103 protein-coding genes and 3 pseudogenes (1 of these 106 cut by a window edge) are annotated in these 111,898 nt (G+C 70.3%); 47 read left to right on the top strand and 59 right to left on the bottom strand.

Annotated features, from left to right (window positions below; all coding sequences use genetic code 11):
* On the bottom strand, positions 1-187 hold the 5' portion of the coding sequence (locus tag ACZ7OY_RS35225) for an alpha/beta fold hydrolase (protein WP_472249614.1). The gene continues 641 nt to the left of window position 1, outside the view; 187 of the gene's 828 nt are visible here — the first part of the coding sequence; the start codon lies at positions 185-187; the stop codon falls past the left edge of the window.
* Positions 188-562: 375 nt separating this feature from the next.
* Here ACZ7OY_RS35225 and mdlC point away from each other — a divergent pair, with 375 nt between their 5' ends.
* The 3 genes from mdlC to ACZ7OY_RS35210 all read left to right on the top strand — a co-directional run bounded on the left by mdlC (position 563) and on the right by ACZ7OY_RS35210 (position 3,481).
* The gene (gene mdlC / locus ACZ7OY_RS35220) at positions 563-2,134 is read left to right on the top strand and encodes a benzoylformate decarboxylase (RefSeq protein WP_472249613.1); all 1,572 of its coding nucleotides are present in this window, start codon (positions 563-565) and stop codon (positions 2,132-2,134) included.
* A gap of 56 nt (positions 2,135-2,190) precedes the next feature.
* Complete coding sequence (locus tag ACZ7OY_RS35215; protein WP_472249612.1) at positions 2,191-2,658, top strand: nuclear transport factor 2 family protein; 468 nt, start codon at positions 2,191-2,193, stop codon at positions 2,656-2,658.
* Between the two features lie 214 nt (positions 2,659-2,872).
* Complete coding sequence (locus tag ACZ7OY_RS35210) at positions 2,873-3,481, top strand: TetR/AcrR family transcriptional regulator (RefSeq protein ID WP_384720669.1); 609 nt, start codon at positions 2,873-2,875, stop codon at positions 3,479-3,481.
* Between the two features lie 64 nt (positions 3,482-3,545).
* Here ACZ7OY_RS35210 and ACZ7OY_RS35205 read toward each other — a convergent pair whose 3' ends face one another.
* Positions 3,546-4,310, bottom strand: coding sequence for an SDR family NAD(P)-dependent oxidoreductase (locus ACZ7OY_RS35205; protein WP_472249611.1), 765 nt, complete (start codon positions 4,308-4,310; stop codon positions 3,546-3,548).
* Positions 4,311-4,472: 162 nt separating this feature from the next.
* Positions 4,473-4,904: a carboxymuconolactone decarboxylase family protein gene (locus ACZ7OY_RS35200; RefSeq protein WP_472249610.1), complete on the bottom strand. Its 432-nt coding sequence runs from the start codon at positions 4,902-4,904 to the stop codon at positions 4,473-4,475.
* A gap of 225 nt (positions 4,905-5,129) precedes the next feature.
* On the opposite strand from ACZ7OY_RS35200, the gene ACZ7OY_RS35195 reads away from it, so the two are divergent.
* The 9 genes from ACZ7OY_RS35195 to ACZ7OY_RS35155 all read left to right on the top strand — a co-directional run bounded on the left by ACZ7OY_RS35195 (position 5,130) and on the right by ACZ7OY_RS35155 (position 13,899).
* Complete coding sequence (locus ACZ7OY_RS35195; protein ID WP_472249609.1) at positions 5,130-5,675, top strand: TetR/AcrR family transcriptional regulator; 546 nt, start codon at positions 5,130-5,132, stop codon at positions 5,673-5,675.
* Between the two features lie 138 nt (positions 5,676-5,813).
* A complete protein-coding gene (locus ACZ7OY_RS35190) occupies positions 5,814-6,347 on the top strand; it encodes a universal stress protein (protein WP_472249608.1) in 534 nt (177 codons plus the stop codon).
* A gap of 247 nt (positions 6,348-6,594) precedes the next feature.
* Positions 6,595-7,002, top strand: coding sequence for an SAV_915 family protein (locus tag ACZ7OY_RS35185; RefSeq protein WP_472249607.1), 408 nt, complete (start codon positions 6,595-6,597; stop codon positions 7,000-7,002).
* Positions 7,003-7,019: 17 nt separating this feature from the next.
* Positions 7,020-8,423, top strand: a complete 1,404-nt coding sequence (gene lysA, locus ACZ7OY_RS35180) for a diaminopimelate decarboxylase (protein ID WP_472249606.1) — start codon at positions 7,020-7,022, stop codon at positions 8,421-8,423.
* Between the two features lie 138 nt (positions 8,424-8,561).
* On the top strand, positions 8,562-8,651 hold the full coding sequence (kdpF, locus tag ACZ7OY_RS35175) for a K(+)-transporting ATPase subunit F (RefSeq protein WP_472249605.1): 90 nt from the start codon (positions 8,562-8,564) through the stop codon (positions 8,649-8,651).
* The gene (gene kdpB / locus ACZ7OY_RS35170; RefSeq protein ID WP_472249604.1) at positions 8,651-10,819 is read left to right on the top strand and encodes a potassium-transporting ATPase subunit KdpB; all 2,169 of its coding nucleotides are present in this window, start codon (positions 8,651-8,653) and stop codon (positions 10,817-10,819) included. Before kdpF (ACZ7OY_RS35175) ends, kdpB (ACZ7OY_RS35170) begins: the two co-directional genes overlap by 1 nt.
* Positions 10,820-10,821: 2 nt before the next feature.
* Complete coding sequence (locus ACZ7OY_RS35165; protein ID WP_472249603.1) at positions 10,822-11,682, top strand: potassium-transporting ATPase subunit C; 861 nt, start codon at positions 10,822-10,824, stop codon at positions 11,680-11,682.
* A 2-nt stretch (positions 11,683-11,684) separates the two neighbouring features.
* Positions 11,685-13,334: a potassium-transporting ATPase subunit KdpA gene (gene kdpA, locus ACZ7OY_RS35160; protein ID WP_472249602.1), complete on the top strand. Its 1,650-nt coding sequence runs from the start codon at positions 11,685-11,687 to the stop codon at positions 13,332-13,334.
* A gap of 199 nt (positions 13,335-13,533) precedes the next feature.
* Entirely contained in the window at positions 13,534-13,899 is a 366-nt protein-coding gene (locus ACZ7OY_RS35155) for a S26 family signal peptidase (RefSeq protein ID WP_472249601.1), read from the top strand.
* Between the two features lie 109 nt (positions 13,900-14,008).
* On the opposite strand, the gene ACZ7OY_RS35150 is transcribed toward ACZ7OY_RS35155, so the two are convergent.
* The 5 genes from ACZ7OY_RS35150 to kdpF (ACZ7OY_RS35130) all read right to left on the bottom strand — a co-directional run bounded on the left by ACZ7OY_RS35150 (position 14,009) and on the right by kdpF (ACZ7OY_RS35130) (position 19,378).
* Positions 14,009-14,692, bottom strand: a complete 684-nt coding sequence (locus ACZ7OY_RS35150) for a response regulator (protein WP_472249600.1) — start codon at positions 14,690-14,692, stop codon at positions 14,009-14,011.
* Positions 14,693-14,814: 122 nt separating this feature from the next.
* Positions 14,815-15,483, bottom strand: a complete 669-nt coding sequence (locus tag ACZ7OY_RS35145) for a potassium-transporting ATPase subunit C (RefSeq protein ID WP_472249599.1) — start codon at positions 15,481-15,483, stop codon at positions 14,815-14,817.
* A gap of 6 nt (positions 15,484-15,489) precedes the next feature.
* Positions 15,490-17,619, bottom strand: coding sequence for a potassium-transporting ATPase subunit KdpB (gene kdpB / locus ACZ7OY_RS35140; protein WP_472249598.1), 2,130 nt, complete (start codon positions 17,617-17,619; stop codon positions 15,490-15,492).
* Positions 17,616-19,280, bottom strand: a complete 1,665-nt coding sequence (gene kdpA, locus ACZ7OY_RS35135; RefSeq protein WP_472249597.1) for a potassium-transporting ATPase subunit KdpA — start codon at positions 19,278-19,280, stop codon at positions 17,616-17,618. Before kdpA (ACZ7OY_RS35135) ends, kdpB (ACZ7OY_RS35140) begins: the two co-directional genes overlap by 4 nt.
* An 8-nt stretch (positions 19,281-19,288) precedes the next feature.
* Positions 19,289-19,378 carry a K(+)-transporting ATPase subunit F gene (kdpF, locus tag ACZ7OY_RS35130; RefSeq protein ID WP_168481742.1) on the bottom strand — a complete coding sequence of 30 codons (90 nt, stop codon included), beginning with the start codon at positions 19,376-19,378 and terminating at the stop codon, positions 19,289-19,291.
* 350 nt (positions 19,379-19,728) lie between these two features.
* Between kdpF (ACZ7OY_RS35130) and ACZ7OY_RS35125 the strand changes: the two genes are divergently transcribed.
* Positions 19,729-20,286, top strand: a complete 558-nt coding sequence (locus tag ACZ7OY_RS35125) for a hypothetical protein (protein ID WP_472249596.1) — start codon at positions 19,729-19,731, stop codon at positions 20,284-20,286.
* A 189-nt stretch (positions 20,287-20,475) separates the two neighbouring features.
* Here the strand turns inward: ACZ7OY_RS35125 and ACZ7OY_RS35120 are convergent, their stop codons facing one another.
* Entirely contained in the window at positions 20,476-22,902 is a 2,427-nt protein-coding gene (locus tag ACZ7OY_RS35120; RefSeq protein ID WP_472249595.1) for a glycoside hydrolase family 65 protein, read from the bottom strand.
* Entirely contained in the window at positions 22,899-23,642 is a 744-nt protein-coding gene (locus ACZ7OY_RS35115; protein ID WP_472249594.1) for a beta-phosphoglucomutase family hydrolase, read from the bottom strand. The genes ACZ7OY_RS35120 and ACZ7OY_RS35115 overlap by 4 nt, the downstream gene beginning before the upstream one ends.
* Before the next feature lie 208 nt (positions 23,643-23,850).
* Between ACZ7OY_RS35115 and ACZ7OY_RS35110 the strand changes: the two are divergent.
* The 4 genes and pseudogenes from ACZ7OY_RS35110 to ACZ7OY_RS35095 form a co-directional block, all read left to right on the top strand.
* Positions 23,851-23,981, top strand: a pseudogene (locus ACZ7OY_RS35110) (IS701 family transposase); the annotation flags it as partial.
* 278 nt (positions 23,982-24,259) lie between these two features.
* Positions 24,260-25,252 (top strand): LPXTG cell wall anchor domain-containing protein, encoded by a 993-nt coding sequence (locus ACZ7OY_RS35105; RefSeq protein WP_472249593.1) that lies wholly within the window; start codon positions 24,260-24,262, stop codon positions 25,250-25,252.
* A 248-nt stretch (positions 25,253-25,500) separates the two neighbouring features.
* Positions 25,501-25,659 (top strand): annotated as a pseudogene (locus ACZ7OY_RS35100) (IS256 family transposase); the annotation flags it as partial.
* Between the two features lie 447 nt (positions 25,660-26,106).
* Entirely contained in the window at positions 26,107-29,430 is a 3,324-nt protein-coding gene (locus ACZ7OY_RS35095) for a S8 family peptidase (protein ID WP_472249592.1), read from the top strand.
* A 102-nt stretch (positions 29,431-29,532) separates the two neighbouring features.
* On the opposite strand, the gene ACZ7OY_RS35090 is transcribed toward ACZ7OY_RS35095, so the two are convergent.
* Both ACZ7OY_RS35090 and ACZ7OY_RS35085 read right to left on the bottom strand, forming a co-directional pair.
* Complete coding sequence (locus tag ACZ7OY_RS35090) at positions 29,533-30,531, bottom strand: helix-turn-helix domain-containing protein (protein ID WP_472249591.1); 999 nt, start codon at positions 30,529-30,531, stop codon at positions 29,533-29,535.
* A gap of 95 nt (positions 30,532-30,626) precedes the next feature.
* Positions 30,627-31,106, bottom strand: a complete 480-nt coding sequence (locus ACZ7OY_RS35085; RefSeq protein ID WP_472249590.1) for a winged helix-turn-helix transcriptional regulator — start codon at positions 31,104-31,106, stop codon at positions 30,627-30,629.
* 60 nt (positions 31,107-31,166) lie between these two features.
* Here ACZ7OY_RS35085 and ACZ7OY_RS35080 point away from each other — a divergent pair, with 60 nt between their 5' ends.
* The gene (locus ACZ7OY_RS35080) at positions 31,167-32,630 is read left to right on the top strand and encodes a DHA2 family efflux MFS transporter permease subunit (RefSeq protein WP_472249589.1); all 1,464 of its coding nucleotides are present in this window, start codon (positions 31,167-31,169) and stop codon (positions 32,628-32,630) included.
* Positions 32,631-32,739: 109 nt separating this feature from the next.
* On the opposite strand, the gene ACZ7OY_RS35075 is transcribed toward ACZ7OY_RS35080, so the two are convergent.
* On the bottom strand, positions 32,740-33,375 hold the full coding sequence (locus ACZ7OY_RS35075; protein ID WP_472249588.1) for a response regulator: 636 nt from the start codon (positions 33,373-33,375) through the stop codon (positions 32,740-32,742).
* Complete coding sequence (locus tag ACZ7OY_RS35070; RefSeq protein ID WP_472249587.1) at positions 33,372-34,604, bottom strand: sensor histidine kinase; 1,233 nt, start codon at positions 34,602-34,604, stop codon at positions 33,372-33,374. Before ACZ7OY_RS35070 ends, ACZ7OY_RS35075 begins: the two co-directional genes overlap by 4 nt.
* Before the next feature lie 172 nt (positions 34,605-34,776).
* Between ACZ7OY_RS35070 and ACZ7OY_RS35065 the strand changes: the two genes are divergently transcribed.
* Together ACZ7OY_RS35065 and ACZ7OY_RS35060 are read left to right on the top strand one after the other, a co-directional pair.
* Positions 34,777-35,865, top strand: coding sequence for an ABC transporter permease (locus tag ACZ7OY_RS35065; RefSeq protein WP_472249658.1), 1,089 nt, complete (start codon positions 34,777-34,779; stop codon positions 35,863-35,865).
* Positions 35,862-36,557, top strand: coding sequence for an ABC transporter ATP-binding protein (locus ACZ7OY_RS35060; RefSeq protein ID WP_472249586.1), 696 nt, complete (start codon positions 35,862-35,864; stop codon positions 36,555-36,557). The genes ACZ7OY_RS35065 and ACZ7OY_RS35060 overlap by 4 nt, the downstream gene beginning before the upstream one ends.
* 89 nt (positions 36,558-36,646) lie before the next feature.
* On the opposite strand, the gene ACZ7OY_RS35055 is transcribed toward ACZ7OY_RS35060, so the two are convergent.
* The 3 genes from ACZ7OY_RS35055 to ACZ7OY_RS35045 all read right to left on the bottom strand — a co-directional run bounded on the left by ACZ7OY_RS35055 (position 36,647) and on the right by ACZ7OY_RS35045 (position 40,088).
* On the bottom strand, positions 36,647-37,153 hold the full coding sequence (locus ACZ7OY_RS35055; protein ID WP_472249585.1) for a hypothetical protein: 507 nt from the start codon (positions 37,151-37,153) through the stop codon (positions 36,647-36,649).
* Between the two features lie 35 nt (positions 37,154-37,188).
* Positions 37,189-39,363, bottom strand: coding sequence for a P-loop NTPase family protein (locus ACZ7OY_RS35050; RefSeq protein ID WP_472249584.1), 2,175 nt, complete (start codon positions 39,361-39,363; stop codon positions 37,189-37,191).
* A gap of 272 nt (positions 39,364-39,635) precedes the next feature.
* Positions 39,636-40,088, bottom strand: a complete 453-nt coding sequence (locus tag ACZ7OY_RS35045; protein ID WP_472249583.1) for a protein kilB — start codon at positions 40,086-40,088, stop codon at positions 39,636-39,638.
* A 377-nt stretch (positions 40,089-40,465) separates the two neighbouring features.
* Here ACZ7OY_RS35045 and ACZ7OY_RS35040 point away from each other — a divergent pair, with 377 nt between their 5' ends.
* Positions 40,466-41,443: a hypothetical protein gene (locus tag ACZ7OY_RS35040; protein WP_472249582.1), complete on the top strand. Its 978-nt coding sequence runs from the start codon at positions 40,466-40,468 to the stop codon at positions 41,441-41,443.
* 60 nt (positions 41,444-41,503) lie between these two features.
* Here the strand turns inward: ACZ7OY_RS35040 and ACZ7OY_RS35035 are convergent, their stop codons facing one another.
* Positions 41,504-42,466, bottom strand: coding sequence for a LysR family transcriptional regulator (locus ACZ7OY_RS35035; RefSeq protein WP_472249581.1), 963 nt, complete (start codon positions 42,464-42,466; stop codon positions 41,504-41,506).
* A 191-nt stretch (positions 42,467-42,657) separates the two neighbouring features.
* On the opposite strand from ACZ7OY_RS35035, the gene ACZ7OY_RS35030 reads away from it, so the two are divergent.
* The 3 genes from ACZ7OY_RS35030 to ACZ7OY_RS35020 all read left to right on the top strand — a co-directional run bounded on the left by ACZ7OY_RS35030 (position 42,658) and on the right by ACZ7OY_RS35020 (position 46,355).
* Entirely contained in the window at positions 42,658-43,185 is a 528-nt protein-coding gene (locus tag ACZ7OY_RS35030; protein WP_472249580.1) for an SRPBCC family protein, read from the top strand.
* A gap of 440 nt (positions 43,186-43,625) precedes the next feature.
* Positions 43,626-45,425 carry an adenylyl cyclase gene (locus ACZ7OY_RS35025; protein ID WP_472249579.1) on the top strand — a complete coding sequence of 600 codons (1,800 nt, stop codon included), beginning with the start codon at positions 43,626-43,628 and terminating at the stop codon, positions 45,423-45,425.
* 492 nt (positions 45,426-45,917) lie between these two features.
* Complete coding sequence (locus tag ACZ7OY_RS35020; protein WP_472249578.1) at positions 45,918-46,355, top strand: cupin domain-containing protein; 438 nt, start codon at positions 45,918-45,920, stop codon at positions 46,353-46,355.
* Between the two features lie 53 nt (positions 46,356-46,408).
* Here ACZ7OY_RS35020 and ACZ7OY_RS35015 read toward each other — a convergent pair whose 3' ends face one another.
* Both ACZ7OY_RS35015 and ACZ7OY_RS35010 read right to left on the bottom strand, forming a co-directional pair.
* A complete protein-coding gene (locus ACZ7OY_RS35015; protein WP_472249577.1) occupies positions 46,409-46,654 on the bottom strand; it encodes a hypothetical protein in 246 nt (81 codons plus the stop codon).
* A gap of 124 nt (positions 46,655-46,778) precedes the next feature.
* The gene (locus tag ACZ7OY_RS35010; RefSeq protein ID WP_472249576.1) at positions 46,779-47,399 is read right to left on the bottom strand and encodes a DJ-1/PfpI family protein; all 621 of its coding nucleotides are present in this window, start codon (positions 47,397-47,399) and stop codon (positions 46,779-46,781) included.
* 94 nt (positions 47,400-47,493) lie between these two features.
* Between ACZ7OY_RS35010 and ACZ7OY_RS35005 the strand changes: the two genes are divergently transcribed.
* Complete coding sequence (locus ACZ7OY_RS35005) at positions 47,494-48,831, top strand: aminotransferase-like domain-containing protein (RefSeq protein ID WP_472249575.1); 1,338 nt, start codon at positions 47,494-47,496, stop codon at positions 48,829-48,831.
* Here the strand turns inward: ACZ7OY_RS35005 and ACZ7OY_RS35000 are convergent.
* Positions 48,828-49,370 (bottom strand): GNAT family N-acetyltransferase, encoded by a 543-nt coding sequence (locus ACZ7OY_RS35000; RefSeq protein WP_472249574.1) that lies wholly within the window; start codon positions 49,368-49,370, stop codon positions 48,828-48,830. The genes ACZ7OY_RS35005 and ACZ7OY_RS35000 overlap by 4 nt on opposite strands.
* A gap of 524 nt (positions 49,371-49,894) precedes the next feature.
* Positions 49,895-50,665 (bottom strand): hypothetical protein, encoded by a 771-nt coding sequence (locus tag ACZ7OY_RS34995; RefSeq protein WP_472249573.1) that lies wholly within the window; start codon positions 50,663-50,665, stop codon positions 49,895-49,897.
* 559 nt (positions 50,666-51,224) lie between these two features.
* On the opposite strand from ACZ7OY_RS34995, the gene ACZ7OY_RS34990 reads away from it, so the two are divergent.
* Positions 51,225-51,626 carry a hypothetical protein gene (locus tag ACZ7OY_RS34990; protein WP_472249572.1) on the top strand — a complete coding sequence of 134 codons (402 nt, stop codon included), beginning with the start codon at positions 51,225-51,227 and terminating at the stop codon, positions 51,624-51,626.
* A 299-nt stretch (positions 51,627-51,925) separates the two neighbouring features.
* Here ACZ7OY_RS34990 and ACZ7OY_RS34985 read toward each other — a convergent pair whose 3' ends face one another.
* The 6 genes from ACZ7OY_RS34985 to ACZ7OY_RS34960 all read right to left on the bottom strand — a co-directional run bounded on the left by ACZ7OY_RS34985 (position 51,926) and on the right by ACZ7OY_RS34960 (position 58,581).
* Positions 51,926-52,342 carry a hypothetical protein gene (locus ACZ7OY_RS34985; RefSeq protein WP_472249571.1) on the bottom strand — a complete coding sequence of 139 codons (417 nt, stop codon included), beginning with the start codon at positions 52,340-52,342 and terminating at the stop codon, positions 51,926-51,928.
* A gap of 1,362 nt (positions 52,343-53,704) precedes the next feature.
* Positions 53,705-54,127, bottom strand: a complete 423-nt coding sequence (locus ACZ7OY_RS34980) for a hypothetical protein (protein ID WP_472249570.1) — start codon at positions 54,125-54,127, stop codon at positions 53,705-53,707.
* A gap of 266 nt (positions 54,128-54,393) precedes the next feature.
* Positions 54,394-54,990, bottom strand: a complete 597-nt coding sequence (locus ACZ7OY_RS34975; RefSeq protein ID WP_472249569.1) for a hypothetical protein — start codon at positions 54,988-54,990, stop codon at positions 54,394-54,396.
* A gap of 595 nt (positions 54,991-55,585) precedes the next feature.
* Positions 55,586-56,395: a class I SAM-dependent methyltransferase gene (locus tag ACZ7OY_RS34970; RefSeq protein ID WP_472249657.1), complete on the bottom strand. Its 810-nt coding sequence runs from the start codon at positions 56,393-56,395 to the stop codon at positions 55,586-55,588.
* Between the two features lie 263 nt (positions 56,396-56,658).
* Positions 56,659-57,321 carry a hypothetical protein gene (locus ACZ7OY_RS34965; RefSeq protein WP_472249568.1) on the bottom strand — a complete coding sequence of 221 codons (663 nt, stop codon included), beginning with the start codon at positions 57,319-57,321 and terminating at the stop codon, positions 56,659-56,661.
* Positions 57,322-57,405: 84 nt separating this feature from the next.
* On the bottom strand, positions 57,406-58,581 hold the full coding sequence (locus tag ACZ7OY_RS34960; RefSeq protein ID WP_472249567.1) for an ROK family protein: 1,176 nt from the start codon (positions 58,579-58,581) through the stop codon (positions 57,406-57,408).
* A gap of 143 nt (positions 58,582-58,724) precedes the next feature.
* Between ACZ7OY_RS34960 and ACZ7OY_RS34955 the strand changes: the two genes are divergently transcribed.
* Positions 58,725-58,895, top strand: coding sequence for a hypothetical protein (locus tag ACZ7OY_RS34955; RefSeq protein ID WP_472249566.1), 171 nt, complete (start codon positions 58,725-58,727; stop codon positions 58,893-58,895).
* Between the two features lie 4 nt (positions 58,896-58,899).
* Positions 58,900-59,442 carry a GNAT family N-acetyltransferase gene (locus ACZ7OY_RS34950; protein WP_472249565.1) on the top strand — a complete coding sequence of 181 codons (543 nt, stop codon included), beginning with the start codon at positions 58,900-58,902 and terminating at the stop codon, positions 59,440-59,442.
* A gap of 81 nt (positions 59,443-59,523) precedes the next feature.
* Here ACZ7OY_RS34950 and ACZ7OY_RS34945 read toward each other — a convergent pair whose 3' ends face one another.
* The 3 genes from ACZ7OY_RS34945 to ACZ7OY_RS34935 form a co-directional block, all read right to left on the bottom strand.
* On the bottom strand, positions 59,524-60,831 hold the full coding sequence (locus tag ACZ7OY_RS34945; RefSeq protein ID WP_472249564.1) for a sugar phosphate isomerase/epimerase family protein: 1,308 nt from the start codon (positions 60,829-60,831) through the stop codon (positions 59,524-59,526).
* A gap of 83 nt (positions 60,832-60,914) precedes the next feature.
* The gene (locus ACZ7OY_RS34940) at positions 60,915-64,460 is read right to left on the bottom strand and encodes a ThuA domain-containing protein (RefSeq protein ID WP_472249563.1); all 3,546 of its coding nucleotides are present in this window, start codon (positions 64,458-64,460) and stop codon (positions 60,915-60,917) included.
* Positions 64,461-65,365: 905 nt separating this feature from the next.
* On the bottom strand, positions 65,366-66,334 hold the full coding sequence (locus ACZ7OY_RS34935) for a DNA polymerase Y family protein (protein ID WP_472249656.1): 969 nt from the start codon (positions 66,332-66,334) through the stop codon (positions 65,366-65,368).
* A gap of 291 nt (positions 66,335-66,625) precedes the next feature.
* Here ACZ7OY_RS34935 and ACZ7OY_RS34930 point away from each other — a divergent pair, with 291 nt between their 5' ends.
* Positions 66,626-67,576, top strand: coding sequence for an RNA-binding protein (locus ACZ7OY_RS34930; protein ID WP_472249562.1), 951 nt, complete (start codon positions 66,626-66,628; stop codon positions 67,574-67,576).
* Positions 67,577-67,738: 162 nt separating this feature from the next.
* Here the strand turns inward: ACZ7OY_RS34930 and ACZ7OY_RS34925 are convergent, their stop codons facing one another.
* From ACZ7OY_RS34925 to ACZ7OY_RS34915, 3 genes are read right to left on the bottom strand one after another with little or no spacing between them, the layout of a single operon-like run.
* Complete coding sequence (locus ACZ7OY_RS34925; protein WP_326625536.1) at positions 67,739-68,032, bottom strand: DUF1330 domain-containing protein; 294 nt, start codon at positions 68,030-68,032, stop codon at positions 67,739-67,741.
* A 33-nt stretch (positions 68,033-68,065) separates the two neighbouring features.
* Positions 68,066-69,499: an MFS transporter gene (locus tag ACZ7OY_RS34920; protein ID WP_472249561.1), complete on the bottom strand. Its 1,434-nt coding sequence runs from the start codon at positions 69,497-69,499 to the stop codon at positions 68,066-68,068.
* Positions 69,496-69,858: a MarR family winged helix-turn-helix transcriptional regulator gene (locus ACZ7OY_RS34915; protein WP_472249655.1), complete on the bottom strand. Its 363-nt coding sequence runs from the start codon at positions 69,856-69,858 to the stop codon at positions 69,496-69,498. The genes ACZ7OY_RS34920 and ACZ7OY_RS34915 overlap by 4 nt, the downstream gene beginning before the upstream one ends.
* 368 nt (positions 69,859-70,226) lie before the next feature.
* Between ACZ7OY_RS34915 and ACZ7OY_RS34910 the strand changes: the two genes are divergently transcribed.
* The 3 genes from ACZ7OY_RS34910 (at position 70,227) to ACZ7OY_RS34900 (ending at position 72,303) form a co-directional block, all read left to right on the top strand.
* The gene (locus ACZ7OY_RS34910; RefSeq protein ID WP_472249560.1) at positions 70,227-70,649 is read left to right on the top strand and encodes a DUF6153 family protein; all 423 of its coding nucleotides are present in this window, start codon (positions 70,227-70,229) and stop codon (positions 70,647-70,649) included.
* A gap of 103 nt (positions 70,650-70,752) precedes the next feature.
* Positions 70,753-71,421: a DUF305 domain-containing protein gene (locus tag ACZ7OY_RS34905; RefSeq protein ID WP_472249559.1), complete on the top strand. Its 669-nt coding sequence runs from the start codon at positions 70,753-70,755 to the stop codon at positions 71,419-71,421.
* 297 nt (positions 71,422-71,718) lie between these two features.
* Positions 71,719-72,303, top strand: a complete 585-nt coding sequence (locus ACZ7OY_RS34900; protein ID WP_472249558.1) for a TetR/AcrR family transcriptional regulator — start codon at positions 71,719-71,721, stop codon at positions 72,301-72,303.
* A gap of 78 nt (positions 72,304-72,381) precedes the next feature.
* Here the strand turns inward: ACZ7OY_RS34900 and ACZ7OY_RS34895 are convergent, their stop codons facing one another.
* From ACZ7OY_RS34895 to ACZ7OY_RS34870, 6 genes are all read right to left on the bottom strand, one after another.
* Entirely contained in the window at positions 72,382-75,084 is a 2,703-nt protein-coding gene (locus tag ACZ7OY_RS34895) for a heavy metal translocating P-type ATPase (RefSeq protein WP_472249557.1), read from the bottom strand.
* A 232-nt stretch (positions 75,085-75,316) separates the two neighbouring features.
* A complete protein-coding gene (locus tag ACZ7OY_RS34890; RefSeq protein ID WP_472249556.1) occupies positions 75,317-75,979 on the bottom strand; it encodes a hypothetical protein in 663 nt (220 codons plus the stop codon).
* Between the two features lie 132 nt (positions 75,980-76,111).
* Positions 76,112-76,780: a hypothetical protein gene (locus tag ACZ7OY_RS34885; RefSeq protein WP_472249555.1), complete on the bottom strand. Its 669-nt coding sequence runs from the start codon at positions 76,778-76,780 to the stop codon at positions 76,112-76,114.
* A gap of 85 nt (positions 76,781-76,865) precedes the next feature.
* A complete protein-coding gene (locus ACZ7OY_RS34880; protein ID WP_472249554.1) occupies positions 76,866-78,818 on the bottom strand; it encodes a hypothetical protein in 1,953 nt (650 codons plus the stop codon).
* Positions 78,819-79,110: 292 nt separating this feature from the next.
* Complete coding sequence (locus ACZ7OY_RS34875; protein WP_472249553.1) at positions 79,111-80,400, bottom strand: acyltransferase family protein; 1,290 nt, start codon at positions 80,398-80,400, stop codon at positions 79,111-79,113.
* A 337-nt stretch (positions 80,401-80,737) separates the two neighbouring features.
* A complete protein-coding gene (locus ACZ7OY_RS34870; RefSeq protein WP_472249552.1) occupies positions 80,738-81,724 on the bottom strand; it encodes a LysR family transcriptional regulator in 987 nt (328 codons plus the stop codon).
* A gap of 95 nt (positions 81,725-81,819) precedes the next feature.
* On the opposite strand from ACZ7OY_RS34870, the gene ACZ7OY_RS34865 reads away from it, so the two are divergent.
* Complete coding sequence (locus ACZ7OY_RS34865; protein WP_472249551.1) at positions 81,820-82,977, top strand: nuclear transport factor 2 family protein; 1,158 nt, start codon at positions 81,820-81,822, stop codon at positions 82,975-82,977.
* 132 nt (positions 82,978-83,109) lie between these two features.
* Here ACZ7OY_RS34865 and ACZ7OY_RS34860 read toward each other — a convergent pair whose 3' ends face one another.
* Positions 83,110-84,567 carry a HupE/UreJ family protein gene (locus tag ACZ7OY_RS34860; RefSeq protein ID WP_472249550.1) on the bottom strand — a complete coding sequence of 486 codons (1,458 nt, stop codon included), beginning with the start codon at positions 84,565-84,567 and terminating at the stop codon, positions 83,110-83,112.
* Positions 84,564-85,808 (bottom strand): DUF3500 domain-containing protein, encoded by a 1,245-nt coding sequence (locus ACZ7OY_RS34855; protein WP_472249549.1) that lies wholly within the window; start codon positions 85,806-85,808, stop codon positions 84,564-84,566. The genes ACZ7OY_RS34860 and ACZ7OY_RS34855 overlap by 4 nt, the downstream gene beginning before the upstream one ends.
* A 504-nt stretch (positions 85,809-86,312) precedes the next feature.
* On the opposite strand from ACZ7OY_RS34855, the gene ACZ7OY_RS34850 reads away from it, so the two are divergent.
* The gene (locus tag ACZ7OY_RS34850; protein WP_472249548.1) at positions 86,313-86,459 is read left to right on the top strand and encodes a hypothetical protein; all 147 of its coding nucleotides are present in this window, start codon (positions 86,313-86,315) and stop codon (positions 86,457-86,459) included.
* A 196-nt stretch (positions 86,460-86,655) separates the two neighbouring features.
* Entirely contained in the window at positions 86,656-86,988 is a 333-nt protein-coding gene (gene cutA, locus ACZ7OY_RS34845) for a divalent-cation tolerance protein CutA (RefSeq protein WP_472249547.1), read from the top strand.
* A 50-nt stretch (positions 86,989-87,038) separates the two neighbouring features.
* On the opposite strand, the gene ACZ7OY_RS34840 is transcribed toward cutA, so the two are convergent.
* Positions 87,039-88,253 (bottom strand): MFS transporter, encoded by a 1,215-nt coding sequence (locus ACZ7OY_RS34840; protein ID WP_472249546.1) that lies wholly within the window; start codon positions 88,251-88,253, stop codon positions 87,039-87,041.
* Positions 88,254-88,343: 90 nt separating this feature from the next.
* Between ACZ7OY_RS34840 and ACZ7OY_RS34835 the strand changes: the two genes are divergently transcribed.
* The gene (locus tag ACZ7OY_RS34835) at positions 88,344-89,105 is read left to right on the top strand and encodes a DeoR/GlpR family DNA-binding transcription regulator (RefSeq protein WP_472249545.1); all 762 of its coding nucleotides are present in this window, start codon (positions 88,344-88,346) and stop codon (positions 89,103-89,105) included.
* Positions 89,106-89,250: 145 nt separating this feature from the next.
* Here the strand turns inward: ACZ7OY_RS34835 and ACZ7OY_RS34830 are convergent, their stop codons facing one another.
* Positions 89,251-89,631, bottom strand: a complete 381-nt coding sequence (locus ACZ7OY_RS34830) for an HGxxPAAW family protein (protein WP_472249544.1) — start codon at positions 89,629-89,631, stop codon at positions 89,251-89,253.
* A gap of 147 nt (positions 89,632-89,778) precedes the next feature.
* On the opposite strand from ACZ7OY_RS34830, the gene ACZ7OY_RS34825 reads away from it, so the two are divergent.
* Positions 89,779-90,252: a MarR family winged helix-turn-helix transcriptional regulator gene (locus ACZ7OY_RS34825; protein WP_472249654.1), complete on the top strand. Its 474-nt coding sequence runs from the start codon at positions 89,779-89,781 to the stop codon at positions 90,250-90,252.
* 145 nt (positions 90,253-90,397) lie between these two features.
* On the opposite strand, the gene ACZ7OY_RS34820 is transcribed toward ACZ7OY_RS34825, so the two are convergent.
* Positions 90,398-90,997 carry a TetR/AcrR family transcriptional regulator gene (locus ACZ7OY_RS34820; RefSeq protein ID WP_472249543.1) on the bottom strand — a complete coding sequence of 200 codons (600 nt, stop codon included), beginning with the start codon at positions 90,995-90,997 and terminating at the stop codon, positions 90,398-90,400.
* Positions 90,998-91,127: 130 nt separating this feature from the next.
* Between ACZ7OY_RS34820 and ACZ7OY_RS34815 the strand changes: the two genes are divergently transcribed.
* The 3 genes from ACZ7OY_RS34815 to ACZ7OY_RS34805 all read left to right on the top strand — a co-directional run bounded on the left by ACZ7OY_RS34815 (position 91,128) and on the right by ACZ7OY_RS34805 (position 93,134).
* The gene (locus ACZ7OY_RS34815) at positions 91,128-91,787 is read left to right on the top strand and encodes a peroxiredoxin-like family protein (RefSeq protein ID WP_472249542.1); all 660 of its coding nucleotides are present in this window, start codon (positions 91,128-91,130) and stop codon (positions 91,785-91,787) included.
* A 124-nt stretch (positions 91,788-91,911) separates the two neighbouring features.
* Positions 91,912-92,217 carry a hypothetical protein gene (locus ACZ7OY_RS34810; protein ID WP_472249541.1) on the top strand — a complete coding sequence of 102 codons (306 nt, stop codon included), beginning with the start codon at positions 91,912-91,914 and terminating at the stop codon, positions 92,215-92,217.
* A 92-nt stretch (positions 92,218-92,309) separates the two neighbouring features.
* Positions 92,310-93,134 carry a hypothetical protein gene (locus tag ACZ7OY_RS34805; RefSeq protein WP_472249540.1) on the top strand — a complete coding sequence of 275 codons (825 nt, stop codon included), beginning with the start codon at positions 92,310-92,312 and terminating at the stop codon, positions 93,132-93,134.
* A 1-nt stretch (position 93,135) separates the two neighbouring features.
* Here the strand turns inward: ACZ7OY_RS34805 and ACZ7OY_RS34800 are convergent.
* Positions 93,136-93,648 (bottom strand): annotated as a pseudogene (locus tag ACZ7OY_RS34800) (transposase); the annotation flags it as partial.
* A gap of 54 nt (positions 93,649-93,702) precedes the next feature.
* Between ACZ7OY_RS34800 and ACZ7OY_RS34795 the strand changes: the two are divergent.
* Complete coding sequence (locus tag ACZ7OY_RS34795) at positions 93,703-94,092, top strand: hypothetical protein (protein ID WP_472249539.1); 390 nt, start codon at positions 93,703-93,705, stop codon at positions 94,090-94,092.
* Between the two features lie 279 nt (positions 94,093-94,371).
* Here ACZ7OY_RS34795 and ACZ7OY_RS34790 read toward each other — a convergent pair whose 3' ends face one another.
* Both ACZ7OY_RS34790 and ACZ7OY_RS34785 read right to left on the bottom strand, forming a co-directional pair.
* Complete coding sequence (locus ACZ7OY_RS34790; RefSeq protein ID WP_472249538.1) at positions 94,372-94,953, bottom strand: hypothetical protein; 582 nt, start codon at positions 94,951-94,953, stop codon at positions 94,372-94,374.
* A 79-nt stretch (positions 94,954-95,032) separates the two neighbouring features.
* Positions 95,033-95,524, bottom strand: a complete 492-nt coding sequence (locus ACZ7OY_RS34785) for a hypothetical protein (RefSeq protein WP_472249537.1) — start codon at positions 95,522-95,524, stop codon at positions 95,033-95,035.
* Between the two features lie 215 nt (positions 95,525-95,739).
* On the opposite strand from ACZ7OY_RS34785, the gene ACZ7OY_RS34780 reads away from it, so the two are divergent.
* Positions 95,740-96,339: a DUF6058 family natural product biosynthesis protein gene (locus tag ACZ7OY_RS34780; RefSeq protein ID WP_472249536.1), complete on the top strand. Its 600-nt coding sequence runs from the start codon at positions 95,740-95,742 to the stop codon at positions 96,337-96,339.
* Between the two features lie 15 nt (positions 96,340-96,354).
* Here the strand turns inward: ACZ7OY_RS34780 and ACZ7OY_RS34775 are convergent, their stop codons facing one another.
* The 3 genes from ACZ7OY_RS34775 to ACZ7OY_RS34765 all read right to left on the bottom strand — a co-directional run bounded on the left by ACZ7OY_RS34775 (position 96,355) and on the right by ACZ7OY_RS34765 (position 99,402).
* Complete coding sequence (locus ACZ7OY_RS34775; protein ID WP_472249535.1) at positions 96,355-96,519, bottom strand: hypothetical protein; 165 nt, start codon at positions 96,517-96,519, stop codon at positions 96,355-96,357.
* Positions 96,520-96,569: 50 nt separating this feature from the next.
* Positions 96,570-97,025: a hypothetical protein gene (locus tag ACZ7OY_RS34770; RefSeq protein ID WP_472249534.1), complete on the bottom strand. Its 456-nt coding sequence runs from the start codon at positions 97,023-97,025 to the stop codon at positions 96,570-96,572.
* A gap of 655 nt (positions 97,026-97,680) precedes the next feature.
* On the bottom strand, positions 97,681-99,402 hold the full coding sequence (locus tag ACZ7OY_RS34765) for a CocE/NonD family hydrolase (protein ID WP_472249533.1): 1,722 nt from the start codon (positions 99,400-99,402) through the stop codon (positions 97,681-97,683).
* 96 nt (positions 99,403-99,498) lie between these two features.
* On the opposite strand from ACZ7OY_RS34765, the gene ACZ7OY_RS34760 reads away from it, so the two are divergent.
* Positions 99,499-100,215, top strand: coding sequence for a TetR/AcrR family transcriptional regulator (locus tag ACZ7OY_RS34760; RefSeq protein ID WP_472249532.1), 717 nt, complete (start codon positions 99,499-99,501; stop codon positions 100,213-100,215).
* A gap of 294 nt (positions 100,216-100,509) precedes the next feature.
* Positions 100,510-101,580: a DUF6215 domain-containing protein gene (locus tag ACZ7OY_RS34755; RefSeq protein WP_472249531.1), complete on the top strand. Its 1,071-nt coding sequence runs from the start codon at positions 100,510-100,512 to the stop codon at positions 101,578-101,580.
* Positions 101,581-102,063: 483 nt separating this feature from the next.
* Here the strand turns inward: ACZ7OY_RS34755 and ACZ7OY_RS34750 are convergent, their stop codons facing one another.
* From ACZ7OY_RS34750 to ACZ7OY_RS34735, 4 genes are all read right to left on the bottom strand, one after another.
* On the bottom strand, positions 102,064-102,426 hold the full coding sequence (locus tag ACZ7OY_RS34750; RefSeq protein ID WP_472249530.1) for a TRIC cation channel family protein: 363 nt from the start codon (positions 102,424-102,426) through the stop codon (positions 102,064-102,066).
* Positions 102,383-102,964, bottom strand: coding sequence for a suppressor of fused domain protein (locus ACZ7OY_RS34745; protein WP_472249529.1), 582 nt, complete (start codon positions 102,962-102,964; stop codon positions 102,383-102,385). The genes ACZ7OY_RS34750 and ACZ7OY_RS34745 overlap by 44 nt, the downstream gene beginning before the upstream one ends.
* Before the next feature lie 96 nt (positions 102,965-103,060).
* Positions 103,061-104,545, bottom strand: coding sequence for a multicopper oxidase family protein (locus ACZ7OY_RS34740; RefSeq protein WP_472249528.1), 1,485 nt, complete (start codon positions 104,543-104,545; stop codon positions 103,061-103,063).
* Positions 104,546-104,749: 204 nt separating this feature from the next.
* A complete protein-coding gene (locus ACZ7OY_RS34735) occupies positions 104,750-104,998 on the bottom strand; it encodes a hypothetical protein (protein WP_472249527.1) in 249 nt (82 codons plus the stop codon).
* 222 nt (positions 104,999-105,220) lie between these two features.
* On the opposite strand from ACZ7OY_RS34735, the gene ACZ7OY_RS34730 reads away from it, so the two are divergent.
* Positions 105,221-105,961, top strand: coding sequence for a Type 1 glutamine amidotransferase-like domain-containing protein (locus tag ACZ7OY_RS34730; protein WP_472249526.1), 741 nt, complete (start codon positions 105,221-105,223; stop codon positions 105,959-105,961).
* Positions 105,962-105,974: 13 nt separating this feature from the next.
* On the opposite strand, the gene ACZ7OY_RS34725 is transcribed toward ACZ7OY_RS34730, so the two are convergent.
* The 3 genes from ACZ7OY_RS34725 to ACZ7OY_RS34715 are packed head-to-tail and all read right to left on the bottom strand — an operon-like array spanning position 105,975 to position 108,469.
* Complete coding sequence (locus tag ACZ7OY_RS34725) at positions 105,975-106,547, bottom strand: transcriptional regulator (RefSeq protein ID WP_472249525.1); 573 nt, start codon at positions 106,545-106,547, stop codon at positions 105,975-105,977.
* A gap of 27 nt (positions 106,548-106,574) precedes the next feature.
* Positions 106,575-108,164, bottom strand: coding sequence for a helix-turn-helix domain-containing protein (locus ACZ7OY_RS34720; RefSeq protein WP_472249524.1), 1,590 nt, complete (start codon positions 108,162-108,164; stop codon positions 106,575-106,577).
* On the bottom strand, positions 108,161-108,469 hold the full coding sequence (locus ACZ7OY_RS34715; RefSeq protein ID WP_472249523.1) for a helix-turn-helix domain-containing protein: 309 nt from the start codon (positions 108,467-108,469) through the stop codon (positions 108,161-108,163). The genes ACZ7OY_RS34720 and ACZ7OY_RS34715 overlap by 4 nt, the downstream gene beginning before the upstream one ends.
* 205 nt (positions 108,470-108,674) lie before the next feature.
* On the opposite strand from ACZ7OY_RS34715, the gene ACZ7OY_RS34710 reads away from it, so the two are divergent.
* Entirely contained in the window at positions 108,675-109,133 is a 459-nt protein-coding gene (locus ACZ7OY_RS34710; RefSeq protein WP_472249522.1) for a MarR family winged helix-turn-helix transcriptional regulator, read from the top strand.
* An 84-nt stretch (positions 109,134-109,217) separates the two neighbouring features.
* The gene (locus ACZ7OY_RS34705) at positions 109,218-110,939 is read left to right on the top strand and encodes an MFS transporter (RefSeq protein WP_472249521.1); all 1,722 of its coding nucleotides are present in this window, start codon (positions 109,218-109,220) and stop codon (positions 110,937-110,939) included.
* Positions 110,940-110,983: 44 nt separating this feature from the next.
* Here ACZ7OY_RS34705 and ACZ7OY_RS34700 read toward each other — a convergent pair whose 3' ends face one another.
* On the bottom strand, positions 110,984-111,625 hold the full coding sequence (locus ACZ7OY_RS34700; protein ID WP_471915159.1) for a TetR/AcrR family transcriptional regulator: 642 nt from the start codon (positions 111,623-111,625) through the stop codon (positions 110,984-110,986).
* Positions 111,626-111,898: the final 273 nt, after the last annotated feature.

Genomic DNA, 111,898 nt, shown 5'->3' with positions numbered 1-111,898 from the left:
GGTCGGAGCGGCCGCCGCCGCGCCGGTCGTGGGCGATGGCGCGGAACCCGTTGTCGGCCATCACCTTCATCTGCGCGTCCCAGGCGTCGGCGGTGAGCGGCCAGCCGTGGGAGAACACGACGGGCTGCCCCGACCCCCAGTCCTTGTAGAAGATCCGGGTGCCGTCCTTGGCGGTGGCGAAGGGCATGACTGTGTTCCTTTCGAAACTGGTCCAGAGCTCCACGGGTCTCTCGGGTTCATCGCCCGAGACGGATTGCTCAGCGCCGCGAGTCGGCTTCGGACCTGCAGACAGGACATCGAGGGAGCGGTCAGCGACTAAGGGTGACCGGGTGAACACGTTGTCGCCCACACTCTAATCGCGGGGGCACCGCTTCAGCGCGTCGAGGATTGCCGGCCGACAGGCGCAGCAATCGGGACGGTCCCTGGAGGTCGCGGCCGCCGGGGACGGGCGCGGATGTTCCCGCCGGGCCTACGGCATGAGGCAATTTGCCGGGTCTGTGCACCGATCGTAGGGTCGGAGAGTCGGAGAATCGACCCGGTCACGCTTCACGAAGGGCTAGCTTTGGCCACTGTCAGCGACGCCTTCTACGGAATTCTTCGCCACCACGGAGTGAAGGCGGTGTTCGGGAATCCGGGGTCGAACGAACTCTCCTTCCTCACCGGGCTTCCGGACGACATCCCTTACTACTTGGTGCTGCAGGAAGGCGCCGCGATCGCCATCGCCGACGGCTTCGCCCAGGCGTCGGACAGCATCGGATTCCTCAACCTGCACGCCGCCTCCGGCACAGGCAACGCCATGGGTTGCCTGACCAACACGGCGGACTGCCACACGCCGTTGGTCGTCATGGCCGGCCAGCAGGCGCGGCGTTACGTCCCGGTCGGCGCCATGCTGACCAACGTCGACCCGGTCAAGCTCGCCGACCCGTTGGTGAAATGGTCGGGAGAGCCGCTGCGTCCGCAGGACGGGCCCGCCCTGGTGTCCAAGGGCCTGATGCTCGCCGGCTCCGCACCCCGCGGGGTGGTCTACCTTTCCGTCCCGCTGGACGACTGGACGGAGCCCGCCGAGGAGAGCGCGCTGACGCACCTGCTCGAACGCAGCGTGGACGGCGCCCCGGTGGTCCCGCACAGGGCACTCGACGCCCTGGTCCAGGCCCTGGACGGCGCATCCGCGCCCGCCCTGGTGCTCGGGCCGGGCGCGGACACCGAGGAAGGGTTCCAGGCCGCGATCACGCTGGCCGAACGCGCCCGCCTGCCCGTCTGGATCGCACCCAGCCCACCCCGCTCGCCCTTCCCGACACGGCACCGCTGCTACCAGGGCCAACTCCCGTCCGCCGCGGGCGCCGTCGCGGACGTACTGGCACCGTACGACGTGGTGATCTGTATCGGGGCGCCCGTGTTCCGCTACCACGCACCGAGCACGGACGACTTCCTGCGCCCGGGCGTCAGCGTGTACGCGGTCACCGACGACCCGGACGAGGCGGCCCGCGCGCCCTTCGGGCACATCTCGGTCGGCGACCCGACCGACGCCCTGGCCCGGATCGCCGCGGCGGCGGCCCCGAGCAGGCGCCCCTGGCCCGCGGAGCGCACGATCGCCCGAGCGGACACCAGCGGACCGCACTTCACCACCGAGGCCATCCTCGACGCGGTCGAGGCCGGCAAGAGCGACGACACCGTCATCGCCCTGGAGTGGACCTCGTCGGACCTGGTACGCGACCGGCTGACCATCACCCGCGCCAAGTCGCTGTTCTACTGCGCCGCGGGCGGTCTCGGCTGGGGCCTGCCAACTGCGATCGGACTGCGGCTGGGCAACCCGGACCGTCCCGTCGTCGCGCTGATCGGGGACGGCGCGATGCAGTACACGCCCGCCGCCCTGTGGACCGCGGCACGCCACCGCGTGGCCGTGACGTTCGTCGTGTGCGTCAACACCAAGTACCGTGCGCTGCAGGAGTTCTCGGAGATCCTGCACGTCCCCGAGGGTGAGTACCTCGACATCTCCGGCCTCAACGTGCTGGACATCGCCCGCGGTTACGGCGTGGAGACGCACCGGGCCGAATCCCTGGACGACCTCACCGAGTACATCCGCAAGGGCACATCGGCCACCGGCCCACGCCTGGTGGAGATCCGCCAGCGTTGACGGACACCGAACCCGACCGCACGCGCAGCCCACCCCCTCCTCGCATCGGAGTCAGCATGGCCGCCACGCCCCCACTGCCCCCCTTCACCCATGAGAGTGCCGTGGAGAAGGTTCGCGGCGCCGAGAACGGCTGGAACTCCCGCGACCCGCAGAAGGTGTCGCTCGTCTACACGCCGGACAGCGTGTGGCGCAACCGTGCCGAGTTCCTCCAGGGCCGCGAGGAGATCGTCGCCTTCCTGACCCGCAAGTGGCAGCGCGAGCTGGACTATCGCCTGATCAAGGAGCTGTGGGCGTTCGAGGGCAACCGCATCGCCGTGCGGTTCGCCTACGAGTGCCACGACGACTCCGGAAACTGGTACCGGTCCTACGGGAACGAGAACTGGGAGTTCGACGAAGACGGCCTGATGCGGCGACGCATCGCCAGCATCAACGACCTGCGCATCGACGAGTCCGAACGCAAGTTCCACTGGCCACTGGGCCCACGCCCCGACGACCACCCAGGCCTGTCCGACCTCGGCCTGTGAACTTCCCTTGCCCTGACGCCAGCCGAGCTGCCCCGGGCCCCTTCGATCGACCTCGTGCCGGCCGTGGCTGACCTCGCTCCACGCGTGAGCGTGAGGCGCTTCGGCGGCGGCCGGGGACTTCCGCGCGCCTGGCCGTTCGCCTCGCAGCGGCCGGGCGGGCTCCCCGCGGGCCCCTACGATGGACCGGCTGGTCCATTCCCAGGAGGTGCGGAACGTGCGTGGTGAGCTGACGGCCAAGGGGAAGGCCACGCGGGGCCGGATCGTCGAGGGGGCCGCGGCGGTCCTGCGGGAGAAGGGCGTCGCGTCGGCCACCCTGGACGACATCATGGTGCGCACCCGCAGCAGCAAGAGCCAGCTCTTCCACTACTTCCCGGCGGGCAAGGACGAACTCCTCGTCGCGGTGGCCCGGTTCGAGGCGGACCAGGTCCTGGAGGACCAGCAGCCCTACCTGGGCCGCCTCGACTCGTGGCAGGCCTGGAGCGAGTGGCGGGACGTGGTCGTCAAGCGCTACGAGGACCAGGGCGACCAGTGTCCGCTCGGGTCGCTGTTCCTCCAGATCGGCCGCTCGACCCCCGGGACACGGGCGATCGTGGTCGAGCTGATGCGGCGCTGGCAGGAGAGCCTCGCGGCGGGCATCAGAGCGCTCCAGGCGGCCGGCAGCCTGCCCGCCGACCTCGATGTCGACCGGCGGGCCGCGTCACTGCTGGCCGCGATCCAGGGAGGCGTGTCGATCCTGTTGTCGACGGGATCGTCCACCCACCTGCGCGCCGCTCTCGATCAGGGGATCGACGACCTGAAGCAGGCAGCCCGCACCACACAGTGACCCGAACGCCCTGCGCCTCCCGGAGTTCTCCGCGCGGCTGCCGCGCCGCAAGACGCACCGGGGGTCAGGCGGCCACGACCGCGACCGTGGTGCGGCCGCCGTCGACGTCGAGCACGATGCCGTGCACGAACGCGGACTCGTCGGACGCCAGGTACACGGCGGCGTTCGCGATCTCCTCGGGGCTGCCCATCCGCTGCGCCGGGGTGCCCTTCATCATGACCTCGGCGGGGTGCTCCTCTCCGGGGACCGCCGTCAGCACCACCCCCGGGGAGATGGCGTTCACGCGGACACCCTGCGGCCCGAACTCCGCGGCCCATGCCCGGGTCAGCGTCTCCATGGCTCCCTTCGTGGAGCTGTAGAGCGCTCCGACCGGGATGCCGAGGCGCGCGATCCAGGAACCCAGGTTGATGATCGACCCGTGGCCGGCCTCCACCATGGCGGGGGCGACGGCCGCCGTCAGGAAGAACGGGGCCTTGACGTTCACCGCGTAGACCTGGTCGAAGGTCTTCTCGTCGGTCGTCGTCGTGGAGTCGGCGGGATAGATGCCGGCGTTGTTCACCAGGATGTCGATCCGGTCCCCGAGGACGCCGGTCGCCTCCTCGGCCAGAGCCTGCGAGGCCGCGGCGCTGCCGTCCAGGTCGGCCTGCACGAAATCGGCCCGTCCGCCGCGCGCCCGAATCCCGTCGACGACCTCCCTGCCCCGTTCGGCGCTCCGGCCGGAGACGGCCACGTGCGCCCCCTGGGCGGCGAAGGCTTCGGCGATCGCCCGCCCGATGTTGCTGGTCGCTCCGGTCACCAGGGCGGTCCTGCCCTCAAGACGCATCGACATGATCCACTCCGTTGCATTCGTTCTTCACCGTGGACCCGGGCGGCTGAAGGCGGCAGTGCCTCCGGCCGGCCGGGACCCTGACACACAGGGCATGTGCGTCAACGTACGAGCGAAAAAATGGACCAGCAAGTCCAGAACATCGGGCGGGCCGACCCGGGAATCTCAGGCGCCGGCCGTTGCTCCAGGCTCCTGGTCCCGCGCGGCCTCGGCGAACACCTGCAAAGCGATCTGATACCCCTCGAAGGCACGCGCGGCTCCCGCGTACGCGGCGATCTGGATGAACACCTCGGCGATCTCCTCGGGCGTGGCACCGTTGTTCAGTGCGATGCGGAGCTGTCCGCGCAGGGGTTCCAGGGTGCCGAGGACAGCGGCGATCGTGACGGAGACCAGGGCGCGCGTGCGGGTGTCGAGGATCTCGCTCCGGGGCCAGGCGGCGCCGAAGGTCTGCACGGTGGCGAGCCGCTTGAAGTCCGCACCGTTGGCGGGCTCACCGGCAGCGGGTTCGAGGAACGTCTCCAGCGGGATGCCGAGCAATCGTTGCGCGTGGCCGAGCGCCTCGGCGTAGCGGTCGTCTTCCAGAGCGGGGGTGGCCATGGTTGCTTCCTTCCAAGGGGAGATCGGTCGTCGACGGAGACCGGTCGTTCACTGCCGAGCGACGGAACGACCGTCTCCGCGTCCGGGTCCTGCGACGGGAGAACAACTCGAAAGTAGCTCTTATTTCAAGAAGCGCAACACCAGTGTTGCAGTTTTATGATGTAGCGCATCCATCACGGAACTCTTAATGAAACAAGTGCAACAGTCCGATAGGATTCCGCTCTCATGAGAGCCGATGCCGCCCGCAACCTGAGCACCCTCCTGCGCACCGGGGCACACCTCCTCGCGGAGGACCCGAGTACGTCGATGGCGGCCATCGCCGCAGCCGCAGGGGTGGACCGGACCACCGTCCATCGCCGCTTCGCGAGCCGAGAGGCACTGCTGCGCGCGGTCTTCCACGCCAAGCTCGACGCGTCCGAACGCGTCCTGGACGAGGCCCGCCTCACCGAAGCCCCGGTTCCCGTGGCCCTGCACCGCTACCTGGAGGGGATCATTCCCGTCAGCCGGGAGTGGCCCGTCGACACGCGGCGGATGATGCAGCAGGACCCCGAGGCGCGCGAGCGCCGCGACGCGCTCAGCGAGCGGCTGAACACGTTCCTGCGGCGCGCCGCCGCCGAGGGCCATCTGCGCGCCGACGTCGACGCGGACTGGACCCGCGCGGCCCTCGGCCGGCTCGTCGACACCGTCGCCCACGACTTCCCCTCCATGGACGCCCCGCAGGCGGCGGACCTCGTCGCGGACACCTTCCTGCACGGACTCGGCGCACGATGACGTGAACGGCGTCAACGACGCGTCATGAACCGGTCCGTCGATGTCAGGCGTACGCCAACAGGGCAGTCCGCCGGCCTCTCCCGGCGCTTCGATGAAACCCGAATGTCCGGGACGGCGTGGACCGAGGAGTGAAGGACGATGGACGACAGCGGGCGACGGCGCGTGGTGGTCGGAGTGAGCGGTTCGCTCGGGAGCCTGACAGCTCTGCACCGGGCGGTGGGGGAGGCCCGCCGAACCGGTGGCGAGTTGCTGGCCGTGCTGGCCTGGGAACCGCCGGGCGGCGAGGTCGCACACGGGCGGTCCATGTTCTCGCCCCCGCCGGCCGACCTGCGGCGGGATGCGGCCGAACGACTGCTCGCCGCTCTCGGCACGGCCTTCGGCGACGCGGGACCCGCCGTACCGTTCCAGGGCCTGATCGTACGGGGCGCGGCAGGGCGTGCGCTGGTCGAAACCGCCGACCGGGCCGACGACCTCTTGGTGATAGGCGCGGGATCCCGGGGCGCGATGCGCGTCCTGTTCCCGTCGGCCGCCCGATACTGCCTCGCCCACGCCACCTGCCCGGTGCTGGCGGTACCGCCCTCTCCCCTGCAGAACGAACTCGTCTCCCTGCGCCGCCGCATCAGCCTGCGGCTGTCGCTCGACGCCCGGGAAGCGGCGGACGACAGATCCTGAGCGGCCGGGGCGCGTCGGCGGTCGAGGCCGCTGACCAGGTGTCCCCGCAGCCGCGCCGACCAGGTGCCCCCGCGGCTGTCAGCAGCGCGTTCCCCGCAGCCGTCAGCAGCGCGTTATAGGTACCGGCCCGCGCGTCAAGCATCCGTCAGTGAGGGGGCCCGGCCCTGGTGGGGCGGGCATAGCTTCGTCTCAGCGCCCGGCCGATCCGACCGGGCGGCGCACGTCGCCTTCTTCGAGGAGCAGCACCATGTCTGCAGTCGAGTACGCCGAGGACCCCGAGCCTTCCGAACGGTTCCCGGCCGGACCTCTCTTCGTCCCTGTCCGGTCGGGGCCAGCGGGCTGTACGGCCCGGTTCTTCCGCACTCCCCTGGGCGGCCGTACGGCCGTCGGCTTCACCTCGGCGGCAAAGCTCACCGCCACGCTGGGCGCCGAGCAGGCCTGCATCAGGCTCTCCGGACCCGCGCTGCGCGCGCTCGCCGCGCCCCTGGGTGTCACGGTCCTCACCGTCGACCCGCAGTTCTCCGCCCCCGCGGCCGACCGCACCACGGCCACCGTCCGTGAGCGGCAGAACTCCTGGCACCGCTGGCATCCCGAGAGCGCCGGCGCCCTGCGGGTGACCGACACCTCCGTCGCCGCGTCCCCGAACTCCCGCTGAACGGCCGAGGAGACACCATGTCCATCCAGGACGCCCCCCTCCGCGACCAGCCCCTCCGGGACCAGCCCCTTCGGGAACTGCCCAGCCCTGTGGGCACCGTGGCGCATGCCGACACCAGGGACGCCGACGGCCTGTCCGTCTGGCCCCGCTCCACCCGCACCGAACCGCACGGCGACGTCTCCGTCGGCGGGGTCTGCCTCGCCGAGGCCGCCGACCGCTTCGGCACCCCCGTATACGTCCTCGACGAGCAGGAGGTCCGTGAACGCTGCCGCTCGTACCGCATGGCGTTCCCCGAGGCCGACGTCGTCTACGCGGCAAAGGCGTTCCTGTCCCGGGCCATGGCGCACTGGGTTCAGGAGGAGGGCCTGGGCCTCGACGTCTGCTCCGCCGGGGAACTCGCGCTCGCCGTCACCGCCGGCTTCCCGCCGGAGAAGATCCTGCTGCACGGCAACGCCAAGAGCCCCGAGGACCTCCTCACGGCCTTCCGGCTCGGTGTCGGACGCATCGTCGTGGACAGCACCTCGGAGATCGCCCGGCTGGCGGCCATCACACCCGCCGGCAGCCGCCAGAAGGTCCTGGTGCGGGTGGTTCCCGGCATCGCCGCGGGCGGGCATGTCAAGGTGCGCACCGGCACCGACGACCAGAAGTTCGGGCTGTCCATCACGGACGGGTCCGCGCAGCACGCCGTCACCCGGATACTCGGCCAGCCGCACCTGGAACTCGTGGGCCTGCACTGCCACATCGGCTCGCAGATCGCCTCCGTGAAACCGTACGTCGCCACCGTGCGCCGCATGGTCGGGCTGCTGGCCCGGATCCGCGACCAGCACGGGATCACCCTGCCTCAGCTGGACATCGGCGGCGGTCACGCCATCGCCTACCGCCCCGGCGAGGAGAGCCTGAGCATCGGTGTCCTCGCCGGCCGGGTCCGCGCCGAGCTCGAGGACGGCTGCGCTCGCGCCGGGCTGCCCGTCCCCCGGCTCACCCTCGAACCCGGTCGCGCGATCGTCGGCCCCGCCGGCGTCGCCGTCTACCGGGTCCTCGCCGTCAAACGCACCGGGGAGCACACCTTCGTCGCCGTCGACGGCGGCATGAGCGACAACCCGAGGCCCGCCCTGTACGGGGTGCGCTACGCACCCCGGCTGATCGGCCGTACCTCCAGCGCCGCGCCCCGCCTCGTCACGGTCGTGGGCCGTCACTGCGAGGCCGGTGACGTCCTCGCGGACGAGGTGGCTCTCCCCGGGGACGTACGCCCCGGAGATCTCCTGGCCGTCCCCGCGGCCGGTGCCTATCACCTGTCCATGGCGTCCGGTTACAACCTCGTCGGCCGGCCGCCGGTCGTCGCGGTCCGCGACGGCAGCGCCCGTGTCCTGGTACGCCGCGAGTCGCTGGACGACATGAGCCGCCGCGACATCGGGCTCTGATCCTCCGCGTCCCTCCGCCGCCCTCCGTCTCCTGGCCTCCGTCGGGACTTCCGCCCCGGCGGAGGCAGCACGGCGCGCACGCCCGAAAGCTCACGCGCATCCCCACTCCAGCCACTCATTCAAGAGAACGAAATCTCGATGACCGTCGAAAACAGCATCGGCCTGATCGTGGCCGTCTCCCTCCTCGCCTACCTGATCGTCGCCCTGATCAAGCCGGAGAAGTTCTGATGACCGCCCCCGTCCGGACCCTGCCCGCGCCCGTGCCGGACTCCCCTCCCCCCGTGACCCGGCAGCCGCCGCGCCGGGTCGGCGCCGGGATGCTCGATCCGGCGCAGCTGTGGCGCGCGCTCCCGCAGGCGTTCACGAAACTGAATCCGGTGACCCTGTTCCGGAACCCGGTCATGTTCGTGACCGAGGTCGGTGCCGCGCTGACCACGGGCATCGCGGTGTGCCACCCCACTCTCTTCGGCTGGCTGATCACCGGCTGGCTGTGGCTCACCGTGATCTTCGCCAACCTCGCCGAGGCCGTGGCGGAGAGCCGTGGCAAGGCGCAGGCCGACTCACTGCGCAGAACGCGACAGCAGACCACCGCGTGGCGGCTCGCCCACTGGGCGCCCGGCGTCGCGGACGACGCGTACGTCGAGGAACCCGTCGCCGCCGGCGAGCTCCGGCGCGGCGACATCGTGTCCGTGACGGCCGGGGAACTGATCCCCGGTGACGGCGACGTCATCGAGGGCGCCGCGAGTGTGGACGAGTCGGCGATCACCGGTGAGTCGGCGCCGGTCATCCGCGAGTCGGGCGGCGACCGCAGCGCGGTCACCGGTGGCACCCGGGTGCTCTCCGACCGGCTCGTCGTGCGCATCACGCAGGAGCCCGGGGAGAGCTTCCTGGACCGGATGATCGCCCTGGTGGAGGGCGCCAACCGGCAGAAGACCCCCAACGAGCTGGCCCTCAACCTCCTTCTGGTCATGCTGACCTTCGTCTTCCTGGTCGCGGTCGTCACCCTCCAGCCGATGGCGATCTTCTCCAAGGACGTGATGGCCGCCGCGCACGACACCGCGGCGCTCGACGCGAACGGCGTGACCGCCATCGTGCTGGTCTCGCTCCTGGTCTGTCTGATCCCGACGACGATCGGCGCGCTGCTCTCGGCGATCGGCATCGCGGGCATGGACCGGCTGGTGCAGAGGAACGTTCTGGCCATGTCCGGACGGGCCGTCGAGGCCGCCGGCGACGTCAACACCCTGCTGCTCGACAAGACGGGCACGATCACCTTCGGCAACCGGCGGGCGAGCGCTTTCCTGCCGGTCGGAGCCGTCTCCGTGGAACGGCTGGCGAGGGCGGCGCTGCTGTCGAGCCTGGCCGACGAGACACCTGAGGGCCGTTCCGTCGTCGAATTCGCCTACGACAAGCACGAGTTGACCGAGCGAGTCGCCGACGGCGCCGAGTGGGTGCCGTTCACCGCCGCCACCCGCATGTCCGGAGTCGACCTGCCCCGCGGGCAGCGACTGCGCAAGGGCGCGGCGGCATCCGTCGCGGCCTGGGTGTGCGAGCAGGGCGGCAAGGTTGCGCCCGCACTGGAGGCGACCGTCCGGCAGGTCTCCGCGTCCGGCGGTACGCCGCTGGTCGTGGCGGAGTCCACGAGCGACGGCGGGGCCGAGGTCCTCGGCGTCATCCACCTCAAGGACGTCGTCAAGCCCGGCCTGCGCGAGCGCTTCGACGCACTGCGCCGGATGGGCATCCGCACAGTGATGGTCACCGGCGACAACCCGGTGACGGCCGGGGCGATCGCCCAGGAGGCCGGTGTCGACGACTTCCTGGCCGAGGCCACCCCCGAGGACAAGCTGGAGCTGATCAAGCGGGAGCAGGCCGGCGGTCACCTCATCGCGATGACCGGCGACGGGACGAACGACGCCCCGGCGCTCGCCCAGGCGGACGTCGGCGTCGCGATGAACACGGGCACGTCGGCCGCCAAGGAGGCCGGCAACATGGTCGACCTCGACTCCGACCCGACGAAGATCATCGAAATCGTCGAGATCGGCAAACAGCTCCTCATCACCCGCGGGGCGTTGACGACCTTCTCGATCGCCAACGACATCGCCAAGTATTTCGCGATCCTGCCCGCCGTGTTCGCCGCCGTGTATCCGGGGCTCGACCGCCTCAACATCATGGACCTGCACTCGCCGCTGTCCGCGATCCTCTCCGCCGTCGTCTTCAACGCGGTGATCATCGTGGCACTGATCCCGCTCGCCCTGCGCGGCGTGCGCTACCGGCCGTCCTCCGCCTCCGCCCTGCTCACCCGCAACCTGTGGATCTACGGGCTCGGCGGCGTCGTCGCGCCCTTCCTCGCCATCAAGTTCATCGACTTCGCACTCGTGCAGTTCATCCCGGGAATCTGACCATGACACGCATCCCGCACTGGCTCGCCCAGCACCTCGCGGCACTACGGGTGGTCCTCGTGCTGACCCTGGTGACCGGCCTCGCCTATCCGCTGGCCATGACGGCCTTTGCCCAGGTCCCCGGGCTCAACGGCACATCCCGGGTGACCGGCGCCGACGGCAGTGACGCCGGCTCCGCCCTGATCGGCCAGTCCTTCACCGACGCCAAGGGCAACCCGCTCGAGCGGTACTTCCAGTCCCGGCCCTCCAACGCCGGCACGGGCTACGACGCCACCGCGTCCGGAGCCGGGAACCAGGGCCCCGAGTCGGTCGTCGACAGCAAGGACAAGCCGAGTCTGCTCACCCAGGTGTGCGGGCGCAGCAAGGCCGTCGGCGAGCTCGAAGGCGTCGACGGCTCCCGCCCGTTCTGCACGCCGGACGGCGTGGGCGCGGTTCTCGGCGTCTTCTACGACGGCGGCACGAGCGGCAGGGTCGACCGGGCCGTCAGCCTCAACCAGGAGTGCCCGGCGAGGCCGTTCCTCGCCACGTACAAGGGAGTTCGCGTCACCTGTGCCGAACCCGGCGCCGACTACAGCCGCGCCGTGACCGTCCCCGTACGCGGCGACGCGCCGGCCGACCCGGTCGTGCCCGCCGATGCCGTGACCGCGAGCGGCAGCGGACTCGACCCCGACATCAGCCCGGCGTACGCGAGGCTCCAGGCACCCCGGGTCGCGCGCGAGCGCGGCACGAGCACAGCCGACGTACGCAAACTCATCGCGCAGTACACCACCGGCCGCACGCTCGGCGTTCTCGGCGAGCCCGGTGTCGATGTCGTGGAGCTGAACATCGCACTCGACCGCGCCTATCCTCAGCAGGGAGCCTGATCATGGCGGCCTGGATCCAGGCATCACTCGTCCTCGCCGTGGTGGTGGGGCTGCATGTCCCGCTCGGTGACTACATGGCCCGAGCCCTCGACGGCGGGACGCACTGGCGTGGGGAGAAGACCCTCTACCGCGTGTGCGGGATCGACCCGGACAAGGAACAGACCTGGCGGCACTACCTCACCGCCCTCCTCGCCTTCTCCGTCGCGAGCATCGCGGCACTCTTCGCCGTCTTCACCCTCCAGGGAAAACTGCCGTGGTCGACGGGCCACGAGGGCATGCCGTGGCGGCTCGCACTGCACACCGCCGTCTCCTTCACCACCAACACGAGCTGGCAGAACTACGCCGGTGAGTCGGCCACCGGGCACCTCGCGGTCATGGCGGGTCTGGGCGTCCAGGCGTTCGCCTCGGCGGCGGTCGGCATCTGCGTCGCACTGGCCCTCGTACGGGGTCTGATCAGGCGCAGCACCGACGACCTCGGCAACTTCTGGGTCGACCTCCTGCGTACGACCGTCCGCGTGCTGCTGCCGATGGCGGTCGTCGGCGGTCTGATCCTGATGGCGGGCGGGGTGATCCAGAGCCTCGGCGCCGGTCACACCGTCACCACGGTCGCGGGCGCCCGGCAGACGATCCTCGACGGACCGGTCGGATCCTGGGAGCCGGTCAAGCTGTTCTCGGGTGACGGCGGCGGCGTCTTCAACGCCAACAGCGCCCATCCCTTCGAGAATCCGAGCGCCTGGACCAATGCCTTCGAGATCGTGCTGATGCTGCTGATCCCGACGGCCTGCATCCGCATGTTCGGCAGGCTGATCGGCAGCCTGAAGCAGAGCTGGACCCTCCTGACGGTCGTCGGCATCCTCTTCGGCCTGCTCCTGGCGGCCGCGACGCTGGCCCAGTCCGCGCACACCGGCACGGTCACCCAGGCGGTCGGGGGCCAGTACGAGGGCACGGAGACCCGATTCGGCATCCCCGGCTCGACACTGTTCGGCGTGGCGGCCACGGGCTCGGCCGACGGCGCGGCCAACGCCTCGTACGACAGCTTCTCCAGTCTCGGCGGCGGGGTACTGCTGTCCGCCATGATGCTCGGCGAGATCGCGCCCGGCGGCACCGGCAGCGGACTGTACGGCCTGATCGTGGTGGTCCTGGTGGCCGTCTTCATCGGGGGTCTGATGGTCGGCCGCACGCCCGAGTACCTGCGCAAGCGGATCGGGTTCGGTGAGATGCGCTGGGTCGTGGTGTACGCCCTCATCCCGCCCACCGTCATCCTGGCGTGCACGGGCGTCGCGCTCGCCGCGGGCGACGGGCAGACCTCGATGGGCAACCCGGGGGCGCACGGCCTGACGGAGCTGATCTATGCCTACACCAGCAACACCAACAGCAACGGCAGCGCGATGGCGGGCTTCAACGGGGCCACCGATTTCCACAACCTTCTGATGGTGGTCGCGATGCTGGCCGGGCGCTATCTCCCGATGGTCGCCGTGCTGGCCCTGGCCGGGCGGCTGGCCAAGCAGCAGCCGGGCGTCGTCACGGTCGGCACACTGCGCGCCCAGGGCGTCAACTTCGTCGTGCTGGCCACGGCCGCGGCCGTCATCCTGGCGCTGCTGAACTTCCTGCCGGCACTGTCCCTCGGCACCATCGCCGACGGACTTTTGTAACCCCGTACCGGCTGAGCCCCCCCAGGCCGCTCACAGGCTCAGCCGGTACGGCACCACACACCCGACGATGCCGGCAAAGGGTCCTCGGACCCCGTCCGGCGAGGCGTCGGTTCCTCCACTACCGCATCAGGCAACGTTCGCCCTGTTGGCGGGGCGAAAATCGGTGGGACGACTCAGCCGAATCCGCCACGATTACCGGATGGGCGCATTGGACGCAGTGGCAGCCAGGGTTGCGGGTGGGGACACTGTCGAGTTCCGGCCGAGCGGCTCTTCGATGGTCCCGTTGATACGCAGCCGGCAGCTGGTGGCTGTGGCTCCGGTCGACCCGTCGAAGCTGGCGGTCGGGGACGTCGTCCTTGCTCGTGTCGCCGGCACCGTGTACTTGCATCTGGTGTCGTCTCTCGATCCGGCGAGGAAGCGCGTGCAGATCAGCAACAATCGGGGCCACGTCAACGGCTGGACCAGCCACGACCGCGTCTTCGGAATCTGTGTGGCAGTCGACGGGGTCTCCCGGGCCGGCGCCGCGGACAAGGTTCTGACAGCCGAGCCCGACGACCGGCCCTGAACAGCAAGAAGAAAGCGAACACGGCTCGCCTTCCTCACCCTGGGATGCGCTCATCTGCCGACGACGCCTGTCACAGCCGACCCGGGCCCTCGCCCTCCCGCAGTAGGGGTCAGTTCTCGAAGCGGTAGCCCATGCCGGGCTCGGTGATCAGGTACCGGGGATGGGCGGGATCGGCTTCGAGTTTGCGGCGCAGCTGGGCCATGTAGACCCGCAGGTAGTTGGTCTTGTTGCTGCGGGAGTCCCCCCACACCACCTGCAGCAGGTGCTTCTGCGTGATGAGCCGCCCGGGGTTGGTGACCAGGATCTCGAGCAGATGCCATTCGGTCGGAGTGAGGCGTACGTCGCGTCCGCCCCGTGTCGCCTTCTTGGCGAGCAGGTCGATCGTGAACCCGTCCGTCGTGACGAGTGTCGTGCCAGGGACGAGCGGAACATCCGCGGTGCGGCGGACGGCGGCGCGCAGCCGGGCCAGCAGTTCGTCCATGCTGAAGGGCTTGGTGATGTAGTCGTCGGCGCCGGCGTCGAGTGCCGCCACCTTTTCCTCGGAGGACCGACGCGCGGACAGCACCAGGATCGGTACGCGGCTCCATCCGCGCAGGGCCCGGATGACGTCCGTGCCGTCCATGTCGGGCAGCCCCAGGTCAAGCACGACGACGTCGGGCTGCCGGGCCGCGACCAGGCGCAGGGCGGTGGTGCCGTCGGGCGCCGGGTCGACGCCGTAGCGGCGCGCCTGCAGGCTGATGACGAGGGCTCGTACGAGCTGTGGGTCGTCCTCCACCACGAGCACTCGGGTCATCGTAGTGCGCCTTTCCTGAGGTGCGAAGGGCCGGAGCTTCACCGGCTGCGCGAACGCGGGAGCCGACGACCGGGGCTGTGCAGCCCCGGTCCGCCGACTCCCGCGGAACACGGGTAAGGCCATCAGCTCTTCGCCACGAGTTCCTTGAGCTCGATGTTGAGCTGGAGCACGTTGACACGGGGTTCGCCGATGAAGCCGAGGGTGCGGCCCTGGGTGTGCTCGTCGACCAGCTTCTGCACCTGCGCGACGGACAGGCCGTTCTTCTCGGCGATCCGGTGCACCTGGATGTCGGCGTACGCCGGGGAGATGGCCGGGTCGAGGCCGGAGCCGGAGGAGGTGATCGCGTCGGCGGGCACGTCCGAAGGCTTCACCGTGTAGCCGTTGACCGAGTTGTCCTTGATGACTGCGGCCTTGGCGTCCTTGACCCACTTGATCAGGTCGGCGTTGTCACCGGAACGGTTGGTGGCACCGGACAGGATCAGCTGGTACTGCGTGTTGACCGAGTTCGTCCCCAGACCGTTGGCCGGGCGGCCCTGGAACCACTTCAGATCGGGCTCCGGGGTCTCCTGGCCCTTCTTCAGGGGCAGGTTGTAGGCCTGGCCGATGAGGGAGGAGCCGACGACCTTGCCGTCCGCCTTGATCTCCGAGCCGTTCGCCTTGTCGCTGAACAGGCCCTGGGCGACCCCGGTGACGGCGAGCGGGTAGACGACGCCCGTCACGACGGTGAGCACGAGCAGCGCGCGCAGTGATGCCCAGAGCAACCGGGCTGTGTTCGTAACCGAGTTGTTCATAGCCGATCAGCCGATTCCGGGGATGAGGGAGATGAGCAGGTCGATGATCTTGATGCCGATGAACGGGGCGATCAGGCCGCCGAGGCCGTAGATCCCCAGGTTGCGCCGGAGCATCTTGTCGGCGCTCACCGGCCGGTAGCGCACGCCCTTCAGCGAAAGCGGTACCAGCGCGATGATGATCAGCGCGTTGAAGATGACGGCCGAGAGGATCGCGGAGTCGGGCGAGGACAGGTGCATGATGTTGAGCTTGTCCAGGCCCGGGTAGACCGCCGCGAACAGCGCCGGGATGATCGCGAAGTACTTCGCGACGTCGTTGGCGATGGAGAACGTGGTCAGCGCGCCCCGGGTGATGAGGAGCTGCTTGCCGATCTCGACGATCTCGATGAGCTTGGTGGGGTTGGAGTCGAGGTCGACCATGTTGCCGGCCTCCTTGGCGGCCGACGTACCGGTGTTCATCGCCACCCCGACGTCCGCCTGGGCCAGGGCCGGGGCGTCGTTGGTGCCGTCGCCGGTCATCGCGACGAGCTTGCCGCCCGCCTGCTCCCGCTTGATGAGGGCCATCTTGTCCTCGGGAGTGGCCTCCGCGAGGAAGTCGTCGACGCCCGCCTCCTCGGCGATCGCCTTCGCCGTCAGCGGGTTGTCACCCGTGATCATGACGGTCCTGATGCCCATCCGGCGCAGCTCCTCGAACCGCTCCCGCATGCCGTCCTTGACGACGTCCTTGAGGTGGATGACACCCAGCACCCGGGCACCGTCGGCGTCCTCGGCCGCGACCAGCAGCGGCGTACCGCCGGCGCCCGCGATCCGGTCGGCCAGTTCCGTGGCGTCCTCGGCCACCTCGCCGCCGCGTTCGGCGACCCAGGCGATGACCGAACCGGCCGCGCCCTTGCGGATCTTCCGGCCGTCGACGTCCACGCCGGACATGCGGGTCTGGGCGGTGAAGGCGATCCACTCGGCGCCGGCCAGTTCGCCCTGGTGGCGCTCGCGCAGCCCGTACTTCTCCTTGGCCAGGACGACGATCGAGCGGCCCTCGGGGGTCTCGTCCGCGAGCGAGGACAGCTGGGCGGCGTCGGCGACCTCGGCCTCCGTGGTGCCGCTCACCGGCAGGAACTCGGCGGCCTGCCGGTTGCCGAGCGTGATGGTGCCGGTCTTGTCCAGCAGCAGGGTGGAGACGTCGCCGGCCGCCTCGACCGCGCGGCCCGACATCGCCAGGACGTTGCGCTGGACCAGCCGGTCCATGCCGGCGATGCCGATCGCGGAGAGCAGGGCGCCGATGGTGGTCGGGATCAGACAGACCAGCAGGGCCACCAGCACGACCATCGTCAGGTGTGTGCCCGCGTAGTTCGCCAGGGGCGGCAGCGTGGCACAGGCCAGCAGGAAGACGATGGTGAGCGAGGCGAGCAGGATGTTCAGCGCGATCTCGTTCGGGGTCTTCTGCCGGGCCGCGCCCTCGACGAGAGCGATCATCCGGTCGATGAAGGTCTCGCCCGGCTTCGTCGTGATCTTGATGACGATCCGGTCGGACAGCACCTTCGTACCGCCGGTGACCGCGCTGCGGTCACCGCCGGACTCGCGGATGACCGGCGCGGACTCGCCGGTGATGGCCGACTCGTCGACCGAGGCGACGCCCTCGACGACGTCACCGTCGCCGGGGATGATGTCGCCCGCCTCGCAGACCACCAGGTCGCCGATCTTCAGCTCGGTGCCGGGCACCTGCTCCTCGAAGCCGTTCACCAGACGGCGGGCGACGGTGTCGGTCTTGGCCTTGCGCAGGGTGTCGGCCTGCGCCTTGCCGCGGCCCTCGGCGACCGCCTCCGCCAGGTTGGCGAAGACGACGGTCAGCCACAGCCAGGCGCTGATCGCCCAGCCGAACCAGTCCCCCGGGTGCTGGAAGGAGAACACGGTGGTCAGGACGGAGCCGATCCACACCACGAACATCACGGGCGACTTGACCATCACCCGCGGGTCGAGCTTGCGGAAGGCGTCCGGCAGCGACTTCAGCAGTTGCTTCGGGTCGAAGAGACCCGCGCCGACCTTTCCTTCGTCCTTGTGGCCGGTCGGCACATCGCTGTGCGGCGCCCGAGTGGGAGTAGTCGTGGACACGGTGTCCTCTTGGTTGTCTGTGCGGGTGGTCATGACGCCAGCCCCTCGGCGAGCGGGCCCAGAGCGAGGGCCGGGAAGTAGGTCAGACCGGTGATGATCAGGATTGCGCCCACCAGCAGACCGGTGAACAGCGGCTTCTCGGTCCGCAGCGTGCCTGCCGTGGCCGGCACCGGTCGCTGCTCGGCGAGCGAGCCCGCCAGCGCGAGGACGAACACGATCGGCAGGAACCGGCCGAGCAGCATCGCGAGACCGATGGTGGTGTTGAACCACTGCGTGTCGGCGTTCAGGCCGGCGAAGGCCGAGCCGTTGTTGTTGGCGCCCGAGGTGTAGGCGTAGAGGATCTCGGAGAATCCGTGCGCGCCGCTGTTGGTCATCGAGTGGCCCGGGGTGGGCAGGGCCATCGCGGCCGCGGTGAAGATCAGCACGAGCGCCGGGGTGATGAGGATGTAGCAGGCGGCGAGCTTCATCTCGCGGGTGCCGATCTTCTTGCCCAGGTACTCGGGCGTGCGGCCGACCATCAGGCCGGCGATGAACACCGCGATGACCGCCATGATCAGCATGCCGTAGAGGCCGGAGCCGGTGCCGCCGGGCGCGATCTCGCCCAGCTGCATGCCCAGCATGGTGATGCCGCCGCCGAGGCCGGTGAACGACGAGTGGAAGGAGTTCACCGCGCCCGTCGAGGTGAGCGTGGTCGCCACCGCGAAGATCGACGAGCCGCCGACGCCGAAGCGGGTCTCCTTGCCCTCCATCGCCCCGCCCGCCAGGTCGAAGGCCGGACCGTGGTGGTGGAACTCGGTCGCCATCATCAGGGCGGTGAAGCCGATCCAGATGGTGGCCATCGTGGCGAGGATCGCGTAACCCTGCTTCACCGAGCCGACCATCACACCGAAGGTGCGGGTCAGCGCGAACGGGATCACCAGCAGCAGGAAGATCTCGAACAGGTTGCTGAACGGGTTCGGGTTCTCGAAGGGGTGGGCACTGTTGGCGTTGAAGTAACCGCCGCCGTTGGTGCCCAGCTCCTTGATGGCCTCCTGCGAGGCGACCGCGCCGCCGTTCCACTGCTGGGAACCGCCCATGAACTGGCCGACCTCGTGGATGCCGGAGAAGTTCTGGATCGCACCGCAGGCCACCAGCACCACGGCCGCGATCGCGGCACCCGGAACCAGGATGCGGATCGTGCCGCGCACCAGGTCGGACCAGAAGTTGCCCAGCTCACCCGTGCGGGACCGGGCGAAGCCCCGAACGAGGGCCACGGCGACGGCGATGCCGACGGCCGCCGAGACGAAGTTCTGCACGGCCAGACCGGCGGTCTGCACGACATGGCCCATGGCCTGTTCGCCGTAGTACGACTGCCAGTTGGTGTTGGTCACGAACGACGCGGCCGTGTTGAAGGCCTGGTCCGGGTCGATGGACGCGAATCCGAGCGAGCCGGGCAGATGGCCCTGGATCCGCTGCAGCAGGTAGAGGAAGAGAACGCTGACCGCGGAGAAGGCGAGGACCCCGCGAAGGTAGGCGGGCCAGCGCATCTCCGTGTTCGGATTGGCGCCGATGCCCTTGTAGATCCACTTCTCGACGCGCAGGTGCTTGTCGGAGGAGTAGACCCGGGCCATGTAGTCGCCGAGGGGACGATAGGCGAGTGCCAGTGCCGCTATGAGGGCGAGCATCTGGAGGACGCCGGCGAGAACGGGGCTCATATCGGTGCTCAGAACCTCTCCGGGAAGACAAGGGCGAGGACGAGATAGCCCAGCAGGGCGACGGCCACGATCAGGCCGACGATGTTCTCGGTGGTCACAGCTTCGTCACCCCCTTGGCGACGAGGGCCACCAGCGCGAACACCGCGATCGTGGTGACGACGAAGGCCACGTCGGCCATCGTGAACTCCTAGGAGAGGCTCGGAATCAAACTGACGGTTCGAGGAAAGCGGCTCTCCGAGCGGATTCGGCCACCGTTGACGACCCCCTTACGGCGACGGGAGCCGCTTTGACGGAACCCTGACGGCCGCGTGCTCCATCTGCGCAGACCGGCTCCCCGTCCGCACGAGGACCCCGACGACCTCGGGCGGCACGGCCCTGCCCGTACACACCCGTCAGAGTCGCGTCAAGGTACGAGCGCCCTGGCCTGCGGGTCTCTACCGTCAGCCCTATGAGACGCCGCTACGACACGCGACACGACGTGCTCCACACGCAACCGGTTCCTCCCGCGGACGTGCTGCACGACCGTCGCTGGGCCAAGGATCTGCGCAGTGCCGTTCAGTGCGCGGCCGTGATCCTCGTACTCCTCCTGCTGGTCGACTGGGGGACCGACGGCCTCACCGTCGCGCGCGCAGCGCTGTGGGCCGGCCTCGGCGTCCTGTTGTTCCTTGTCCTGTTCCCGCCCAGGGTCACCGCGGGTGAGGGCTGGCTGGCCTCGCGCGGACCACTGCGCAAGCGGCGCGTGCGCACCGACCTCCTGGTGTCGGTGCGGTGCCTGCACGGAGTCTCCCAACGGCTCGTCCTGCGTGACGCGCTCGGCGGCCGGGTCGAGATCGACCCCCAGGTCCTGGTGAGCAACCCCGACCTGTGGCACCGCCTCGACGAGGACGCGCACAGGTCCGCGACCAGGGGATCGCTGACCTGTGGGCAGACCGCCCTGCGCCGGATCTCCGAGCGGATCGACCGGGAGAACGCCCGGACCGTTTTCAAGGTCTCGGGCCTGGACTGAGTTCAAAGCCTCGGGCCTGGACTGACGCCTACGCTGTTCCGCTGGGATGATCCGCCCGCGCGGCGAACGGCAGGGACAGCACCATGGTCAGGCCCCCGCCAGTCTCTGGAACGGCTCGAACAACCGGTCCCGGGATCCCGGCGGTGTGCCGGGAAGTGAACCTCCGGGCCGCACAGCCGTCGCGGTCCGTCAGGGCGCTCCGGCCGACCCTCGTCCGTACGGCTCCTGGGGCACTGCCCCGGACTCCTCCGCGCCGGGCAGCCCGACCGGGCGCCGGCCCCGGGGCTGCTGCGGTTCGGGGCGGGCGGGCACGGACGGCACCGGGCGGTCCACGGGCACTCCGACGGTCAGGGACATCGGCTCACCATGGTGCAGCACTTCCAGTGGCTCACCTTCCTGCAGGAGGTAGCGCGCGTGGGCCGGGCCGATGTCCACTTTCAGCCGGCGCCCGCGCACGGTCACGGTGAATGCCACCCGGGACAGCGCCTCTGGCAGGCGTGGCGCGAAGCCCAGCCGGCCCGGCTCCCCATTGTCCCTGATCTGCCGGCGCATGCCCCCCAAGCCCACGACCAGCGCGATCCACGCGCCGGCGAGCGAGGCGATGTGCAGTCCGTCGCGGGTGTTGTGCTCCAGGTCCTCCAGGTCCATCAGAGCTGCCTCGCTGAGGTACGCGTAGGCCAGCCGCAGATGCCCGGTCTCGGCGGCCAGTGCCGCCTGGCAGCAGGCCGACAGGGAGGAGTCCCGGACGGTGAGCGCCTCGTAGTAGGCGAAGTTGCGTGCCTTCTCCTCGTCGGTAAACGCGTTCGGGCACTCCATCATCGCCAGCACCACGTCGGCCTGCTTGACCACCTGTTTGCGGTACAGGTCGAAGTAGGGGTACCGCAGCAGCAGCGGGTAGTGCTCGGGCGGGGTCGCGTCGAAGTCCCAGCGCTGGAGGCGGGTGAACCCGGCCGACTGCTCGTGCACACCCAGGGTCTCGTCGTACGGCACCGCCATACGGCTCGCGGCGTCCCGCCAGGCGGCCGTCTCCTCGTCGTCGACACCGAATTCCTCGGCCCGGTCCGGATAGCGCGTGGCCGCGTCCGCCGCGGCCAGCAGGTTCTGCCGGGCCATCAGGTTGGTGTAGAGATTGTCGCGGGCGATGGCGCTGTACTCGTCGGGTCCGGTGACCCCGTCGATGTGGAAGACGCCTTCCGCGTCGTGGTGACCCAGCGAGCGCCACAGCCGTGCGGTCTCCACCAGGAGGTCCAGCCCCTCCTGGCCTTCGAACTCCTCGTCGCCGGTGACCAGGACGTACTGGACCGCAGCCATGGCGATGTCGGCGTTCACATGAAAGGCCGCCGTCCCGGCCGGCCAGTAGGCGGAGCACTCGGCTCCGTCGATGGTCCGCCAGGGGAAGGCCGCCCCCGCCAGTCCCAGCTGACGCGCACGGTCGCGGGCCGCCGGCAGGGTCCGGTGCCGCCACCTCAGTACCGAGGCGACGGTCTGTGGCGCGGTGAGGGTGAGTACCGGCAGCACGAAGGATTCGGTGTCCCAGAAGGAGTGTCCGTCGTACCCGGTCCCGGTCAGGCCTTTCGCCGGGATCGCCCGTTCCTGCGCGCGGGCGGCGGCTTGGAGCACGTGGAACAGGGCGAACCGCACGGCTTGCTGGATCTGCGCGTCTCCCTCCACCTCGACGTCCGCGGCGGCCCAGAACCGGTCCAGGTAGGCCCGCTGCGCGGCGACCAGCCCGTCCCAGCCTGCGCTGACGGCGGCCGCCACCGCGGCGTCGACCTGGTCGTGCACCGCTTGCAGCGAGCGCTGCCCGGACCACCCGTAGGCGACGAACTTGATGAGCCGCAGCCGTTGTCCGGGCTCCAGGTCCGCGGTCACCGTCAGGCGGCTGACGTCCGGCTCGCTCTGCGCCATCCACCGGGTGCCCTCCGGTCCCTCGACGAGATGGTCGGCGGCCGCTCCCACCCGCAGTGCGCTGCGCCCGGTGCAGTGCATGAGGCGCAGCCGGGTCTCCTGGGCGAAGTGTTCCTCCCCCGTCAGCGGGGACTCGGTGGCCGCGGCGACCCGGGGGTCGCCCTCGGTGTGGGGAAGCTGTTCGTTGGCGACGAGTTCGGACTGCACGGCCACCGTCACCGGCCCGTCGTCCGGCTCGACCTCGTACAGCACTGCGGCCACCGCCCGTTGGGTGAAGGAGACCAGTCGCTGCGAGGTGATACGGACGGTCCGGCCACCGGGCGTGGTCCACCGCGCGGTCCGGCTGAGCAGTCCGGAGCGGAAGTCCAGGACCCGTTCGTGCGCGAGCAGTCGGCCGTAGCGCAGATCGTAGGGGTGGTCGTCGACCAGCAGCCGGATGACCTTGCCGTCGGTGACGTTGATCATCGTCTGGCCCGACTCGGGATCTCCGTAGCCCGCTTCCCCGTACGGCAGCGGATGCCGCTCGTACACGCCGTTGAGGTAGGCGCCGGGCAGTCCGTGCGGCTCTCCCTCGTCGAGGTTCCCCCGCCAGCCGATGTGCCCGTTGGACAGGGCGAACACCGATTCGCTCTGGGCGAGCACCTCCAGGTTCAGCTCGGTCTCGCGCAGGCACCACGGCTCGACCGTGAAGCTGGGATGGGTGATCAACGCGACTCCAGGAGTTCGGCCAGGTCCCGGACCACCACGTCCGCCCCCTGCGCCCTCAGTTCCTCCGCCTGGCCCACCCGGTCCACCCCCACGACCACACCGAACCCTCCGGCCCGCCCCGCCGCCACACCCGCCAGGGCGTCCTCGAACACGGCGGCGGCGTCCGGCTCCACTCCCAGGACCCGGGCCGCCTCCAGGTAGGTGTCCGGAGCGGGTTTCCCGCGCAGGTCGCGATCGCGCGCCACCACCCCGTCGATCCGTTCGTCGAACAGGTCCTCGATGCCGGCCGCCATGAGGACTTCCCGGCAGTTCGCGCTGGACGACACCACCGCGCGCAGCAGACCGGCGTCCCGCGCCGCGTGGACGAATCTGACCGAACCCGCGTAGGGCTCCACTCCCTCCTCACGCATCCGGTGCAGCAGCAGGTCGTTCTTGCGCGTGGCCAGCCCGTTCACGGTCTCCGCCTCCGGCGGGTCGTCCGACGATCCCTCGGGCAGGCGCACGCCGCGTGCGGCGAGGAAGGTGCGCACTCCGTCCTCGCGGGGACGCCCGTCCACGTATGCGTCGTAGTCCGTGACCTCGTCGAAGGGAACGAAGTCGGTCCCTTCACGTGCCGCGCGCTCGCGGAGATAGCCGTCGAACATCTCTTTCCAAGCCGCCGCGTGCGTCCCCGCGGTCTGGGTGAGGACACCGTCGAGGTCGAACAGACAGGCACGTACGTGATCAGGAAGCCCCAGCATGCCGTCGAGGCTAGGAGCGCGCCGGGGACCTGCGGCGGGGAAACACCACTCGGCGTCCCGAAAGGAACCCGCTCGGTCCAGGCCCGGACGGCATCCGGAGCAATCGGAGCAGCGTCACCGCCACCGAACAGCGCGGCCTGGAGCCGCGTTCCGCCTGGCTCGCAGGGCCCTGCACGCCGAACTGCGCAGGCTGCGGCAGCTATCCCGGCGGCACCGCCACATGACCCTCGCCATGGCCGCCCACAGCTGCCTGACCGTCCGGCGCTCCCGCCAACTGGACACCGAGAAGCGGGAACGGATCCTCCCCGATCAACCACTACAGCCTCGCCGAGAAACGACGCGGACACAGCCCCTGAAAACTGCCCAGCGATAGCCGCTTCTGGGATCCGAGCGGACGAGCGGATACGTCAATCATGGTCAAAGGCAATGAGGTTCGGCACGGGCTGGGGTATCCGAGATGACGGCTGTGGGAACTCTGTGTTTTCTGCGCAACCATTCACGCGCACGGCCGATCGAATGCTGCGAATCACGAGTTGCTCCACGTTTCGCACGTGGGGCCCCACCGTCGTGTGCGGCGACCGCATCGCCGCAGCGCATCCGGACACACTGAGGTCTCCATGAAGATTCGCCGGGCCCCGGCCGCCGCGACGGCGGCGGCAGCGGTCATCCTGCCGCTCGCCCTGCTCACGGCACCCGTCGCTCTCGCCGACGCACTGCCTGACGCCTCCACCAGCGCCCCCGCGCCGGGCTACAGCACTCCCGCCGCCGACGGATCCACCCCGGCACCGGGCCCGGCCGGACACCCCGACAGCGACGGCAAGGGTGACATTCCCGACCAGATCTCGGGCACCGGTACACCGAGCAGTACCGCGACCGCGACCGGTACGCCGAGCAGTGCGCCGTCCGAGGAGCCCGAGAGCTGCCCCGGCGACGACGGTGTCGACCCCGGCAGCCGACTGAGCACCTCCTTGTCCGGCCTGCCCGGCAGCATCGTCGCGGGCAGCGGCTGGCACGACTTCACACTCTCCGCCACCAATCACAGCGCCGAGGGCCTCGGCACGGTGATGTGGGGGGTGTACGTCAACGACAACTGGATGAGCGACCCCGGGAGGGACCGGCTGGAGTACCACGCGCTGGTCCAGTACTTCGACCCGCAGACCAAGTCCTGGACGTCGCCTGCCGCCCAGGAGGGCACGGGCTTCTACGCCGGCCGCACAGAGCTCGGCCCCCAGCAGACCGCGGTAATGAAGCTGCGTGTGAACATCGACGCCGGGGCTCCCCTCGTAGACGGCCGTGCCGAGACCTCGGGCCGCTACACGGACGCCGAGAAGAACTGCCGGCACTTCACCCACTCGATCGACGAGTTCACCGTCCTCGGGCCCGGCAGCGGCACCGAGAGTCCGGGTGAGACCAAGCCGAGCAAGGACCCGAAGCCGGCCGACGGCCAGCAGCCGCAGAGCGGCGCCGACGAGACCCCGGCCACGGGCAACCTCGCCTCGACCGGCTCCGGCTCCGCCGTCCCGGTGATCGGCCTGATCGGCGGCGTCGCCGTCGTGACCGGCGCTGCCGCCCTCTTCACGGTGCGCCGGCGCAAGAACGCACAGGTGTAGGCGAGGGCGGCGTAGCAGGACCCGGGGTCAGCCACGGCCCAGGCACCGGCCGCGGATCGCGGCCGGCTGTGGTGCCCCGGCCCGTCACGGTGCGGACCGGGGCCGGCGGCATCCGCTGGGAACCCGGTCTCCGGTTCCGCGGCGGTCGACGGCCGACGTTCGGCACGCGCGATGCGGGAACGGCCTGACGTCGAGTGCTGGGCCATCGCCGCAAACGCCATCGTGCCGCCGTCCTGGAGGTCGAACCGGCCTCCTCAACAGTGAAGCTCCGTACGGACGTCACCCGCGGCGCCGACGGCCCCGCCGCAGTACTGGCGACGGTGTTCAGGCACGTCGGAGCCGCGCAGGCCGGTCGGCGGGCGATCACAGCGGCTCATCCGGTGCCCCTGGCCCGGGCCGACGCCCGCAGGGCTCTACTTCGTGCCGCCGGAGCGGATGGACCTCGACATGGAGGATGCGGGGTACATGCTCTACCTCGGCGGATCCGATCCCATCCACGTCGAACCGGTCGAGGACTGAGCGGGCACACACCGGCCTGCGACATCGCCCGTAGCCGACCCCGTGCAGCGGGGAGTGGTGCCGCCATCCCTGGGCCTGCCGGTGACCCTGGCGCCGCCGCTGCGGCCCGCTCGGCCCCCGGGAAGCGGCTCACTCGGTGCGTTCACGAGCCGCCAACCTGAACGCTTTTGACCTCTTTATGAAGTATGGGGGTTGGCGTAAAGGTGACTTGACGTCTCGTGGACAGGGCAAAGTGCTGACCTCGGCACCCGACGGCACCACGCTGTCCTCCCATGACAGACATGAACAACAGGTGGCGCCACCGGCTCCGCCCTACCCGGCCTCGGCAAACGGCGGTGGCCGCCGCCCTCGTGGCGCTCGTTGCCGGTCTGACCGCCGTCCCCGGCGCCGCGCAGAACCTCGGCCCGGACACCGGGCGGACACAAGCCGCCGCGCAGAGCGGAGCGGCCCGGTCGGCGATCGTCTCCCGGCATCAGCTCACCCTGATCACCGGCGACCGCGTCACGGTGGAGACGGACACCTCGGGCAAGCAGAGTGTGTCGGTCGAGCCCGCCGAAGGCCGCGAACGAGTGGCGTTCATCAAGCGTCAGGCCGGTCGCGACTGGACGGTCGTACCCGCCGACACGCTCCCGCTGCTCGCCACGGGCCGCCTCGACAAGGCGTTGTTCAATGTCTCCGCCCTGGTCCGGGACAAGTACGCGCAGCGGTCGAGCCTGCCGCTGATCGTCGAGTACGCCGGGGACGCGGGCACCGCGCGGCGTCGGCTGACCGCCGCCGGTGCCGAGACCGTCCGCCCCATCGGCGGGACCCCCTTCGCGACCCTCGGCGAACACCGCGCGGACGCCGCCGGGTTCTGGAAGGGCATCGCCCCCGACCGGGTGGACGCCACCTCCTTCGGAGCGGGTGTGCGCCGGGTCTGGCTGGACGGCCGCGCCAGGATCCAGCTCGACAGCACCGTGCCGCGCATCGGCGCACCGCATGCCTGGGAGAAGGGCTACACCGGCACCGGCGTCAAGGTCGCCGTGCTCGACACCGGTTACGACCCGAACCACCCGGACCTCAAGGGCCTGGTCACCGAGTCCGCGAACTTCACCACCGAGCCGGACACCGACGACCTCAACGGCCACGGCACCCATGTGACCTCCACGGTCGCCGGCTCCGGCGCGGCCTCCGGCGGCACGTACAAGGGTGTGGCGCCCGGGGTGCAGATCCTGTCCGGCAAGGTGTGCACCGCGGACGGCACCTGCGACAACTCGGACATCGTCGAGGGACTGGCCTGGGCCGCCCAGCACGGCGCCAAGGTGATCAGCCTCAGCCTGGGCGACACGGACACGCCGGAGACCGACGCCCTCGAGGCCATGGTCGACACCGTGACCCGTGACTACGGCACGCTGGTCGTGGCCGCGGCCGGCAACAGCGGTCCCGGCAAGGTTTCCTCGCCCGCCTCCGACGACCGGGCGCTGGCCGTCGGCGCGGCCGAGGAGGACGACGACGTCGCCTCCTTCAGCTCGGTCGGCCCGCGGACGGGCGACTCCGGCCTCAAGCCGGACCTCATCGCTCCCGGCGTCAACGTCGTCGCCGCGAAGGCGGGCGGCACCACCGCCGACGACGGCTATGTCGCCATGAGCGGCACGTCCATGGCCACGCCCCAGGTGGCCGGAGCGGCCGCCATCCTGTTCCAGCAGCACCCCGACTGGACGGCGGAGCAGGTCAAACGCCAGCTGATGCAGTCGGCGACCGGTGCCAAGGAGCACGGCGCCTACTTCCAGGGCGCCGGGCGCGTCGACATCGCCCGGGCGGTCGACCAGGACGTCACCGCCGACACCACCGCACTGGACTTCGGGCTGATCCGCTGGACGGACGGCAAGCGGCCCCCGGTCACCAGGACCATCACCTACCGCAACCCGGGCGCGACGCCGCTCACCCTTCAGCTGAAGGACAAACCGAGCAGCGGGAAGAAGGACGTGCCCGCTCCGGCCGGAGTGTTCCGGCTCGGCGCGGACACGGTCACCGTGCCCGCGCACGGAACGGCGGACGTCACCCTCACCGCGACCCCGGAGGCCACCACCACGTACGCCGCCTACAGCGGTGTGGTCAGCGCGAGCACCGCGGACGGCCGGGTGTCGGTGCGCGTCCCGTTCGGCATGGACGTCGAGCAGCCGTCGTACGACCTGCGCATCGACATGAAGAGCCGCACGGGCGCCGCCCCCGACAACGCCTACCTGCTGGTCAACTCGGCCGACGGCAAGGCCTATGAGGTCGAGGCGCTCGGCAGGAGCAGTACGGTGGTGCGCCTGCCCAAGGACACCTACTCGGTGAGCGGCTTCTACTTCGACGCCTCTTTCACCGAGGGCATCATCGTCGGCGTACCGAAGGTCGTGATGAGCGCCGACCGGCAGGTGACCATCGACGCCCGCAAGGCGAAGCCCGTCACGATATCGGCGCCGAGCCGCTCCGCGCGCATCATGTCGGCCGAGATCGGCACGATCAGCATGGCCGACCAGCTTCTCTCGGTCACCATGTACAACGCGATCGGCACCGACCACATCGACGGCGTGTACGCGGTGCCGACGGACCGGTACAAGGACTCGAAGTTCACCTACCTCGTCACCAGCGTCTGGGGCGAGCCGGCCGGCCCCGACGGGAATCCCTCCTCGGTCTACTACCTCACGCGACCGGTGCACGGCGCCATCCCGGCGGACCCCGCCTACCACCCCCGCAAGTCCGAGCTGGCCAAGGTGAACACCACGTTCGCCGCCACCACTCCGGGCACCACGGCCATGCGCCTCGTCTGGACGTACGTCGACAACATCCGCTTCAGCGGCCGGGCGATGGAGGGGGTTCCGGTCCCGACGCGGCGTGTCGACTACTTCTCGGCGGCCGACGGCCTGCGCTGGCAGACGGCCTTCGACCAGAACAGCTTCCTCGACCCGAACGCGCACGGCCAGAGTTACCTCAGCGACCTGCACGGCTACCGGGCCGGCTCCCAGGTCGAGGAGCGCTGGAACGGCGGAGTGCAGGCCGTGGGCCTCTCGTCCCAGATGGCCGCCTTCCGCGAGGGCGACACGATGTACCGGCCGTTCCAGTCGGCCGCGAACGGCAGCCTCGACCTGGTGGCCGACACCACGTCCGGCCTGCCCGAGGTGAAGCTGTGGCGCAACGGCGAACTGGTCTCCCAGGACTGGAGCATGAGCGACGTACCGGCCGACGCCACCCCCGCCGACTACCGTCTGACGGTCGAGCACGACCGTGACATGGCCCCCAGCTCCGTCTCCACGAGTGTGCGGGCGGAGTGGCGGTTCCGGTCGCGGACCACGGCGACCCGGCAGGCGCTGCCGCTGTACGCGGTCCGCATGGCGCCGAAGCTGGACGAGTGGAACCGGGCCGAGGCCGGCCGCAGGCTCGACATCCCGGTCCTGATCCAGCGGACGGCCGGCGCTCCGGTCTCGCCCATCCGCGTCTTCACCACCGAGGTCTCCTTCGACGAGGGCAAGACCTGGCAGTCGGTGCGGGTCGAGGGCTCCGGCATGGAGCGCACCGTGACCGTGGAGCACCCGCGCCGCGCCGCGGGCGGCTCGGTCAGCCTGCGCGTCCACGTCGAGGACGGGGCGGGCAACTCCTTCGAGGAGACCGTCATCAAGGGCTACCTGCTGAAGTAGTCGAAGCAGTCGCCTCAGCGAGTGAACACGGAATCACACGGGCAGGGCCCGCCGGACCGGTCCGGCGGGCCCTGCCCGTACGCGTCGCGGTGTCCGTCGCGCTCAGAGCCAGTCGCGGCGGGCCGCGTGCCAGCCCAGCTGCATACGGGTGGCGACGCCCGCCAGGCTCATCAGGCCCTGGATGCGCCGCTGGACGGTGCGCTTGCTGACCCGCAGCTGTCCGGCTATCGCCTCGTCCGTCATGCCGGCGACCATCAAGGAGAGCAGGTGCCGGTCCTCGCCGACCGGCGAGGCGGCGTCAAGGGCGCCGGCACCGCCGATCCGGCCCTCCTCGGTCACCCGGAGCGGGGCACCGATCTCCCAGTGGTGTTCGAACAGGGCGATGAGCGCGTCGAGCAGGCTGCTCTCCCGCACCACCGCGGCCTGCAGTTCCCGGGGGTTGCCGGAGGTGCCGGAGGCGGCCAGCGGCAGTATGGCCACCGAGCGGTCGGAGATCGCCATCCGCAGCGGCAGCAGGGGCACCGCTCGGGAGACCTCTCCGGCACGCACTCCCTTGACGACGTAGTCCACCGCGTCGGGGTCGTCGAAGTACGCCTGCTCGTACAGGGCCCGGTAGCGCACGCCCCGGTCCAGCGCGTCGAACTCCTCCTGATTGCTCTCCGGGGACATGGCCACGTACTGGGCCTTCACGAACCACATCATCTCGCGGCCGGCGCCGTGCTGGAGCTGGCGCAGATGCTGGCGCAGTGCCGCCGCGCCGGTGATGATCTCGACGGCCTCGCCGGTGTTCCGGGCCCATGCGCTGCGGCGGTGTGTCTCCGCCAGTTCGTAGACGGCGGCCCGGGTCTGTTCCAGGGCATCGAAGTGACGTTGGAGCCGGGGCATGAGGGCCACCTGCGGCGGTACGGCCGTGAACCATTCGGGACCGTCCTCGACCGCCGACGCCAGGCCCTTGTGTTCCAGCGCGCGCAGCAGCAGCCGCGCGGTCACGACGTCGAGGGCCGAACGGCCGGAGATGTCCTGAGCGGACGCCGTTCCGGCGGCGACCAGAAGGCGGTACACCTCGCTCTCGTCGGCCGTCAGGCCCACGGTCTCCAGCATGTCGCTCCCTTTCTCCCATGCCGGCGCCCTGCGCCGACCGGGCGGCGCCGTCGATCATGCCGGACCTGGATCCCGCTCGGGTGGGCGGCCTCCGTCTACGGCGTCGGCACCGGGCCCGACCGGTCCCAGCCCGGCACGAGGTCGTCCCGGTGGACGTCCTCCCCGTGGACCCGCTCGCCGCAGGTCTCGCACACCGTGTGGGTGACGAGTTCATGATCCCGGTGCCGGATCCGGACGGGCGGTGCGGTGACGGCCCAGCGGTCGCCCCAGCCGATCAGCTCGCGGGTGATGGCCCCCAGATCGCGCCCGGCCTCCGTCAGGTAGTAGCCGTCGTAGCGGGGGTCGTCCGGCAGGGGGCGCCGTTCTAGGACGCCGCTTTCCACCAGCGCCTTCAGGCGGGCGGCGAGCCGGTCCGTGGGGGCGCCGGTGTTCCTGGCGATCTGCCGGAAGCGGTGGTTGCCGAGCATGACCTCGCGGATCGCCGGCAGGGCCCAGCGGTCACCGATGATCTGGAGGGCCGCGGCGAGGGAGCACGGGCGCCCCGCCATCTCCCGGGGGTCGATGCGTGTGGTCATGTTCTCAGTATCACCCGGCAGGGTTTGATTTCCAAATCACCCTGTGCTTGGGTTGCCGCCATGTCCACGCTGCTTCAATTTTCAAAGCACCCTCGGGCGGCTGTCGCAGTCGTCCTGGTGGCCGTCTTCATGACCAACCTGGATCTGCTGATCGTCAACGTCGCGCTGCCCGCCGTGGGAGAGGACTTCGCCGGAGCCGGCGGCGCGGCAGGCCTCAACTCGCTGTCCTGGGTCCTCAACGCCTACGCGATCACCTTCGCCGCACTGCTGGTGGTGGCCGGGCGTGCCGGTGACCGCATGGGGCAGCGGCCGGTCTTCCTCGCCGGGATCGCCCTGTTCACACTCGCGTCGCTGGGCTGTGCCCTGGCCCCGAACCTGGAGACCCTCATCGCGGCCCGCGTGGTGCAGGCCGCGGGGGCGGCGGCTCAGATACCGACCTCCCTGGCCCTGCTGCTGGCCGCGGTGCCGGCCGAGCGCCGCACCCAGGCCACCCGCGGCTGGGCCGGGGTCGGCGGACTCGCGGCGGCCGCCGGGCCCGTCGTCGGCGGCCTGCTGACCGAGGTGGACTGGCGGTGGGTGTTCGCCGTCAACCTGCCCATCGGCATCGCGGCGCTCGTCGTCGGCCGGTCCGTGCTGCCGAAGCCGGCCGCGCAGGAGACCGGGCCGCTGCCCGACCTCCTCGGCGCCCTGCTGGTCATCGTCTCGATCGCGTCGCTGTCCGGGGCGCTGGTGCAGGCCCCCGACCAGGGCTGGACCAGCGGCGCGACCGTACTGCTGCTGGCAGTAGCCGTGATCGCCGGCGCCGCGTTCCTGCTCCGGTCCCTGCGGCACCCCCGTCCGCTGTTCGAACTCGACCTGCTGCGGCTGCCGCGCTTCGGTGCGGCGAGCGCGGGCAGTCTCCTGTTCGGCGTGGCCTTCTCGATCATGCTGCTGTCGAACGTGCTGTGGTGTCAGGAGGTCTGGCACTGGAGCGCGCTGCGCACCGGTCTCGCCCTGGCCCCCGGTCCCGCGCTCGTGCCCGTCGTCACCGTCCTGACCACCCGCGCCGCACAGCGCTTCGGTCAGGGACCGCTGATCGCGGCAGGCGGCATGCTGTTCGCCGGTGGCATGGTCTGGTTCGCGGTGTTCGCGTCGGTCACCCCGGACTACGCGAGTGAGCTGCTGCCCAGCCAGCTGCTGACCGGTGCAGGCGTGGGCCTGGCCCTGGGCACCCTGGTGGCCGCAGGCGTGCACGCGGTGCCGGGACACCGTGCGGCCACCGGGTCGGCGCTGGTCAACTCGGTGCGCCAGATCTCGGCCACGATCGGCGTCGCCCTCCTGGTCGCGGCCGTCGGCTCCCATGCCGATGCCACCTCGCACCACGACTTCCGGATCGTCTGGTACACGGCCGCGGCGCTGGGCCTGGCGACCTCGGCGGTCGGGGTGCAGCTCAGCCGAGGGCGGGACCGGGGCCCGAAGCAGGCGGGACCCGCGGCGCCGAAGGAAGGCGAGGCGACGGGGCGGGTCCTGCGACGGACCTCCTGACCGGCCGCGGCCCGAACCGGCCGACGAGACCGTCGAGGAGGAGTTCTGACGGGGCCGGCGGTCATCTTCGGAACGCGGCCGTGCGCGGTGCGACGGTCGCCCGGCGCGGTCAGCGGCGGATGAGGCCGAGGTCGGTGGCGGTCGCGACGGCGGCGGTGCGTGAGTCGACGTCGAGTTTGGCGTAGACGCGGGCCAGGTGGGACTTCACGGTTCCCTCGGTCAGGTGGAGCCGGTCGCCGATGGCCTGATTGGACAGGCCGTCGGCGACCAGGGTGAGGACTTCCGTCTCACGCCGGGTCAGGGCAGTGCCGGGGGTGCGCAGCCGGTTCATCAGCCGGTCCGCGACCGTCGGCGCCAGCGTCGTACGTCCCGTGGCCGCGGTGCGTACGGCGGCGGCCAGGTCCTCGGGCGGGGCGTCCTTCAGGAGGTAGCCGGTGGCACCGGCTTCGATGGCGGGCAGGGTGTCGGCGTCGGAGTCGTAGGTGGTGACGATCAACACGCGCGGAGCGCCCGGCCTGGCGGTGATCCGGGCGGTGGCCTCGGCGCCGCCCATGCCTTTACCGAACTGCAGGTCCATCAGTACGACGTCGATGTCGCCCTCGGCGGCGCGGGTGACGGCTTCCTCGGCGGTGGCGGCTTCGGCCATGACGACGAGGCCGGGTTCGGTCTCCAGTACGGCGCGCAGCCCCGCCCGTACGACGGGATGGTCGTCGGCCAGGAGCAGGCGGATGGGGGTGTCGGTCACGGGCGGGCCTCGGGCTGGGTCTCGGGCTGGGTCTCGGACGGTCGGGTCAGGGGCAGCCGGGCGGCCAGGGCGGTGCCGTGGCCGGGGGCGGATTCGATGCTGAGGGTGCCGCCGAGCGCGTGGGCGCGGGCGCGCATGGCGGCCAGCCCGAACCCGCCGGCCTCGGGGTCGGGGGCGGGCAGGCGGACGGGATCGAAGCCGCGCCCGTCGTCGGCCACGTCCAGGGCGACGCGGTCACCGAGGTAGCCGAGGGTGATGTCGGCGGTGGTGGCCTCGGCATGGCGAACCGTGTTGGCCAGGGCGGACTGGGCGATACGCAGCAGCGCGACCTCGTACGCGGTGGCGAGCGGGGCGGGGTCACCGGTGAGGTGGAAGCGTACGGTGAGCCGGTGCCGGGCGGACGTGGTGGTGCAAAGACGTTCCAGGGCGTCGGCCAGAGTGGAGCCCTCCAGCATGGGCGGGGTGAGCGCGGCGACGAAACGGCGGGCTTCGGCGAGGTTGTCGACGGCGGCCTGCCGGGCCTGGTCGACGTAGCGGGCCGCGTTCTGCGGTGCATGGGGCAGTGCCCGTTCGGCGGCGCGCAGCAGCAGCTGGATGCTGGAGAGGCCCTGGGCGAGGGTGTCGTGGATCTCGCGGGCCAGACGGTCGCGTTCGGCCAGCACCCCGGCGGTGTGCTGGGCGGCGGCCAGGTCCGCGCGGGTGGCGGTGAGTTCCTCGATCAGTCTGCGGCGGCGCTCGCTCTCGCGGTACAGAGCCTGATACCCCCAGACCACCGCGACCGCCACGGCGGCGCCGATCGCGGGGCCGATGGCCATGGCGGGGCTGAAGGAGTGCTGGTGGGCGGCGAAGCCCGCGACTGCGGCCGCGGCGGTGGCGGCAACCGCCACCAGTCCGGCGCGGCGCGGCAGCAGATGCAGTTGGAGGAAATACAGCGGGAAGGCCACCCATACGGCGTCCGGGGACAGGACGAGCAGCACCAGCCAACAGGCGCCCACGGCGGCCAGCCACAGCGCGGCCGCCCGCCGCGAGCGGCGTACGCCCGGCAGCACGGGCCCGACCGCGTACACCAGGGCGCACGCCGCCGATGCGGCGACGATCGCTCCGGCGTGGGGCCGGCCGTCGGCCACGGCCCGTCCGGCGGCCAGCGCGAGCAGGCCGATGACCAGCAGGTGCAGGCACCAGGCCAGGGCACGGGTGGTCGGGGTCAGGGCGGGGGCAGCGGTGTTCACAGTGCGTCCCAGGTTACGGAGACCGGCGTTCCGGGGCCTCTATCGAAAGTTGGAACCTGCGTCCCGCCTTTCGGCCCGCCAAGTGCGGTCCTGCGCCAGACGCGCGCAGGAGGGGGTGACCGCGACGGTGGAGCCGTACCGCTTCCACCGTCGCAAAGGACAGGCCAACGCCGTGTTTCTCGCCTGGAGAGACCTGAAGTTCGCCAAGGGGCGCTTCGCCCTGATGGGGACCGTCATCGTGCTGATCACCCTGTTGGTCGGACTGCTGTCCGGACTGACCGCCGGACTGGGCCGGCAGAACATCTCCGCGATCACGGGGCTGCCCGCCGACAGGATCGCCTTCCAGGCGCCCACCGGCGGGCAGGACCTGTCGTACGCCGACTCCACCGTCACCCGGCGCCAGTGGCAGCAGTGGTCCGCGGCGCCCGGCGTCGAGAGCGCCGAGCCGCTGGGGATCACCACGACCAAGGCCACCGCCGGGGACAGGAGCGCCGGTGTCTCGGCCTTCGGCGTCGAGCCCGGCTCCCGCCTCGCCCCGGACAGCGGCAAGATCAGCGACAGCGCGGTGGTGCTGTCCACCGCGGCGGCCGAAAGCCTCGGCGTGCGGGCGGGCGACTCCCTCACGCTGGCAGACCGGCGACTGAAGGTGGCCTCCATCGACGGCGACGCCCACTTCAGCCACACCCCGGTCGTCTGGACCAGCCTGGGCACCTGGCAGAAGACCGCACCGTCGACCGGCGGCACGCCGGGGCCGACCGCCACCGTCATCGCCCTGAACACCACGTCCCGGGCCGATGTGGCCGCCATCGACCGTCGGGCCGGCACCAGGACGGTCTCCACCGAGGCCTCACTGTCCGCGATCGGCTCCTACACCTCCGAGAACGGCTCCCTGCAACTGATGCGCGGCTTCCTCTTCGCCATCTCCGCCCTCGTCATCGGGGCCTTCTTCACCGTCTGGACCATCCAGCGCAGCGGGGATGTCGCCGTCCTCAAGGCCCTGGGCTCCTCCACCGCCGACCTGCTCAAGGACGCCCTCGGACAGGCCGTCGTCCTGCTCGTCGGCGGCACCCTGATCGGCACCGGCATCGCGGCCGCCGTCGGCGCCCTGGTGGCAGGCAGCGCCGTGCCGTTCCTGCTCACCCCCGCCACCGTCCTGGTCCCGGCCGCCGTGATCATCCTCCTCGGCACGCTCGGCGCCGCGCTGTCCATCCGCCGCATCACCTCCGTCGACCCGCTGACCGCCCTGGGGAGCGCCCGATGAGCCTGAACCTGACCGGCATCACCCTCACCTACCCCGACGGCGACACCCGCCTGACCGCCCTCGACCAGGTCACGCTCGATGTGCCCCGGGGCAGCCTGACCGCCGTGGTGGGACCCTCCGGCTCCGGCAAGTCCAGCCTTCTCGCGGTCGCCGCCACCCTGACCACCCCCGACACCGGCAGCGTCACCATCGACGGCCGCAGCACCACCGGATTGACCCGCGGTCAACTCACCGCACTGCGCCGCCACAAGATCGGCATCGTCTTCCAGCAGCCCAACCTGCTGCCCTCCCTCACCGCCGCAGAACAACTCCAGGTCATGGCCCGGTTCGACGGCCGCAGACCCCGTACGGCCCACAGGCGGGCGATGGAACTCCTCGACGCCGTCGGCCTGGCCGACCAGGCCGCACGACGGCCGCACCAGCTCTCCGGCGGCCAGCGCCAGCGCGTCAACATCGCCCGCGCCCTGATGAACGACCCCACGGTGCTCCTGGTCGACGAACCCACCAGCGCCCTCGACCACGAGCGAGGTTCCGCCGTCATCGACCTGATCACCCGCCTCACCCATCAGCAGGCCACCGCCACCGTCCTGGTCACCCACGACCGCGCCCACCTCACCGCCGTCGACCGGATCGCCGAGGTGCACGACGGACGCCTGCGCGTTGCGGCCGTACCGCCGACACCCGCGCACTGATGAAACGGCCCTGTCCCTCTCGCCTGCGCCCGGGACCGGGGCTCACGTGAAACGGCCCCGTCCCTCTCGCCTCCGCCCGGGCCCGGGGCTCACGCGCCGCCGAAGCGGTGGCGGAAGTCCTCCGCCAGAGCATCCCCCGCCGCTTCGGTCAGGCGGCCGACCACCGGGTGGAGCACCAGGCCCGTCACCGCTCCGGCGAGGGCCGGCAGCCTGCGGCGGAACCAGCGCAGCACGTACTCCATGGTGGACAGGTCGGGCTCGGGAGCGGTCGCCGACTCCTCCAGCTCGTCGATCAGCTCACGGGCCCGCGCCGCGTCCGGCTCGTCCTGCGGTACGAGATCGCGCAGCCGTGCGAACTCGGCGCGAAGCTGGGCCAGTTCGGCGTCGGTGACGGGATCGGCCACAGCTCCGCCGACCGTGGTCTGCGAGACGGTGTTGTGCCGACCGACGATCACCTGGCCCGACACGGCGTGGGTGCGCACGTCGTAGCGGTCGTAGCGATCCTCACGGCCGTAGCGGCCGTAGCGATCGTCACGGTCGTAGCGGTCGTCACGGTCGTCGCCGTGCTCGCGGTCCGCGGCGGGGGTTCCGGTCATGATGCGGCCTCCTTCGGGTAGTCCAACCGGGCTGGTCATGTGGTCGACGGCACCGGCTCGGTGGGCCCGGGGCGCGGTGTGGGCGTCGGCTGTGTCGGCGAAACGGACTCACTCGGTTCGGGCGGAGCGCTCGGTCGGGCGGGGGTGCTCGGGCCGGAGTCGACAGCGACCCCGGTCACCTCCATCCACAGGTCGTCCTTGCCCCAGTCGTCGTGGATGGTGACGGTGGCGTGATGCGTGCCCGGCGTGCGGGGCTTGAAGATCACTGCGAACCGGCACAACCGGGAACCCGGGGACGGCGGGCAGGCCGTCAGCCGGACCTCCCAGTTGTCCTCGTCGGTCACCGCCAGGGACTTCTCGTCGTCGCAGGGCAGCCACTTGTCGAAATCGGCCTGGCGGGTCTCCTGCTCGTGCGTCCTGACCTGGCCGAATTCGGGCGCTGTCATCGCGACGGGAACACAGCCCCCCGAACCGTCGGTTGCCCGCACACCCGGAAGGGACACGGAAGGCGAGACCGTCGGCGACGGCGGGCTCGACTGCGGCCCGGACGGCGGCGGGAGCAAAGAATGCGGCTGCGGCTGCGGTGGCGCGAAGTACGTGCTGTACACGGAGGCCACCGGAGCCGGCGGTGCCGCTGCATCCGGCTGTCCGCTGCCGGTGTCGGCCATGGCCACGAAGACTCCCCCGGCGATCAGCGCGGCCAGCGCGGTGCCGATCGCCGCCGGACTCGTGGCGAGCGCCCCCAGCCCGGACTTGGCCGTCACGGCCGTGCCCTTGCCCGCGGCACCGAGTGCGTGCGGCGCGGCCGCCGCGCCTGCTCCGACGCCACCGCCGACCACCACCGCCGCGGCCACCACCCCCAGCCCCAGGACCTTTCTGCGTACGTCCTCCTCGTGGGAGAAGTACGCCTCGTCCGCGGCCGATCCGAGCGCCGCGGCGGCCGCCCGGCCCTGTTCCAGGACCAGCCGCCAGCTGCCCCAGCACAGGGAGCGGGCCAGCACGGGAGCCGAGGCCCGTGCCAGGTCGCGTACGGCCGTGTGGTCCTCACCCCGGGACGCGTCCGTCAGCACCCTGCCGATCAGGGCGGCCGCGTCCGCGGCCTCCTGCCGGGTGGCCGTGGTCCGCAGCCAGCCCGTCAGCGCGGCGGACAACTCCCCCGAGTCCTGCGCCCGTCCGGTGTTCCGGGCGACCAGCGCGGCGAAGTCGCCGGTGCTGCGGTGCCCGGAGCCGTCCCGCTCGATCAGGTGCAACTGCTCCAGCGTCTCGACCGCACCGGCGGCCGACGAGCCTGCGTCGGCGGCGAACACGTCCAGGAGTCCGGATGGCACGGGCAGGGGCGATACGGCCGACAGCACGCGCAGCAGCCGTACGGCGATGTCGTCCAGCCGCTCGGCCAGACCCACCGCCCGGGCCGTCTCGTCGGCCGCGAATCCGCCGTCCCCGCTCGCCTCCCCGGCACTCCCGGCCGCACGGACCGCGGACGCCGTCTGCACCAGGGTGAGCGGATGTCCATTGACCGTGGCGATCAGTTCCCGGGCGGCGGCACGCTCGGCGTCCTCGGGCGTACGACGCAACTCGCGCGCGAGGAGGTCCAGTGCGGCATCTTCACGGAGCCCGCCCAGGCGCAGGGTCCGGACCTCCGCCGAAGGGCACCGGTCGACACCGGCCACCAACAGGTCGCAGCCGGGGGCCGCGTCCGCCAGTGCGGCAAGGTCCTCGGAGGAGCCCGCGAAATCGTCGACGACCAGCAGCGCCTGGACCGTGCCCATCAGCCGGCGCATCCTGGCCTGTTCGGGCTTGTAGTCCTCGGTCTCGAAGCAGGCGTGGAAGAGTTCCTGGATCACGTCCTCCACCGGGAGTCCGGCGGCCGGCAGATAGACGAGGTCCCGGTCCAGCGCGGCCTGGTCCGCGGCGTAGTGACGCAGCAGGGCGGACTTGCCGATGCCTGGAGGCCCGTACACCTGGACGAGGTGGCCGTCGCCCAACCACTCGTCCACGGTGTCGAGTTCGTCCGCGCGGCCGAGCAGTGCCGCGGGTCGGCGGGGCAGGGCCCGGCCCGCGGGGCGGTCACGCCGGCGCACCGGGGGCGGGCCGTCCGTGCGGGGGACCACGACGGACCCGTGCTGTGCGTGGATCACCACGTTGTGGTCGCCGACGACGACCTGTCCGCCGACGTCCCCCTCGACCCGCACCGTGCTCGAACCGGCCATGCGCTCCCCGTAATGTCGCGTTGCGGGGACCATCGTGCCGTCGGTGTACGGCACTCACGGGGCCGTTCCCCTATTGCCGAGAAGTTGAGCGTTTCCTACCGACTGCGTCGCCAACCGAGCACGCCGACCGCCATGACGGACTTCACGTCCCATTCCCTCCCCACCAGGAGCGCGCCGGCTGCCGGCGACCATTCGTCCAGGCCTGCGGAATCGCGGCGGGTGTCCCCGAAGGGTTGCACTGACCCGCAGCGCTGTTCACGGCGTCCTGGAAGTCAGGACATCACTCGGGCGGCAGCCGCCACCAGCTCGTCAGTCGCCGCGATGGCCACCTCACGGCGGGAAGTCAGGTCGGAGTGGTCGGCGGCGTCGCGCAGGTCGAACGCGGCCAGGGCAGCCTGGCGGGCCGGCTCGGCCAGGGCCTGCTCGAGGACGGACACCGCGACCAGCGGGCCGGTCACGGCCGAGCGCGTGGCGCGCGAGGCCGTGCGGGCCGCCTCGACGGCTTCCTCGCCGATGCCGTCCAGGCGCAGGACTTCGCGATGCCACAGGGCCCGCCGGTGGTCGCCCAGGGCGGCCACCAGTTCACCCAACGCCCTCCGCAGCGCCTCTTCCCTCTGCTCGGCGCGGGCGGCGTCCTGGGCGATCCGCGCACTCTTGATCTGCAACAGCCCGGTGAGCGCGCCCCCGAGCAACGTGCCGACGACGGCAACGACGCTGGACCACATCGCGGAGTCCTCCTCGGACAGCGGTCGTGAGGCGGCCGCGCGACAGCCGCGCCCTCAGTGTCGGAGACGTCCTCCCGGCAGGTCCGGTTGCCGGTGCTGCCGTACGCTGTGCGCGACGGCTCCGAGCAACCGCGGTCACGCACTTGACGCTCCATCAGATCACATTGCCGGTACCTGGGTCGCCGTTCGTCCCGCTGCATCGTGGAACTCGGAACTCGACCGTCCTCGACAAACGCCTGGTGTACTCGCACGGCAGGATGCTCTGTCGGCCACGAGGCCACCCGCAGCGCGCTCATCAAGTCGCGGGCGTCCGCCCCGAGTCGGTCGCCCGAAATGCGTTCGGCTCCCGTCGTCCAGCGGCGCTAGCCTCGCTGCCCATGGGAGCACGAGCGCAGTACGTGGTGGTCGAGAACGGCGCCTGGCAGCGGTACTACTCGCACTGGGCCGCAAGCCGGGTGGCCGACGATCTGTTGCCCGGTCCGGACGCGGCGACACGCTGCTTCCGTGCCAACCAGGAGATCGACAGATGGCTCGACGACGTGTGGTGCGAGGGCGCCGCACTCGTCGACCACGACCGCAGGATCCTGCTCTGGTTCGGCTTCGCCGACAGCTGGGCCGACCACTTCGCCGCCCGCGCCGTACTGGCCCGGACCTGGCCCGGCTGGGACGTGCGCTTCGCGCACGACGGCATGGGTGATCTGACCCACCACCTGGGCCTCGGCCGGGACCTGACCCGTGTGCCGGGCTGGTTCGAGACCTTCGAGCCTTCCGGGTTCGCGGCCACCGAGGACACCGAGCCCTGGTCCGTCGTCTCCCTGCGTCTGCCCGACGGAAGCGTTCGCGCGTGGGGCAGCTACTGGGAGCCCATCGAGCACCTGGCCGCAGGCCCCGCACTGATCGACCTGCTCGTCGCGTCGCCCGCCACTCCCGCGCTCATCGACATGCCGTACGGCGGTGTCCATTTCGACCCGCAGACCCGTACCGTCTCGCTGTGGGCGGTGCAGACCGTGGCCGGCGTTCACAACTGGCCGTTGCCGGGCTGGGAGGACTGGGTCCTGGACTTCCGCGGCGACGACCACACCCAGCAGGCCAGGCTGCTTCCCGTGGACTCCTCCTTCCTCCGGCCGCCACTCACGGCCGCGCTGCGCCGGCTCGGCGACCGCCTCGGCACCCCGCCGCCCGACCACTCCGAGCTCCTCGCCCGCGCCGGGGCCGTACCTGGTCCGGAGGGCACCACCCTCAGGGTGACCCCCGCTGCGCCGGTGCCGCACGAACCGGGCGATCCCACCCCGGCCGAGCTGGCCGCGGCGCGTACGGCGATCGATGCGCTGCTCGCAGGGGCGGAGGGCGACTGACCGCATCAGGGACTTTCCGTGGGCCGGACCGGACAGCACCATGGCCGTCTGCCCGCACTCCTACCAGGTGAGAGCCGCGTGCCGGAGGGCGTCGCGGACGCGGACGACATCGGGGTTGGCCTCGGCGCCGGGCCGCTGGACGAGGAAGAGGGTGTTCAGCGGCGGCTCGACCGGGTCGTGGAGGAGAGCCAGGGTGCCGGCGGCGAAGTAGTCCTTGCACAGGGAGCGGGGCAGGACGCTGTACCCGGAGCCGGCGGCGACCGCGGAGACGACGGCGTACAGGTTGGGCACGGTGACGGCGGCCTCGGTGCTGAGCTGCTTGCCGAGGACCAGGCGCCAGTAGCGGCGCACGATGGGCAAGTCCTCCGCGTAGGTGACGAGTGGGATGTCCGCCAGCACCCTGCACAGACCCTCGGGCGCCGGGACTTCCGTCCGTGCGGCCCAGTGCGGCGCTGCGACGAGCACGTACTCCTCGTCGGCCAGGGGTTCGGAGGGCAGGGCGCGGCCTCTGGGCCGCCGGGTGGCGATCACCAGGTCGTGCCGGCCCGCCCGCAGCTCATCGACGAGCGGTTCGGTGAGACCCGCGTCGACGCGGAGTCGTACTCCCGCACTGACGAGCGGGGCGAGTGCGGGCAGCACCCGGGTGCACAGCAGCTCGGAGGGGCCGGCGAGGTGCACGGGGCCTGCTCGGCCGGACAGGGGTCCGCTCTCCAGGGAGGCGAGGTCGTCGAGCGGGCCCGCGGACCGGGCGGCGAGTTCGTGGGCGACCGCAGTGGGTTCCGCGCCGCGCGGGAGCCGGGTGAACAGCTCATGCCCGATCTGGTGCTCCAGTGTGCGGATCTGGGCGGTGACGGTCGGCTGCGACAGCCCGAGCAGAGGCGCCGCCGCGGTGAACGATCCGGCACGGTAGACGGCCAGAAACGTGCGGAGCAGGTTCAGGTCCGCGTGCGGGCCGATCCTCACCCCGCCGGGGACGGCCGTCGGCTTGCCGGATGTCGCCTTGCCGGGTGTCGCGTGCTTCATGGCCACCAGAGTAGCCTCGCTGGTCATCGGCATGCCGATGGGAGGAATCGGCTCCCCTATTGGTCCGCCGATGGTGAACGGGCTTAGCTTCGAGGGGTCGCCGGAAGGCGGCACAAGCAGCGGGCCGTGATGATGCCCGTGGCACGGCACCGCGGTGCGCAAACCCGCCCCTATCCGAAGGACGCCCTCTCATGACCATGCAGAACGCCATCACCTGGCCGGAGAAGCACCTGCCCGGCACCGGCGACAACTTCGTCTCCAACGAGGTGATCGTCCAGGGCCTGACCGCCGCCCGGGTATGGCACTACCTCGTCGACACCTCGACCTGGGAGTCGTACTACGACAACGTCGCCGACATCTCCTTCCCCCAGGGCGGCGGCCCCGGGCTCGAGGCGGACACCGTCTTCCGTTTCGGCACCTTCGGCTTCCCGCCCCTGGACGCCCACGTCGTCGAGTTCCAGGAGCCCGCTCAGGACGTTCCCGGCCGCCTGTCCTGGACCGCGAAGCAGGACGGCAGGCCCGAGGAGCGGCTGGACGTGCTGCATGCCTGGCTGGTGGAGGACCTGGCCGGTGAACGGGTGCGGCTCCTGACGCAGGAGACGCAGATCGGGCAGCCCGCGGCCGCGCTGGCGCAGGAGCGGCCGAACCCGATGCTCAACGGCCACCAGGCATGGCTCGACGGCCTCGTCCGCGCCGCGTCCGGAAAGGCGGGCAGCTGATGCGGATCAGGGACCTCCCTCGATCCGCCCATTGATCACAATCGACAGGCTCTAGCCATGCGGGTCTAGTGCCCAGTAGCGGACGGTGTCGTTCACCACGGAACACATCAGCCGCACGCGACACGCGCCCGCACTCCTACGGACAGCGGCGAAGAACCCGTACGGACCCCGCCGTAACTGGGCTCTTGCCGCCTCGCCGGCCCGCGGTGTCCGACGGGCGGTGCGGGCGGCCGAATGCCGGTCGCCGAGAACGGGCGAAGTCCGCCGACCGGGCTCACACGGGCACCGACAATCCCTGATGAGCGCTCAAATCCCTTTTGCCGCAAGCTCATTGACCATCCCCAGCCACGGTGATTCACTTCGTGGCTGAGAGCGCTCTCAGAGACCGGGGGCCGGTTGACGGTCCCGTCCATTCACCCTATGCAGGGAGAGCCGTGTCCATGATTCCCTCTCGTCGTGGTGTGCTGCGCGGGGCAGCCGCCGCGTCGGTGCCGCTCATCAGCGGTATCAGCTCGGGACAGGCATTCGCGTCGGCCGCCGGCTCGCACCGGCCCGGCCACAGCTCCACCGGGCTCGGCCCGAACGTCCTGGTCTTCGATCCGTCCATGAGCGACGCGTCGATTCAGGCCAAGGTCGACGCCGTGTTCGCCGTTCAGGAGTCCAACCAGTTCGGCGACGAACGCTTCGCCCTGGCCTTCCTGCCGGGCACCTACACCGTCGACATCAACGTCGGCTTCTACACCCACGTCCTGGGCCTCGGCGCGAGCCCCTCCGACGTGGTGATCAACGGCCATGTCACCGTCGACGCCCAGTGGTTCGACGGCAACGGCACCCAGAACTTCTGGCGGGCCGCAGAGAACCTGACCATCGTGCCGCCGGACGGACTGGAGCGCTGGGCGGTCGCCCAGGCCGCGCCGATGCGCCGCGTGCACATCAAGGGCGACATGACCCTGTGGCCGAGCCCGCCCGGCAACCGGTGGTCCAGCGGCGGCTTCCTCGCCGACAGCATGGTGGACGGCCAGGTCGAGTCGGGCTCCCAGCAGCAGTGGCTCTCGCGCAATGACACCTTCGGCAGCTGGAACGGCGCCAACTGGAACATGGTGTTCGTCGGCACCCAGGGCGCCCCGGCACAGTCCTTCCCGACCCCGCCGCACACCGCCGTCGACCGCACCCCCGTGATCCGGGAGAAGCCGTTCCTCACCGTGGACCGCCACGGCTCCTACCAGGTGTTCGTACCCGCGCTGCGCACCAACAGCACCGGCACGACCTGGGCGAAGGGCCCGGCCAAGGGACACAACATCCCGCTGTCGCACTTCCATGTGGCCGAGCCCGGCGACTCCGCCGCACAGATCAACCGGGCCCTGTCGGCCGGCAAGCACCTCCTGTTCACTCCGGGCATCTACGACATCTCAGCCCCGCTGCACGTGAACCGGCCCGGCACCGTGGTCCTCGGCCTCGGCCTGACCACCCTGCGCTCCACCCACGGCAACACCGTGATCGAGGTCGCCGACGTCCCCGGCGTCACCCTCGCCGGCCTGCTCTTCGAAGCAGCCTCCCACCACACCCCGGTCATGCTGCGCGTCGGCCACGGCTGCAGCCGGCGTCGGCACAGCACCGACCCGACCGTGCTGTTCGACATCGTCGCCCGGATCGGCGGCGCGCTGCCCGGCGGTGCCGGCGTCAGCGTCCAGATCGACAGCAACGACGTGATCCTCGACCACCTCTGGCTCTGGCGCGCCGACCACGGCCTCGACAACGCCGTGGGCTGGACGGTCAACCCCGCCGACACCGGCATCGTGGTCAACGGCGACCACGTCACCGCGTACGGGCTGTTCGTCGAGCACTACCAGAAGTACGAGGTGCTCTGGCAGGGCGAGCACGGCCGCACCTACTTCTTCCAGAACGAGCACCCCTACGACGTACCCACCCAGACCGCCTGGCGCCACGGCTCCACCCTCGGCTACGCCGCCTACAAGGTCGGCGACCACGTGCGCGACCACCACGCCTGGGGCCTGGGCAGCTACTGCTTCTTCAACCTCAACGCGGACATCTACACCGACTGCGCGTACGAGGTCCCCGACACCCCCGGCGTCGTCTTCACCGACCTCATGACGGTCTGCCTCAACGGAGCAGGCGGCGGTGGCATCCTGCACGCCATCGACAAGGCCGGCGATCCGGTCCAGAACGGCTTCGCCACGTACTACATGAAGTCCTACTCGAACGGCGTCACCGGCGTCTGACGTCCGTGCACGCGACGGCGGCCGGCCCCGGTCCGGCGACTCGTCGGCCGTGACCGGGTGAGTGATGAGAGTCGGCGTGGGTGGCGCAGCGGCCGTACGAGACCGCCACGCCACCCAGACCGCTTCTCGCCCAGGACCTGCGTCGAAGCCCATGAAGGCTGACAGCCCGCGCCCCGCGACGCGACCGCGCAGGCTCCCCCGCAGGTCGGCAGGAACCTGGTCTGCCCACTGCTCTGTCTGCCACTGGCCAGCCGGTGGTGGCCCGCTGCCCCCAGTGCCCTGGTCATCGCCGCCTCGGCACAGGTCAAGGCCCGTGAGTCGGCCGACGTCCGGGCCTGGACCGATGCGGTCTCGATGCCACCTGCTCCCGGATTGTGGCGGCCGCCGACGGGAGGCAGGGTGGTCTCGAGACCGTCCGGGCGAGGCAGAAGGCGCACGCCCTGTCACGGATGCGGGCTGTGGCCTGCCCTGGAGCTTACGGAGGCGTGATACATGTCAGCGAAGAACCCGGAGCACGAAAGCACCCACGAGATCTCCCTGCCGCCCGAAGTGAAGTTGCTTCAGGAAGTCACTCCGCCCTTCTTTCCCGAAGGCGGTTCGGCCATGACCATCCTCGTGGACTGGCCTCCTGGTCACCCCGGTCTCCCTGCGCATCGCCACTCGGGCCCGGCATTCGGCTACGTGATGGAGGGCGCTGTCCGGTTCGAGCTCGAGGGTGAGCCGGAGCGTGTGGTGGAGGCCGGTGGGACGTTCTGGGAGCCAGGCGGTGACGTGATCCACTACCAGGACGGCAACGCCCTGCCGGACGCACCCACCAAGTTCGTCGTGACCATGGTGTGCGCGCCGGGTCAGCCGATGCTCAGACTCGTCAGCGAGGAGGAGCTGAAGGAACGGGCGCACCGGCGCGCCCCGCGTCCCTCCGAAGGCTGACCCGCGCCGGCTTCGCGGCGTCTGACAGAGAGGCCGGCGGGCGTCCCGAGGGGTCACGGTGCGGGTGAGGCCTCGGTGAGTGACGTCCACGCTCGGACCATCTCCCGGTGCGAACCGCTCGCCGTGCTCGCGGCCACCGCCTCCGCGTCCTCGACGCAGCACGGCGTTCCCGCCCGGGTGAGCAGTACGAGTGGCCACTCGGGGACCGCGCCAAACGATTCTCCGTCGAAGGCCGTCCAGTCCCAGGACCCGTCGAACCGCCATGCCCGGCCGACGGCGTCGGCGACTTCGTCGCCCACTTGGAGAAACGAAGGGGCCGGCAACCGACAGTACGTCACCGGCCCGGAACCCCCACTCGACCGGACGTCGAGTATCCCGATGGTTGGATGCCGGCCCCGTGTCGTTGTGAAAGGTGTTCGGGTCTCAGACGGTCGGTGCCGGGGCGGGGAGGTAGGGGGTGATGTTGCGCCAGGCACGCTCGACGTACTCGTCCTTCTCGCCGACCGGGGCGACATAGTGCAATGCGCCCTCGGCCGCGTCCTTGCCTTTCAGCCGGGTGATGATCCAGGCGGCGAGGTACTGCGAAGCCAGGCAGCCGCCGGCGGTGGCGACGTTGTCCTTTGCGTAGAAGGGCTGGTTGAGCACCTCGATGCCGGCCGCGATCACCCAGGGCCTGGTGGTCAGGTCGGTGCAGGCGGGGATGTCGTTGAGCAGCCCGAGCCTGGCCAGTACGAGCGCGCCGGAGCACTGTGCCGCGATGAGCTGGCGCGAGGGGTCCAGGCCCCGCAGGACACTCATGATGGCCGGATCTTCGACGACCTCACGGGTGGCGATGCCGCTGCCGATGATGACGGCGTCAGCGGTGCACGCCTCCTCAAGCGTCGACATCTGCTCGATGACCACCCCGTTCATGGACGTCACCTTGGGGCCGGGGGTGGCGATGGTGACGCGCCAGTCGTCGGCCTTGACGCGGTTGAGCACCCCGAGCGCGATCAGGGAGTCGAGCTCGTTGTACCCCTCGAACGTGAGGATGGCGACGTGCATGGCCGGTGTCCTTCCAGGTGAGCGCGGAATGCGTGCGACGGTACGGACCCGCGAACAGGACAGTCAAAGAATTGTCATGGATACAATTCGGCCCATGGCGGCTCCACGCTACAAAGCTCTGGTCGACGCACTCGCCTCCGACATCCGGAACGGGCGACTCGCGGCGGGCGCCAGGTTGCCGACCCACCGCGCGCTGGCCGCCCGCGAGGGCGTCGCGGTGGTCACCGCGACGCGGGTGTACGCCGAACTGGAGGCCATGGGCCTGGTCAGTCGCGAACAGGGTCGGGGCACATTCGTGCGCGATCTCGCGGTTCCTCCCAACCAGGGCATCGACCAGCAGGTCGTGGCCACGGACGCGGTCGACCTCAGCTTCAACTATCCGTCGGTGCCCGGCCAGAGCGGCCTGCTGCGCCAGGCCCTGCGGGAGGTGGCCGTCTCCGGTGACCTCGATTCGCTGCTGCGCTATCAGCCTCACCCGGGCCGGCTCCAGGACAGGGCCTCGATCGGACGACACCTGGAGCGCCGGGGGATCACCGCTGACGCGGACCGGATCCTTGTCGTCAACGGTGCGCAGCACGGCCTGGCCGTCACGACCATGGCCATGCTCAACGCCGGCGACGTCATCGCGGTCGACGCGCTCACCTATCCGGGTTTCAAGGTGCTCGCGCACACCATGCACCTCGACCTGAAGCCCGTCCCCACCACCGCCGACGGGCCGGACCTCGACGCCCTGGAGAAGCTGTGCGCCACCCGACCGGTGCGCGCGGTGTACACCATGCCGACCCTGCACAACCCCTTGGGCTGGGTCATGCCGGAGGCCGACCGCGTCCGCCTGATCAGGATCGCCCGACGGCACGGCGTGCTCGTCATCGAAGACGCCTCGTACGCCTTCCTGGTCGAGAACCCCCCACCGCCGCTGGTGACGGCCGCACCGGACATCACCGTCTACGTCTCAGGACTGTCCAAGAGCGTCGCCACGGGCCTGCGGGTCGGCTTCGTCCTCGCCCCGCCGGCCGCGGTGCCGCTGCTCGAACGCGCGATCCGGGCGACCACCTGGAACACCCCGGCCCTGACCACGGCAATCGCCTGCCGCTGGCTCGATGACGGCACGGTGGACCAGTTGGAGGCTCAGAAGCGAGAGGACGCCAAGGCCCGCCAGGCCCTCGCCGTACAAGAACTGGCAGGGCTGCCGCTGGTCGGCCATCCCTCGTCCTACTTCACCTGGGTGCCGCTGCCCGACGACGCACGCGCCGACCGCCTGACCGCAACCCTCGCGCGTCACCGCATCTCGGTCACCACGGCGGAACCCTTCACCACCTCGGCTCGCACACCGCAGGCGATTCGCCTCGCCCTGGGCTCGGTCGACCTGCACAGCCTCAGATCAACGCTGCGCACGGTACGGCGCCTTGCCCTCGAAGACGCGTTCACCTAGACCTTCGAGTCCGCCTTCCAGTCCCGGGCGAGGAGCCCGAGCAGCACCTCGTCCAGGTACTCGCCCATCACCCAGGCCGAGGAGCGCAGCACGCCCTCGCGGACGAAGCCGTTGCGCTCGGCGGAGCGCAGCATCGCGGCGTTGTCCGACAGCGTCTCGATCTGCAGCCGGTGCAGGCCGCGCACCACGAAACCGTAGTGACACAGCGTCGCGACCACGTCGGTGCCGTAGCCCTTGCCGCGGCAGGACGGCAGCAGCCCCAACCCGATGTGCGCGCATCGGTTGTGGTTGTCGATGCCCCACAGCGTCGCCGTGCCGACCAGCGTGCCCTCCTCCAGTTCCACCACGGAGAACCGAACGCTTCCCTCATCCGGGTCGTCCACCCCGAGCCGCGGATCTTTCGAGCTGGGCGAGATCGGCCGCCACGGCCCGGCCTCGGCCCGCGAGGAGTTGACCACGTCGTCATAGAGCTCGGTCCGCAGGACTGGGATGTCGTCCTCGTGCCGGGCCCGCAGCCCGATCTTGTTGCCTCGAAGCATGTGAGCTTCCTATCCGACCGGGCCGGCCGGCGGCAAACCAATAAGGCACGTCAGCAGCCGGTCCAAGAGACACATGGGCTGCAGCAACGGCCTCTGCCATCGGCCTCTGTCATGAGCAGGCGGCGCCAAGGCATCCGGCGCACCGTCCCGGAGAAGACACCCTTTCGTCGCGGCCACCCCAACGGGACGCCAAATCGCCCGGACGAGTCCTTGAGGCGCCGTCCCGACACTCCCCCGTCGCGCCGGACACGCACGCCCACACCGCAGAATCCGTCTGTGTTCGGCGAGCCTCCGGGTCGGGCCGACCCGCTCCTTGAGGTGGCCGCTCATCTCCCAGCAGCCCCGGTGTCCCGGCCACGGCAGGGCCAATGTCAGCGCGATGCCGAGGCCGCCCACCGCACGCGCAGCGTCCCGCTCGCGGCGTGCGAACGGGACGTGGTTGTCGCGTGTGTGTGGTCCGTACCGGGACCCCGGCCCGATTCCGGTGGGCCGAGGATCCACAGTCTGCGCTCAGCAGCCGTCGGCTAGTAGCCCTCGAAGCCCCCGTCCCCGAAGCCTCCGTCTCCGAAGCCTCCGTCTCCGAAGCCCCCGTCTCCGAAGCCCCCGTAGCCCCCGCGGTCTCCGTAGTGGCCTCTGACCACCCGGAAGCTGCCCACGACGCCGTGGTGGATGTCGATGCCGTCGGTGCGGCCTGTGCGCACGCCAGAGCTGGAGCTCCAAGGGCCGACGATGGCGACGGGAGCGCCGTTGTCGCAGACCGCACCCCGGAAGACCTCGACGGTCCGATGGGATTCGTTGTCGACGTTCAGGCTCCATGCGCCCAGGCCGCTGGCCACGGTGATGCAGTCACCGGGGTAAGCGGAGTACGACCGCTCGTTGACGAAGATGCGGCCCTCCCCCCGGTACCCGTACCCGTGGCCCCGGCCGCCGCCTCCGTCGCCACCTCGGCCGCCTCCACCGCCCCCGCCGCCGACACCGCCCTCGTTGCCTTTGCCGACGATCCCGTTGTTGCCGTTGCCGACGATCCCGTTGTTGCTGTTGTTGCTGTTCTGCCCGTTGCCGTTCTGCCCGTTGCCGCCGTCGGGCAGGGCGGTAACGGACGGAGCCGCCTGGAGAACCTGGGGAGCCGGAGCCGCGTGGGGCGCCGGAGCCACGTGGGAGTCCGGGGCCGGCTGGGGAGCCGGGGCTGCGTGGGGGGCCGGGGCGGAGGCGGCCGAGGCGTAGGTGATGCCGGTCGCGGCCAGAGCCGCGGCGGCCGTAACGGCGGCGGTGACCGTCTTGGAACGAAGCTTCATCTCGCTATCTCCTGTTTCAGGGATGCCGACCCGTCAGCCGACTCGCGAATGAACTTACCCATAGCGGTCATATTGGTCATATTGAAAGATCGGCAAGAGGGGGCCGATCGGGGTATTTGCGGCTCTTTCTGAGGCCGACACGCGGTCAGATCAGCGTCGCAAGCAGCACATTGATCTACGATTAGTCCCTTCGGTGGATCTTTGAGCACTCACGGCCACTCGATACCGGCGTGTCGCTACAGATGCGGCGAGGCGAGTCGTGATAAGCGAAGAGTCACGGCACCGAAAACCGCTGGTCCGGCAGGTCAGCAGACCGGCAGGAGACCGCGCGGCAGCCGTGAGCACGCCCCGCGAGGCGCACCTGCGCGCAGAGCCCGAGCACGCGACACAGCGGCACGGCGGCATACGAGCCCACACGCAGGCGTCGTCCGCCCAGTCCCCCGCGTGCAGTCGCGCGGCACCACCAGCAGAACGTCAGAAGGAGCCTCACGGCAGATGCCGCCGCCTTCGAACACAACCCTCCCGACGGGATGGCACGATGCATGCCGGAGGTGCACGGATGAGCGTGACGTGGGCGGCGACGGCGCCGGAATCGGGACGGTTCTGCGCAGTTGAGAGATGTTCGAACGTCAGGGAGCTGGCGCATCGCTTCCACGAACTGCGCTCCCGAGGCAAGGGATATCTCGAAGTCGGGCTGCCAGGAAGCGAGTTCCCGCGGCTGACGCTGGGCTTTCGAGGCGACCAAGCAGTCCTCCATCTGTTCGATGACGCCGAAGGGGTGCATCTGCTCGTCGGTGACGGCATCACCTCACCGGATGCCATGGTCGACGTCCCGATCATGGATGACCTGGCTGCATTCAGTGACGCCTTCGTCGTGACGGTCGATCATGCATGGGCCGTCGTAAACACCTTCGTCCAGACGCGGGCGCCTGGCGGACTGGGCGAGTGGCACGCGTTGTGACCACGGCGCGATCAGTGATCTGCAGCCGTGGGGTCACGGCACCACCGCAAGATCGGCGAGTGGCACGCGGCGGCACAGCGGACCCTCGTTCCACCGCTTGATCGGCCAGCTCTACCACCGCCTCCAGCACGGGCCTTGGCCGAACGTTCGGGGGACGGTCACAGTGACCGTCCCCCGAACGAGACGCCGTGAGGCTGCGGCGACACAAGCGGAAGAGGCGACGAGCTGTCGCGCCGGTCCGCACTGCTGCCGCCCGCAGCCGACGCATCAGCTGGTGGCCGACCTCTGTGCCGGGTGGGTCAGCAGACGGCGGTGATCGAGAACGGTCGGTCGCTGTCCACAACGGCGTTGCCGGTGCCGGACGGCGTCGCCGTCCGGACGAACAGCGTGGTCCCGTTCACCAGGCCGACCATGATGGAGGCACTGCCGGGACCGGGGTCGGTGCCACCGCTGGTGTTGATCGTGCCCAGCAGCGCGCAGCCGGCGAGGTTGGAGGTGGTGGTGATGTTGTAGCGGCCGGTGCCGAACTTGTTGACCCGGGAGATGCCCTCGCTGCCGAACACAATGCCGCCGGCGGACACCTTGGCCCAGGTCGTGGTGGTGGCTCTGGGGGCCGCCGTCCTCGGTTCCGCCGAAGCGGCGGACACCGCGATCACGCCGCCGACCGTAAGCGCCGTCGCCGCGGCCACGACGGCCGTCCTCCTGGATACGTTCATGGATCTCCCTGCGAAAGACGATCATCAGTGCAGGTGGCCCACCCCGGGTCAGGGCTCACCGGGAAGGACTCTCCCCGCCCGGGACGGCCCCGTAAAAGACTTCGCGGGGATGCTCACCCCAATTGATCAACAACGCTTCGCAGGCGCCGAGCTCACGTGCACCGAGGGTTCGGGAACAGGCACTGACCTAGTCGTTCAACCACAGGGGTTCGCTGGGGTGGCGGCAACGGTGACCTGGGCGGTCCAGGACCCGGGTTCCCCGGGCGGATCCCAGATGACGTCGACGCGCACTTCGTGAAAGTCGTGTGCGAGTCCTACCACCATGGCCGCCGCGGCGGCCCGTGCCTCGGCTGGTCCGGCGTTGACCGGAACGTCGGCGAGGCGCCCGCAGACCATCCCGCCTTCGACCGTGAGGACACTGTGGCGCCAGCCTTCCGGCGTCGCGAGCAGGACGATGCCCTTCGGTATGCCGAAGGGAGGTCGCCTCCCCTTCTCCCGCGTTCGTCTCACCATGGAGCCATCCAACCTCGTCGGCTTGCTGACGGTTCAGGCGGGCGGAGCTTCAGGTGCCGCGATAACGCCGGTGCGCGACCACCACAGCCGGACCTGCTTGTTGCCTCCGCCGCTGGACAGCTTCTGAACGACCGGGCGGATGACGGTGCAGCGCGGTCCGGCAGCCGGGAGGGCTTGATCGGAAGTCGGCCCTGATGAACAGCCTTTTGTGCCGCGGACGGCACGAGTGTGGCGTTCGCGGCAACCCCGGACAGGACACTCGCCGCGCAGGTCCACCCCCATCGTGACCCCGTCCCTTACACTTTCGCCGTCACATAGCGTGAGGAATGATGTGAGAAGCGTGACTGAAGTGCTGCGTAATCCGCGGCGCCCCCTAGTGCTCGGCTCGGTGCTGACCATCGCGCTCGTCGCACAGTCAGCTCTTCTTATCGCCCAGCAAATGCAGATCGACGACCTGAGGATGCAGCCTGTCAACGTCCAGGAGAGCATCGCGCCTGGCCCTAAAGGCCCGTCCGGCCCGCCCGGTCCCACTGGCCCTGCCGGCCCCATCGGCCCGGCAGGGACCGACGGGAAGGACGGGACGGACGGGAAGGACGGGACGGACGGGAGGGACGGGAAAGACGGCGAGAACGGGAAAGACGCTGTCGCTCCGCCCTCTTCGAGTTAGCCCCTCCGCCGCGCCGGCCGGCTTCCGCTGCCCGCACTGGGGAGTGATCCGCCCTTGCACAGGACCGGACGGACACTGTCGGAGTTGCGGCCGTGCCTGGACGAGGCCGAGTGCCGCAGCATGACGGACCGCATCGGTGGCACGCGGCGGGATCGTCAACCGGCGCCTGTTACTCCTTTTCATCACATGACGTGAGGAACGTTGTGAGAAGTATGAAAGAGGCGTGGCGTAGCCCGCGACGCCGCCATGTACTCGGCGCAGCCCTGGCCGTCACGCTCATCGCACAGGAAGCCGTGCTCGTCGCCCACCAGCAGCAACTCGACCAACTCCAGGCGCGGCGCATCGCCCTCCAGGCGCACAGCGTCCGCCAGGGCCTGCCCGGCCCGCCTGGACCCTCCGGCCCCTCCGGCCCGGCCGGCCCGACCGGCCCCACGGGCCTCCCGGGGCACAGGGGGCTGCACGGCCATCACGGCCGTCACGGCCACCCCGGAAGGAAAGGGAGGCATGGCAGGAACGGGGTAATCATCTACATCAAATGACGTCGGCTCGATGTTCGAGTGCCGACTGGCGAAACAGGACACATCGAGTACCAGGCTGACGCCCATGTCGCCCCTCACCTGTTCGCGGGACGGAAGAACACCGGAAGACGGCAGCGGGCGGAAATACGGGAACACGAGCCGTCAGACGGAGGTCTCCAGGCAGGCCGGCCGGCGAAGGAAGGGGCGGCCCGAAAGGCGCTGGATGCCGTATGTCTGGTGTCCGGCTCGTGGAGTGCACACAGAATGCGACTGTCGCAGTATGGTCCGTACTGGGAACCCCGGCCCGATTCCGGTGGGCCGGGGGTCCACAGCATGCGTTCAGCAGCCGTCGGCTAGTAGCCGCCGCCACCGCCGTGGCCGTAGTGGTCCCGGACCACCCGGAAGCTGGCCACGACGCCGTGCTTGATGTTGACGGCCCGGGTGCGGCCCGGGTGCACGCCGTTGGCGGAGCTGCGCGGGCCGACGGTGGCGATGGGAGCGCCGTTGTCGCAGACCGCGCCGCGGAAGATCTCGACGGTCCGCTTCGTGTCGTTGCGGACGTTCAGACTCCACGCGCCCAGGCCACTTACGACGGTGATGCAGTCGCCCGGGTGGGCGGAGTAGGACCGCTCGTTGATCTCGACGCGGCCTTCGTAGTAACCCTTGTGCCCACCCCCACCCCCGCCCCTGCCCTCGTTGCCCTTGCCGTTGCCGTTGCCGTTGTCGTTGCCGTTGTCGTCGTTGTCGTCGCCGTTGTCGTCGCCGTTGTCCCCGTTGCCGCCGTCGGGCAGGGCGGCAACGGCCCCGGCGGCCTGGGGAGCCGGGGCGGCATGGGGAGCCTGAGGAGCAGCGGCCGGGGCGGAGGAGGCCGATGCGTAGGTGATACCCGTCGCGACCAGAGCCGCGGCGGCCGAGACAGCGGCGGTAACCGCCGGGGAACGAAGCTTCATGACGCAATCTCCTGTTTCAGGAATGCCGGCCCGTCAGCCGGCTCGCAAATGAAACTTACCCATAGCTGTCATATCGGTCATATTGAAAGATCGGCAAAAGGCGCCAATCGGGGTATTTCCTTCGCATCCTTCTGGGCTGACACATAGTCATGTCGCCTCCGTCCAAAGGAGATTGACCTGCGGTTAGCCCCTTTGGTGGATCTCCTCACGCCCATTCACCATTCGAGGTCAGCGTGTCGCTATCGATTCGGCCGGGCGAGTCGTGGTAGCAGGAGACGGGTCGAGCCGGAGATCCGCTGGTCCGACGGTTCGGCAGGAGGCCGCAGAGCAGCCGGGGGCAGGCCCGGGCGGGGCACGCGCGCCCGGAAAGCTGCGCCTGGCGGCATCCTCAGTCGGCTCGCCCAGCAAGCTCACCCATGGGGCACACGTCGGCAGCGGGGGACGGGGCCACAACCGGCATCGGCAGCTGCGCCCTCTGTCCCCCGGCCCGAAAGGATGCAGCGAACGGACGGGCTCACCAGCCGGCCCGAAGCCGATGAGTCCTGGTCCGTACGCAGGACGGACACCTGACGCGAAGGATCCGCAGGCTTCCGGGTCAGCGTCGCCCGCGCGCGAGCAGAGCCGCATGCGGCAGTGTCAGCAGACCGTCATCCTCGACGAACTCCGCGCTGAACAGATCGAAGTGGCGCTTGATCTCGGCGCGGACAGGGAGTGTCTGGCTCTGCACCAGCTGCCCGCCGAACGCCACTCCCCCCGCGGGACCGCTCCACCACTCGTCGGCGCTCGCGCGATGGTCCCAGCGCAAGGTCTCGCACGTCGCCTCACGCAGCCCCGCCGCGTCCATCAGCCCTCGCAGGCCGCTCTCGTCGCGGGGGAAATCGTCCTCGGCGGCCAGCCCTGCGGGCAGGTGCGGTGGTCGCACCGCGCCCCCGGCCTGGATCGCGCGGCCGATCAACGCCTGTCCCGGCGCCGGTGGCGCCGCCCATATCGTCACCGCGATCCAGCCGCCGGGTTTGACGACACGGCGCAGTTCAGCCAGCGCCACTTGCGGCCGGCCGACATGGTTGAGAACGAAATTGGCTACGACGGCGTCGAATTCCGCGTCGGCGAAGGGAAGTTCGGGCAGCGCTGCCACCCGTACGTCAGCCGCAGGTGCGGCCTTCACAGCCAGCTCGACCATGGTCGGCTCAGCGTCCACGGCCGTCACCGTCGCGCCCCGGGCACATGCGGCAGCGGCCACCGTCCCCGGCCCGGTCCCCACATCCAGCAGCCGAACGTCCGGCCCGACCCGGGCAGCATCGAGCAGCGGCGGCACCGGATGGGCGCACAGCTTGGCGAAGCTTGCGGCATAGGCGGCCGCCCGGCCCGCCCAGATCAGCCGCTCACTCTCGTCGAACGTCGTCACCGTCACCGGCGCCCTCCCCGAACTCGGCCAACACTGATGGTTCGTCACGACCCTAACCCACCGCCTGATCAGCGCGGACGGCTCCCCCACAGGCACGAGGCACGATCGATCCCCGTCGTGGGGCATCACCGAATTCCCCGCCGACGGCGGCCACTTCACCGCCGGCCTTCCCGCCGACGACGAACCGCCACGAGCGTCTACGCCGTCACGTGTCCGCTCTGACCACGGGTACGGGGTGCTGAGTACGGAGTGGCAGTGCCGCTCTACCGCTCGGTGGTGGAATCCTTGCCGTCGATCTCGTAGATCCGCTCCTCAAGACGCTCGCCGGCCCAGTCCAGCCCGGCGCCCAGGTCGAACCAGTGCCGATCCCTGCGGACGCCGGGCGGGGCGAGGTTCACCGCCGCCCAGGAGAACACCCCCAGAAGGATGGAACGCCCATGCTGCGCTGCACGCACGGACAGCGCGAACGGCGCGGCGAGTGCCGCGCGGGTGACCAACATGATCTGGTCGTCCTCGGAATGTGGACGCATGCCCGTGAGGAACCGGGGCGTTTCAAGGATCTTGACCCACTCGACCACTGCGTCCGCCACCTGGGCGCGCAAGGACTCCTCGATGCCCATGCGGACGGCGGTCGCGGGATCGTCGCCGAGCCAGCCGAGCCAGTGATCAGGATCGGTGAGCTTGCTGAAGTCGTCCTGTGGCACCCCGTGATGGGGGTTCTCCTCGTACTCGCCTGTCAGTTTCCCGTTGCTGTCCACCAGCCACGCGCCGCGGATCGCCTCGGGAGGCACATAGCCGTTCGGGTCGTCGAGATACCTCGCGTCGATCTCGGCGACGCTGCCACCGGGATTCTCAGCAGCCGCGGCCAGCAGCGCGGGCTCCTTCGGTATGCCCCTGCGCCGAGATCCCAGGCCGAAACGCCCCATGCCCCAACCCCCGTTGCCGCTGATCCAGTTGACCGCGATTGTGCCCCACAGGTCAGGACCCCACGAGAAGGGGGTGGGCCGTCATCACGCTTGCTCGAAGGCAAGGTCGCTGGCCAGTACCGCGGCGCCGGTCACGCCGGCGCGCGGCCCCAGTTCGGACAGCACGACGGGCAGGTTCCTGGTCGCGAGCGGCAGCGACCGCTGGTACACGACGCTGCGGATCTCGGCGAGCAGGATGTGACCGAGCTGGGCCAGGCCGCCGCCGATCACGATCATCGAGGGGTTGGCGAAGCTGACCAGGCCGGCGAGTACGCCGCCGACGTGGTGCCCGCCGTCGCGGATGAGCCGGATACACGTAGCGTCCCCCTCCGACGCGCCCTCGGCCACATCCTTCGCGGTGACCGTGCCGGAGGCGGCCAGCCGCTCGGCCAGTGCCGGGGACCGGTGCGAGGAAGCGGCCGCGGTCGCCTCTCGGGCCAGTGCGGCGCCGCTGAACAGCGCCTCGAGGCAGCCGACGTTGCCGCAGGAACAGACCGGTCCCTGTGCGTCGACCTGGATGTGCCCGATGTCGCCGGCGCAGCCGTCGGTCCCCCGGTTGACGTTCCCCTCCTGGTAGATGCCGCACCCGACCCCGGTCCCGATCTTGACGAACAGGAAGTCGTCGACCGAGTGCGCTGCGCCGCCCTGCCGCTCGCCCACCGCCATGATGTTCGCGTCGTTGTCGACGACGGCGGGACAGCCGTGCTCACGGGTGAGGTACTCGCGCACAGGAAAGCGGTCCCAGCCCGGCATGATCGGCGGCGACACCGGTACGCCGTCACGGAAGCTCACGGGACCGGGCACCCCGATGCCGACCGCGGCGAGCCGCTCGTAGGCCCCCTCGGCGCGGGCCTTGGCGAGCAACTCGTCGACCCGGCGGAGGATCGCCTGCGGCCCGGAGCGCAAGTCGGCGGGCTCCTGATACACGGCGACCGGCTCCAGTCGGCCATTGGTCACCTCGACGTCGATCGAGGTGACGCCCAGGTCGATGGCGGCGAAGCGCAGATCGGGGTTCAGTTCGACGAGAGTGGAACGGCGGCCGCCCCGGGACGTGGCCGCCCCGGCCTCGACGGCGTAGCCCGCCGCGATCAGACGCTCCAGTTCGGCGAGCAGCCGCCGCCGCGACACCTCGAGCCGGTCGCCCAGCTCGGCACGTGACAACGCGCCCTCGTCGCGCAGCAGCCGCAGCAGCTCGAAATGCAGCGGTTGTGGGCTTCGCACGAAGGATCCCCTCTGACGCGTTCTCAGCGCATGCTGCGCCATACCTTTCACGATAATGAGTTTCGTCAGGAGCGGTCCATACTTTTCGGCCGCACCACGGGCGCCGGATTCCCCTTTGGCTGGGTATATGTCCTGGTGGCGGAGTGGTTGAGGGTGCTCGGGAGCGGGTGCTGGGCAGGCAGGGCCGCAAGCGGCTGTGCGTCTTCCAGGCCGTCTTGCAGGGCGTCTTCCACGGCGCCTTCCAGAACGTCGTCCGGCGTGTTCGAAAGCGCCTGGTGAAGATGGCCGAGAGCTCATTCTGTGATCCAGAATGATGGAATGGTCACGCTTGGAACTCCCCGTCTGATCCTGCGCCGCTGGCGCCAGGAAGACATTGCGCCCATGGCTGCCGTCAATGCCGATCCCGAGGTCATGCGGTGGATCCGTGACGGCAGCGTCCGTGACGAACAGCAGACTCGCGGCGGGATCCAGGCATGGGAGAGGGAGTGGGAGGCACAGGGCTTCGGGCTGTTCGCCGTGGAGATCCGTGCCACTGGCGAGCTGGCCGGGTTCACCGGTCTTTCGGTGCCCCACTACTTGCCGGAGGTACTGCCGGCGGTCGAGGTCGGCTGGCGGCTGGGGCGTTCCCACTGGGGGCAGGGTCTGGCCACCGAGGCGGCGGCGGCCGCCGTACGGTTCGGGTTCGAGGAGCGAGGGCTGGAGCGGATCGTCAGCATCGCTCAAGTGGGCAACGACGCCTCCGAACGGATCATGACCAAGCTGGGGATGCATCCGGTCCGTGAGACCGTCAATCCCACCGGCGGCCGGCGGGTCCGGGTGTTCGAGTTGTCGTCGGACCAGTACGTCACCACCACTCGTTGACGGCGGGCATGTCACTCCCGTCGCGGCGGCCACAGGGTGCGTGGCCGCCGCGACGGTGGCGGGACGGAGTGCCGGCGGGTGTCAGCCGCGCAGTGCCGTCATGCCGGCCGCGCTGATCCTGGAGAAGCGCAGGGACTGGCCCGGGTCCGAGGTGCCGCCCGGGGCGTTGTCCTGCTCGTAGTTTGCGTTGTAGTGCCCCTTGGCGCCGACGCCCTGGTAAAAGCTGGTGTAGTCGATGTCGCTGCGGGGGTCGCCGAACGGGATGAAGTTGTAGCCGTTGCCGACGCCGGGCGCCTCGCCGGTGGCGTCGCCGTCCTTGGCGTGGAAGAGCTGATAGCGCTGGGGCTGCTTGGCGACCTGGGCGGCCGGCTCGAAGATGTCCTCGACGCGGTTGCCCTCCCAGTCGTAGCGCCACCGCCACTGGTGCTGGGCGACGTGCGCCCAGTACACGTCCATCTCGATGACGCACAGGGCCGGGTCGGTGATGTCGAGATAGTGCTGCATGAGGCGCTTGCCCGACTCGCCGCGTACCTGCGTGGGCGCGATCGGCTTGCCGGTCACACGGTCCTGGGCCACGGTGACCATCGGACCGTCCTGGAGGAAGTTGTACGCCGGTGAGTGGTTGTGGGTGTAGAGGCGGATGTCCCACTGCCGGCTGATCGTGTTCAGCGCTTCCCACTTCTCGCCGGCGACGGTCCACGGCTCGATGTTGCGGTTGCCCGAGTTCGTCGGGTCGTTGCCGGTGCCCATGAACGGTGTGCCCAGGATCGCCGCGAACTCCAGCTCGGTCTGCAGCCGCTCGTAGTCCTGCGTGGCCATGGTGCCGCCGGCGCTGTTCGGGCCGTACCACGTGTTGGGGATGAACCCGTGGTTGCCGATCGCCTCCAGGCCGTAGGCGTCGAGGAAGCCGCGCAGGGTGCGCGCGTACGCCAGGTACGCCGCCCGCGACTGCGGTGTGGTGACGCCGCCGGGCGCCGGGTTGGGCACGTCGCCGCCGGGGTTCGCGGCGTTCTGGCCGTAGCCGGCGAACTCGATCTGCTTGAAGCCGCACTTCGCGAGGAACTCGAACAGCTCCGCCCAGCCGCCGGGCAGCGGCACCAGCGGGCCGAGGTCGGTGGGGTCCTGCGGGAAGTTCGGTCCGCCCAGGTAGCCCATGGTGGGGGCGACGCCGAGCGCTCTGCTCGCCGCGATGCCGACCCGGGTGGGTACGTCGCGCTGGCTGTAGGTGATCGTGCCCAGCTTGCCGGCGGGGATGAGCCGGCCGTTGGCCGCGCTCGCCGTGGCCGGTGTGAACACGGAGGCGGGGCCGATCGGACTGAGCACCGCGGCCACCGCCGCGCCCGTGCCGACCATGAAGCGGCGACGGCTGGGGTTGTTCTTGAAAGCCATGGTGGTCTCTCTTTTCGAAGTGGCTGTACCGGATCGGGGCCGGGGGCCGCAGTGGGTGTGCGGCCCCCGGCCGCGGGATGGTGCTAGGAAGCGCTCACTCCTTGGCCGCCGAACTCGGCCCAGTTGAGGTTGAAGAGGTTGGCGCCGGTCTGGCCGCCCGTGACCGACCGGAACACCAGGTAGACCTTGTGCTTGCCGCCCGGGTCGGTGATCGGGAACTTCTGGCTCTCCCAGCTCCCTGTGCCACCGGTCGACGTGAGGTTCGCCGTGGTGAGAACCGGCCCGTCGACCGAGTCGAGACGGACCTCGACGGCAGCCATCGGGCTGCCCGCGGGAACCTGCGTCGACGTGCTCGCCACCCGGAACGCCAGCGAGTCGATGCCGTGCAGGTCGAACGGTCCGTTCAGGGCGAGGTAGTCGCCGTCGCCGAGGCTGCCGCGATGCTGGCTGCCGCCGGCCGGATCGTTCGTCGTGGCGACGTTGGTGCCGGACTGGTCCAGGGCGAACTCGACCTCCTGGCGCTTCTGCCGGACCTGGTTCTGGGTGACCGTCGTCAGCGCCGGAACGCCGCCGGGGCCGCCGCGGTCGGTGTAGGAGGCGCTGATGACACCGAACACGTTGCCGCCGTGGGACACGTCGTCGGGATCGGTCGACAGCACGCCCGTGCAGCCGTGGACGGACTGCTCCGCGTGGCCGTGGGTGTCGTGGCCGAGGACGAACGTCACCTCGACGCGGCTGCAGTCGATCGTGCCGTCCTCCGGGTCGGTGACCGTCACCGAGAACGGGATGTCGTCGCCGAAGGAGAACAGACCGCCGTCGACCGGTGAGTCGACCTTCACGACGGGCGCGGTGTTGCCGACCGTGATGGTCGTGTTCGTCGAGGCGGACTTGCCGCTGGAGTCGGTCACCGTCAGCTTCGCCGTGTACTGCCCGGGTGTCGTGTACGTGTACTGCGGGTCGGGGTCGACGGAGTCGACGACTCCGTCACCGTTGAAGTCCCACTCGAACCGGATCGAGTCGGCCGCGTCCGGATCGCGCGAACCGGCGCTGGAGAAGTTCACGTTCAGCGGTGCCGAACCGTTCGTCGGCGTGGCCGTGAGCTTCGGGATCGGTGCGCGCTGGCCCTTGACGTAGTCCCACCGGTACAGACCGGCGTCGGGGTTGCTGTTGAAGAAGCCGTCGCCGTAGGCGAGCAGGTAGAAGTGCCCCTTTCCGTCGAACTGGAGGTCCATCGGGTTGTCGCACTCGAACGGCTTGCTCGTGTCCGGGACCCGCTGGGCGTTGAGTCCGGCGCAGTCGAGCACGTCGTTGATCTTGAATACCCGGTTCTTGGAGTCCAGGCGGACCTCCTTGACGGTGTCCCGGGTGAACTCGCCGGCGAAGACCGCGTTGTCGTAGTACGGCGGCAGCTTCGTCCGGTCCGGATTGTCGGGGTCGTAGTGGTACTTGGCCGCGCCGTGCGGGCCGACACCGCCGGTGCCCAGTTCGGGGAACAACCGCGGGCAGGAGGTGGCGCCGGAGCCGTTGTAGTACGCGGCGCACGGCGTACCGATCGGGTTGTCGGCCCGGTTCTCGGGCGTGAACGAGTACCAGATGTCCGGGTTGGTGACCGGCGGAGCGTATTCCAGACCGGGCTCGACGCTGGGCCCGCCGTCGAGGTTCCACCTGGAGTCGTTCTGCGGTCCGCGGTCGGGGTTGTCGCACTCGAACGCCTGGGCAGGGCTGTCCAGCGGCGTCGAGGTGTTGAAGTTCCAGCGGTAGTACGGCAGGTCCTGGCGCGCGCACATCGGCCAGCCGTAGTTCGCCGGCTTGCGCACGATCTCCATCCGGCCGGTGCCGGCAGGCCCGCGGAAGTTCTGCGGGGTCTGCGAGTCGGGCGAGTAGTCGGTGACGTAGGCCACGTCGTTCTCGTCGACCTGGATCCGGAACGGGTTGCGGAAGCCCATCGCGTAGATCTCCGGACGGGTCTTGTCCTTGCCGACCGGGAAGAGGTTGCCCGAGGGCACCGTGTACGCGCCGCCGAACTTGTTCCGGTCGCCGGTCGCGATGTCGCCGTCCTTGACCGCGATACGCAGGACCTTGCCGCGCAGGTCATTGGTGTTCTGCGCCGAGCGGCGGGCGTCGACGAACGGGGCGTTGTACTGCCCGGTCGTGGTCAGCATGTCGTTGAAGGGAGAGAAGCCCCCGGAATTACCGCCGCCGGACGGGGTGTCGTCGCCGGTGGTCAGCCACAGGTTGTCGTGCCTGTCGAAGTCGATGTCGCCCGCGACATGGCAGCAGGCGCCCCGGTTGACCGGAACCCGCATGATCTCCTGCTCGGACCCGACATCGAGGTGCGCCGGTGTGTCCCCGGCGGCGTCGACGAACTTGAACCGGGACAGCTGGAAGTACCCGACCCAGGGATCCCAGACGGACGGCGAGGCCCCGGTGGTCGGCGCGTCCGCAGTCGGAGTGGTCTGCGTGACGACCTCACCGGTCGACAGCTTCACGTCCTTCACGGTGGGGGGCGCGTAGTAGAGGTAGACCCAGTGATTGTTCTCGAAGTCGTTGTCGATCCCCGGCCCGTACATGCCGTCTTCGCTGTTGGTGTAGACGGGGATCTGGGCCAGCACGGTGGTCTTGTTCGACTTGGAGTCGTGCAGGCGGATGCTGCCGCGGCGGTCGGTCTGGATGGTCCGGCCGTCGGGAAGGACGTCGAAGCCGATCGGCTCGTTCAGGTTCGGCGGCGCCGCCACGGCCGTCTGCTGATAGTTGGACAGCACGGTCGCACCGCAGTCGGAGTACACCGGATCGGCCTGGCCGGCCGCCCACTTGATCGCGCCGCCGAGGTGGGAGCGCATGCCCTTCTCGCCGAAGCTGTCGGCGGTGTTCCCGAGCGCGGTGTAGAACGAGCGGCCACCCTCCCAGTCCTTGCACCAGGCGACCGGGTGGTCGTAGCCCATCTTGCCGCCGCTGATGCCGGTGAGATCTCCGCCCCACGACTGCTTCTTGAAGGCGTCCTCGACGACAGTGGCGAGGACATGGCTCTTGCCTCGCACATTGGACTTGAAGTTGTACCAGTCGTCGGTGTGGGTCCAGTACTCCGGCAGGTTCTTCGACGCGTCATGGACGCGGTCGGCGACCTTGATCGTGCCGGCCTGCACACCGGTCCGGCCGGTGGAGCGAGTGCCGAGGGCGTCGGACAGGAAGGTCCAGTCGGGCTGGGCCTCGATCGCCGAACCGATGCCGACGAAGCCGCCGCCCGCGCGGTAGTACGCCTCGAAGGCGTCCTGCTGAGCGGTGGTCAGCACGTCGCCGCTGGTGTCGAGGAACACGACGGCGCGGTACTGCTCGAGGTGCTCCTTGTCGAACTTGCGGGCGTCGTCGGTCACTTGAACCGTGAACCGCAACTGGTTGCCCAGCTGTCTTATGGCGCTCACACCGGCGTCGGTGACCGCCGGGTTCGCGTCCACGGATTTCGTGAAGACCAGGACTCTGTACTGCTTGCCGGAGTTCTCCGGCACCGCGGCGTCCGGTGGGGACGCCGCGGCCGCCGGGACGGACGCTGACGCCAGACCTATGAGCATGCCGCCCAGGAGTGCGAGCAGCGCGCCGAACACGGTGAGGCGGCGGCGAAGGGCAATGCGCATGGAACCTCCTCAGGGGTACGCGAGACCAACGGACCGTCGTGCGGGGACGGCCCGGCCGGAAGGGTGTGGTATGCGCCGGAATATTCAGAACGAGGCGGACAGGTGATCGATCGCAGCGGTGCGGGCGGGACGGGCAGCTTCACGACGTAACGACGTCGCGGCGTCGCGGCGTAACGGCGTAACGGCAGGTGCGTGCACAACGCCGAGCTGCGCGTCAGTGCCCACCGGGATCGCTGGTGAGCGACTGGCTCGGTCCAAGTTCTCGCGGGGATCGTATAGTCGCGAATCGCGCCAAAGATAGAGTCAGTTGCACGAAAGTTTCACCCAAAGGTCCTGAACTTCTGCTCATGTAAACAAAAGTCAACTGATGGCGAGAGGAACGCCGTTGCCCAGCCGCCGATCTCTGCACGTCCGGCCGTCGGGGGAATCGGGGGCCGGTCGGGATGGCCGACTTACTACCGCACGTGGTGCGCACACTCGGCGAAAACCGCCGCAACACCCTCGCCACTCGCCACGAACTTGCGAGTCGGCAGAGCGAGGCGGCGGACCCGGCGGGAGCGGCTGCGGCGCTGGCTGATCTGCTGCTCGACTCCGAACGGGGTCCTCGGTGAGGACCACCCTGACACCCTCACCAGCCGTGACAACCTCGCCTCGCTGCTCGGCGACGCGAGAGACGAAAAAGACCCTGCCCCGCAGAACGGGACAGGGTCTTCACAGAGCGCCGGGCAGGCCTTGCACCTGCATTTCCCCGCAGGAAGCGGGGCGTCTTTCCTTGGACCACCAACGCATCACCCACCGGTACGACTTCCGCCGACCAGCTCAAGATCAATCATAGCGTACGACCGGAGCGGCGCGGCACGTCGGCCACGGGGAGGTCTGGCCGCCCCCCTGGGGAGGCGGGGCCGTCAGCCGACTCGCAGCAGGGTCGTGGCGGGGCGGACGGCGTCGGGGCCGAATTTGGCGCGGATGCGATCGCTGACTTCTTCGGCGGCGAGGCGGGCTTCGCGTGCCTGGTCGAGGCTGATCTGTTCGGCGACCTGTCCGGCAGCGACGAGATCTTCGGCTTTCAGGGTGATGCCGGTGATCCGGCCGCGTTGCAGGCCCGCCGCGTCGATGAGCCGGTATGCCATCGTGCGCAGGTCGTCCTCGTGCGCGGACGCTTCGGTGAGGCGGCGGGTCTTGTCCCAGGTGGCGCCGCCGGCGAAGCGCAGGGTCAGGGTCAGACCGCGGGCCGCCTGACCGCGGCGGCGCAGCTGGAGGGCGAGGGTGACGACCGCGTCGAGAAGGGCGGCGCGGACGGCGGCGCCGTCCAGGGTGTGCTGGGGGAAGGCGCGGTGGACGCTCGCGGTGGCGGGCAGGGCGCGCGGGGCGACAGGGCGGGGGTCGATGCCGCGGGCCCGGTCGGCGGCCTGCCGTCCGGCCCGGCCGCCCAGGAGGCGCTGGACGGTGGCGGGCGGGAGCGCGGCGAGCAGGCCGACGCAGTGGACGCCGTAGTCGCGCAGGATCTCGGCCTGGCGGGGGCCGATGCCGTGCAGGGCCTGGACCGGCAGCGGTCCGAGCCACTGCGTGACCTGGCCGGGGGTGACGGCGAGGACGCCGCCCGGCCCGGTGATCCGGCCGGAGGCCGTGGCCGCGACGGTGATGGTCGGACCGATCCCGACCCGGACGTCGACGCCCAGCCGTGAAATCGTCCGCACCCGCAGCACCTCGCCCAGCCGGACGGCGTCCACCCCGTGGTAGCGCAGCGCGCCCTTCAGCTCCACGAGGGCCGCGGTCGGGGGCAGCGCCTGCACGACCGGCGACAGCTCCGCCATCAGCTCGAGGACCTGCCGGTAGAGGTCCTCCCCCAGCCGGTCCGGGCAGCGCACATGCATCACGCTCGCCACCTGCCGTACTCCCGCCTCTGTCTCCACGGCATCCACCTCCTCCACTCACGTTATCGAACTAAAATTCGAACACGCGAGATGGCGAAGCAGATCCCCGCTGTGACGGAGCACGACAGTTCGCGAGCAGATGTCAGCTCGAAAGCCCGGGCTGCGGTGACAGCGGCGGACAGGAGTACGCGTTCATGCCGAGGGGGCTGACGGCGGAGGTCGTGGCAGGAACCCGGCAGGCCGTTGTCACGAACTACGCTGACATCCCCTTCCAACAGTCCAGGGAGCAGCGTGCCGCCGTCCTTCGCCTACCGGATAACCAAGTACAACCCTGCCGACCGCGACGAGCGTGGGCACTACAACGGCGCTGAGGACACGGTGAGTGACCACGGGCCGGTCGAGGCGTCCTACTTGGAGGCGATCGCCGCCTTCGCGCAGGAGTCGGGCATTGACCGGCTGGAGATCCGTGAACCGGAGGTCACCGGCTTCGTTAACTTCGGCCTGGAGGCGCCGGTTGACGGGCACGGCCTGGCTGGGCTGTTCCCGTCCGACCTCACCGGCTACTACGACGGTGCCGAGGTCTCAGTGCCGGTCGCGCTGGAGTTGGTCCGGGCCATGCTCCGTGACCAGGGCGCCTGGTGCCGGCTGGAGCAGCAGGACACGTTCACCGTGCACGTCGGGTGGGATCAGTACGTGTACGTCGGCAGCAACCAGCCTTGTGAAGCAGCCGTCGCCCGGACCCGCGAGCTCGGCCTGTTTGCGGAACCGATCACGGCGTCGCCCTACGCTGCAGACCTTGAGGAACGAGAGGTGACACAGGCCGCGGACGAGGAGTTCTGGGAACGAGTACGCGCAGAACTGGCCGCGCCGCAGACGCTCCTCCTGGAGGAGGCCTACCTTCGCAACGCCACCCGCTGGCACCGTCTCACCGAGAACAATCTCGATACCGTCCGCACCGTGCTCGGCCAACGGGCGCTCCTGACCATCTGGCCCGACCTCACCCCTGATGTCGATGCGATCCTTGCCGCGCTGCCCGAGGACGAATCCGTGGACTTCGTCTGGGAGGCGGCGAACGGAACGATCCGCCATGTGACCATCGACGAGACCCACCACCAACAGCTCACCACTTTGGTGGCAGGCGCGAGGGCGGCCTGCTCCCTGCCTCTGGCCATCGACGAGCGCCACCCACTGTTCAACGTTGCTCTACCTGACAGTGACGGCGTGCTGCGCGCCAGGTGGTGACCTGGTTCTCCATGTCCTCGTCGCCGGTCCGCGGGTTCGCCTGGAGGGCGAGGCAGGGGCAGCGGCCGGGGCTGCAGTTCATGGTGCCGACCGGCCGCCACCACGGCTTCGAGCCGCTGGAAGGGCAACGTCTGCTTCAGTGAAGATCCGACTGGACCTCGGTCAGTCGATGCCTTCGACGATGCGGAAGTCGCGCTCGACGCCGTCGGAGAGGGCGACCAGCGCCTCCTGGTAGGCCGCACTCTCGTGCGCCGCGACGGCCTGCTCGAAGCTGTCGAACTCGATCAGGACGGTGCGCTCGGCGATTCCGGCGTCGTGCGCCACGACCCGACCGCCACGGGCGAGGATCCGACCGCCCCCGGCCTCGACGGCCGGACCGGCCAGCTTGTTGTAGGCAGCCAGCTTCTCAGGGTCTGAAATGGTGCGGTAGGCGCTGACCCAGTAGCCCTTGGGCATGGAACCTCCAGTGTTGGGATGAGTACATCTGACTTACGGGTTGGTCTGGGACGAGCGTCGGCGGGCGAGAGCGAGGCTTGTCAGCGTCGTGATCGCCATGGCGCCGATGCCGACCAGCGCCGCGGTGGTGTAGGCGCTGTCGTCGGGGAAGAGGTGGCCGGGGCCGGTGCCCGCCGCGAGGATCAGGCCGCCGATGGCGCTGCCCAGGCAGTACCCGACGCTGCGGACGACGTAGTTGAAGCTCATGGCGCTCGACGTCTCGCTCTTGGGGGTGACGGCCAGGATGACGCCGGGCATCGCGGCCGAGAAGCCGCCGACGCCGAAGCCGAGCACGCCCATCGCCGCGAACAGTTCGGCCAGGTCCGACCGGGCCGCCGCGAACAGGGCGAACCCGCCGCCGACCACGACGGCGCTGCCGGCCAGGAGCAGGGGGTCGGTGATCCGCGTCCGGACCCGCGGCGTGAGCTTGCCGGCGACGAACCCCAGCACCGAGAACGGGATGAGGACCAGCCCGGCGACGAAGGTCGTCAGCCCGAAGCCGTATCCGGCGCCGTGCGGCGTCTGCGCGTACCGGGTGATGAGCGTGAGCAGGAGGTACATGCCGATCCCGCCGACGAACATGGCGAGGTTCGCCCCGGCGACCGCCGGGTGCCGCACCGCCCGCACATCGACCAGGGGCGTCGTGCTGCGCAGCTCGATGACGGCCCAGACGCAGAGCAGCACCACCGCGACGACGGCGAGGCCCGCCGCCACGGCGAGGTGCCGGCTCCACAGATTCCGTTCGCCGGCGAGGAACAGCACCAGGAGCAGTGCAGCGGTCAGGACGACCGCGCCTGCCACGTCCACGTGGGCGGAGCGGCCTTCGGGGGCTTCGGGCATGGAGCGCCACGCGGTCAGGAGGGCGGCGGCGGTGACGACCAGGCCGAGGCCGTAGGCGGCCCGTACCCCGCCGAGCTCGGCGAGCAGTGCGGTCAGCGGGTAGCCGACGCCGGCCCCGATGATCGAGACCACCGAGATCAGGGCGATCACGGCCGCGCTGCACTCCTCGGGGAGGTGGTCCCGGGCCACGCCCATCATCAGCGCGGTCAGCCCGAGCCCGACGCCCTGGGCCGCCCTGCCGGCCAGCAGCCACGCGAACGGCAGCGGCAGCACGGTGAGCGCGCTGCCGGCGACGACGACCGCCAGCGTGGCGAGGATCGTGGCCCGCCGGTGCGGGCCGGCTCCCAGCCGGCCCAGGACCGGCGTGGCGACGGCGCCGCTGAGCAGCGCGACGGTCAGCGTCCACTGTGCGCTGCCGAGCGAGACGTGGAACGAGGTCGCCACGCTGGTGATGAGCGGCGTCCCGAGGCTGGCGACCGCCGCCACGACCAGAGCGATGAACATCAGGGCGGGGACCAGCAGCCGCGCCTCGGAACGCGCCACCGGGAACGCCTTCACCGCGACCCCGCCGACCGGCTGCCCGGTCACTGCTTCGGCCCTTCGCGGTCCTGGCTTTCGAGCTCTGCCAGATGCTTCAGCGCCGGAAGGGCCGCCACCAGCGCCTCGACCTCGTCGCGGGTGAGCTCGCCGATCAACCGCTCGAACGCGTGGACGCCCGCCTGGCGCCGCGTCCGGACATAGGAGGCGCCGGCCTCGGTCAGGCACACCAGCGTGACCCGCTTGTCGGACGCGTCGCCCCGCCGCTCGACCAGGCCGGACTCCTCCATCACCCGGACCAGGGCGGTCATCGCGGGCTGGGTGACGCCCTCGACCGCGGCCAGATCGGTAATGCGCCGCGGGCCGGTCCGGTCCAGGGTGGCCAGGGTGGCGGCGGACGTCAGGCTCATGTCCCGGGGCAGGCGTCTCGCGGCCCTGGTGGCCAGGCCGTAGAGGGCTGCCCCGATGGCGGCGGACGCGCCAGGAGCGGTGTCTTGACGACTCATGCTCGAAGCATAACATTTTTATATTCATAGTTTATGTAAATGATCGACCGATGCGGGCGGCCTCGACCGCTGGGGGCCGGTGCCGTCTCAGTGCCCGGCGATGGAATGGCGGCCCGCGTTTCGGCTCAAGAACCGCAGTCGCCCACATCGATGCGTGGTGGACCGGCGCGACGGATTGCAAGCATCGGCTCGTTGGACAAGGGCCATGTGGGATGAGGCGCCCGGCAGAGTGTTCGGCTGCCGGTGCGGAGGAAGCCTCGTACGATGACCCCATGATCTCCAGCGCCCGCACCGGTTCCGGGGCGAGCGCTGCGCGCTGGATGTGGCTGGTCCTGGCCCTGGTCGCGGGGGTGCTGGGCATGCATGCCCTGTCGCCCACCGGTATGCCGGCCGTGGGGCAGCACGACGTGATGATGTCGGCCGAGTCCTCCGGGCACAGCCCCGCGCCTGTCCATGTCGCCGGTGCGGACTGTCGGCATCTGTCCGATGCGGGCGACAGCGGCATGGCCATGGACCACGCCGGCGGGACATGCGCGGCAGGCGGTACGTCCACCGCTTATGTGCCGCCCGCCTTGATGCCCGGTCCGGCTGTTCCTGTCGAAGCTGCCGCGGCCGTCGGCGGCGGCACGGCTGCCGGGTCGGTTGACGGCCGCGCACCGCCCGACCTTTCCGAGTTGCAGCTCCTGCGGATCTAGAGGCTCCCGCACGGCACCCTCCTGACGGGGTGGCGTGCTCCGGCCTGCATGCATCCGTTCCTCCCGCGCGTGGGCGCGGGCACTTCAAGGAGTTGTACCTCTCATGGCATCTCGCCGTTCCCTCCTCCGCCGGACTGCGGCCCTGGCCGCCACCGTCACCGCAGCAGTGGTGCTGGCCGCCTGCGGCAGCAGCGATTCCTCCTCCTCGCCGTCGGGTCACACCGGCCACGACACGGGAGCGACGTCCGCTGCCGGCGCCTCGGACACCGCTTCCGCCGCGCAGGGCAGCCACAACGCGCAGGACGTCTCGTTCGCCCAGGGGATGATCCCCCACCACCGGCAGGCCGTGGCCATGGCCGACCTGGCCGCCTCGCGGGCGAAGTCCCAGCAGGTCAAGGATCTGGCCGCGAAGATCGCACAGGCGCAGGATCCGGAGATCGACACCATGTCCGGCTGGCTGAAGGCCTGGGATGCGAAGGTCCCGGCCGCCGACATGTCCGGCATGGAGAGCATGCCGGGCATGGACCATTCCGATTCCGAGATGCCGGGCATGATGTCGGGCGACGACATGGACAAGCTGAAGGGTCTGTCCGGTGACGCCTTCGACAAGGCGTTCCTGCAGCTGATGGTCAGCCATCACGACGGGGCGATCGCGATGGCGAAGACCGAGCAGGCCAAGGGCGCCTACGGTCCCGCCGTGACGATGGCGAAGTCGATCGTCACCTCGCAGTCGTCCGAGATCACCGGCATGAACAAGATGCTCGGCAATTGACATGCTCCTCGCCCTGAAGGGCGAGGATTCTGGCCTTCCCTGACTGGTTGCCGTGCCGCTACGCGGCACGGTTTCCGGTCGGGAATCCGTGGCTTCCTGTTTCTTCGCGCTGTGCCAGAACGGGTTCTGGTCCTACCTGCGCTCCGCAGGCCGGCGGGTTTCTGCGGTCGGCATGACCGTTCCTTTCTCCGGTACGGGCCCTGCGTCACAGGCGGGTCAGGCCGCTCAGATTTATCGAGACACTTTGTCTCTATCAAGACACAGCGTCTCGACCTCGTCGTTGCGTATCCTTGAGCTATGCCGAAGCTGTGGGACGAGACGATGGACGCGCATCGCCGCGCCGTGCAGGACGCCGTCATGGAGAAGACCGTCGCGCTCGTGGGCGAGCACGGTCTGGCGTCGGTGACGATGTCGCAGATCGCGAAGGAGGCCGGGATCGGGCGCGCGACGCTGTACAAGTACTTCCCGGACGTCCAGTCGATCCTGATCACCTGGCACGAGCGTCACGTCGCAGCCCACCTGAACCAGCTGTCCCGGGCCCGGGACCACGCGGGCGGGCCCGTGGCCCGGCTCGAAGCAGTGCTGCGCGGGTACGCCCACATCACGTACAAGCGGCCCCAGGACGGAGAGGTCGCCGCCTTCGTCCACCGGGACCAGCACGTCATCGAGGCTCAGCAGCAGCTGCACCAGCTGGTGCGCGAGGTCATCGCCGAAGCCGGCAAGGCGGGCGCGGTCCGCGACGACGTCTCCCCGGGCGAGCTGGCCGACTACTGCCTGCACGCCCTGTCCGCCGCAGGGGGGCTGTCATCGGAGGCAGCCGTGCACCGTCTCGTCGACGTCACCCTCTCCGGGCTCCGGCCGTCGCATGGGGAGAGCAGCTGATCCGCGAGCCATCACTGACAGCACAGCCGACGCGAGCGGGCGCGTGAACGCGCGGCCCGTCAGGGGTGGCTGCGGCGGTCATCGATGATCGTCGTCGGTCCGGGAAGCCGGGTCGTACTCAGCGCCTGCCAACTCAGTGCCTGTCGCCCCGCTGCCCGCCGACTCAGTGCCCGCGCACTCAGTGCCAGCCGAGACGGCCGTGCTCCCGGCAGCCGGGGTCCGGTCGTCGGCTGCGGACTCGACCAGAGGCTGGACACGAGCGGGCCGGATGCCGGGCAGCGGCTGGGCGTGCCAGCGGCGCAGCCGGGAGGAGTTGGTGACGACCGACAGTGAGCTGAGTGCCATGGCTGCCGCGGCGATGATCGGGCTGAGCCGGATGCCCCAGAGCGGATACAGCGCGCCGGCGGCGAGGGGGATGCCGACGGCGTTGTAGACCAGGGCGAAGAACAGGTTCTGCCGGATGTTGCGCATCGTGGCCCGCGAGAGCCGGATCGCGGTGACGACCCCGCCGAGCGAGCCGGAGATCAAGGTGATGTCGGCGGCTTCGATGGCGACATCGGTTCCGGTGCCGATGGCCAGGCCGACGTCGGCGGCAGCCAGGGCGGGGGCGTCGTTGATGCCGTCGCCGACCATGCCGACGGTCCGGCCCTCGCCCTGCAGACGCCGGATCTCGTCGGCCTTGTGCTCGGGCAGCACCTCGGCCAGCACCCGTCCGATGCCGACCTGGGCGGCGATCGCGGCGGCTGTGCGGGCGTTGTCCCCGGTGAGCATGACGACGTCGACATCCATCTGCTGCAGGGCCGCGATGGCTGCCGCGGAGTCCTCCTTGACGGTGTCGGCCACCGCGAGCACACCGGCGGGCCGTCGGTCCACCGCGGCGAGGACGGGAGTCCTGCCCTCGGCCGACAGATCGGCGGCGACGGGGGCCAGGGCGGTGGTGTCGATGCCTACGTCGTCCAGCAGCCGGGCCGTGCCGACCAGCACGGCGTGCCCTTCGACGGTGGCCTGGACGCCCTTGCCGGTGATCGAGTCGAAGCCGGTCGCCGCCACCGGGTGGTGACCACGGTCGCGCGCGCCGTTGACGATGGCCTGCGCGAGCGGATGTTCGCTGTCTGCCTCGGCTGCGGCCACCAGCCGCAGCAGGGCGGTCTCGTCGAATCCGCCGGCCGGGTGGACGTCGGTCAGGACGGGCTTGCCCGCGGTCACCGTGCCGGTCTTGTCCAGTACGACGGTGTCCAGCTTGTGCGCTGTCTCCAGGGCTTCGGCCGAGCGGATCAGGATGCCGGCCCGGGCGCCCTTGCCGGTGCCGACCATCACCGACAGCGGCGTGGCCAGACCCAGTGCGCACGGGCAGGCGATGATCAGCACGGCGACCGCGGAGACGAGCGCCAGGGTCAGCGCGGGTGCGGGGCCCAGGGTGAACCAGAGCGCGAAGGTGCCGATCGCGACCGCGATCACCGCGGGCACGAAGTACGCGGACACCGCGTCGGCGAGGCGCTGGATGGGGGCCTTGGAGGCCTGGGCCTGCTGCACCATGCGGACGATCTGGGCGAGCATGGTGTCGGCGCCGACCTTGGCGGCCCGCACCCGCAGGGACCCGGTGCCGTTGACGGTGGCGCCGATGACCGTGTCCCCCGTGTGCTTGGTGACAGGCATCGGCTCGCCGGTGACCATGGATTCGTCGACCGCGGAGGAGCCGGACAGGACCGATGCGTCCACCGGGATCTTCTCGCCCGGCCGGATGACGAGCTCGTCGCCGACCACGACGTCCTCGATGGGGACCTCGCTCTCGGTTCCGTCCCGTACGACGTGTGCGGTGCGCGCCTGCAGGCCCAGCAGGGCGCGGATGGCCTCGCCCGTGCCGGCCTTCGCCCGGGCTTCCATCAGCCGCCCGAGCAGGATCAGGGTCAGGATGACACCGACGGCTTCGAAATAGACCTCCCGTACGTCCTTCGGCAGCAGCCCGGGAGCGAGGGTGACCAGGAGGCTGTAACCGTAGGCCGCCGACGTACCGAGAGTGATCAGGGAGTTCATGTCGGCGGCCCGGTGGCGCAGGGTCAGCCAGCCCGTCACGTGGATCGGCCACCCGGTGTAGAACATCACCGGCGTGATCAGCGCCAGCTGCACCCAGTGGTCGAGCATCCAGCCGGGCACCCATGTGGCGCCGAACAGTTCGTACGCCATCACCGCGAACAGCACCGGAGCGGTGAGCACGGCGCCCACCGCGACCCTCCCGGTGAGGTCCTTGATCTCCGCCTGCCGCTCGGCGGCGTCCGCGGCCTCCGACTCGGCCGCCGTGCGCTCGTCACCCGCCGACGGCCCACCCGTGGCAGCAGGAGGAGCAGGTGGACGTTGAGGTGCGGCAGCCGCGGCACGCGCGTCCGACGTGGATGCTGTCGAATCGTCCGCGGGCTCGACCAGCAGCGTGCCGTGGATCATGTTCATCCCGCAGGCGAAGCCGAAGGAGCCCGGCCGGTCCGGGTGCAGCCGCACGGTGGTACGGGTGTGGGCGGGCAGACCCGCACCGACCTTCAGGTCGGGGAAAACCACGCGGGAGGTGCATTCGCCGGCTTCCTGCCGGTCGAAGACCAGCTCCACCGGCATGCCCTGGCGGACCTTGATCAGATCCGGGCTGTAGCCGCCCCGGACCGTCACGTCCACTCGCTGTACCCCGCCTTCCAGCCGGGCGAGACCGGCACGGCGCGGGCCGAAGAAGTACCAGCCCAGCGCACCGATCAGCAGAGCCGATACCAGGACGACGGTGATGTCGAGGGCACCCATGGGCAGCTCGCCTCCCTTGCCGCTCCCCCTCTCCAGCCTGCGCCCGATCCGTGGGATGCGTGCCCGCGGGCACGCGCCCTGCCCGGCCGAGCCCGGCAATGAACGCCGGGCCGAGCGCCCGGGACCCCGGACGGATGGCCCAGAACTTACGGAACGCTCCCCCGGATCGCCCGCCCCGGGCCGAGCGGCGCGCCGGTGTCCTCGATCTGCCGCGACCGCACCGGGCGCGTGATCAGGCGCTCTTCGCCGCCGGTGAACCGGCCGGGCAGAGGGTGCGAGCAGCCGTACGCGCAGCGGCGTCCGGCTTCCAGAAGGGGTCGCCGGTCACGCGATCGTCGCAGGACAGGAACCCGCCGCCGAGCGTCTCCCACGTCACCACATACCCCTTGACCGGCTTGGCACCGCCACCCTGGCAGGTGTACGTGAAGTCGGCCTCGACCAGGCCAACCGAGCCCCACGCGTAGTAGGACCCCTTGAGGTCCCCGATGTTGTAGTAGAAGTCGGTGGGCGTCTCCTCCGGCATCGCCGACTCCGACGGGTCCGCGAGCGGCTCGTCCGTCCCGAGATACCGGCCGAGGGCCTTGATGGCGTCCGCCGCGCGGACCCCGGGTCCCGTGGACATCACATGGGGCTTGTAGCTGACGCCCTTCAACGGCTTGATCACGCCCGAGACGGAGTCCGTCTTCCTCTTCAGCGTGATCGGATCGGCGAGCCCGGTCAGCTTCTGCTCGCGCACGACACCGGACCAGGCGTACGTGCCGTGCGCGCACGCGGCGGCGGCCGCGTGCCCCTCGTCGCCGTAGCCCCCGGTACCGCCGGCGTAGGCGGCGGTGCACAGGAAGAGGACCGCCGCGGCAAGTCCCACCGCAGTGCTCGCGAGTGTGTGCCGCCGCATGCCGCCCCCGTGCCCTTGTCTCCCCGTATCCAGAGATGATCACTGAATACGGGCACACCCTACGTGCCGCTGTTCCCGACGGTCGAGGTCGGCCGCGCCTCCCTTCGCGGGAGCGCATGGCCCGGAAATCCCTCAGTGGGCCTGTGGGTAGCCGATTTCGGAGATGTCCTGGGCCAGGTCCGCCAGGGTGACCTCCGCGTTCAGCGACGACACGAGTTCCTGGTTCAGCGGCCGCAAGGCGTACAGGTCGCGCGCCGCTTCCAGATCCACCGCGACCTCGTAGTAGTCCTCGGCGAAGCGTTGGTACGCCTCGGGTGAGCGATCGACCAGCAGTGGGAACAGACCCGTCGCCCCGTCGGGGTCGGTGCGGTTCGGGGGGAAGTCGATCGTGCCGTGGTGCCACTGATCGTCCGTCGTCTCCCGCCACAGACAGGCCGTCACGACGGGCACGCCGTCCTCGTCGGTGAACGCGGCCTCCTCGACGAAGGGCTTGAAGACGTCGGGGACACCGTCGATCACCCCCGGCCACGGCTCGCCGTCGTGGCCGTACGGGCTCATCGGCGATTCATGACAGAAGCCGCGGACATAGGCCCCGGCCGCCGAGAAGACGATGGAGTACTCGTCTCCCGACCCGTCGCGCATCGAGGCCATCTCCTCGCCGTCAGCCCACGTGGCGTCGAAGGAGTAGTAGCGGCTTTCCCAGTCCGGGCTCAGGATCGCGTCGAGCATCGCAAGCGAGCGGCACAGGTCCCGCAGGTCGGCGACAGCGGGAAGCCTGCGGGCTACGTCGTAGACAGTCATGGACGCATCCAACCGGATCCCTCTGACAGCCTCAGGTCACGTTCGCCGCGCGGCCTGAGGCTGACTCCTCGTGACGTCGTGCGCGTCAGTGCACCGTGATGGATGCGGTGGCGGCCGATCTGCCGGCCCAGCCGTAGCGGTGGGCGGTCACCGTCACACTGACCTTCTGGCCCTTGTCGGCCTTCGCCAGCACGTAGGTGGACTTGGTGGCCCCGGTGATGGCCTTCCCGTTTCGTTTCCAGGAGTACGAGTACGTGGTGGCCGCCGGCGACCAGGTCCCGTGTGCGGCGGTCAGCCGGTGACCGACCATGGCGGTGCCGCTGACGGAGGGCGCCTTGGTGGCCTTCAGGGCAGGACCGGCGGCGATGGTGACGGCTGGTGCCGTGGAGTTGACCGAACCGGCGCCGTTGCTGACCGTGACCTTGCAGGTGACCTTGTGGGTGTAGTCGTCCGCGGTCAGGGTCCGGGTGGTGCCGGTGGCGCCGGTGGCGCCGGCGATGGTCCTGCCGTCACGCAGCCACGACCAGGTGCCGGTCGCGTTGTAGCCGGACCAGGCCGCGGAGCAGGTCAGCCTGGACCCGGTACGGGCGGTCCCGGTCATCGTTGCCTGCTTGGTGATGCCCGGCTTGGCCAGCAGGGTCTGCGACCGTTCCCACACCTGTGAGGTGTAGCGGTCGGCGGAACCAGGGGCGTAGACGGCGGTGCGTCCCAGCACGGTGGCCCGACCGTCCGGTCCCGCCGCCACTTCGCCCGTCAGGGCGTCCATGTCGGGGACGTCGGCGACCGGTGTGGAGTTGAGTGCGGTGGCCGTGCTCCAGGTGCCGTCGGCGCGGACGGCCCACTCGAGGTAGTGGTCGTTGCCGTTGTCGATGCCGGGTGTCTGCGGCCATACGACCTGTACGGTCCCGTCCGCGCCGATGGACGCGTCCACCTGCCAGTCGACGTACCCGGTCGACAGTGTCTTCGGTGCGGACCAGGCGCCCGTGCTCGCGCTGCGGGTGACGGCCTGGACGATCGGCATGCCGGCGCTGCCGGTCCAGCCCGCCCACACATAGGTGATGTCACCGTTGGGGGCGGTGAGGGGGCCGCTGTCGTCGTTGTCCTGGAGGACCGGCACGGCGGTCTGGACGGGTCCCCAGCTGCCGGTCGGGGAGGGCCTGGTGCGGGACTTGAGCGTCTCGACCCCGTTGGTGGCGCTCTGCCAGAGCACGGTGGTCGCGCCCCCGGCGGACATCGACACCTGGACGTCGGTGGACGCGGCGTCCGCCCCGGGCAGGGCGGCCGGGGTGCTCCAGTCTCCGCCGGGAGTGACCCGGGTCACGATGGAATCGATGTTGGAGTCAGTGGTCCTGTCCCAGGCGTCCCAGACCACCGTGGCCGCCCCGCCGGGAGCCACCGCGAGGGAGAACTGCTCGATGAAGCCGCCGGAGACGCTTCCCAGACGGTGAGGCGCCGACCAGGCCGTCGCGCCGGGGGTGAGCGTGGCGGTCATCGCCTCGTAGTTCCAGCCCCCGTCGCCCTGGACCCATACGGCGGTGACGGTGCCGTCCGCCGCCGCGGCCAACCGGGGCATCGACAGGTCCAGTCCGGCGTAGGACGTGAGCATGACCGGGTCCGACCAGCGGCCCGTCGCCGGGTCCCAGCCGGCCGAGACGGCGGCCAGCGAGCTGTCGGTGTAACTGCCGGTCGTCCAGGCCGCCTCGGCGTGCCCGTCGGCGGTCACCGTCAGCTCGACGGGGGCAGTCGCGTTGTCGCTCGCGAACAGCAGGTGGGGAGCCGACCAGGTGTTACTGCCGGCAGGCCGGACGACGGCCTGGATGTCCCATGCGGTGGCGCCGGCGGCCTTGTTGCGCCACAGGGCGAATACCGTGCCGTTCCCCGCCGTCCTGACGTCGATCAGGCTCTGCTGACCGCCGGTGCCGGTCACGGCGACCGCAGGGCCGAACGGGCCGGCCGACGCGGTGTACCCCGCAGCGGCAGCAGGCAGCGCGGCGCCGACCGCGAGTGCCGCAGCCGTCGCCGCTGCGCACGTGGCCATGGCGGTACGCGGTCTGGGTATCCTCAGTGCCACTACAGCTCCTGTCTCGGACGGGCATGCCTGTGACGCCCGACAGTGCGTCCGGATCTTGCTGTGGGGGCAGCGATCGAGGGGAACCACGTCCGGTCGATGCCCGGCACCGGAACATTGCGCAGCCCGCCCCCGCCGCATCACGCCCCCACAGTTCCCTGCCGATGGGCTCGTTGAAGCCCTTGTCGTTGGACGCGATGAACGACACTACCCAGCGGGCTTCACGCTTCCCGCCACTGACGGGCCAAGAATGATCAAATTCTCACTGCCCCTGCTGAGCAGCCACCAGTTCCTTCTCAGGAGCCTCAGGAACGCCCGGCTCGCCCCCTGCGGACGGACCCCGATGACGCTCCAGGAGCCGCCGTGCAAGCCGTTGCCCCGGAAGTTCCACCGCGTGATAGGTGAACGCGCTCAGCAAAAGCAGGGCCGAGAGGAAAGCGGCCAGCCAGATCAGCTCTTGTGCCGCACCGTGAGGATCGCCCACCTTCTCCATCGACCAGGACATCACGGAGATCAGTGGACGGTGCAGCAGGTAGACGGAGAAACTCACGAGGCCCAGCCAGGTCAGGGCTGCGGGCATCCTGCGGCGGCGCAGCAGGAAAGCCACACCGAACAGCGCCCAGCCCGCGAGAAACGCGCTGACCCAGGCGATCGGCGAGGCGGTCCAGGTACGTATCTGGGCCCGCCTGTCGTCGTAGAGCAGTCCGGCCGCCGTCCCCGCCACGAGTACGAAACCGCAGTATGCCCACGCCGCACCCCGGCGGATCTGTCCTCGTTCGGCGCGGTAGATCACGGTCCCGCTGAACATCGTGGCCAGGATCAGCAGGCTCTCCCAAGGAGTCGACCGCCCGTTTGCGATCATGAGCACCAGGCCGAGCCCCGCAAGCAGCGTCGCGCCTGTCAGCTGCGCCGCCCGGCGTCCGGTGAGCAGGAACAGCAGCCCCGTTCCCACCACCAGCGCGGTCACCGCAGTCAGCTGCCGGACGGTGAACTCCGGCCGCAGACTCCACGCTGCCGCCCACGGCCCCAGGAACAGCGCTGCCCCGGCGAACACGACCGCCACGGACCCACTGCGGCGATGGGCGCCGGCCATGAACAGCAGAGTGACCAGGTAGTAGAAGACCATCTCGTAGGTCAGGGTCCACATCACCGGCAGACCGCTGCGCAGGCCCAGCAGGTCCTGGAGCATGGTCGCGTTGGCGACGGCGGCGAGCAGCGGGTGCTCATGAACCGAGACATCCACCGCGGAGAAACGTTGCGGCACCAGAACGGCCGCGGCGACGAAGACCGCCGCGCACAGCGGGTAGAGCCGGAACAGCCGTCCGGTCCAGAACGCACGCACATCTCCCCGGCGCTCCAGCGAAGCGGGCACAATGTATCCGCTGACCAGGAAGAACGCCATCACCCCGAAGATCCCCGGGTCGAACCACTCCCGCACCGCCGCACCGAAGCCCACGAACAGCTCACCGCTCAGGTGGTGCAGGGCCACGGTCAGGGCGGCGATCCCCCGGACCGCGTCGAGCCACCCGAACCGGGTAGCAGTTGATGGCAAAGTTATCCGCGATTTCACCAGCGGACACTAGCAAGATCTCCCACCTGCGCCCGGACCGCCCCCATACACCGCTTCGCACTTCCGTGATCATGGGGGGGTGTGTCCAGCCGACCTGTTTGCCCCCCATTCAACGAGGTGCATTCCAGGCATATCGTGAACAATCAGCCAGCAGACCGCCTCCGCGGCCGGCCGCTGTCGTCGTTCGCGGCGACGGCGGCCGTGATCGTGTCCAGGCTGGGAGCGCCGGCTTCCAGATACGTCCGGTGAGGCAGGTCCTTCGGCTCGCTCAGGGCGGCCATATCGTGTTCCAGGGCGCCCTCGGACACGGGAACTCCCCTCAGGTGCCAGGGCCAAGTCGCCCCGGATCGAGGACGGCGGGCGCCTCGGTGTGGTGGGTGATGCCCGTCCCGGTCGGCCGCTGGGCGGTTCGGGCCGGACGGGCGGCGGTGAACACCGCGGCGAGCTGGTCGTGGAGCGACGCTGCGCAGGGGTGGGCGTCGTGGTGGGGTGTGATCGTGTAGATGCCGCGGGTCGGGGGATCCACGAGGGCGACCGTGGTGACATCGGCGCGCAGCGCGCACGTCAGCACTCCGGGGATCAGCGCGATGGCGTGACCGGTGGCGACCAGGGCCAGTTTGCCCGGCAGATCGGCCGCGGTGAGGTCGATGCGGGCGCTGACTCCGGCGCGCGCGGCGTGCTGGCGCAGGAGCGCCGCCGAGCCCTCGTTGTCCTCGGCCCAGGTCTGGTCGGCCAGCGCCTGGATGTGCACCGGACCGTGACCGGCCTGCGGATGGCCCAGCGGCAGTACGACGACCATGTCGTCCAGTCCGAGGAACCTGCGCTCGACCCGCGGGTCTGCGGTCAGCCTGGGCGGGGCGTCGGTGACGACGGCGATGTCCAGATCGCCGGCGATCACGCGGTTGTGCAACTGCGCGCTCAGAGCCGGCCGCAGGCTCCACCGGAGGGACCCTGCCTGCTCCAGCAGGCCCCGGACGGCCTGCGGGACGATCCCCGCGGCGAGAGACGGCGTCGCTCCGATGGCCAAGGGGCGCTCCCACACCCCGTCGCGGACGTCCCGTACCGCGCGAACGGCGCGCTCGGCCTCGTCGAGCGTGGCCAGGGCACGGCGCCGGAACACCTCACCGGCCGGCGTCGGGCGCACACCACGTGCGTGGCGCTCCACCAGAGGCACGCCGAGCTGCCGCTCCAGCCCGGCGATCTGCCGGGAGACGGCCGACTGCGTGTGATGGAGCTCGGCTGCCGCCGCCGACAGCGATCCGGCCCGGCACACGGTCACGAAAGTCCGCCACACCGTCAGATCCATGACGGCAGTATGCCCGGCTGGTATGCGGGCCCCGCAGGGCAGGCCTGCGAGATCTGCGCTTGTCGCATTCATTGGCGTGCAGCACTGTGGCGCACATGACCACACCGCACACGATCGCCGTCCTCGGCCTGGGGCGCATGGGCGGCGCGATCGCGACCCGGCTGGCGGCCCAGGACCGCAACGTCGTCGGCTGGACCCGTTCAGGGCGTACCTCGGGCACCGTCACGACGACCGACGATGCGAACGAGGCCGTGGCCGGGGCCGACCTCGTCGTCCTGGCGCTGTTCGACGGGCCGGCCTGTCGGCAGGTCCTCGACGACGTCCGCGACTCGCTGCGAACGGACACGATCGTGCTCAACACCAGCACCATCGCCCCCGCCGAAGCATCGGAGCTGGCCCGGCAGTTCGGCCCGTCCTACGTCCACGCTCCCGTGCTCGGCTCGGTACCCGCTGTCGCCGCGGGCGCCCTGCAGATCCTCGCCGCCGCCGACCAGGACGCACTCGAACGAGTCCGGCCGATGCTGGAGACACTGGGCACCGCCCATCGCGTGGACGACGCCGCGACCGCCGCCGCGCTCAAGCTGATCGCCAACAACAGCCTCGCCGGAGCCGTCCTCGCGCTGCGCGACGCACTGCGGCAGGCCGACGCTCTCGGACTGCCCCGCACCCGGACGCTGGACGTCCTCGAACTCGGCCAGCTCGGCGGGCTCGTGGCCCGCAAGCGCCCCTTCCTGCTCGGTGAGCCGACCGCTGCCACGGCCCACTTCACGATCGGTGCACTGGCCAAGGACATGGCTGTGCTGGCCGCCGCGTCGAACACCCCTTTACGCAGTACGACGGGCCTGGCCGACACCCCTGCTTCCGCCGAGGCCGACATCGCTGTGGCCGCCACGCTCCCCTCCGTGGAGGACGCCGTGCTCGAACCGCTGCGCGCCTACATCCGCGGACACGCCACCGGCGACCCCGCCCACTTCCGCGACGCCTTCCTGCCCACTGCCCACATCGAGGGGATGCGGGAGGGCGCGTTCGTCTCCTGGCGCCTGGACGCGTACTGCGCCCTCTTCCGCGGTCGGCCGGCACCCGACGAACCGACCCGCACCCGTCGCATCGACGCCGTCGACGTCCACGGGACCGTCGCGACCGCCACCATGACCCTCACGCACGGCGCGGACACGTTCACCGACGTCTTCCTGCTGGCCCGCGCCGACGACGGCTGGCGCATCGCCAACAAGGCGTACCACCGCCACACATGACCGTGCGGAACGGTCCACTCCTCGGGGAACCATCACCACGCGACGAAGCGCTCACCACGACGCCCCCGAGCGACGGCCGGCCTGATCGAAGTGAACAGGCCGGCCTGCTCGGGGTGAGCAGGCCGGCCTGGCTCACTTGCGTGCCGCGTTTCGGCTCTCGTGGTCGGATCGCACCCCGTCGGCGCGGTCGGCGGACGTCGACGCGGCCCGGTCGTCCCGGCCCGCCTGGACGCGCAGGGGTTCCGGGGCGTCGTCGGCCGCTGGACGGCGCCGCGCCGTCAGTGTCCACGCCACGGCCGCCACCGCCGTCCCTGCCAGCCCGGCCAGCAGTGCCGTGGTGTGTGATCCGGCGCCGTCGGCAGCGCGTGCGACCGGGTTGGGTTGTCCCATCCGGTCCAGCAGCCACCCCAGGGCCGCCGTGCCGGTGAGCGCGGCGCCGGTCAGTCGCAGCACCGGCTGAACGCGCAGGCGTGCCAGCAGCAGCAGTGCGGGCAGGGCGAGGCAGACCAGCAGGAGCTGGACCAGCTCGATGCCGAGGTTGAAGCCGAGGAGGCTGGTCACGAGCTGTCCGGTGGACAGGTGCAGCTCGGCGAGGACGAAGGAGAACGCCAGGCCGTGGCCGAGTCCGAAGACCCCGGCCACGACCGCCTCCCGGCCCGGGAACAGCGGGCGGACGGCGTGGACGGCGCCGACGAGGATGCTCGCGGCGATGAATGCCTCGACCGGCCGGTCGGGGATGTCCAGCCGCCCGAGCGCGCTGGCGGCCAGGGCAACTGAATGCCCGGCGGTGAAGGCCAGGGTGATGCCGCCGATGCGGGCGAGTGCGGCGCGCGATCCCACCAGGCCCTCCCAGCGGCGCCCACGGACCGCCAGGGGCGCGGGCAGGAGCAGGATCAGCAGGAAGAGCAGGTGGTCGGTGCCGGTGAGGATGTGGTCGCCGCCCAGTTCGACCATGGCGAGGAATCCGCGCCAGGCGCTGCCGTCGCCGAGGTCGACCTTCAGGGCCGGGACCGTCATGGTCCGGGTGTCGATCCGGATGGTGCCGACCTGGGTGGTGCCCTTGCCGTCGACGTGACCGGCCGCCCAGTCCTGACGGACCGACACCAGGGCGACGTGCGTGACGACTTGGTGGACGATGACGTCGTAGCCGAAGGTGAAGTGCCGTACGTCGGCACCGGCGGGCGGGGTCAGCACGGCCTCGGCGACCAGCTCACGGTACTGGCCGGTCGAGGTCTGTTCGGCGCGGCTGATGCTGAGCGCGCCGACGGTGACCTTCCACCGCGTGCCCGAGGCCGTGGCCGGGCGGATGTGCCGTGCGAGATACGCGCGGATGGCTCCGGCCCTCCGGGACAGCGTGGTCCGGGTGGCGTCGCTCAGGTCGATGCCGCTGGCCGCGGTGAACTCGCCGGCTGGGAGTTCCAGTCGCGCGTTCACCGCGGTCTGGTGGACGTCGAGTTCCACGACCGAGTGCGGCATCGGATGCGCGGCGGCCGGCGACGCCCCGATGAGGAGCGCCGCCGGCACCGCGATCGCGATCCCGGCCACCATGCGTACGAGTGCTGCGGTCAGCCAGTTTCGCGGTCGGGTCATGAGAAGCTGAACTCGCTGCCGTAGTCGCGGGTGTGGTCCCGGTACACGGTGTGGTAGTGGATCTTGTCGCGGAAGACCACGCCGTTCTGGCAGACGAACTCGATCCAGACGCCGGGGCCGTCGATGCGGACGTAGTCGCCCTGGGTGTCCAGGCCCGTGCCGCCGGAGTAGGCGACGTAGGTCTCGGACAGCTCCTTGGCGTACGTCTTCATGAGCCGGTCCGCCGTGGCGTCGTCGACGTCGGCGACCCAGGGGTGGATGGCGGCCAGGACCAGCTTCTGCTGCTTGGGCGACAGTTCGCCGACCTTGATGCCTTCCTTGGTCTCCGGGAACTTGCCGTCCTGGCTCGGGCCGAGCAGCACGTCGCCGAAGGACTGGGACAGTTTGGCCTGGGCCAGCTGAGCGGTGCTCAGGCTGCCGGTGAGCTTCAGCAGGCCGTCGCGGAACTTCGCGAGCGGCGCGTAGGTGGTGCCGTCGTCGGCGGTCCAGCTGGTCGGCTCGACGCCCGTGAAGAGGGGGCTGGCACCGGCGACCTTGCCGTCCTTGTAGGTGATGTTGACGGCGAGGTGGTGGCCGCCGAAGTGCAGCTGCCAGGTGCCGGTCGCGGACGGGGTGCCGAGGAAGGCCAGGTAGTAGGAGCCACTGCCGTACGAGAAGCCGCCGGGGCCTCCGCCACCGGGGCCACCGGAGGGCGGGGCGCCGGTGGGGAGATCGGTGGCGGTCGAGGTGGGTGCGGCCGAGTCCGAGGCGGTCGGTTCCGCGGACGCGGAGTCGGCCGGCTCCGCGGAGGCCGAGTCGGTCGGCTCCGAGGTGGGCGCCCCGGAGGCGGAGCTGGTGGCCTCCGCCGAGGCGAGCACGTCGTCGGCCTTGAGGGTCTGCAGCACGTGCTCGTAACCGGTGTCCTTGCCGGAGCCCAGGGCCACCTTCAACACGTGCTCCGCGGCGGCCAGTTGGTCATCGGTCAGGGTGCCGAAGCCGATGCCGGGCCGGCAGGAGGAGCCGCACGGCAGATTGGACCAGGCGGTCGCGTTCGCCTGCGAGAAGTCCAGGACCGTGGACGCCTGCTGGTCGGAGTCCAGCGTGTTCAGGAACGCGTTGGCGGCGCTGACCACGGCTGCGGCGCCGGTGGCGTTCTTGTCGACGGGGCGCTTGGCGGCCGGTGCCGCGTTCGTCCCACCAGTGGGGGTCGAGGCGTTCGCCACGGCGAATCCGCCGACGGCGAGGGTCACTCCGGCGGCCACGCCCGCGATACCCCGCCGAACCCTGCGGCTGCGCATCCGACTTGTTCTCTCTTTGCTCACAACTCTCCCTGAAGACAAAGGCGGGAGACGGTGCCGCAGGTTCTTCCGGCGGCACCGTCCAGGACACGCGCGCGATCGACGAGAGAACTATCAGCAATATTGTTGACACCTCAAGGCGCGGCACCCCTGGCTGCGTCCCCTTCGGTGGGATTGCTCCGGGTATTCAGGAAAAGTGCTGGGCTTGTTGACAGGTTGCTCTTATCCGGCTTCCAGCAGCCGACACGGTCGCGAGCCGGCTCGCCGCGGAGTACCCAAGTCAGTTCCCTGCAGCGGCGGCAGTACGGCAAGAGCCGCCCAGCAGGCTGGTCCATCACCCGGACCGAGCATGATCGGTACAGAAACCGGACCCGTCTCGGCCGCGAAGGGCCGGCTGCGTGAGGACGTACCGTCCAGCGTGCTCCACGCCGTGGGACGCCTGGGGTACACCCCGGCCACACCCCTGCTGTGGGAACACGTCGACGACTCACCGAAGTCACCGACCGCGTCTTCGGCAGCGACGATCCTCTGGCGGACAAGGTCCGCAACCTGGAGGACGCCCTCCGCACCGCAGCGGCACACGAGTGGGCGCTGCGCGCGGCAACCTCACGCTGAGACCGTCGACCACGCCGACCCGGTCGGGCCGATCGCCGCGCTCACCCGATTCCTCGGGCGCTCCCAGCCACACCAGTAGCCGCTGCCGAGCCCGAGGCCGCGGTTGACCTGGTCCGGCCCGGTGCCGGTCTCCTCCGTCGTGGGGGCCGGTCCGCTGGGTAGGGTCGTACTCCGCCGACCCGGGGAGAGCCGTCGCATGACCGACATCGTGATCGCGCAGACGACCATCGACGATGCGCAGCGGGCGGAGGCTCTGGCGCGTGGCGCCGTAGAGAACCGGCTGGCGGCCTGCTCGCACATCGATCAACCGTTCACCGCGATCTACTGGTGGAACGATGCCGTCCAGACCGCCCAGGAGTGGCGGATCTCGTACAAGACGACCGCCGAACGGCTTCCGGAGCTGGAGGCATGGGTGTCCGAGCAGCACGGCTACGAGGTGCCCGAGTGGATCACCATCCCGGTGACGGGGGGCTCGGTGGCCTACCTGGCATGGGTGGCCGAGGAGAGCACGCCTCGACCCGTCGCCTGAGAACGACGGAGGCTGGTGCGGCGCGTGGTCAGGACGTGCCGCACCGGCGGTCAGCGGCCCGCGGGGGCCAACTCGTCGTGGGGGGTGCGGTCTGCTCCGGCGCGCAGGATCCCGGCGGCCGCGGCAGTGGTGACACACAGCAGGGTCAGCAGCACGAAGGCGTGGTTGAGGGCGACGAGGTGGGTGAGCCAGCCGATGACGGCGGGACCGGCGAGCATGCCGACGTAGCCGAGGCCGGCGACGCGGGAGACGTTGGCCCCGGCGGCCGCGGGGTCGGCGTGACCGGCCGCGCTGAACAGTTGCGGAACCGTGCCGGACAGGCCCAGGCCGAAGAGCGCCCAGCCGAGGAACGCGGCCCACATCCACGGGCCCAGAGCCACGAGCGTGATGCCTGCGGCGGCCATCGCCGCCCCGTGGCGCAGGATCGCCATGGAGCCGAACCGGGCGACGAGGCGGTCCGCGAGCAGCCGGCCGATGGTCATGGCCGCCGCGAAGGTGCCGTAGGCGAAAGCGGCCGTCCCGGCGGGTGCGCCGAGAACGTCCTTCAGGTGCAGAGCACTCCAGTCGTTCGCGGCGCCCTCACACAGCATGACCATCAGCGCCAGGACGGCGAGCAGCCAGATACGCCCCCTGGCACTGCCGGGCATGACGGCCTGTGCTGCCCCGGTTTCCGCCGGGGAGTCGGAGCCGGCGCTCCTGGCGTCGGGGGCGGTCGGCAGGAGAGCACGGGCCGACGCCAGGGCGACGACGATGCCTGCGGCTCCCATGGCGGCCATGCTCGCGACCGGGGTCAGGCCGGCGCTCGCGGCACCGGCTGCGACGAGCGCGGCGATGACGCCGCCGACGGAGAAGGTGGCGTGGAAGCCTGACATGACGGGCCGTCCGTAGGCCTTCTCCACGTGCACGGCGTGGGCGTTCATGCTCACGTCCAGGACGCCGTTGCAGAACCCGAAGACGAACAGGGCTCCCGCCAGCGTCCAGGGGTCCCGGGCGAGGCCGGGCAGGACGAGGGTCGCACCGCACAGCACACCGCCGGCGGGGACCACGACGCGCGCGCCGAAGCGGTCGGCCAGGGGGCCGGCCACCTGCATCCCGGCGAAGGCCCCGAGCCCGAGCAGTACCAGCAGGCCGCCCAGGGTCGCGTGGCTGACGCCCACGCGTTCCTCGACGGCGGGAATGTGCACCACCCAGGCGCCCATCAGGGTGCCGCACAGCACAAAGTAGACATAGGTCGCCACGCGGGCGGCTCGAAGCGAACGTTCCATGCCGCCCACCGTAACGAACAAATTTGGTGTTCGAAAGCCCAAGGATTGAACATGTTGAATGTTCATTGCGTGGTGGTGTTCAATCCCTGCATGAGCAACGCAGAGCGGCACGGGCTGATCGCGAAGGCCGTCAGGGACTCCGGCGCCACCACGGTCCAGGAGCTCGCGGAGCTGACCGGCGCCTCGGAGATGACCATCCGGCGCGACCTCGACACCCTGGCCGCCCAGGGCGTCCTCGAACGCGTCCGGGGCGGGGCACGCACCCTGCTGCTCAGGGGCGAGGAGCCTCCCTTCGCACTGCGCACCAACGAGTCGGTCGACGCCAAGCGCCGGATCGCCGCCGAGGTCTGCGCGCTCATCGCCGACGGCGAAAGCGTCCTGCTGGACAGCGGCACCACCTGCCTGGAAGTCGCCCGCCTCCTGCGCGACCGCCCCGTCACGGTCATGCCCCTGTCCCTCCAGGCCATTCACCTCTTCGGCACGGCACCCGGCCCGGCCACGCTGATCGTGCCCGGCGGACAGCCCCGCGCCGCCGAGGGAGCCCTCACCGGCCCCCTCACCCTCGCCTCCCTGGCCGCCCTGCGCTTCGACACCGCCGTCATCGGCTGCTGCGGACTGAGCGCGGCCGACGGCCTGACCGCCTACGACCTCGACGACGCGGCGGTGAAACGGGCGGCCATGACGTCAGCGCGCCGAGTCCTCCTCGCCACGGACGGCAGCAAACTCGGCCACACCGCCTTCGCCCACGTCGGCCCTTCCACGCTCCTGCACACACTCGTCACCGACGCCACCGCACCCCTCGACGAGGTCGCCGCACTCGAAGACGCCGGCACCGTCGTCAAGATCGCCTGACCCTCCAGCACCGCAGGGCGGGCCACACCCCGCGCACAGCGAACAGCCGACCCCTGAATGGCGTCCCGACCGTCGCGGGCGGCCACGGCCTAGCGGGTGTCCCATCCGTACCGTTCGATCGAACGCAGGTGACACCCGGGGCGGTTCATCCGTGATCAGCCGTCAAAACAGAGGCGACGGCGGCCCCCTCGGGTCGGTCCGCGCCCCGTCCGCGAGGTGCCCCTCGCCCGGCGAGACGGCAGCCGAGGCAGTCCGCGTGACCGCCCCGGGCGGCGAGGTCCCTGACGCGCCAGTCCCACTGGGCGGCCGGGCGCGGGCCACTCGGCTTGCCCCAGCCCGCCAGGTGCAGCATCCACGTGGTCAGCAGCGCCAGGGCCAGCACCGCCACTCCCCCGAGCGCGAGCAGCCCCGAGCCTTTGACCATCGCGAGTCCACACAGCCCGGATCCCAGCACGGCGATGCCCACACCGGTCCAGCCGGCGACAGTGTGGCCCAGGTCGTGCTCGTCGTCACCGTGGATGAACATGATCGCGCTCCTCGAGCTGTGAAGATGGTGGGGCCGACCCGCCGCGAGACCTCTTATCTCGCAAGCTAAGTATCTTAGATCCTAAGGGGACTCGTGAGTGATCACAAGACGCGCCCGGCCGCAACGGCGGACCAGGCCCTCTACGCCATGGACCGGATGATCGCCACCGCCCAGTTCGGGCAGCAGGACATCGCCCGCCGGATGGGCCTGAACGTCACGGACCTCACCTGCATGGGCTTCCTCATCGAGGCTTCCATGGCGGGCGAGTCACTGGTCGCGGGCGACCTCGCGGAGCGGGCCAGGCTGACCACGGGAGCGGTCACGGGCGTGCTGAACCGCCTGGAGAAGGCCGGCTACATCCGGCGCACCGCGGACCCGGGCGACCGCCGACGCGTGTACGTGGTCATGGAGGAGACCGCCCAAGGGCGCATTCTCGAGATCTACGGGCCCGTCTACCAGCGACTGGCGACCCTGTTCGGCGACTACGGACCGGAGGAGATCGCCGTACTGACGGACTGGTTCACCCGCGCCCGCGCCATGTTCGACGAGGCGTTGCACGAGATCCGGGAGGGAGCACCGGCCTCACCGTCGACGGACGGCACTGGATCCCCTCAGGGATGACGGCACGCCCCCGCTCGGAGGCGCCACCCGCCGCCTCACGCAACGCGAGCGTGAGCACCGGCCCGGCGAACGTGCCGAGCAGGGCTCTTGTGCCGCGTTCGCAAGCGTCCCGGCCGAAAGGGCGGATAGGCCCGAGACACACCGGTCACTTGACCGGACGGCTGCCCAGTGAATGCAGTGCGGCAGCCACCGTCGCGCTCAGCGAACCGGCGTCGGCGCCCGCGCGGGAACGCAGGTTGACGCCGTAGGCGAGCAGGGCCAACAGGTCGGCCGCCGCGGCCGCGTCGGTGTCGGGGGCCAGCTGACCTTCGGCTTCGGCCACGACCAGCACCGCGTGCAGGGCTTTCCGCAGTTCCTCGTGGTGCTGGTCGAGGAAGACGCGGACGTCGGGGTCGCCGTTCTCCGCGCCGGCCTGTGCGTTGGAGACCATGCACCCCCAGCGCGCGTACTCGCCCGAGCACCGGACCCCGATCAACGCGTCGAAGAACTCCGCGACGGCGGGCAGCCCTCGGCGATCCTCGGCGAGCGCGCGGAACGCCGGCCGGGACCACTGCTCCCGGTATCGGTGCAGCGCGGCGAGATAGAGCTCCTGCTTGCCGCCGAAGGTGGCGTACAGGCTGGAACGGTTGAGGCCGGTCGCGGTCACGATGTCCTGGATCCCGGTCGTGGCCACGCCCTGACGCCAGAACAGCCGTACCACCATGTCCAGCGCCGCGTCCGGATCGAAGTGCTTGATGTCCGGCATCTGTCACCCCACCAACTTGAAACAATGGTTCCAAGATACCTGGCGCGAGCATGGAGCTGTCGCTATCTTGGAACGGTCGTTTCAAGAAGCCGTTTCAGGAAGCTTGTCTCGCGGATGAGGAGAACCTCCGATGACCGACCTCACCACCGAACTTCGCGCGCTCAGCGCAACCCGGGACCGGCACATCCCCACCGCAATGGGCGAGGTCATGGACCGCGCGGCCCGGGAGCTCGCCGACTCCGGGCAGGCCGGCCGCGCCCGCACCGTCGGCGAGTCCGCCCCGCGGTTCAACCTGCCCTCTGCGGCCGGCGCCCCGGTGGCGCTGGACGACCTGCTCGCCGAGGGTCCCGTCGTCCTGACCTTCTACCGCGGCGCATGGTGCCCGTACTGCAACCTCGCCCTGCGCGCCCTCCAGCGGCACCACGCCGACATCACCGCGCGTGGCGCCCGCCTGGTCGCCGTCTCCCCGCAGATTCCCGACGAGTCGCTCACGCTCACCGAGAGGCACGGTCTGGCCTTCGACGTCCTCAGCGACCTCGGCTCCGATACGGCCAAGCAGTACGGCCTCGCATTCGACCTCTCCGACGACCTCGCCGCCGTCTACGACAAGCTCGGCTTCGACCTCCAGCGCGTCAACGACGGCCACCCCCGCACACTGCCGCTGCCCGCCACCTACGTCATCGACCGAAACGGCGTGATCCGCTGGGCCTTCGTCGACACCGACTACACCGCCCGTGCCGAACCCGCCGACGTCATCGCGGCCCTGGACAGCCTCGGCGATGCCCGCTAGACCCGTATTTCGCGGGTCGCTGATTCGTATGGTGTGACCGGCCTGGGGGTGTCCCGGGCTGGGGTGGCGGCGTTGGGCTGGGTGTGTCGATTTCAAAGGGCCCCTCGCGGTCGCCCCGGTCTTCGTGCAGCACAACCGGCGCGTCGTTGCCCTGATCCAGGTCATCTGCCTGGCCCTGCTCGTCTTCTGCCTCATCGAACGGCAGGTCAGACGCGTGCTCGGCCCCGGGCAGACCATGGTTGGCCTCTACCCCGACAACCGCCGAGTCCGCCCCACCGGGCGCGTGATCTTCTACCACCTCGGCGAACTCACCCTGCGGATCGGCAACATCACCGACCCACCCACCGTCCAGATCACCCGCGGCGTCCAACTCCACCTCCTCGACCTACTCGACACCGACATCACACGAACCCGCCGGCCACAGACCTGAAACGGTGACCTGCGAAGAACGGGGCCAGATGCCTCTGCTTCGGATGCGGTCGAACAGTCCTCTGCGGGCCCGGGCTCGCTTAATGTGCCCGCGTGACCTCAACAGAGACGTCCTCGCTGATACTGCACGGCAGACGCCGTGCGTCCATCCGCCTACGGGACGGGGTGGTACTGCTGGCGGCGGACGGCGTACAGCGCCGGATACCGGTGGCGGCGATAGAACGAATCGACGTCCACGGCCGCAAAGGCCGACGGCTGGCCGTCGTACTGACGGGCGACGAGCCCGTGGCATACCACCTCAGGTGTCGCAGCGCCCCCGCCGTGCACGAGTTCGCGCAGGCCGTCCAGCGTGCACTGCCCGTACGGGACGCCGACGAGCCGCGGCTGGACGGGGCGGGGTTGGTGACCGAGGCGCCGCTGGAGCGGGCGACGCCGAACCGGGTCCGACAGCTGTGGTGGGGCCTGGGAGGCGCCTATGTGCTGGTGTTCGTCCTGCTGGTGGTTACACGCGCCGGGGCGGTCCCGGTGCTGCTCTGGGTGGTGGCTCCTGAGGCGATCGGCGGCGGAGGGTTCGGCGTCCATATCGGGTGGAAGATGGTCCGGGAAGCCTGGGGAATGCGTACCCGGGGCATCACGGTGGAGGGACGGCTGCAGCGGTCCCACTCGTACAACGGCGTCGAGCAGTACACGTACGCATACGTCGACAACCAGGGCGAACAGCGTGAGCTTACGAGCTCGGACGGTGGCGCCGAGCGGGCCGAGATCACGTACGACCCCGCGAAACCCGAGACCGCCCAAGTCGGTCGTGGTACGACAGGATGGCTGGTGTTCGGCGCGGTACTCATCCTGCTGTTCGGCCCGCTTCTGTTGGCCGGTGTCTGGTTCGCGGTGGTGGGAGTGGCGGCCCTGGTCGTCTGAATCAGCGACCTGCGAAGTGCGAGGCTAGATGATCTAGTCCGAGGGGGCGGTGATCGTAGGCGGTCAGTGAGCGTAGGACGGTTTGTCCGGTGGTGCCGTTGTGCCAGATCGCGGCGGTCAGCGCGAGCATGCGTTGCATGACGCAGGCTATGACACCTTGAACAGGGCTGCGCCAGGCCGTTCCCGTTCACCTTTACGGACAGGCCGCAGCAACTGGACTGCATGCTCGGACAGTTCGCGTTCGAAACGACGGCCGAAGCAGTTCTTGTCGCCGATGAGAGTCTGTCGGGGGCGCTCTCGCGGAAGCTCGCATTCGGCCGCCAGGAGATCAAGGAGGGTCCCTCGTTCGTCGGCCTTGGCCCGGGTAAGGGCGAAGGCGATGGGCAGGCCCTGAACGGTGCAGACCAGGTGCAGGCGCAGGCCCCCAGAAGAAGCGGCTGTGGCTGGCGCAGTAGCCGCATTCGGCCCAACCTGCCAGGTCGGAGGGTTTGACGGTCTCGCGGGAATGCCGACACCCTCGTTCTCGCCTCCGCAGGCACCCCTTGAACCACACCACCGGGAGGAACCAGTGTCATACCCGCAACTGCTCACCCCCGAGGAGAAGCTCGCCGACGCGAAGAAGCTGTTGAGCCTCCCGCGTATCGTCGTGATCTGCGGCTCCACCCGCTTCATGACCGAGATGAGCGAGGCCGATCTGCGGGAGACCAAAGCCGGAAAGATTGTCGTCAAACCGGGCTGTGACATGAAATCGCCGCACGAACTTTGGTCCGATCCTGTCGAGGCCGAGGCGCTCAAGGCTCGACTCGACGATCTGCACCGGGCGAAGATCCGGCTCGCTGATGAGGTGCTCGTCGTCGGCGACTACATCGGAGACAGCACTCGAGCCGAAATCGCCTACGCCCGGTCGCTGGGCAAGCCCGTGCGGTTCACGCACCCCGAAGTCGACCCTGACGCCTGACCGCCCGCTGCCACCTCGACTACCAGGGCCGGCAGCCCGCCGCCTGACCGTCTCGCGGTGGCTTCGGCCGCCGCCCAGCCCACACCCTCTGCAGGCATCCGTTGGAATTGATCATCCAGGGGCTGTCTCTCAGGTCCCTCCATGAGATCGTCGTGCTCGGATCGTGAAGCACATCGTCAGCGCGGGATCCTGGCCCGCGGTCAGGACGAAGACGACGACCGAACCCGCGCAGAGCACATGAGGTCGAGCGGCGGTCGACGCGGGGGCGTTCACGGCCCGTCAGCGGCCCTTTGCGGACTCGGCCCAGCGCGGGGCCTCGTCGTCGGGGATGTCCGGGCTGGCGAAGTGGAAGGGAACCGAGAGGTGACCGGCGAGAGCGCGGCCGGCCTGCTCGGCGGCTACCGCTGCGCGGTGGCGCGTGTGGTGCGTGTGGTGAGTGCCTTCCTCGCCGAGGTACCGCTCGGCGGTCGACCAGTCGACGGTCGCCATCTCAGCCTCCCTCGCCGGATCAGCGGTGATGGCCAGCAGTCGTACGAACCAGTCGTGGACGGTGTCACCGTCCCAGATGGCCTCGATCGCCACGATGCGGCCCTCGCACCCGGCCGCCCGACAGGCCAGTGATTCCAGGTCGAGTGGGCTCTGCGGCCTGCGGGCAATCCGGTCTCCGTAGTGGAGGTACCGGTCGTGGGCGATCAACTGAGCGGTACCGACCCCGATGCCATGAGGAACACGACCGATGGCGGTGATGACCTTCACCGCCCTGATCAGGGAGTCCTGGAGGATGTACCCGTCGATCTCGTCGCGGATCCCGGCCGGCAGACTCTCCCACCACTCGGTCCTGGCCGCCGCGTTCATACCCATGGAAGTGCCCCCGTCGCCTTGAAGGCCCCGGCAACGGAGCCTCGCGCCACTGTACGTCGTGCCCTGACGGGGTTCGTGGTCAAGAGTTGCGGGTGAGCCGATTTCGGCTTGAACCGCGGTGGTCGAAGCCGGTCCTGGCGGTGTTGCGAATTCGCTTGGTGCGGCCGGCTTCGGCGAGGATCTCGACGGCCTCCGTGTTCGTACCGGCGGCGGTCTTGAGCTGGAGCCAGTTGGATGACGCGAGCAGGTCGTCCGGCTGCCAGGGCAGCTTGAGCGTGACAGCGCGGAAGAGCGACCACTCCCGCAGACGCTCGACGAGGAAGGGGTGATCGATCGTGACCCGGGTCATCGTCTGCGCCCATCCCTCGTAGGCGGGACCGAGGCAGAGGCCCTCGGCTCGACGGTCCAGGTGCCGCAGCACGGCGGACCGGGCCATCGTTCTGTCCGGATCGGTGAGCACGCGGCTGACCAGGTCGACCTCGTCCGGGTCGGCGACGAGCTCCAGCCTGTCGAGGTAGGCCGCGAAGCGGACGTGCTCGTCCGGGTTCTTCAGGATGTCGTGGAAGTCCATGAAGCCTGCTCCTCGCGCTCGTCCAGGACGCCGTGCTCGGGTCGTGCGCCGTCGCGTACCAGGGACACCCGACGGTCCCGGTACACGCGGGCCATCGCGTCTGAACGCACTCTACGAGCCTGGACAATGGTTCGGTGGGTACCGAACCGTCCGCTGGGTAGCGTGCGGAGTCCTGCGCGGAGGATGCCCGCGCCGGTGACGCCGGAGGCAGCCAGATGTCGAAGACAGAGCTCAAGACGCAGCTTGCCGAGCGGTTTCGGGAGGTCAACGGCGACCACCCCATGACCGACGCGGATGACGTGTACGTCAGTACCCAGTTCGTCGTCCTGGGGGAACTGTGCGCAGTCCATGGCCGCGACGCCGATGAGGTCCGCCGGCTGATGCTGGGCCGGCGTCTGCCCCTTCCGGGATATCTCCGCTCCGACGGTGCCGAGATGGTGCCGGCCGACTTGTTCGCCCTCGCCGACGACGCCGGCGGCATGGAGCCGCTCGAAGCATGGTTCACCGCTCACTGGGACGACCCGGTCACCGGGAATGCGGAGTGGGATGCCTATCTCAGCGGACAGTACGTGTGTCTGCGTTCGGTGACCCCGGCCGCCATTCGGCGCAAGGATCACCTGACGACCGCGATCAGTGCCGCCGAGAACGAGCCGGATGCCGGTTCAGCGCAGTGGTACGAGCGGCTGCACGCGCTGGTCGACGAACTCGACGCTCTGGAACCGGCGTTCACTGCATACGACCGTCTCCGGTTCGCCGGACCGACATCCCGGGACACCTGCATCGACGCCATGCGCACCCGCTTCCCGCGCCCATGACCCGAGGCCCTGCGCTCAGACCTTGCTCAGCCGGGCGCCCAGGGCACGAACGATCTCGGTGCCGAGGACGGCCCGGCCGCGGGCGTCGAGGTGGATGCCGTCACTACTCCACACCGATTCCTCGCGGCCGGTGGGGTGGGTCAGCATGTCGACATGGACCGCGCCCAGCCGCTCGGACACGGCCCTCATAACTCTGCGACAGGACGGCGAGGACATCACCGCGCGAGCGATCAGCGCGCGACCGAGCGGGATCCTGGGAGGGAATCGGCGGTGGAGTGTTCGTTCGTGGCGCCCATGATCCTGGCCACGACTGCCTGGAAGAGGTGGTCTTCCTCGGCCGGAAGCAGGATTTCCAGCTGTCGCCCGGCTGTGTCGCACACCAGCATCGAGTGCTCGGCGACGATTTCGACACCGGCGGTGAGTGGAGTCCCGAGCCGCAGTCTGGCGACTGTGCCGTCGGCGGTGGAAAGGAAAACGCCTCCGGCTTCCGCCGTAAGGCGCGCGCGGTGCCGGCCGCCGCCGGAGTTGCGGAATCGTGCGGCACAGCGGATGCGGGCGGTGTCCCCATGGCTCAGTGCGGCGACCGTCCGGCCGATGCGCATCCTGCGCCACCGCTTCCGTATCCGACGCAAGAGGGGCTCTGCCATGGTCGCGACGACCACGGCGCCGAAGATCTGCTCCCACATGGACATCCCCTGCGGCTCGGCGCCTTCATGACCAGAATTGTGCTCAGCCTGCCGTCGACCTCAGGACCTGGCGCCCCGGAATGATCCCATACCTCCTGCCCACTCGCTTCGGCGGCACTTGGAGGATGTCTGCACGGGTCATGACTCACTGCCAACAGGAGACCTCGCTGCCGCCACCGCCGTCCGCCGTCCGCCATGCTGCCGAACGACACCTCGTAGGCGATTCCGTCGCCCACCTCGGGTGCGGGCGAGTAGGCCTCTGTGCGGAAGTCGACGTTGAGCACCAGGTGTCGGCCCTGCTCGGTCTTGGTCCAGCAGGCATCAGCCCCGGTGGCCGGTGATGTCCCGGGGTCCGGGTCGGGCTCGGACCGCCAGCCGGCCGACGCGGCCTTCTCGGTGTAGTAGGCGATCACGTCGGCCGACGGAGCACGCGCCGAGGAAGGCGGTCGGCAGCAAGAGGGCCACCGCCAGCCCGACACGGGCACGGGAGGAGGGCGACGATGTGGAGAACAACGGTGCTCCTGGAAGTCGGGAACCGGTGGCATCGGGAAGGACTACGGAAGCGGCGGCCCCTGGTCCAGTCGACGACGAGCTGTACGGCGGTTCCCGTCACCGCTGTCGAAGTTGCCTGAGCCGAGCCGTCCGGACCGGCTGGTCAGCCGTTCTCCGCAGGGCTGGGCCCGGCACGGTGGGCGTGCACCGCGAGGATCAGCTCCGAGTCCGTGTGGAGCGTGATGCGCACCGGTGTGAAGGCGGTGGCGTCCACCGGCGACTCCCCGGTGCCGGGACTGCGGGCATAGCGCGGATGGGCACCTCCGCTGATCTGCCAGCGTATGCGGTGGCCGACGGCAAAGCGGTGGGCGGTCGAGCTCATCGGCACGGTGATCTGCGACGGCCGCTGCCCGTCCGTCCGCACTCGGCCCAGCCCGTCGCAGACGTTGACGGAGCGGCCCTGGGTGTCCACATCGCACAGGCGGCTGAAGACATCGGCATGACCGGTGTCCGTGGAGACGCTCAGGCGCGCCGAGACCGGTCCGAGGATGTCCACGGGCTCGGTCAGCGGAGGGCCGGTGAACGTCAGTACGTCTTCCCGGGCCTCCAGGCCGGCGTTGTCGCGGGGACCGGCGGTACGGGAGAGCAGAGGGCCGCCGAGGGACGGGGTGGGGTCGTCCGGGTCGTAGCGGAGGGACGTCAGCGGTGCGGAGTCCGGTGCGGAGTCCGTGGGGGCCTGCTGGGTGAGATGTCCCTGTGCGGTGGGAAACCAACGACCGACGGCCGTGGCCGGCGGCCAGTCGTCGAGGTCGAGCCAGGCGTTCTCGCCGCCGATGTGCACGCGCACCCTCGTGGGGCGCAGTCCGGAGGGGTCGGCGTACAGGTGGGCGCGCAGCCAGGCGAGGCTTTCGGCGAACACCTCGGGCCATCCCTGCTGCAGGGCGGAGGTATGGGTCCAGGGGCCGACGAGCAGGGCGGTCTCGCAGCCGGCCCGACGCAGCCGGTCGTACTGCTCCAGGGTCTGGTCGGCCAGCACGTCGTGCCATCCAGTGATCAGGCTCGTGGGCACGCCGAGCCGCTCCGCCGCCGCTGCCGGCGATGCGCCGCGCCAGTACGTGTCCTCGGGGTCCGGATGGGTCAATACGTCGTCCAGCCAGGGCACTTCGCCCCCGAGGACTGACCTGTACGCCCCGCGCAGGGGCTGTGCGGTGGCGACTTCACGCAGGCGGCGTTGCAGGCGCAGTGTCGCCCTCAGGAACGGTGCCATGCCCTGGTGCTGGTAGGTCATGCCGACGCCGACGGCGAGGGCATTCTCCAGACGCAGCGCACCGTGCGCGTGGAACAGGGCATGGGGATCGTGCAGGCCCACCTGCACCACCATGGCCTTCAGTTCCGGCGGTGGGTCCGTGGCGAGGGCCCATTGCACGTAGCCCAGGTAACTGGGGCCGACGGTTCCGAGGGTTCCGTTGAACCAGGGTTGCTCGCGCAGCCAGGACACCGTGGCCCGGCCGTCGGCGGCCTCGTTGCGCCACAGGTCGAACGTGCCCCCCGAGCCGCCGGTGCCGCGGCAGCTCTGGAGGACCACGTGAAAGCCCTGTTCGGCGAAGAGCAGGCCGTACATGGGCGACCACGGCAGGCCCCTGCCGTACGGCGAGCGCACCAGCAGGGTGGGGAAGTCCCCTTCTGCGCGCGGGAAGTAGTGGTCCGTGATCAGTGGGCTGCCGTCGGCGGCCGGCACCGCCAGCCCCGGCTCCCAGCGGACATCGTGCAGTTTGTCCGGGAGACGGCGCCAGGTCGCCCGCATCAGCCGTGAGGCACGGGGCGGTTTCCTGGACGGCGGTGCCCAGGTCGGCCTCGGCGCTGAACGGTGTGCGCGTGCTGTCATCGTTCCCCTCCTTGATTTCCGTACGCCGTACGAGAATAGGGCATGCTTGACTGAGTCCGGCAAGGGACGCCGCGATCTAGGGAAGGAGCCCGGACCATGTCCCGTGACACGGAGACCGGCACCCCGGGCGTCGACCCTCAGCAGCTCTGGCCGACCTCTGTCCAGCCCCGCAGAGGGCGCAAGCCTGCCTACAGCCGAGAGGTGATCACCGAGGCGGCCGTCGCCCTCGCGGACACCGAGGGGTTCGAAGCGGTCACCATGCGGAAGGTCGCCGCACGGGTCGGAGCCGGCGTCATGTCGCTCTACAGCTACGCCCCCGACAAGGAGACGCTGCTGAACCTGATGGTCGACCACGTCAGCGGCGAACTGCCGACCACGACCACGCTCACCGGCGACTGGCGCGCCGACCTCAAGGCCATCGCCCACCTCCAGCGCGCCCACATGCTGCGACACCCCTGGCTGCCCGCCGCCCTGTCCACCCGCCGCGTCCCCGGACCCAACACTCTGGACTTCCTGGAACACGCGCTCGCCGCCCTGCGGCCCGCCGGACTGGACGGTGCGGCGAAGCTGGAGGTCTTCGCCCAGCTCACCGCGTTCGTGGCCGGACACGTGGCACACGAGATTGCACAGTCCGCAGCCTCGCAGTCCCCCGACCGAGCCGCAGCGGAAGCCCGCTACCTCGCCGCTGTCGCCGCGGACGGCCGCCACCCGGAGCTCGCCGAAGCGCTCTCCGCCCCCGGGCGGCCCCTCGCCCCCGAAGCCACCTTCACCCGGTTCCTCGACCGCCTGGTCGACGGCCTGGACACCGGCTGATCCCGCTCCGCCCTGCACCGTGGCCGGCCGTGAACGCTCGATACTCCCCGGCACACCGGCGTGTTCGGTTCCCGGGCTCCCTACGCCGGCCCAGCACGAACGCGGCGAAGAGACCGGTGGCACTCGCGCCTATGACGATCACGGTGGGCCGACCGGCGGTGGCTAATTCAGGCATGCGGTTTCACGCTTTCCGTGCTGATCATCTGGTGGCGGATGCTGTCGACGATTCCACACGTGCCCGGAACTGTGGCTTCCATCATGGCGGTTGTGATCTTGTCCTGGTGAGATCGCCGGATGCTCGGATTCCTCCTCCGGCTCCTGCCCTTCTGGGTCCGCGAGCCGCTGCTCATCGCGATCGGGTCCGTTCTCGGCGTACGCATCATGTATCTCGCCGCCCGCGATCACGCCCCGGTCGCGGCCGGTCTCGGTGTGGTGTTCCTCGGGTTCACAGCAGTACGCATCCACGCGGTGGTCCGGGCCCTGCGCGCACGCCGCAACCCGCCTCCGCCAACCTCCGCGGACGGGGCGGCAGTCGGCACTGCCGACCAGCCCCATACCCAGTTCCAGCCCCAGGCCCAGACACACTTCCGGCCTCATCCCCAGCCCCAGGCTCAGGCTCATGCCCAGGCCGGGGCCGGACCGCGTCCCGGTCCGGCCCCGGCGAAGAACGAACCCAACGCATGGGGCCAGGCCGTCGCGGCCGTTGCCTTGGTCGGGGCACTCGCGGCCGCGCTGTGGGTGGCCCCGCGCTTCATGCCGTCCGACGTCACCACCGCGCAGCCCGCCACTTGTCCGGGCGGGTCACACGAGGAACTGCCCAAGGCCTACCAGCGGACGCCCCGGCCTGTGACGGGTGAAGAACTGTGCAAGGCGCTCAACCGGCCCGACCTGGCCCAACTCCTCGGCACGCCCGGAGAGATCGCGACCAGTGCTTCCGGCACCGACAACTCCGCTCCTCTGACGGATGGAAAGGTCGCCGAGCCGGAGGCCGAGGTCACGTTCGACACGTACACCGTGAACGTCTCGGCCACGTACAACGATCTGTCGACTGCCCAGTACGTGAAGCTGATGAAGTTCGGGGACGAGAGGGACGTCAAGACGCTTACGGTCCTCGGCCGGCCCGCGGTCCTCTCCTCGGATCACACCATGAAGTTCGAGATCAATCTCGGCAGCGGCAGCTCCGGCGGCCCGGTCGAGCAAGGCCCGTTGGCCAGGACGCTGTCCGTGGCTCTGGACCCTGAGGACCGGGGCGGCTCCTGCGACATCACCGTGTGGAGCACGTCCGGAGCCCTCCCGGACGACAGTGTTCTCCTCGGCATCGCCGAGAAGGTTCTGCCGGCGATCCCCGAACGGTCCGCCCGATGAGACACCGGCAGCATTTCGGCCGACGGCGCCGGTGCGGTGCCGGGCGGCGTCCCGACCGCGCATGACCGGCGCCTCGCGGCCCGATCGGTCGGTGGCGACGGCGACGGCGACGGAAGCGTAGGGAAGGCCGGTGGCTTCCCGCACCGGGAGGGCGCCCATGTCGGCACGCAGCAGGACGGTGGGTCCGCTGCCGTTGGACGGCACGCCCACCACACCGGTTCCCCCGATGCCGTCGCTGAGGGTGAACCCCCAGGCCCGCAGCCGCTCGGCCACGCGGGCGGAAGTGCGGGTCTCGGCCAGTCCGAGTTCGGGATGGGCGTGCAGGTCTCGGTAGAGGTCCTCCACCTGGTCGCGGTCGCGTCCAGGGCGGCCGGCACGCCATCGACGGCTTTCGTCATCCGGCGGCTCCTGCTTCGTGTGCTCGCTTCGTGTGCTCGCGCGAGATCCGGCCCCGGTCTCTGCTCGTGCGGCCGCGTACCCGCTTCAGTGCCCGCGTGGGCCCCAGTGGCAGACCGCCGGGCAGACTCCGGTCGCGGTCGTCGGCGACCACTCTCGGCGGCATGCCGACGACGATGCCGACCGTGGGGGTGCCCAGTCGCGCGCAGACGATGCAGACACCGCCGCCGCGACGGTGGCGTACAGGCCGTCGCCTCCCAGGACAGCAGGTACGCGGCTGAGCAGCAAGTCGCGCACCGCTCCCCCGCCGACGGCCGACACCGTGCCGATCGGGATCGCGGCCGGACTCCCGCCTGCTCGGCCGCAACAACTGCGCCGGGCCCGGTCCCCAGGGCAGCGGCGAGGTTCAGGCGACGGATGGGCGTCGTGGATCGGTCGGGACGATCGCATGCTCGTCGAAGAGCTGCTCAAGGGCTTCGTGGCCGTGCTCGCGGCGGTACGCCATCTCGGCCGCGGTGACCGGCAGGACCCACAGGATGCGGGCATGGCCGTCCGGCAACGGGCAGCGCTCCAGGTCGGGGCCGTGGAGGTAGGGAAGGCTGATCAGCAGGTGGTCGCAGTGGGACCCCGGCAGCCACGGCTCCCCGACAGGCAGGCTGTGCTGGACATCGAGATGGTGATGAGCGTGGTAGTACGCGGTCATGGCCAGGAGATCCGCGAAGCGCTCGTCCCGGACGGGCGCGGTGAGGACGAATTCGAGGCCGTGGCCGTCCGTCTCGACCGTGGACCAGCAGCCGGCGGTGATGTAAGCCCAGCTGTCGGCGCGTGGTCCCGGGCTGACGGTGAGGATCCTCAGCGCTGGAACCGCGTCCCGTCGCCCGGGTCCCAGGTCGTAGTCGTCGACCGTGATCACATGGCCGGTGAAGAAGCCGCGCACATGGGCCTCGACGCTTGCCGTCGCCCGCCGGCCGCGCTCGCTCTCGATCATGGTGGAGAGCATCTCACGGGCCGGTCAAGGCCGCCTGAACCACCGCTGGGCGGCTCCGGGCACCCGGCCCGGAGCGCGAGTAGGGCCCACAGGGAGTCAGCGACGCCGGTCCTGCTTCTCGGACTCCGCCGGTGCGACGTAGTCCACGGTCTGCATCATGCCGAGGTCTTCGTGCTGGACCTGGTGGCAGTGGGCGAAGGCGCGGCCGGTGAAGTCCTCGTACTTGACCAGGAAGGTGGCGGACTGGCCGGATGCGCCGCCGGTCAGACCGATGGTGTCGTGCCAGACCGGCGGGTCGAGCCGCTCACCGTTCCGGTGCGTGAGCAGGACCTGGTTGGTGTGCAGATGGAAGGGGTGATTGTGCGCGGGCACGGACTCGTCGGTCCGGACGGTCCATCGTTCGACGGTGCCGAGGCGCAGGGTGTGGTTGGTGTAGTCGGGGTCGAACAGGCCGTAGGCCGGGTCGCGGGTGAGGTTGCCGTCGGGGTCGGACGCGGGGGTGGCGTTGGGGCCCAGCATGCGGAAGGCGTTGGGGAACGCGCCGGGGAAGACGCGCGCGTCGACATGGAAGACCACTTCCCGGTCCGCGCCGGGGTTGGCGATGTCCCTCTCGTCGAGGAACGGCCTGCCCGGCGGCAGCGAGGCCGGCAGCTGCATCGGCGGTTCCATGGACTCCCCGGCCACCACGACCGTCATCAGCGGATCGGGCACCATGGCGGAACGCAGTTCGTACCTGCCGGGTGCGCCGCCGCGGATCAGGATGTCGGCTCGGTTGCCCATGGCCATTTCCAGCGGGTTCCGGGCACGAGGTGCGTCGAAGGTGACGCCGTCCTGGGCGATTTGGTGCATCGTCAAGTTGTCGCGCTCGCCTACGACTTGGAGGCGCAGTGCGGTGAGGGCCGTCGCGGCGACCAACCGCCACCGCTGGACCTCGCCGGGGCGCAGCGTGATGGTGGGATTGACCGTGCCGTTGACGGTGAAGGTGGAGGGGACGCGGGTCACCCAGCCGCCCGAGGTGAAGGGGGGAACCTTGCCGTCCTCGAATTTGAGTTCGTTGATGCATACGACGACGTCGGCGGCCTTCTTGATCTCCGGGACCTCGTCGACGTCGCCTTCGACGACGATCACTCCGGCCATGCCTCCGACGATCTGCTCGGCCGTGGATCCGTGCAGGTGCGGGTGGTACCAGTAGGTGCCGGCCGGATGATCGGACGGAACCTGGATGGTCGTCACGTACTGCGGCTCCGCGATACCGGCGGCGGCCTCCTCCGCGGTGCGCGGCGGGAACTCGCGCAGCACGTTGTCGGCCTGCCCGGACGGGGAGACGTGCATACCGTGGGTGTGCAGGTTGAAGCTGTTGGGGTGATGCGGCGTGTGAGCGTCGCCGCTGTGGGGCGGGTTGGGCGGCAGGCCGTTGATCTGCGTCAGCCGCAGCGTGTCCCCGCCGCGCACCCGCAGGGTCGGCCCCGGGATCGCTCCGTTGTAGGTGCGCGAGGTCACCCGGCGGTAGCCCGGGACGGAGACGTCGGTGAGCCGGACGTCGAGCGTCCGCTCGACCACTCCCGACGCCGAGCCCGGCACGCGCCGCGAGGCCCATACGGCAGGCTGCGGAAACAACGTTGCCGCAGCCGCGCGCTGTCGGGCCGCCCCGATCCCTCCGGGCACCGCTGCGATACCGGCTACGGCGATGCCCTTCAGCGCCGCCCGACGCCCAATTCCACCATTTTCGCTCATATCTGAGCAATCTAACCCTGCTCGATCAACTGGCTCGGACGGCACACCGGACTACTCCACGGCCGGGTCCTCCTGCGCATGGCGCACCGCCTTCTTCGCGGCCTGCTCGACCTCGTACCGCGTCATGGTCACGTCGTCGCGGGCCGCGTACTCCGTCACCGCGGCCTGGAACTCCTCCGCCGCCGTGCGCCAGAGCCTCCACTGCGCCTCGTACTCCTCGCCACCGAGTCCGGCCAGCTTGGCACGCTGGGTCTCGGCAGCACATTCCAGCCTGATCAGGTCATCGGGGACATCAGCCACGGCCTGGGACCCTAGACCGGAAGGGCGTGCGTCCGGCCTCGGCGCGCGGCACGGGATGCGCGCAGCAACCATGTGGGCCTGCGCGGGCGGCCGCCCGACGAGCCGGGCATGCGGTGCGGCTTGAGGTGCCATGGACTTGTACGGGTGCCGGCCTCGGCGGCGCGGAATGTGCGACCTGGGGCGGCTCGGGTCCGGCAGTCGGCCCCCGCTACGATCATGGGCATGACGGCATTGGAACCGACCATCCTCGCGACCTCCGGGGGGCATCGGGTCGGAGGACGAACCCGGGTCATGTTCGATGCTCTGGTGCACCATGCCGTCGACCTCTCCGGGGTCCATGGCCGGCGCCCGCGCATCATGTACGTCGGTACCGCCATCGGTGACGCCGAGCACTTCACGTCCCGTATGACCGAGGCCGCGCGGGTGGCGGGATTCGATCTGACGCCGCTTCACCTGTTCCCCATGCCCAATGTCGAGGACGTGGAGGGCGCGGTGCTCGACCACGACGTGGTCTGGGTCATGGGGGGTTCGGTGGTCAACCTGCTGGCGGTGTGGAGGGCACATGGCCTGGACCGCATCATGAAGCGTGCCTGGCAGGCCGGTGTCGTGCTCAGCGGGGTCAGCGCTGGCTCCATCTGCTGGTTCCAGGGAGGTGCGACCGACTCGTTCGGGCCGGAGCTGCGCCCGGTGACGAACGGACTCGGTTTCCTGCCGTACGGCAACGGGGTGCACTACGACTCGGACGAGGGGCGTCGTCCGCTGATGCACCGACTGGTGGCGGACGGCACCGTGCCCGCTGCCCACTGCACCGATGACGGAGTCGGACTGGTCTACCGGGGAACGGAATTGGTGGAGGCGGTGACCGAAATCCCCGGCAAGGCCGCCTACATAGTCACAAGGAACGGAGACAGGGCCGAGGAGGAGCGGGTCGAACCCCGCCGGCTGACCTCTTCCGGACGATGACCCGGACCGCACCTCAGGCGGCGAAACCGACGTTGGTGACGTATTCGTACTGGCCCCACTGCGAGCCGAGGTCGATGACCTGGTCGATCCACGCGTCGTCCAGTGCACGGTCGTCGTCGGCCGCCCAGGCGGCGACGATACGGTCCCAGCGGCGCACGTTCAGGGTACGGAACTCCACCACGCGCTGGCGTGGCCGGTCGACCCGGGACTGGTTGAGCGGGTGGATCTCCACACGGGTGCCGCGACCTTCGCGGTTGAGGCGTGCGGTCAGGTAGCGGGCGACGTTCTCCCGCCGCACGGTGCGGTAGGCCCGCTCGACCAGTTCCAGGTTCTTCCGGGAGGGTGAGCGGGTGCCCGCGAGCCATGCGCGCAGGGTGCGGTCGGTGACCGTCAGGCCGGCCGCACGGGCGGCGGTGCGGGCGTGGTCGGTGCGGGTGAGGTAGTGCAGCCGGGCGAGCAGGCCGCGGCGGGCGGTGACGGGCGTGGCGATGTAGCCGGCGAGCGCGTCCAGCCGGCGCGCCACGGCCTGGTGACCTCTGATGCCGCCGGCGCCGTACTTGCCGAACTCGATGGTGCGTTCAGGCATCGTCTCTTCCGGTGCTCGGTTGGTGGATCACTGTACCGGCTCGTGAGGCGCGTCGTCCGTCCCGACGGTATAGGTGTCCTTGACCTTCACTTCGGTGACACCCCGGCCTTCGGCGAAGACCGCGCGCCAGTCGCCGGTGACGTGGAGTTCGTCGGTACCCATGGCTCGGACGACCATCAGGCCCTCGTCGTAGGCGCGGTGGGCCTTCCACCACAGGTTGGCGAACGCCTGGGAGCGGATGAGGTGCATCCAGTCGGTGCGGTAGAGCTCCCGGTTGTAGTTCGACTCGCCCAGGGTGGAGACGAACTTCGAGTACATCGCCTTGACGTATTCCAGCGTCACTTCGTCGTCGTCGGTGATCGCGCGGTCCCGGGCGTCCTTCAGGGCGACGCGGAATTTCTCCAGCAGCCCTTCCGTGGCCCCGGAGGTCCAGGACTCGTGGATGTGCGGCGGGTCGCACAGGCCGTACTTGGGGCCCGCGAGGCGCAGCAGCAGGCGCAGGGTCGGTTCGGTCACCCACAGTGGGCCGGGTTCGTCCCTGTTGCCGATCGGGTTGGGCAGACAGGCGTCGTGTTCCCAGTCGGGCGGGGTGATCAGGTGCAGGCCGGCCCGGCGCCGGTCGTGCTCGTTGCCGGTGCTGTGCTCCAACTGGCCGATCGGCAGATGGGTCTTGAGGGCGGACAGATAGGCGCCGTTGACGTCCAGGGCGGTCACCGCATGTTCGCCGTGCGGCAGTTCGGGGCGCGTCCACTTGGGGCGTGCCTCCCAGATCTGGTCGGCGCCCCGGGCGCTCTGCTTGCGCAGGATGTCGGGCAGCCAGGGGTGGGCGACGATGTCGTAGCGGCCGCCCTTGCGGGTGTGGTCCAGCAGGGCCATCGCGTCGGGGATCGCCCGCTTGAGCAGGGCGGCACTCGCCGCCTCGACGTCCCCGGCGTGCTGGGCCAGTGCCTCGGTCACGGCCCGGCGGATCAGGTCCGGTTCCGCGTCCGCGGGCTGTACCCGGCGCCCGGCCGCGACGATCCGTACGCCCTGACCGCTGCGGCCCGCGGCCGGACGGGCCGACCTGGAAGCGGCCTGCGCGGAAGCCGTCGGCGCGGATGCCGTCGGCGCGGATGCCGTCGGCGCGGAGACGGCGGGCGCGGAGACGCTGGGCGCGGCCGGCTGCGGGGTGCCGGGCGCTGCGCACTCGGCGGGATCCAGGTGCTGCGGGAACCCCGCGACCTGATGGCGCGCGGGCTGCCCGCACAGCACACACGGCTGGGGGACAGCAAGCACGTCGACGTCGTCGTCCCGGTCGGCTGTCGACTCGGCATCCGCGGGAAGCTCGTCCGCCGGCTCCTCGTCCCCGGCGTCCTCGACCGCCGTCGCTGCCTCGGCGGCCAGTTTGGTCTTCGCTCCCTCGAGGAAGTAGGCGTACTTCTCCCGTACTTCGCCGCTCGGGTCCCGTCCGGACTCCCAGCCGGCGACCGTGGACGGGCTGACGCCCAGAGCCTGCGCGAGCTGGGGGCGCGAGAGGTTCAGCCCCTCGCGCAGGGCACGACGCTCCTCGGCAGGCGGCAGCACGGCCTCCTGCCCGGCCGAGGCGAGCAGGGCGTCGATCGCGCCGAAGTCCGTCATCGCTCTCCCCCGTCCCGCAGGGCCGCCGTGCGTACGCCGCCTGCAGGGCGGCCGGGAATCCGGCGGCGTTCCGCGGGCAGCGACTCCGCGGCCCGGGTGGGACCCGCCAGAAGGTCGAGCGCGTCGATGCCGTAGTGCGCGGCCACCGCGTCGCAGTCCGCCAGGCTCCAGGCGGCCGTGCCGGACTGACGGCGGCTCACCTGCGCCTGACTCACCCCCAGGGCAGCGGCAAGTTCGGTCTGCGACTCGCCGGCCGCGTGCAGGAGCGCGGCCACAGCGGACCGTACACGCTCATCAAGAGTCATACCCACATCATCGACAATACCGCTCATGACTCATGTCGCATGCGCTGAACGCATTGCGCCTTGAGCGCGCGCCCGCACAGGACGCTCGCCGACACGGTCGACACGGTCGACACTGTCGGCCCCGCAGCACGACGGCGCGGCCCGCGCACCCGAAACATGCGTCGACACGATTGATTCAAGCTACACGCACATACATAATGCGCCTATGCATAAGCAGGTTATGGACCACGGCGCCGGAGCAGAAGCCCCCGACGACCTCATCAGCGCTGTGGAACTGATGGTTCGCTACGTGCGGCAGAGCGCGACCGCGGGCGGCCTGAGCATCGCCGCCTCCTCCGTGCTGGCCCGGCTGGGCCGCGAAGGCGCCCACCGGCTGACCGAGCTGGCACGCGCCGAGGGCGTGTCGCAGCCGAACATGACGCAGCTGGTCACCCGTCTGGAGCGGGACGGTCTGGTGCGCCGCACCGCCGATGCCAGCGACGGCCGCGGCGTGCTGGTCGAGGCCACCGACGACGGACTCGCGCTCTCCCGGCGACGCCGCTCCGAACGCATGGACGCCCTTCAGGAGCTGATCGGCGAACTCACCGCGGACGAACAGCAGGCCGTGCAGGTCGCGCTGCCCGCCCTGGCCCGCGCCGTCCAGCACCGGCAGAGCCCCGTCTGACGCTGTCCACGGCCTGCGCCGGCTTCAGGTCTCGTCCCGCTCACCTCGTGTCGGCTCCTGTCGACGTCCAGAAAGTGATCTCGAATGAGCACTCCGCACCAGAAGGTCGCAAGCCCGTTCAAACAGCCGAAGGCCGTCTGGGCCGTGGCGTTCGCCTGCGTCATCTCGTTCATGGGCATCGGCCTCGTGGACCCGATCCTGCCCGCCCTCGCGAACAACCTCCACGCCACACCCAGCCAGGTCTCGCTGCTGTTCACCAGCTACCTCATCGTCACCGCGGTGGCCATGCTGATCGTCGGCTGGGTCTCCAGCAGGATCGGCGCCAAGCACACCCTCATCGCCGGGCTCGCCGTCATCGTCGTGTTCGCCGCCCTGGCGGGCATGTCGGACTCCATCAACGGCATCGTCGGCATGCGCGCCGGCTGGGGACTGGGCAACGCGCTGTTCATCGCCACCTCCCTCGCCGTCATAGTCGCCTCGGCCAGCGGCGGCTTCGGCGGCGCGATCATCCTCTACGAGACGGCCCTCGGCCTCGGCATCGCCGTCGGGCCGCTGCTCGGGGGCGAGTTGGGAGCCATCAGCTGGCGCGGCCCCTTCTTCGGCGTCGCCGCCCTCATGGCCATCGCGCTGATCGCCACCGTGGCCTTCGTGCCCCAACTGCCCAAGCCGGCCACGCGCACCTCACCCCTCGCCCCGCTGGCCGCGCTGCGCCACCGCGGTCTGCTGACCATGGGCATCATGGCCCTGCTGTACAACTGGGGCTTCTTCACCATGCTCGGCTACGCCCCTTACCCGATGAAGCTCGACGCCCATCAACTCGGGCTGGTCTTCACCGGCTGGGGTCTGCTCGTGGCCGCCTTCAGCGTGTTCTTCGCTCCCCGGCTCCAGGCCCGCTACGGCACCGCGCCCGTGCTCTACGCCAACCTCGTCGGCCTCGGCATCGTCATGGCGGTGATCGCCGCCGGCGTCGGCACCCCGTCCGTGGTCATCACGGCCGTCATCGTCAGCGGCATCTTCATCGGCATCAACAACACGCTCACCACCCAGGCGGTCATGCTCGTCTCCCCCGTCGAGCGGCCGGTCGCCTCCTCCGCGTACGGCTTCGTCCGGTTCATCGGCGGCGGGCTCGCCCCCTACGCGGCCGGAAAGATCGCGGACGCCACCGACCTCAGCGTCCCCTTCTACGTCGGTGCCGCCACCTTCCTGCTCGCCATCCCGGTTCTGGCCAGCGGCCACAAGCTGCTCAGCGCGGCCGAGCGGAGCCCCGCGGAAGCCGCGCCCCTCGCGCCCACCCTGATCCCGGTGGGCGCGCAGGCGGCCCGTGGCGCGGCCCCCGTCATCGTCGCCGTCGGCAACCACCCCGGCGCCGGCGCCGTCGTCGACGCGGCCGCCGAGCTCGCCCGCGACACCAGCAGCGCACTGGAGATCGTCCACGTGCAGCAGACAGCCGTCGTCGAGGAACAGGCCGTCGAGACGGAGACCGACGAGCAGGCCCGCGCCGCGGTCGCCGCGCATCTGGACCGTCTCGCCGCCGAGGGCGTCAGCGCCACGGGCCAGGTCCTGCGCAGCGTCGGCGACCACGCCGCGGCGGGCCGGACGCTGGCCGAGCACGCGGACCGGGTCCACGCACGCAGCGTGGCCATCGGCCGCTCTCCCCGGGGCCCCCTCGCCCAGTTCGCCGACGGCAGCTTCACCACCGCCCTGACCCACGGCACGCACTGCACCGTCGTCCTCGTCGATCCGCAGCACACGCCCCGCGAGCTCACCGCCGCGGCCATCGCGGAACTGCGGACCGCCTCTCGCTGAGGCGCCACATCCGCCTGACCGTCACTCGGACACCGCGCCGACCGTCACTGGGACTGCGCGGCGTCCGGCGGCCCGGCGGCTGCCCCGGTGGACGCGGCGGTGAGCAGGTCCCAGAAGTAGGCGAGTTGGCCGGCCATGTCGATCTCGGGGTCGTACATCCACTGCGTCTGCAACCCGTCCATCAGGGCGAAGACGAGACCGGCCAGGCGGTCGGGGGCGAGGCCCACGGGCAGCGCACCGGCCGCCTGCCGATCACGGATCAACCCGGCGACGACGTCGCGCGCGGTCGCGTAGCGGTCGCGGAAGTAGTCGTGTGCCGGATGTCCGGGCTCGGCCGCCTCGGACGCGAAGCGTGAGAAGAGCTGGGTGAGGCCCGGAACCTCGGCGTTGTGGCGCACGAGCGCGGTGAACACCTGGCCCAGGTCCGGCGGCGCGTCGGCGGTCGATCCGAAGGGCGCCTCCATCAGGTGCCGGTCGACCTCGTCGCGGCGGCGCAGGATCTCGACGAAGAGCTGCTCCTTGGTCCCGAAGTAGTGCAGCAGTCCCGTCTGGCTCAGGCCGACCGCCTGGGCGAGCTCGCGCACCGTCGCGCGGCTGTACCCGGCCCGCGCCACGATGTCGAGCGCCGTGTCGAGGATCTCCTCCCGCTTGGCGATGCCCTTCGCATACGAACCCCGTCGCGCCATGAACACGACTCTACGGCACCCGAATTCTGCTGGTGGGACCCCTTGTCGCCAAAAACCGAATGTCATACGGTTTCTGCGTCGGCAGGGTGGCCGAGGCACTCCCCGGCGCGCGCTCTCCGGCGGCACCGCACGCGCTCCACCGGCTCTACCACCGTCCCGTAGAGCACCGCACAACCCGAGGAGACTTCCCAATGACGTTGTCAAGCCGCTGCCGTGACCGGTGGTGTGGCTTGGTAGCACGCTCCGTCGCGGATCATGGCCCACAGGACGTTG

Source organism: Streptomyces sp. NPDC107559 (assembly GCF_055657365.1).
The sequence above is the reverse complement of the archived record's forward strand: the minus strand, read 5'-3'. Positions and strand labels throughout refer to the sequence as shown.

Bases quoted from the DNA above. Each gene is read 5' to 3' on its own strand.
- ACZ7OY_RS35215 (WP_472249612.1), top strand. From the start codon at position 2,191: ATGGCCGCCACGCCCCCACTGCCCCCCTTCACCCATGAGAGTGCCGTG.
- ACZ7OY_RS35205 (WP_472249611.1), bottom strand. From the start codon at position 4,310: ATGTCGATGCGTCTTGAGGGCAGGACCGCCCTGGTGACCGGAGCGACC.
- ACZ7OY_RS35200 (WP_472249610.1), bottom strand. From the start codon at position 4,904: ATGGCCACCCCCGCTCTGGAAGACGACCGCTACGCCGAGGCGCTCGGC.
- ACZ7OY_RS35195 (WP_472249609.1), top strand. From the start codon at position 5,130: ATGAGAGCCGATGCCGCCCGCAACCTGAGCACCCTCCTGCGCACCGGG.
- ACZ7OY_RS35190 (WP_472249608.1), top strand. From the start codon at position 5,814: ATGGACGACAGCGGGCGACGGCGCGTGGTGGTCGGAGTGAGCGGTTCG.
- ACZ7OY_RS35185 (WP_472249607.1), top strand. From the start codon at position 6,595: ATGTCTGCAGTCGAGTACGCCGAGGACCCCGAGCCTTCCGAACGGTTC.
- lysA (WP_472249606.1), top strand. From the start codon at position 7,020: ATGTCCATCCAGGACGCCCCCCTCCGCGACCAGCCCCTCCGGGACCAG.
- kdpF (WP_472249605.1), top strand. From the start codon at position 8,562: ATGACCGTCGAAAACAGCATCGGCCTGATCGTGGCCGTCTCCCTCCTC.
- kdpB (WP_472249604.1), top strand. From the start codon at position 8,651: ATGACCGCCCCCGTCCGGACCCTGCCCGCGCCCGTGCCGGACTCCCCT.
- ACZ7OY_RS35165 (WP_472249603.1), top strand. From the start codon at position 10,822: ATGACACGCATCCCGCACTGGCTCGCCCAGCACCTCGCGGCACTACGG.
- kdpA (WP_472249602.1), top strand. From the start codon at position 11,685: ATGGCGGCCTGGATCCAGGCATCACTCGTCCTCGCCGTGGTGGTGGGG.
- ACZ7OY_RS35155 (WP_472249601.1), top strand. From the start codon at position 13,534: ATGGGCGCATTGGACGCAGTGGCAGCCAGGGTTGCGGGTGGGGACACT.
- ACZ7OY_RS35150 (WP_472249600.1), bottom strand. From the start codon at position 14,692: ATGACCCGAGTGCTCGTGGTGGAGGACGACCCACAGCTCGTACGAGCC.
- ACZ7OY_RS35145 (WP_472249599.1), bottom strand. From the start codon at position 15,483: ATGAACAACTCGGTTACGAACACAGCCCGGTTGCTCTGGGCATCACTG.
- kdpB (WP_472249598.1), bottom strand. From the start codon at position 17,619: ATGACCACCCGCACAGACAACCAAGAGGACACCGTGTCCACGACTACT.
- kdpA (WP_472249597.1), bottom strand. From the start codon at position 19,280: ATGAGCCCCGTTCTCGCCGGCGTCCTCCAGATGCTCGCCCTCATAGCG.
- ACZ7OY_RS35125 (WP_472249596.1), top strand. From the start codon at position 19,729: ATGAGACGCCGCTACGACACGCGACACGACGTGCTCCACACGCAACCG.
- ACZ7OY_RS35115 (WP_472249594.1), bottom strand. From the start codon at position 23,642: ATGCTGGGGCTTCCTGATCACGTACGTGCCTGTCTGTTCGACCTCGAC.
- ACZ7OY_RS35105 (WP_472249593.1), top strand. From the start codon at position 24,260: ATGAAGATTCGCCGGGCCCCGGCCGCCGCGACGGCGGCGGCAGCGGTC.
- ACZ7OY_RS35090 (WP_472249591.1), bottom strand. From the start codon at position 30,531: ATGCTGGAGACCGTGGGCCTGACGGCCGACGAGAGCGAGGTGTACCGC.
- ACZ7OY_RS35085 (WP_472249590.1), bottom strand. From the start codon at position 31,106: ATGACCACACGCATCGACCCCCGGGAGATGGCGGGGCGCCCGTGCTCC.
- ACZ7OY_RS35080 (WP_472249589.1), top strand. From the start codon at position 31,167: ATGTCCACGCTGCTTCAATTTTCAAAGCACCCTCGGGCGGCTGTCGCA.
- ACZ7OY_RS35060 (WP_472249586.1), top strand. From the start codon at position 35,862: ATGAGCCTGAACCTGACCGGCATCACCCTCACCTACCCCGACGGCGAC.
- ACZ7OY_RS35055 (WP_472249585.1), bottom strand. From the start codon at position 37,153: ATGACCGGAACCCCCGCCGCGGACCGCGAGCACGGCGACGACCGTGAC.
- ACZ7OY_RS35050 (WP_472249584.1), bottom strand. From the start codon at position 39,363: ATGGCCGGTTCGAGCACGGTGCGGGTCGAGGGGGACGTCGGCGGACAG.
- ACZ7OY_RS35045 (WP_472249583.1), bottom strand. From the start codon at position 40,088: ATGTGGTCCAGCGTCGTTGCCGTCGTCGGCACGTTGCTCGGGGGCGCG.
- ACZ7OY_RS35040 (WP_472249582.1), top strand. From the start codon at position 40,466: ATGGGAGCACGAGCGCAGTACGTGGTGGTCGAGAACGGCGCCTGGCAG.
- ACZ7OY_RS35035 (WP_472249581.1), bottom strand. From the start codon at position 42,466: ATGAAGCACGCGACACCCGGCAAGGCGACATCCGGCAAGCCGACGGCC.
- ACZ7OY_RS35030 (WP_472249580.1), top strand. From the start codon at position 42,658: ATGACCATGCAGAACGCCATCACCTGGCCGGAGAAGCACCTGCCCGGC.
- ACZ7OY_RS35025 (WP_472249579.1), top strand. From the start codon at position 43,626: ATGATTCCCTCTCGTCGTGGTGTGCTGCGCGGGGCAGCCGCCGCGTCG.
- ACZ7OY_RS35020 (WP_472249578.1), top strand. From the start codon at position 45,918: ATGTCAGCGAAGAACCCGGAGCACGAAAGCACCCACGAGATCTCCCTG.
- ACZ7OY_RS35010 (WP_472249576.1), bottom strand. From the start codon at position 47,399: ATGCACGTCGCCATCCTCACGTTCGAGGGGTACAACGAGCTCGACTCC.
- ACZ7OY_RS35005 (WP_472249575.1), top strand. From the start codon at position 47,494: ATGGCGGCTCCACGCTACAAAGCTCTGGTCGACGCACTCGCCTCCGAC.
- ACZ7OY_RS35000 (WP_472249574.1), bottom strand. From the start codon at position 49,370: ATGCTTCGAGGCAACAAGATCGGGCTGCGGGCCCGGCACGAGGACGAC.
- ACZ7OY_RS34995 (WP_472249573.1), bottom strand. From the start codon at position 50,665: ATGAAGCTTCGTTCCAAGACGGTCACCGCCGCCGTTACGGCCGCCGCG.
- ACZ7OY_RS34990 (WP_472249572.1), top strand. From the start codon at position 51,225: ATGAGCGTGACGTGGGCGGCGACGGCGCCGGAATCGGGACGGTTCTGC.
- ACZ7OY_RS34985 (WP_472249571.1), bottom strand. From the start codon at position 52,342: ATGAACGTATCCAGGAGGACGGCCGTCGTGGCCGCGGCGACGGCGCTT.
- ACZ7OY_RS34980 (WP_472249570.1), bottom strand. From the start codon at position 54,127: ATGGGCGTCAGCCTGGTACTCGATGTGTCCTGTTTCGCCAGTCGGCAC.
- ACZ7OY_RS34975 (WP_472249569.1), bottom strand. From the start codon at position 54,990: ATGAAGCTTCGTTCCCCGGCGGTTACCGCCGCTGTCTCGGCCGCCGCG.
- ACZ7OY_RS34965 (WP_472249568.1), bottom strand. From the start codon at position 57,321: ATGGGGCGTTTCGGCCTGGGATCTCGGCGCAGGGGCATACCGAAGGAG.
- ACZ7OY_RS34950 (WP_472249565.1), top strand. From the start codon at position 58,900: ATGGTCACGCTTGGAACTCCCCGTCTGATCCTGCGCCGCTGGCGCCAG.
- ACZ7OY_RS34945 (WP_472249564.1), bottom strand. From the start codon at position 60,831: ATGGCTTTCAAGAACAACCCCAGCCGTCGCCGCTTCATGGTCGGCACG.
- ACZ7OY_RS34940 (WP_472249563.1), bottom strand. From the start codon at position 64,460: ATGCGCATTGCCCTTCGCCGCCGCCTCACCGTGTTCGGCGCGCTGCTC.
- ACZ7OY_RS34935 (WP_472249656.1), bottom strand. From the start codon at position 66,334: ATGCATGTGCGCTGCCCGGACCGGCTGGGGGAGGACCTCTACCGGCAG.
- ACZ7OY_RS34925 (WP_326625536.1), bottom strand. From the start codon at position 68,032: ATGCCCAAGGGCTACTGGGTCAGCGCCTACCGCACCATTTCAGACCCT.
- ACZ7OY_RS34915 (WP_472249655.1), bottom strand. From the start codon at position 69,858: ATGAGCCTGACGTCCGCCGCCACCCTGGCCACCCTGGACCGGACCGGC.
- ACZ7OY_RS34910 (WP_472249560.1), top strand. From the start codon at position 70,227: ATGATCTCCAGCGCCCGCACCGGTTCCGGGGCGAGCGCTGCGCGCTGG.
- ACZ7OY_RS34905 (WP_472249559.1), top strand. From the start codon at position 70,753: ATGGCATCTCGCCGTTCCCTCCTCCGCCGGACTGCGGCCCTGGCCGCC.
- ACZ7OY_RS34900 (WP_472249558.1), top strand. From the start codon at position 71,719: ATGCCGAAGCTGTGGGACGAGACGATGGACGCGCATCGCCGCGCCGTG.
- ACZ7OY_RS34895 (WP_472249557.1), bottom strand. From the start codon at position 75,084: ATGGGTGCCCTCGACATCACCGTCGTCCTGGTATCGGCTCTGCTGATC.
- ACZ7OY_RS34890 (WP_472249556.1), bottom strand. From the start codon at position 75,979: ATGCGGCGGCACACACTCGCGAGCACTGCGGTGGGACTTGCCGCGGCG.
- ACZ7OY_RS34885 (WP_472249555.1), bottom strand. From the start codon at position 76,780: ATGACTGTCTACGACGTAGCCCGCAGGCTTCCCGCTGTCGCCGACCTG.
- ACZ7OY_RS34880 (WP_472249554.1), bottom strand. From the start codon at position 78,818: ATGGCCACGTGCGCAGCGGCGACGGCTGCGGCACTCGCGGTCGGCGCC.
- ACZ7OY_RS34870 (WP_472249552.1), bottom strand. From the start codon at position 81,724: ATGGATCTGACGGTGTGGCGGACTTTCGTGACCGTGTGCCGGGCCGGA.
- ACZ7OY_RS34865 (WP_472249551.1), top strand. From the start codon at position 81,820: ATGACCACACCGCACACGATCGCCGTCCTCGGCCTGGGGCGCATGGGC.
- ACZ7OY_RS34860 (WP_472249550.1), bottom strand. From the start codon at position 84,567: ATGACCCGACCGCGAAACTGGCTGACCGCAGCACTCGTACGCATGGTG.
- cutA (WP_472249547.1), top strand. From the start codon at position 86,656: ATGACCGACATCGTGATCGCGCAGACGACCATCGACGATGCGCAGCGG.
- ACZ7OY_RS34840 (WP_472249546.1), bottom strand. From the start codon at position 88,253: ATGGAACGTTCGCTTCGAGCCGCCCGCGTGGCGACCTATGTCTACTTT.
- ACZ7OY_RS34835 (WP_472249545.1), top strand. From the start codon at position 88,344: ATGAGCAACGCAGAGCGGCACGGGCTGATCGCGAAGGCCGTCAGGGAC.
- ACZ7OY_RS34830 (WP_472249544.1), bottom strand. From the start codon at position 89,631: ATGTTCATCCACGGTGACGACGAGCACGACCTGGGCCACACTGTCGCC.
- ACZ7OY_RS34825 (WP_472249654.1), top strand. From the start codon at position 89,779: ATGGACCGGATGATCGCCACCGCCCAGTTCGGGCAGCAGGACATCGCC.
- ACZ7OY_RS34820 (WP_472249543.1), bottom strand. From the start codon at position 90,997: ATGCCGGACATCAAGCACTTCGATCCGGACGCGGCGCTGGACATGGTG.
- ACZ7OY_RS34815 (WP_472249542.1), top strand. From the start codon at position 91,128: ATGACCGACCTCACCACCGAACTTCGCGCGCTCAGCGCAACCCGGGAC.
- ACZ7OY_RS34790 (WP_472249538.1), bottom strand. From the start codon at position 94,953: ATGGGTATGAACGCGGCGGCCAGGACCGAGTGGTGGGAGAGTCTGCCG.
- ACZ7OY_RS34785 (WP_472249537.1), bottom strand. From the start codon at position 95,524: ATGGACTTCCACGACATCCTGAAGAACCCGGACGAGCACGTCCGCTTC.
- ACZ7OY_RS34780 (WP_472249536.1), top strand. From the start codon at position 95,740: ATGTCGAAGACAGAGCTCAAGACGCAGCTTGCCGAGCGGTTTCGGGAG.
- ACZ7OY_RS34770 (WP_472249534.1), bottom strand. From the start codon at position 97,025: ATGTGGGAGCAGATCTTCGGCGCCGTGGTCGTCGCGACCATGGCAGAG.
- ACZ7OY_RS34765 (WP_472249533.1), bottom strand. From the start codon at position 99,402: ATGACAGCACGCGCACACCGTTCAGCGCCGAGGCCGACCTGGGCACCG.
- ACZ7OY_RS34760 (WP_472249532.1), top strand. From the start codon at position 99,499: ATGTCCCGTGACACGGAGACCGGCACCCCGGGCGTCGACCCTCAGCAG.
- ACZ7OY_RS34755 (WP_472249531.1), top strand. From the start codon at position 100,510: ATGCTCGGATTCCTCCTCCGGCTCCTGCCCTTCTGGGTCCGCGAGCCG.
- ACZ7OY_RS34750 (WP_472249530.1), bottom strand. From the start codon at position 102,426: ATGCGATCGTCCCGACCGATCCACGACGCCCATCCGTCGCCTGAACCT.
- ACZ7OY_RS34745 (WP_472249529.1), bottom strand. From the start codon at position 102,964: ATGATCGAGAGCGAGCGCGGCCGGCGGGCGACGGCAAGCGTCGAGGCC.
- ACZ7OY_RS34730 (WP_472249526.1), top strand. From the start codon at position 105,221: ATGACGGCATTGGAACCGACCATCCTCGCGACCTCCGGGGGGCATCGG.
- ACZ7OY_RS34725 (WP_472249525.1), bottom strand. From the start codon at position 106,547: ATGCCTGAACGCACCATCGAGTTCGGCAAGTACGGCGCCGGCGGCATC.
- ACZ7OY_RS34720 (WP_472249524.1), bottom strand. From the start codon at position 108,164: ATGACGGACTTCGGCGCGATCGACGCCCTGCTCGCCTCGGCCGGGCAG.
- ACZ7OY_RS34715 (WP_472249523.1), bottom strand. From the start codon at position 108,469: ATGACTCTTGATGAGCGTGTACGGTCCGCTGTGGCCGCGCTCCTGCAC.
- ACZ7OY_RS34710 (WP_472249522.1), top strand. From the start codon at position 108,675: ATGCATAAGCAGGTTATGGACCACGGCGCCGGAGCAGAAGCCCCCGAC.
- ACZ7OY_RS34705 (WP_472249521.1), top strand. From the start codon at position 109,218: ATGAGCACTCCGCACCAGAAGGTCGCAAGCCCGTTCAAACAGCCGAAG.
- ACZ7OY_RS34700 (WP_471915159.1), bottom strand. From the start codon at position 111,625: ATGGCGCGACGGGGTTCGTATGCGAAGGGCATCGCCAAGCGGGAGGAG.